Annotated in this window: 94 protein-coding genes, 1 other RNA gene and 1 riboswitch (2 of these 96 cut by a window edge); of the genes, 55 read left to right on the forward strand and 40 right to left on the reverse strand. The window is 59.6% G+C overall.

What is annotated here, in order from left to right:
• On the forward strand, positions 1-607 hold the 3' portion of the coding sequence (gyrA, locus tag DVJ77_RS12750) for a DNA gyrase subunit A (protein ID WP_114845899.1). It extends 2,027 nt beyond the left edge of the window; only the last 607 of its 2,634 coding nucleotides appear in the window; its start codon lies off the left edge, out of view; its stop codon occupies positions 605-607.
• 89 nt (positions 608-696) lie between these two features.
• Here the strand turns inward: gyrA and DVJ77_RS12755 are convergent, their stop codons facing one another.
• A complete protein-coding gene (locus tag DVJ77_RS12755) occupies positions 697-1,179 on the reverse strand; it encodes a peroxiredoxin (RefSeq protein WP_114845900.1) in 483 nt (160 codons plus the stop codon).
• Positions 1,180-1,364: 185 nt separating this feature from the next.
• On the opposite strand from DVJ77_RS12755, the gene DVJ77_RS12760 reads away from it, so the two are divergent.
• Positions 1,365-1,808, forward strand: coding sequence for an Hsp20/alpha crystallin family protein (locus DVJ77_RS12760; RefSeq protein ID WP_114845901.1), 444 nt, complete (start codon positions 1,365-1,367; stop codon positions 1,806-1,808).
• A 256-nt stretch (positions 1,809-2,064) separates the two neighbouring features.
• Positions 2,065-2,964 (forward strand): DnaJ C-terminal domain-containing protein, encoded by a 900-nt coding sequence (locus DVJ77_RS12765; protein ID WP_114845902.1) that lies wholly within the window; start codon positions 2,065-2,067, stop codon positions 2,962-2,964.
• A gap of 88 nt (positions 2,965-3,052) precedes the next feature.
• Here DVJ77_RS12765 and pilH read toward each other — a convergent pair whose 3' ends face one another.
• The 9 genes from pilH to DVJ77_RS12810 form a co-directional block, all read right to left on the reverse strand.
• Complete coding sequence (gene pilH / locus DVJ77_RS12770; RefSeq protein ID WP_114845903.1) at positions 3,053-3,418, reverse strand: twitching motility response regulator PilH; 366 nt, start codon at positions 3,416-3,418, stop codon at positions 3,053-3,055.
• Between the two features lie 87 nt (positions 3,419-3,505).
• The gene (locus DVJ77_RS12775; protein ID WP_114845904.1) at positions 3,506-4,510 is read right to left on the reverse strand and encodes a YhdH/YhfP family quinone oxidoreductase; all 1,005 of its coding nucleotides are present in this window, start codon (positions 4,508-4,510) and stop codon (positions 3,506-3,508) included.
• A gap of 46 nt (positions 4,511-4,556) precedes the next feature.
• Entirely contained in the window at positions 4,557-5,156 is a 600-nt protein-coding gene (locus DVJ77_RS12780) for an LOG family protein (protein ID WP_114845905.1), read from the reverse strand.
• Positions 5,157-5,255: 99 nt separating this feature from the next.
• Complete coding sequence (gene lpdA, locus DVJ77_RS12785; protein ID WP_114845906.1) at positions 5,256-6,680, reverse strand: dihydrolipoyl dehydrogenase; 1,425 nt, start codon at positions 6,678-6,680, stop codon at positions 5,256-5,258.
• A gap of 135 nt (positions 6,681-6,815) precedes the next feature.
• A complete protein-coding gene (gene sucB / locus DVJ77_RS12790) occupies positions 6,816-8,012 on the reverse strand; it encodes a dihydrolipoyllysine-residue succinyltransferase (RefSeq protein WP_114845907.1) in 1,197 nt (398 codons plus the stop codon).
• A 7-nt stretch (positions 8,013-8,019) separates the two neighbouring features.
• Positions 8,020-10,866, reverse strand: coding sequence for a 2-oxoglutarate dehydrogenase E1 component (locus DVJ77_RS12795; protein WP_114845908.1), 2,847 nt, complete (start codon positions 10,864-10,866; stop codon positions 8,020-8,022).
• Positions 10,867-11,157: 291 nt separating this feature from the next.
• The gene (locus DVJ77_RS12800; RefSeq protein ID WP_225427979.1) at positions 11,158-11,667 is read right to left on the reverse strand and encodes a DUF7931 domain-containing protein; all 510 of its coding nucleotides are present in this window, start codon (positions 11,665-11,667) and stop codon (positions 11,158-11,160) included.
• A gap of 35 nt (positions 11,668-11,702) precedes the next feature.
• Positions 11,703-12,896 (reverse strand): cupin domain-containing protein, encoded by a 1,194-nt coding sequence (locus DVJ77_RS12805; protein ID WP_114846102.1) that lies wholly within the window; start codon positions 12,894-12,896, stop codon positions 11,703-11,705.
• Between the two features lie 46 nt (positions 12,897-12,942).
• On the reverse strand, positions 12,943-13,686 hold the full coding sequence (locus tag DVJ77_RS12810) for a sulfite exporter TauE/SafE family protein (protein WP_114845909.1): 744 nt from the start codon (positions 13,684-13,686) through the stop codon (positions 12,943-12,945).
• Between the two features lie 157 nt (positions 13,687-13,843).
• Here DVJ77_RS12810 and DVJ77_RS12815 point away from each other — a divergent pair, with 157 nt between their 5' ends.
• The 4 genes from DVJ77_RS12815 to DVJ77_RS12830 are packed head-to-tail and all read left to right on the forward strand — an operon-like array spanning position 13,844 to position 19,976.
• Complete coding sequence (locus tag DVJ77_RS12815; RefSeq protein WP_114845910.1) at positions 13,844-15,643, forward strand: assimilatory sulfite reductase (NADPH) flavoprotein subunit; 1,800 nt, start codon at positions 13,844-13,846, stop codon at positions 15,641-15,643.
• Between the two features lie 17 nt (positions 15,644-15,660).
• Positions 15,661-17,370, forward strand: a complete 1,710-nt coding sequence (gene cysI / locus DVJ77_RS12820; RefSeq protein WP_114845911.1) for an assimilatory sulfite reductase (NADPH) hemoprotein subunit — start codon at positions 15,661-15,663, stop codon at positions 17,368-17,370.
• Positions 17,367-18,104 (forward strand): phosphoadenylyl-sulfate reductase, encoded by a 738-nt coding sequence (locus DVJ77_RS12825; protein ID WP_114845912.1) that lies wholly within the window; start codon positions 17,367-17,369, stop codon positions 18,102-18,104. The genes cysI and DVJ77_RS12825 overlap by 4 nt, the downstream gene beginning before the upstream one ends.
• A 54-nt stretch (positions 18,105-18,158) precedes the next feature.
• Positions 18,159-19,976, forward strand: coding sequence for a bifunctional sulfate adenylyltransferase/adenylylsulfate kinase (locus DVJ77_RS12830; protein ID WP_114845913.1), 1,818 nt, complete (start codon positions 18,159-18,161; stop codon positions 19,974-19,976).
• Between the two features lie 59 nt (positions 19,977-20,035).
• On the opposite strand, the gene DVJ77_RS12835 is transcribed toward DVJ77_RS12830, so the two are convergent.
• A complete protein-coding gene (locus tag DVJ77_RS12835) occupies positions 20,036-21,028 on the reverse strand; it encodes a LysR substrate-binding domain-containing protein (protein ID WP_114845914.1) in 993 nt (330 codons plus the stop codon).
• A 312-nt stretch (positions 21,029-21,340) separates the two neighbouring features.
• On the opposite strand from DVJ77_RS12835, the gene cysG reads away from it, so the two are divergent.
• Both cysG and cysK read left to right on the forward strand, forming a co-directional pair.
• Positions 21,341-22,825, forward strand: coding sequence for a siroheme synthase CysG (gene cysG / locus DVJ77_RS12840; protein WP_114845915.1), 1,485 nt, complete (start codon positions 21,341-21,343; stop codon positions 22,823-22,825).
• A gap of 92 nt (positions 22,826-22,917) precedes the next feature.
• Positions 22,918-23,859, forward strand: coding sequence for a cysteine synthase A (gene cysK / locus DVJ77_RS12845; protein WP_114845916.1), 942 nt, complete (start codon positions 22,918-22,920; stop codon positions 23,857-23,859).
• A gap of 66 nt (positions 23,860-23,925) precedes the next feature.
• Here cysK and purB read toward each other — a convergent pair whose 3' ends face one another.
• Complete coding sequence (gene purB, locus DVJ77_RS12850; protein ID WP_114845917.1) at positions 23,926-25,293, reverse strand: adenylosuccinate lyase; 1,368 nt, start codon at positions 25,291-25,293, stop codon at positions 23,926-23,928.
• A 98-nt stretch (positions 25,294-25,391) separates the two neighbouring features.
• On the opposite strand from purB, the gene DVJ77_RS12855 reads away from it, so the two are divergent.
• Positions 25,392-26,789, forward strand: a complete 1,398-nt coding sequence (locus DVJ77_RS12855) for a class II fumarate hydratase (protein ID WP_114845918.1) — start codon at positions 25,392-25,394, stop codon at positions 26,787-26,789.
• Between the two features lie 77 nt (positions 26,790-26,866).
• On the opposite strand, the gene DVJ77_RS12860 is transcribed toward DVJ77_RS12855, so the two are convergent.
• The 5 genes from DVJ77_RS12860 to DVJ77_RS12880 form a co-directional block, all read right to left on the reverse strand.
• Positions 26,867-27,835 (reverse strand): hypothetical protein, encoded by a 969-nt coding sequence (locus tag DVJ77_RS12860; RefSeq protein WP_114845919.1) that lies wholly within the window; start codon positions 27,833-27,835, stop codon positions 26,867-26,869.
• Positions 27,832-28,689 carry an ABC transporter ATP-binding protein gene (locus DVJ77_RS12865; protein ID WP_114845920.1) on the reverse strand — a complete coding sequence of 286 codons (858 nt, stop codon included), beginning with the start codon at positions 28,687-28,689 and terminating at the stop codon, positions 27,832-27,834. The genes DVJ77_RS12860 and DVJ77_RS12865 overlap by 4 nt, the downstream gene beginning before the upstream one ends.
• Positions 28,686-29,060 (reverse strand): GntR family transcriptional regulator, encoded by a 375-nt coding sequence (locus DVJ77_RS12870; protein WP_114845921.1) that lies wholly within the window; start codon positions 29,058-29,060, stop codon positions 28,686-28,688. The genes DVJ77_RS12865 and DVJ77_RS12870 overlap by 4 nt, the downstream gene beginning before the upstream one ends.
• Positions 29,061-29,063: 3 nt before the next feature.
• The gene (locus DVJ77_RS12875) at positions 29,064-29,387 is read right to left on the reverse strand and encodes a hypothetical protein (protein WP_114845922.1); all 324 of its coding nucleotides are present in this window, start codon (positions 29,385-29,387) and stop codon (positions 29,064-29,066) included.
• Between the two features lie 364 nt (positions 29,388-29,751).
• Positions 29,752-31,170, reverse strand: coding sequence for a cytochrome B6 (locus DVJ77_RS12880; RefSeq protein WP_162791476.1), 1,419 nt, complete (start codon positions 31,168-31,170; stop codon positions 29,752-29,754).
• A gap of 255 nt (positions 31,171-31,425) precedes the next feature.
• On the opposite strand from DVJ77_RS12880, the gene DVJ77_RS12890 reads away from it, so the two are divergent.
• Entirely contained in the window at positions 31,426-32,004 is a 579-nt protein-coding gene (locus DVJ77_RS12890; RefSeq protein WP_162791477.1) for a GNAT family N-acetyltransferase, read from the forward strand.
• Between the two features lie 318 nt (positions 32,005-32,322).
• Here the strand turns inward: DVJ77_RS12890 and DVJ77_RS12895 are convergent, their stop codons facing one another.
• Positions 32,323-33,156, reverse strand: a complete 834-nt coding sequence (locus DVJ77_RS12895; protein ID WP_114845926.1) for a hypothetical protein — start codon at positions 33,154-33,156, stop codon at positions 32,323-32,325.
• Positions 33,157-33,753: 597 nt separating this feature from the next.
• On the opposite strand from DVJ77_RS12895, the gene DVJ77_RS12900 reads away from it, so the two are divergent.
• The 3 genes from DVJ77_RS12900 to DVJ77_RS12910 all read left to right on the forward strand — a co-directional run bounded on the left by DVJ77_RS12900 (position 33,754) and on the right by DVJ77_RS12910 (position 37,378).
• Positions 33,754-34,911 carry an agmatine deiminase family protein gene (locus DVJ77_RS12900; RefSeq protein WP_114845927.1) on the forward strand — a complete coding sequence of 386 codons (1,158 nt, stop codon included), beginning with the start codon at positions 33,754-33,756 and terminating at the stop codon, positions 34,909-34,911.
• Between the two features lie 230 nt (positions 34,912-35,141).
• Entirely contained in the window at positions 35,142-36,977 is a 1,836-nt protein-coding gene (locus tag DVJ77_RS12905; RefSeq protein ID WP_225427981.1) for an eCIS core domain-containing protein, read from the forward strand.
• A 14-nt stretch (positions 36,978-36,991) separates the two neighbouring features.
• Positions 36,992-37,378: a hypothetical protein gene (locus DVJ77_RS12910; protein ID WP_114845928.1), complete on the forward strand. Its 387-nt coding sequence runs from the start codon at positions 36,992-36,994 to the stop codon at positions 37,376-37,378.
• 342 nt (positions 37,379-37,720) lie between these two features.
• Here DVJ77_RS12910 and DVJ77_RS12915 read toward each other — a convergent pair whose 3' ends face one another.
• Entirely contained in the window at positions 37,721-38,227 is a 507-nt protein-coding gene (locus DVJ77_RS12915; RefSeq protein ID WP_225427982.1) for a recombinase family protein, read from the reverse strand.
• A 169-nt stretch (positions 38,228-38,396) separates the two neighbouring features.
• Between DVJ77_RS12915 and DVJ77_RS12920 the strand changes: the two genes are divergently transcribed.
• Entirely contained in the window at positions 38,397-39,668 is a 1,272-nt protein-coding gene (locus DVJ77_RS12920; protein WP_114845929.1) for a hypothetical protein, read from the forward strand.
• Positions 39,669-39,717: 49 nt separating this feature from the next.
• Positions 39,718-41,586, forward strand: a complete 1,869-nt coding sequence (locus tag DVJ77_RS12925; protein WP_162791478.1) for a DUF4209 domain-containing protein — start codon at positions 39,718-39,720, stop codon at positions 41,584-41,586.
• A 134-nt stretch (positions 41,587-41,720) separates the two neighbouring features.
• Here DVJ77_RS12925 and DVJ77_RS12930 read toward each other — a convergent pair whose 3' ends face one another.
• From DVJ77_RS12930 to smpB, 3 genes are all read right to left on the reverse strand, one after another.
• The gene (locus DVJ77_RS12930; RefSeq protein WP_114845931.1) at positions 41,721-42,941 is read right to left on the reverse strand and encodes a tyrosine-type recombinase/integrase; all 1,221 of its coding nucleotides are present in this window, start codon (positions 42,939-42,941) and stop codon (positions 41,721-41,723) included.
• 165 nt (positions 42,942-43,106) lie between these two features.
• Positions 43,107-43,459, reverse strand: a transfer-messenger RNA (tmRNA) gene (gene ssrA, locus DVJ77_RS12935).
• Positions 43,460-43,532: 73 nt separating this feature from the next.
• Complete coding sequence (smpB, locus tag DVJ77_RS12940; protein ID WP_114845932.1) at positions 43,533-44,024, reverse strand: SsrA-binding protein SmpB; 492 nt, start codon at positions 44,022-44,024, stop codon at positions 43,533-43,535.
• Positions 44,025-44,107: 83 nt separating this feature from the next.
• Between smpB and DVJ77_RS12945 the strand changes: the two genes are divergently transcribed.
• Together DVJ77_RS12945 and DVJ77_RS12950 are read left to right on the forward strand one after the other, a co-directional pair.
• On the forward strand, positions 44,108-44,539 hold the full coding sequence (locus DVJ77_RS12945) for a type II toxin-antitoxin system RatA family toxin (RefSeq protein ID WP_114845933.1): 432 nt from the start codon (positions 44,108-44,110) through the stop codon (positions 44,537-44,539).
• Positions 44,532-44,831, forward strand: a complete 300-nt coding sequence (locus tag DVJ77_RS12950; protein WP_114845934.1) for an RnfH family protein — start codon at positions 44,532-44,534, stop codon at positions 44,829-44,831. Before DVJ77_RS12945 ends, DVJ77_RS12950 begins: the two co-directional genes overlap by 8 nt.
• Before the next feature lie 25 nt (positions 44,832-44,856).
• On the opposite strand, the gene DVJ77_RS12955 is transcribed toward DVJ77_RS12950, so the two are convergent.
• Positions 44,857-45,303, reverse strand: coding sequence for an outer membrane protein assembly factor BamE (locus tag DVJ77_RS12955; protein WP_114845935.1), 447 nt, complete (start codon positions 45,301-45,303; stop codon positions 44,857-44,859).
• Between the two features lie 78 nt (positions 45,304-45,381).
• Between DVJ77_RS12955 and fur the strand changes: the two genes are divergently transcribed.
• Positions 45,382-45,795, forward strand: a complete 414-nt coding sequence (gene fur / locus DVJ77_RS12960; protein ID WP_114845936.1) for a ferric iron uptake transcriptional regulator — start codon at positions 45,382-45,384, stop codon at positions 45,793-45,795.
• Between the two features lie 357 nt (positions 45,796-46,152).
• On the opposite strand, the gene DVJ77_RS12965 is transcribed toward fur, so the two are convergent.
• Positions 46,153-47,748: an MASE1 domain-containing sensor histidine kinase gene (locus DVJ77_RS12965; RefSeq protein WP_114845937.1), complete on the reverse strand. Its 1,596-nt coding sequence runs from the start codon at positions 47,746-47,748 to the stop codon at positions 46,153-46,155.
• A gap of 298 nt (positions 47,749-48,046) precedes the next feature.
• Here DVJ77_RS12965 and DVJ77_RS12970 point away from each other — a divergent pair, with 298 nt between their 5' ends.
• Positions 48,047-48,682, forward strand: a complete 636-nt coding sequence (locus tag DVJ77_RS12970) for a response regulator transcription factor (protein ID WP_114845938.1) — start codon at positions 48,047-48,049, stop codon at positions 48,680-48,682.
• A 53-nt stretch (positions 48,683-48,735) separates the two neighbouring features.
• On the opposite strand, the gene recN is transcribed toward DVJ77_RS12970, so the two are convergent.
• A complete protein-coding gene (gene recN, locus DVJ77_RS12975) occupies positions 48,736-50,412 on the reverse strand; it encodes a DNA repair protein RecN (protein WP_114845939.1) in 1,677 nt (558 codons plus the stop codon).
• Positions 50,413-50,597: 185 nt separating this feature from the next.
• On the opposite strand from recN, the gene hrcA reads away from it, so the two are divergent.
• From hrcA to DVJ77_RS13015, 8 genes are all read left to right on the forward strand, one after another.
• Positions 50,598-51,659 carry a heat-inducible transcriptional repressor HrcA gene (gene hrcA / locus DVJ77_RS12980; RefSeq protein WP_114845940.1) on the forward strand — a complete coding sequence of 354 codons (1,062 nt, stop codon included), beginning with the start codon at positions 50,598-50,600 and terminating at the stop codon, positions 51,657-51,659.
• A gap of 82 nt (positions 51,660-51,741) precedes the next feature.
• Positions 51,742-52,275, forward strand: a complete 534-nt coding sequence (grpE, locus tag DVJ77_RS12985) for a nucleotide exchange factor GrpE (protein WP_114845941.1) — start codon at positions 51,742-51,744, stop codon at positions 52,273-52,275.
• 156 nt (positions 52,276-52,431) lie between these two features.
• Positions 52,432-54,357, forward strand: coding sequence for a molecular chaperone DnaK (dnaK, locus tag DVJ77_RS12990; protein ID WP_114845942.1), 1,926 nt, complete (start codon positions 52,432-52,434; stop codon positions 54,355-54,357).
• A gap of 26 nt (positions 54,358-54,383) precedes the next feature.
• Positions 54,384-55,001 (forward strand): TMEM175 family protein, encoded by a 618-nt coding sequence (locus DVJ77_RS12995; RefSeq protein ID WP_225427983.1) that lies wholly within the window; start codon positions 54,384-54,386, stop codon positions 54,999-55,001.
• Positions 54,998-56,122, forward strand: coding sequence for a molecular chaperone DnaJ (gene dnaJ / locus DVJ77_RS13000; RefSeq protein WP_114845944.1), 1,125 nt, complete (start codon positions 54,998-55,000; stop codon positions 56,120-56,122). The genes DVJ77_RS12995 and dnaJ overlap by 4 nt, the downstream gene beginning before the upstream one ends.
• A gap of 104 nt (positions 56,123-56,226) precedes the next feature.
• The gene (gene dapB, locus DVJ77_RS13005) at positions 56,227-57,036 is read left to right on the forward strand and encodes a 4-hydroxy-tetrahydrodipicolinate reductase (protein WP_114845945.1); all 810 of its coding nucleotides are present in this window, start codon (positions 56,227-56,229) and stop codon (positions 57,034-57,036) included.
• Positions 57,037-57,278: 242 nt separating this feature from the next.
• On the forward strand, positions 57,279-57,713 hold the full coding sequence (locus tag DVJ77_RS13010; RefSeq protein WP_114845946.1) for a hypothetical protein: 435 nt from the start codon (positions 57,279-57,281) through the stop codon (positions 57,711-57,713).
• A gap of 51 nt (positions 57,714-57,764) precedes the next feature.
• Positions 57,765-57,912, forward strand: a riboswitch (yybP-ykoY riboswitch).
• 113 nt (positions 57,913-58,025) lie between these two features.
• Positions 58,026-59,033: a sodium:calcium antiporter gene (locus DVJ77_RS13015; protein WP_114845947.1), complete on the forward strand. Its 1,008-nt coding sequence runs from the start codon at positions 58,026-58,028 to the stop codon at positions 59,031-59,033.
• A 7-nt stretch (positions 59,034-59,040) separates the two neighbouring features.
• On the opposite strand, the gene DVJ77_RS13020 is transcribed toward DVJ77_RS13015, so the two are convergent.
• Together DVJ77_RS13020 and DVJ77_RS13025 are read right to left on the reverse strand one after the other, a co-directional pair.
• A complete protein-coding gene (locus tag DVJ77_RS13020; RefSeq protein ID WP_114845948.1) occupies positions 59,041-59,799 on the reverse strand; it encodes a tetratricopeptide repeat protein in 759 nt (252 codons plus the stop codon).
• 133 nt (positions 59,800-59,932) lie between these two features.
• Positions 59,933-60,628: a 2OG-Fe(II) oxygenase gene (locus DVJ77_RS13025; protein ID WP_114845949.1), complete on the reverse strand. Its 696-nt coding sequence runs from the start codon at positions 60,626-60,628 to the stop codon at positions 59,933-59,935.
• Between the two features lie 217 nt (positions 60,629-60,845).
• On the opposite strand from DVJ77_RS13025, the gene carA reads away from it, so the two are divergent.
• The 5 genes from carA (at position 60,846) to DVJ77_RS13050 (ending at position 67,440) form a co-directional block, all read left to right on the forward strand.
• A complete protein-coding gene (gene carA / locus DVJ77_RS13030) occupies positions 60,846-61,973 on the forward strand; it encodes a glutamine-hydrolyzing carbamoyl-phosphate synthase small subunit (RefSeq protein ID WP_114845950.1) in 1,128 nt (375 codons plus the stop codon).
• Between the two features lies 1 nt (position 61,974).
• Positions 61,975-65,202 carry a carbamoyl-phosphate synthase large subunit gene (gene carB / locus DVJ77_RS13035; protein WP_114845951.1) on the forward strand — a complete coding sequence of 1,076 codons (3,228 nt, stop codon included), beginning with the start codon at positions 61,975-61,977 and terminating at the stop codon, positions 65,200-65,202.
• Positions 65,199-65,675: a transcription elongation factor GreA gene (greA, locus tag DVJ77_RS13040; protein WP_114845952.1), complete on the forward strand. Its 477-nt coding sequence runs from the start codon at positions 65,199-65,201 to the stop codon at positions 65,673-65,675. Before carB ends, greA begins: the two co-directional genes overlap by 4 nt.
• 109 nt (positions 65,676-65,784) lie before the next feature.
• Complete coding sequence (locus DVJ77_RS13045) at positions 65,785-66,915, forward strand: MGDG synthase family glycosyltransferase (RefSeq protein ID WP_114845953.1); 1,131 nt, start codon at positions 65,785-65,787, stop codon at positions 66,913-66,915.
• A 15-nt stretch (positions 66,916-66,930) separates the two neighbouring features.
• Entirely contained in the window at positions 66,931-67,440 is a 510-nt protein-coding gene (locus tag DVJ77_RS13050; RefSeq protein WP_380039338.1) for a hypothetical protein, read from the forward strand.
• Positions 67,441-67,509: 69 nt separating this feature from the next.
• Here DVJ77_RS13050 and ykgO read toward each other — a convergent pair whose 3' ends face one another.
• The 3 genes from ykgO to DVJ77_RS13065 form a co-directional block, all read right to left on the reverse strand.
• The gene (gene ykgO / locus DVJ77_RS13055; protein ID WP_010342887.1) at positions 67,510-67,635 is read right to left on the reverse strand and encodes a type B 50S ribosomal protein L36; all 126 of its coding nucleotides are present in this window, start codon (positions 67,633-67,635) and stop codon (positions 67,510-67,512) included.
• 61 nt (positions 67,636-67,696) lie between these two features.
• A complete protein-coding gene (locus DVJ77_RS13060; RefSeq protein WP_114845955.1) occupies positions 67,697-68,608 on the reverse strand; it encodes a LysR substrate-binding domain-containing protein in 912 nt (303 codons plus the stop codon).
• A 219-nt stretch (positions 68,609-68,827) separates the two neighbouring features.
• Complete coding sequence (locus tag DVJ77_RS13065; protein ID WP_114845956.1) at positions 68,828-70,846, reverse strand: NADPH-dependent 2,4-dienoyl-CoA reductase; 2,019 nt, start codon at positions 70,844-70,846, stop codon at positions 68,828-68,830.
• Between the two features lie 182 nt (positions 70,847-71,028).
• Between DVJ77_RS13065 and DVJ77_RS13070 the strand changes: the two genes are divergently transcribed.
• Together DVJ77_RS13070 and DVJ77_RS13075 are read left to right on the forward strand one after the other, a co-directional pair.
• Positions 71,029-71,859 carry a creatininase family protein gene (locus DVJ77_RS13070; protein ID WP_114846104.1) on the forward strand — a complete coding sequence of 277 codons (831 nt, stop codon included), beginning with the start codon at positions 71,029-71,031 and terminating at the stop codon, positions 71,857-71,859.
• 57 nt (positions 71,860-71,916) lie between these two features.
• Positions 71,917-73,131, forward strand: a complete 1,215-nt coding sequence (locus DVJ77_RS13075) for a YncE family protein (protein ID WP_114845957.1) — start codon at positions 71,917-71,919, stop codon at positions 73,129-73,131.
• A 54-nt stretch (positions 73,132-73,185) separates the two neighbouring features.
• On the opposite strand, the gene DVJ77_RS13080 is transcribed toward DVJ77_RS13075, so the two are convergent.
• Positions 73,186-73,446: an acyl-CoA-binding protein gene (locus tag DVJ77_RS13080; RefSeq protein WP_114845958.1), complete on the reverse strand. Its 261-nt coding sequence runs from the start codon at positions 73,444-73,446 to the stop codon at positions 73,186-73,188.
• A gap of 138 nt (positions 73,447-73,584) precedes the next feature.
• Here DVJ77_RS13080 and cmk point away from each other — a divergent pair, with 138 nt between their 5' ends.
• The 12 genes from cmk (at position 73,585) to DVJ77_RS13140 (ending at position 92,512) form a co-directional block, all read left to right on the forward strand.
• Complete coding sequence (gene cmk, locus DVJ77_RS13085) at positions 73,585-74,265, forward strand: (d)CMP kinase (protein ID WP_191983694.1); 681 nt, start codon at positions 73,585-73,587, stop codon at positions 74,263-74,265.
• A 166-nt stretch (positions 74,266-74,431) separates the two neighbouring features.
• Positions 74,432-76,108 (forward strand): 30S ribosomal protein S1, encoded by a 1,677-nt coding sequence (rpsA, locus tag DVJ77_RS13090; RefSeq protein ID WP_114845959.1) that lies wholly within the window; start codon positions 74,432-74,434, stop codon positions 76,106-76,108.
• A 62-nt stretch (positions 76,109-76,170) separates the two neighbouring features.
• Positions 76,171-76,473 (forward strand): integration host factor subunit beta, encoded by a 303-nt coding sequence (locus tag DVJ77_RS13095; protein WP_114845960.1) that lies wholly within the window; start codon positions 76,171-76,173, stop codon positions 76,471-76,473.
• A 213-nt stretch (positions 76,474-76,686) separates the two neighbouring features.
• Entirely contained in the window at positions 76,687-76,953 is a 267-nt protein-coding gene (locus DVJ77_RS13100; protein ID WP_114845961.1) for a lipopolysaccharide assembly protein LapA domain-containing protein, read from the forward strand.
• A complete protein-coding gene (lapB, locus tag DVJ77_RS13105) occupies positions 76,950-78,122 on the forward strand; it encodes a lipopolysaccharide assembly protein LapB (RefSeq protein WP_114845962.1) in 1,173 nt (390 codons plus the stop codon). Before DVJ77_RS13100 ends, lapB begins: the two co-directional genes overlap by 4 nt.
• A 7-nt stretch (positions 78,123-78,129) precedes the next feature.
• Entirely contained in the window at positions 78,130-79,161 is a 1,032-nt protein-coding gene (locus DVJ77_RS13110; RefSeq protein WP_114845963.1) for an MraY family glycosyltransferase, read from the forward strand.
• Positions 79,148-81,043, forward strand: a complete 1,896-nt coding sequence (locus DVJ77_RS13115; protein WP_114845964.1) for a polysaccharide biosynthesis protein — start codon at positions 79,148-79,150, stop codon at positions 81,041-81,043. The genes DVJ77_RS13110 and DVJ77_RS13115 overlap by 14 nt, the downstream gene beginning before the upstream one ends.
• Positions 81,044-81,916, forward strand: coding sequence for a UTP--glucose-1-phosphate uridylyltransferase GalU (galU, locus tag DVJ77_RS13120; RefSeq protein ID WP_114845965.1), 873 nt, complete (start codon positions 81,044-81,046; stop codon positions 81,914-81,916).
• Positions 81,917-82,176: 260 nt separating this feature from the next.
• A complete protein-coding gene (locus DVJ77_RS13125; protein ID WP_114845966.1) occupies positions 82,177-88,239 on the forward strand; it encodes an alpha-2-macroglobulin family protein in 6,063 nt (2,020 codons plus the stop codon).
• A 76-nt stretch (positions 88,240-88,315) separates the two neighbouring features.
• Positions 88,316-90,745: a penicillin-binding protein 1C gene (pbpC, locus tag DVJ77_RS13130; RefSeq protein WP_114845967.1), complete on the forward strand. Its 2,430-nt coding sequence runs from the start codon at positions 88,316-88,318 to the stop codon at positions 90,743-90,745.
• A gap of 124 nt (positions 90,746-90,869) precedes the next feature.
• Positions 90,870-92,159, forward strand: coding sequence for an NAD(P)/FAD-dependent oxidoreductase (locus DVJ77_RS13135; RefSeq protein WP_114845968.1), 1,290 nt, complete (start codon positions 90,870-90,872; stop codon positions 92,157-92,159).
• Positions 92,156-92,512, forward strand: coding sequence for a tRNA-binding protein (locus tag DVJ77_RS13140; protein ID WP_114845969.1), 357 nt, complete (start codon positions 92,156-92,158; stop codon positions 92,510-92,512). The genes DVJ77_RS13135 and DVJ77_RS13140 overlap by 4 nt, the downstream gene beginning before the upstream one ends.
• Positions 92,513-92,544: 32 nt before the next feature.
• Here the strand turns inward: DVJ77_RS13140 and egtD are convergent, their stop codons facing one another.
• The 3 genes from egtD to DVJ77_RS13155 form a co-directional block, all read right to left on the reverse strand.
• Positions 92,545-93,534, reverse strand: coding sequence for an L-histidine N(alpha)-methyltransferase (egtD, locus tag DVJ77_RS13145; RefSeq protein WP_114845970.1), 990 nt, complete (start codon positions 93,532-93,534; stop codon positions 92,545-92,547).
• A gap of 1 nt (position 93,535) precedes the next feature.
• On the reverse strand, positions 93,536-94,798 hold the full coding sequence (gene egtB, locus DVJ77_RS13150) for an ergothioneine biosynthesis protein EgtB (protein ID WP_225427984.1): 1,263 nt from the start codon (positions 94,796-94,798) through the stop codon (positions 93,536-93,538).
• A gap of 366 nt (positions 94,799-95,164) precedes the next feature.
• Entirely contained in the window at positions 95,165-95,902 is a 738-nt protein-coding gene (locus tag DVJ77_RS13155; protein WP_114845971.1) for a 2OG-Fe(II) oxygenase, read from the reverse strand.
• Positions 95,903-96,627: 725 nt separating this feature from the next.
• Between DVJ77_RS13155 and DVJ77_RS13160 the strand changes: the two genes are divergently transcribed.
• From DVJ77_RS13160 to DVJ77_RS13175, 4 genes are all read left to right on the forward strand, one after another.
• Positions 96,628-99,174, forward strand: coding sequence for a TonB-dependent receptor (locus DVJ77_RS13160; protein ID WP_114846107.1), 2,547 nt, complete (start codon positions 96,628-96,630; stop codon positions 99,172-99,174).
• 90 nt (positions 99,175-99,264) lie between these two features.
• Entirely contained in the window at positions 99,265-101,970 is a 2,706-nt protein-coding gene (locus DVJ77_RS13165) for a beta-mannosidase (RefSeq protein WP_114846108.1), read from the forward strand.
• A complete protein-coding gene (locus DVJ77_RS13170) occupies positions 101,970-103,403 on the forward strand; it encodes a glycoside hydrolase family 125 protein (protein ID WP_114845972.1) in 1,434 nt (477 codons plus the stop codon). The genes DVJ77_RS13165 and DVJ77_RS13170 overlap by 1 nt, the downstream gene beginning before the upstream one ends.
• A 45-nt stretch (positions 103,404-103,448) precedes the next feature.
• Positions 103,449-105,890: a GH92 family glycosyl hydrolase gene (locus DVJ77_RS13175; protein WP_114845973.1), complete on the forward strand. Its 2,442-nt coding sequence runs from the start codon at positions 103,449-103,451 to the stop codon at positions 105,888-105,890.
• 211 nt (positions 105,891-106,101) lie between these two features.
• Here the strand turns inward: DVJ77_RS13175 and DVJ77_RS13180 are convergent, their stop codons facing one another.
• On the reverse strand, positions 106,102-106,461 hold the full coding sequence (locus DVJ77_RS13180; protein WP_114845974.1) for a hypothetical protein: 360 nt from the start codon (positions 106,459-106,461) through the stop codon (positions 106,102-106,104).
• Positions 106,462-106,528: 67 nt separating this feature from the next.
• Positions 106,529-107,230 carry a pirin family protein gene (locus DVJ77_RS13185; protein ID WP_114845975.1) on the reverse strand — a complete coding sequence of 234 codons (702 nt, stop codon included), beginning with the start codon at positions 107,228-107,230 and terminating at the stop codon, positions 106,529-106,531.
• A gap of 274 nt (positions 107,231-107,504) precedes the next feature.
• Between DVJ77_RS13185 and DVJ77_RS13190 the strand changes: the two genes are divergently transcribed.
• Together DVJ77_RS13190 and DVJ77_RS13195 are read left to right on the forward strand one after the other, a co-directional pair.
• Positions 107,505-107,858 (forward strand): YciI family protein, encoded by a 354-nt coding sequence (locus DVJ77_RS13190; protein ID WP_114845976.1) that lies wholly within the window; start codon positions 107,505-107,507, stop codon positions 107,856-107,858.
• Entirely contained in the window at positions 107,840-109,123 is a 1,284-nt protein-coding gene (locus DVJ77_RS13195) for an RNA polymerase sigma factor (protein WP_225427986.1), read from the forward strand. Before DVJ77_RS13190 ends, DVJ77_RS13195 begins: the two co-directional genes overlap by 19 nt.
• Positions 109,124-109,213: 90 nt before the next feature.
• Here DVJ77_RS13195 and DVJ77_RS13200 read toward each other — a convergent pair whose 3' ends face one another.
• Both DVJ77_RS13200 and DVJ77_RS13205 read right to left on the reverse strand, forming a co-directional pair.
• Positions 109,214-110,212, reverse strand: a complete 999-nt coding sequence (locus DVJ77_RS13200) for an AraC family transcriptional regulator (protein WP_114845977.1) — start codon at positions 110,210-110,212, stop codon at positions 109,214-109,216.
• Between the two features lie 37 nt (positions 110,213-110,249).
• Positions 110,250-111,134 carry an oxidoreductase gene (locus tag DVJ77_RS13205; protein ID WP_114845978.1) on the reverse strand — a complete coding sequence of 295 codons (885 nt, stop codon included), beginning with the start codon at positions 111,132-111,134 and terminating at the stop codon, positions 110,250-110,252.
• 215 nt (positions 111,135-111,349) lie between these two features.
• On the opposite strand from DVJ77_RS13205, the gene DVJ77_RS13210 reads away from it, so the two are divergent.
• The gene (locus DVJ77_RS13210; RefSeq protein ID WP_114845979.1) at positions 111,350-111,991 is read left to right on the forward strand and encodes a trimeric intracellular cation channel family protein; all 642 of its coding nucleotides are present in this window, start codon (positions 111,350-111,352) and stop codon (positions 111,989-111,991) included.
• An 11-nt stretch (positions 111,992-112,002) separates the two neighbouring features.
• Here the strand turns inward: DVJ77_RS13210 and DVJ77_RS13215 are convergent, their stop codons facing one another.
• On the reverse strand, positions 112,003-113,586 hold the full coding sequence (locus DVJ77_RS13215) for an SDR family NAD(P)-dependent oxidoreductase (protein ID WP_114845980.1): 1,584 nt from the start codon (positions 113,584-113,586) through the stop codon (positions 112,003-112,005).
• Between the two features lie 490 nt (positions 113,587-114,076).
• On the opposite strand from DVJ77_RS13215, the gene DVJ77_RS13220 reads away from it, so the two are divergent.
• On the forward strand, positions 114,077-114,574 hold the full coding sequence (locus DVJ77_RS13220; RefSeq protein ID WP_114845981.1) for a hypothetical protein: 498 nt from the start codon (positions 114,077-114,079) through the stop codon (positions 114,572-114,574).
• A gap of 153 nt (positions 114,575-114,727) precedes the next feature.
• On the opposite strand, the gene DVJ77_RS13225 is transcribed toward DVJ77_RS13220, so the two are convergent.
• A protein-coding gene (locus DVJ77_RS13225; protein WP_114845982.1) for an acetyl-CoA C-acyltransferase crosses the window boundary here: on the reverse strand, positions 114,728-115,343 show its 3' portion. It continues 590 nt past the right edge of the window; 616 of the gene's 1,206 nt are visible here — the last part of the coding sequence; its start codon lies beyond the right edge, outside the window; the stop codon is at positions 114,728-114,730.

The following is a 115,343-nucleotide window of genomic DNA, read 5'->3' on the forward strand; positions in this document are numbered from 1 at the left end:
TGAGGGCGATGCGCTGGTCAATGTCGCGTTGACCGACGGCAACAGCGACGTGCTGTTGTTTGCGTCCAACGGCAAGACGGTGCGTTTCGATGAGGACGAGGTGCGCTCGTCTGGTCGTACCTCCCGAGGCGTGCGTGGCATGAAGCTGGCGGAAGGCTGCGAAGTGGTGTCGCTGATCGTTGCCGCCGAGGGTGACATTCTCACCGCGACCCAGCGCGGCTATGGCAAGCGGACCGTGCTGGAGGAGTTCCCCAAGAAGGGACGCGGTACGCAGGGCGTGATCGGTATTCAATGCTCCGAGCGCAACGGCAAACTGGTCGCCGCAACGCAGGTTACCGAGGCACACGAGCTGATGCTGATTTCCGATCAGGGCACGCTGGTACGTACCCGCGTGGCTGAAGTTTCTCAGCTCAGCCGCAACACCCAGGGCGTTACCTTGATTCGCCTGCCAGCCGAAGAGACGCTTATCAGCGTGGTGCGGTTGGATGCGGAAGAAGAGAACGGCGAGGACGCCGAACGAGTTGAAGGGATGGCGCCTACCGAGGGCGACGATTCCAGCGTGGCTATCGAGTCGGCACCTACCGATCCGGCACCTACGGAAGAGTAAACTCGCTGAGTTCTTGAGTCAGAAAAGCCCCGGCTATGCCGGGGCTTTTCTTTTGGCTTGCCGCTGAAGACGGCGTGTCATTGACGGTATCAGTCCGCTATTGCCGCCAGCATGGCTTCAGCCGTAGAGACGTTAAGCTCGCCCGGTGCCTCGATATGCAGTTGCCGCACCAGGCCATCCTCCGCATAGAGCGCAAAGCGTCGGGCACGCAGGCCCATGCCATAGGCGCTGCCATCCAACTCCAAGCCGAGCGCTCGGGTAAAGTTGCCATTACCGTCGGCCAGCATCAACAGGCCCGCGGGAACCTGCTGCGCCTTCGCCCAGGCTTGCATCACATAGGCGTCGTTGACGGAGAGGCACATCACATCGATGCCGCGCTGACGAAATTCCTGGAAATGCTTTACGTAGCCAGGCATATGCTTATTCGAGCAGGTCGGGGTGAATGCGCCCGGCACAGCGAATAGCACCGCTTTGCGGCCCACGAAAAGATCGGTAGTGCGCTGTTGCTGAATCTCGCCATCGACGACGGCAAGCGTGGCGTCAGGTAGATAGGCGCCTGGCTGGATGCTCATGGTGGGTTACCTGTTCATGTAAGTCATGGGGAGGGGTAGATATCACTGTAGCGGCTTTGCTGACCAACTGACTCGGATATGAAGCGGTGGCCGCACAACGACGGGTGGTCTTGAATCAAGCCGGCGCGTACCTACGTATGGGTTCAAGCGGTACTGGTACCGCAACCTATCCAAGGATTACCGATATGAGCATTCACCGTGTTTCGACGTGGAACCATAATCATGGCCTGCAGCAGGAGCTGCGCCAGGCTTTTGGCCACCTTTTTCAGAACGAGGTTTCGCAAGGTGCCGCCGGTCAATGGGCGCCACGCGTAGATATTCACGAGGACGAGCAGCGTTTTCTGATCCTTGCCGATATTCCCGGCGTCGATCCGGCCACGATTGAAGTGAGCATGGATAAGGGCATGCTAATCATCAAGGGGGAGCGACCTGCCGCCAGTGTCGAGCAGGGCGGTAAGTTCACCCGCGTCGAGCGTGCTCATGGCGCGTTCCAGCGTCACTTTGCGCTACCGGACACCGCTGACGCCGAGGGCATCAGCGCAAACGGTAAGCATGGTGTGCTGGAGATCTCGATTCCCAAGAAAGCGCAAGCGTCGCCACGCCGCATCACCATTCATACCAACCACTAGGAGTCTGCCGGACCTGGGCGGTCGAGGCTGCAAAGTCGGCTACGTGGGCCATCTTTCCGCCGCTGCTTGGCTCAAGAATAACTATGGGCCAGCACATCGACGAAAAGCTGCCTTCACGCAGACGACTTTTCGCCTCGACCGCCCAGGCCCGACAGACTCCTAAACCATAAAGCGTTAATCTTGCGAGTTAGCCCGTGGCGGACGATGATCCGCCGCGGGTTTTGTATTGCTTGGAGCCCATGGCCGGGGAAGTACAGTGGAATTCAAAGATTATTACGACACCCTGGGTGTAAAGCCTGAAGCTAGCGAGGCGGAGATCAAGGCCGCATATCGCAAGCTGGCGCGCAAATATCACCCGGACAAGAACAAAGAAACGGGGGCCGAAGACAAGTTCAAGGCAATTAACGAGGCCAATGAAGTGCTTCGTGATGCCGAGAAACGTCGCGCCTACGATCAAGTGCGAGCGGGCGGTTACCGGCAAGGCGAACAATTCCGGCCGCCGCCGGGTTTTGGACAAGGTCATAACTTCGATTTCGGCGATGCCGGTCACGGCGATTTCAGCGATTTCTTCGAAAGCATGTTTGGCCGCTCGGCAGGCGGGCAGCGCGGTGCGCCGCGCCCACGCCGTGGCAGCGATATACAGGCGCAAGTGCAGATTGATTTGAAGACGGCGTTCGATGGTGGACGCACCCGTCTGGCACTACAGGATTCCAGCGGCAAAGAGCGTGTGCTGGAGGTGAAAATTCCAGCCGGGATCCAGTCGGGCAAGGTGATTCGGTTGTCCGGGCAGGGTCACCCCGGCATGGCGGGCGGGCCGAGCGGTGATTTGCTGTTGGAAGTGGGCATTCGAGACGATGCGCAGTTTCGGCTGGATGGCCAGAATGTCTTGCATGTGTTGCCGATCACGCCGTGGGACGCCGCACTTGGCGCCACATTAGCGGTGCCGACCTTGGCCGGTACCGTAGATCTGCGCATCCCGGCAGGCTCGCAGTCCGGCCGCAAGCTGCGCTTGAAAGGGCGGGGTATGCCGGGGGCGCATCCGGGCGATCAACTGGTGGAGTTGTCGATCCGTGTACCCGTGGTTGATAACGAGGACCAGCGTGCGGCCTTCGAGGCGCTACGCGATCAGTTTCCAGACTACGATCCCAGAACCTGAGCCGCAAAACCGGCTTGATCGCGAAATGAAAAACGGCGCCTGCGGGCGCCGTTTTTTATGAAATCGTTGGCGAAGTCGGCGGTGCCGTTCAGGCCGGCAGCAATTCCTTCAGCGTAGCGATCAGCTCTTCTTCCTTGATCGGCTTGGTGACATAGGCTTTGGCGCCCTGGCGCATGCCCCAGACCTTGTCGGTTTCTTGGTCTTTGGTAGTAACCAGCACCACCGGGATGTGCTTGGTGGTTTCGTCTTTGCTGATGGTGCGAGTGGCCTGGAAACCATTGAGGTTGGGCATCACCACGTCCATCAGGATCAGGTCGGGAAGCTCCTTCTTGGCAGCCTCGACGCCCGCGGCGCCGTCCTCAGCGGTAAAAACCTCGTGCCCGAGCTTTTCGACGATGCGTTTGATGCCAAGCAGTTGCGACGGCGAATCGTCGACGATCAGGATGCGAGCCATGAATGTCCCCTTAAACAGTGCCTGAGATTCTACGTGCGACCTGCCTTGCTTCCAAGCGCTGTGGCATGCGCTGCAACCCAGATCGCTTCAAATCTCTCCGATATGCACCAGCGTACGGCCAAACGAGGCGCCCGTCAGCATGGTCTCGAAAACGCCCGGCAGCGCATCCAACTGGACTTCACGGGTACAAATGGTAGGTAGCCGCTGAGGCTTCCAGTTGCTGGCAAGGTGCTGCCAGACTTGCTCGCGGATGTCGCGCGCAGTGCCGGCAGAGGCAATACCGAGCAGGCTGGCGCCGCGAATGATGAAGGGCATTACTGTACTGTCGAACGCGATGCCGCCAGCATTGCCGCAAATGGCGACGTTGCCGTAGGGTGCTATCAGCGGCAGCAAGCCGGCCAGCATAGGGCCGCCGACATTGTCCAGCGCGCCGCCAAAGCGTACCGAATCCATCGGCTTACCACTGAAAGCCAGTTCGTGTCGGTCTATGCATACCGTCGCCCCCAGCGTGCGCAGTACGTCGAAGTGATCGGTTTTGCCACTGATGGCATGCACCTCATAGCCAGCATGGCTGAAGATGTCGATGGCCAGCATGCCGACACCGCCGCTGGCGCCGGTGACGGCGATAGGGCCGTGTGCCGGTGTCTGGCGGTTGTCCTGCATGCGCAGTAGTGCCAGGGCAGCGGTAAAGCCGGCAGTGCCGATCACCATGCTCTCGCGCAGGCTCAGGCCGTGCGGCAACGGGATGGTCCACTGCGCCGGCAGACGAACGTATTCGCTGTAACCGCCATCGCGTGTTTCGGAAAGGCCGCTGCCTGTGCACAGCACCGCATCGCCTTCTTTGAAGGCCGGATCGGTGGAAGCAACCACATGGCCGGCGACATCGATACCGCCATTGAGCGGAAATTGCCGGAGGATCTTGCCTTTGCCGGTACCGGCCAGGGCATCTTTGTAGTTGACCGAGGAATAGGCGACTTTGACCAGCACCTCGCCCGGTGTCAGCGCATCGGCACTGAGCATGTCGATGCCGCCGCGGTAACCGGCGTCATCTTGATGAATACGAAAGGCGCGGAAGGCATTTGGGCTCGTCATATCGTCGCTTTGGCCTGGGGCTGTTCTTGGTAGTGAAACCGTTCCATCAAGGGCTGGCTACAACGGCCGGGTCGATCCATTTAGGCGTATAGGTGCTTTGGTATTGCGTCATCCAGTCCAATAGCGACTCCATGCTATCGCCGAACCATACGCTTTCACGTTGCTCGGCCCGAACAAACCCTTCCGTCACCATGTGATCCATCATCGTGCGCAAAGGGCTGTAATAGCCGCGGACATTATGGAAAGCGCAGGGGTAACGGTGCAGCCCGAGCTGTGCCCAGGTCAGCATTTCGAACATTTCGTCCATCGTGCCGAAGCCACCGGGCAGGGCGACAAAGGCGTCGGACAATTCGAACATGCGCGTCTTGCGCTGGTGCATGGTCTCGACCACATGCAGTTCGGTAAGCCCCTTGTGCGCTACCTCGCGCTCGACCAACTGGCGCGGGATCACGCCGATCACCTTGCCGCCGCCAGCCAATACGGCGTCGGCTACCGTACCCATCAGCCCCACCTTGCCGCCGCCATAGACCAGGGCAATACCGCGACGCGCCATTTCACTGCCAAAGGCACGGGCATGTTCGATGTAGTCCGGATGCGTGCCGCTATTGGAGCCGCAGTAGACGCAGAGGGCGGTGACTTGGGACATGGAGCGCACTCGTTAAGGGATGAATGGAAATGGCAAGGCTTTAAAACAAACGGCCCGCCCATGTCGCCACGGGCGGGCCGCACGGTCAACTGCAGTAACTCAGTTGCCCTTATGGATCGCGCGCTTATCCACCGACAACGCTGCTTCGTGCACAGCTTCGGACAAGGTCGGGTGAGCGTGGACAATACGTGCCAGATCTTCGGCGGAGCCTTTGAACTCCATGGTCACTACGGCTTCGGCGATCAGCTCGGACACGCCAGGACCGACCATGTGCACGCCGAGCAGACGATCGGTCTCGGCATGGGCGAGCATCTTCACCTGGCCGACGGCCTCGTTCATCGCGACGGCGCGGCCGATCGCAGCGAACGGGAACGTGCCGACTTTGTACGGAATGCCGGCGTCCTTGAGTTCTTTTTCGGTCTTGCCGGCCCAGGCAATTTCCGGCTCGGTGTAGATCACCCACGGAATGGTGTCGTAGTTGATGTGGCCGGCTTTACCGGCGATCCACTCGGCCACCGCAACGCCTTCTTCGGAGCCTTTATGCGCAAGCATCGGTCCACGCACCGCGTCGCCAATAGCCCATACGCCATCGACGCCGGTGTGATTGTGCTCGTCGACCACGATGCGGCCGCGCTCGTCCAGCTTCACGCCGGTATCGTCGGCCAGCAGGCCGGCGGTGTAAGCGCGGCGGCCCACGGCGACCAGCAGCTTGTCGACGGTGAGCTGGTGTGCGCCGTCCTTGTCCTCGTAGGTCAGCTCGACCTCATTCTTCTTGATTTCGGCTTTGGTGAGCTTGGCGCCGAGCTTGATCGTGAGTCCCTGCTTGGCGAACTCGCGAGCGGCAATCTTGGCCACGTCGGCGTCGGCGACGGAGAGGAAATCCGGTAGTGCCTCAAGGATGGTGACGTCGGCGCCAAGGCGCTTCCACACGCTGCCGAGCTCCAGGCCGATCACGCCGGCACCGATCACGCCCAGGCGCTTCGGTACTTCGGTGAGGTCCAGTGCGCCGGCGTTGTCGACAATATTTTTGCCATCGAACTTGGCGAACGGCAGCTCGATGGGCACCGAGCCCGAGGCGAGGATGACGTTGGTTGCGCTGATGGTCTGCTTGCTGCCGTCGGGTGCAGTGACCTCGACGCTATTGCCTTTGAGCAGCTTGCCGGTGCCGAAGAACGGCGTGATTTTGTTCGCCTTGAACAGTTGGCTCACGCCACCGGTGAACTGCTTGACGATCTTGTCTTTGCGGCCAACGAACGTCGCCACGTCAATGCGCGGATTGTCCGCACTGATGCCGTGCACCGCAAAGTTATGCGTCAGATTATGAAACTGGCGCGAGGAATCCAGCAGCGCCTTGGACGGGATGCAACCCACGTTCAGGCAGGTGCCGCCGAGGGCCTGCTTGCCGTCCTTGCCGACGAAGGCATCCACGCAAGCGGTTTTCAGGCCAAGCTGCGCGGCGCGGATCGCGGCCACATAGCCGGCGGGGCCGGCGCCGATGACGATGACGTCGAATTTATCGCTCATTACTTGTTCCTTGCTGCGTGACGCGCCGGTAGGGCGTGGCATGGTGGAGCGGGGGAGGTGTGCGGCGAGTGCGCGGTTTGCGCTACGACTCGCCACCAGAGCTTCGTTACCTATTTTCTTTGATCGCCAAGGCGATCAAAGACCAAGAAGCATGCGCTGCGGATTCTCGAGCTGGTTCTTGATATCGACCAGGAACAGTACGGCGTCTTTACCGTCGATGATGCGGTGGTCGTAGCTGAGCGCCAGATACATCATCGGCGCGGCAATGACCTGGCCGTTCTCGACAATGGCACGCTCTTTAATGGTGTGCATGCCGAGGATGGCGCTCTGCGGCGGATTGACGATCGGCGTCGAGAGCAGCGAGCCGAAAGTGCCGCCATTGGTGATGGTAAAGGTACCGCCCTGCAGATCGTCCAGGCCGAGCTTGCCGTCGCGCGCTTTCTTGGCGTACTCGAGAATGCCTTTCTCGACATCGGCAAAGCCCATGTCCTGCACGTCACGCAGCACCGGAGTGACCAGGCCCTTGTCGGTGGACACAGCGATCGAGATGTCCTGGTAACCGTGGTAAATCACGTCGTTGCCATCGACCGAAGCATTCACCACCGGGTGGCGCTTGAGCGCTTCGGCGGCGGCTTTGACGAAGAAGCTCATAAAGCCCAGCTTGACGCCGTTGGTCTTCTCGAACTGCTCGCCCAGTGTTTTGCGCATCTTGACCACTTCGGCCAGATTCACCTCGTTGAACGAGGTCAGCATGGCGATGGAGTTCTTCGATTGCATCAGGCGCTCGGCAATGCGCGCGCGCATGCGAGTCATCGGCACGCGTTCTTCCGGACGTGCGCCCGGCGTGGGCTTGGCAGCTGGCACTGCGGCCGGCGCACCGCTCTTGCCGTAGTTGACGAGATCTTCTTTAGTGACGCGGCCGTCACGGCCGGTGCCGGTCACGTTAGAGGCGTCGATTTTCTGCTCAGTGGCGACGCGCAGGCCGGCCGGAGACAAATCGGCGTTACCGCTGGCGGCGGCCTTCGGCGGCTCGGCGGCTTGTGCTGGAGTCGGGGCAGCGGCGGCAGGTGCGGGCGCCGGCGCGGCAGCGGCAGCACCTTCTTCGATGACTGCAATCACCTGCTGGCTGAGAACCGTGGCGCCTTCCTGGAACTTCAGCTCCTTGATGACGCCGTCGACCGTCGAGGGTACTTCCAGCACAACTTTGTCGGTTTCCAGGTCGACCAGATTCTCGTCGCGCTTGACCGCATCACCGACCTTTTTGTGCCAGGTGGCGATCGTGGCGTCAGAAACAGATTCGGGCAGAACGGGGACTTTGACTTCAATGGACATGCTGGTCTTACTCCGCGGAGTGGTCAGTGCCGACCGGCGCGATAAGCGCCTGCTCGACGAGCGCCGACTGTTCGGCGACATGGGTGTTGAGGTGACCGGCGGCCGGGGCCGGCGAGCGAGCGCGTCCTGCGTAGGACAGACTGTGCTTGCTGCCGATGCTGGCCTGCAGGTGATGACGAATCTGGAACCAGGCGCCTTGGTTCATCGGCTCTTCCTGGCACCAGATCACTTCCTTGGCGGAAGCGAATTTTTCCAGTTCGGCGGTGACTTCGGGACGCGGGAACGGGTATAGCTGCTCGACACGCACGATGGCGACATCTTTCAGGTCGCGCTTCTCGGCTTCTTCCAGCAGGTCGTAATAAATCTTGCCGGAGCAGAACACCACGCGCTTGACCTTCTTCACCGGCAACTCTCGATGCTCGCCGATCACCAACTGGAAACTGCCGTTGGCCAGCTCGTCCAGGCTGGAGATAGCCAGCTTGTGACGCAGCAACGATTTCGGCGTCATCACGATCAGCGGCTTGCGAGTAGGCCGCAGCATCTGCCGGCGGATCATATGGAAGTCTTGCGCCGGAGTCGTCGGCACGCAGACCTGCATATTGTCCAGTGCGCACAGTTGCAGGAAGCGCTCAAGACGGGCGGAGGAATGCTCCGGGCCCTGGCCTTCATAACCGTGCGGCAGGTACAGCGCCAGGCCGCACAGGCGGTTCCACTTGGCTTCGCCCGAACTGATGAACTGGTCGATGACCACCTGGGCGCCATTGGCGAAATCGCCGAACTGGCCTTCCCAGATATGCAGTGTGTATGGATCGGTGGTGGAGTGACCGTACTCGAACGCCATCACGGCTTCTTCGCTGAGCAGCGAGTCGATCACTTCGACATCCGCGGTAGCGCGGATATTGGCCAGCGGCATGAAGGTGTGGCCGTCTTTCTGATCGTGCAGCACGGCATGGCGATGGAAGAAGGTGCCACGACCGGAGTCCTGGCCGACCAGGCGCATGTCGTAGCCGGCGTCGATCAAGGTGGCGTAGGCGAGATTCTCGGCAAAGCCCCAGTCGCCCGGTAACTCGCCGGCGGTCATCTTGCGGCGGTCTTCGTAGATCTTCGCCACGCGCGGCTGCAGGGTGAGATCGGCAGGCAGTTCGAGAATCTTGTTAGCCAATTCGAGCAGCTTCTGCTTGGACACCGTCGTATCGACCGGATCGGACAGCTTGCCGTTAATCAGGCCACTCCAGTCCACCTCGATGTCTTTGACCAAGGTGTTGGTGAGCTCGGTCATCGGCGTGCCGGCTTCGAGACGGGCACGATAGTCTTCAAACTGCTTTTGCGCGTCGCCGTCGGCGAGTACGCCTTCTTTCACCAGTTGCTGCGCGTACAGATCGCGGGCGGTAGGGCGCTTGCGGATGATCTGGTACATCACCGGCTGTGTCGCGGCGGGCTCGTCGGCCTCGTTATGGCCGTGACGGCGATAGCAGACCAGGTCGATCACCACATCTTTACGGAACTGCTTGCGGAAATCGTAAGCGAGGCGGGTAACCTGGATCACTGCTTCCGGGTCGTCGCCATTCACATGAAACACCGGTGCATTGACCATCTTGGCCAAGTCGGTGCAGTACATGGTGGAACGGGCGTCCTGCGGATTCGAGGTGGTAAAGCCCACCTGGTTGTTCACCACCACATGCAGGCTGCCGCCGATCTTGAAGCCGCGCGCCTGGGACATGTTGAACAGTTCCATGTTCACGCCCTGGCCGGCCAGGGCGGCGTCGCCATGAACCAGTAGTGCAATGGACTGTTGGTGTTCGGTATCGCGGCGGCGAACCTGGCGCGCATGCACCGACCCGGCGACCACCGGGTTGACGATTTCCAGGTGCGACGGATTGAAGGCCAGCGCCACGTGCACGCCGCCGTTAGGCGTCTTGACGTCGGCGGAGAAGCCCATGTGGTACTTCACGTCGCCGGTATGGGCAGGGTCATCCACATGCTCAAAGCGCCCTTCGAACTCGTCGAACAGGGTTCGCGGCAGCTTGCCCAGGATGTTGACCAGCACATTGAGGCGGCCGCGGTGGGCCATGCCGATCACGACTTCCTTGATGCCGTTGTCGCCAGCCGCGCGAACCATGTCGTCGATCATCGGAATAAGGCTGTCGCCACCTTCCAGCGAGAAGCGCTTCTGACCGACGTACTTGGTATGCAGGTAGCGTTCGAGGCCTTCGGCTGCCGTCAGGCCGTCCAGGACGCGCTGTTTGCCGGCCTTGTCCAGCCCGGCGCTGCCGTGAGCTTGCTCCAGGCGGGTATAGATCCAGTTGCGCTGTTCATGGTTGCTGATATGCATGAACTCGGTACCGATGGTACCGGTGTAGACCTTTTGCAGCCGTGCCAGCAGCTCGCGCAGCTTGAGGCGCTGACCGCCGCCGGCGTAGTTGCCGGTATCGAACTCGGTATCGAGGTCGGCATCGCTCAAGCCGTGGAAGGCCAGCCCTAAATCAGGCGCCGACATTTTTTCGGTCAGGCCGAGCGGGTCGAGATCGGCGGCAAGATGGCCGCGCGAGCGGTAGGCAGTCAGCAGGCGAAGGACGCCGGCCTGCTTGCGCGCATGCTCGTCGTTCATGGGGACGGTGACCGTCGCGGCGCCGTTGTGACGCTGTTTTTGCGCCGCCTCTATACGCGCAATGGCCGCGGCGTGGGAAACGTCTCCCGACTCGCGGCCATTAAAGGTCTTGAAATATTGGCCCCACTCAGGGGAAACCGACGAGGGGTCGGTCAACCAAAGGTCATAGAGTTGTTCGACATAATCGGCGTTGCCGCCAGCGAGTTGGGAGGAATCGAAGAACTCGCGAATCAGGTTTGTGCTCACGTCACCACCGGCAGGGAAGGAGGCTAGCAGCGATCTGTCCGGTTAGGCCGATCGCTGGCGAAAATCCTGTTAATTATAGCCTTGAGCCGCCATGGCACGGCAACCCAAATCGCCGATAAAAGTGGGGATCATCGGTGAAACTTCCAGCTCGTCCTCATCGACGACCGCCATAGATCCGTGGTTTTGTGTGTTTTAAGACGAAATCGAGGTCATTGAGGGCCATAACAGATGGCTAACCAGCGTTCAGGTGGGTGGCTTGGCGACGCCATCGCCGCGGCTTCTTCCTCGTCTCTAAATGGCCAGCGGCTGCAGCATCGTAGCGCGCTCGGCGCGCTCCCAGACCGTCTCGAAGTGCTGCCATAACGGCGCTTGTGCGGCGCGGTCCTGGCTGGCTGCACGCCCTTGCGGGCGATGGGCATCGGGCTGGAACAGATAGCCGTCGCTATCGTTAAGCAGGTAAGCGCTGGGATAGGCCAGGTCAACGGCGTCCACCGGCGTGCGGACTTGCACGATGCTGGATAGGCGTTGGACCAGGGCAATCAGGCGGTGGTCTTCCCGCAAGGCCGCCGCCGGATCGTGCAGCAGGATACGAATGAGCGCGCCGCGACCCGAGATGGCGATGCGGCGTAGCTCGGTCAGCTCCTGCGGGCTGGCGAGAACCTCGCCTGAAAGCTGTGGCTGATAAATCGCCAGGCGATGACGCGCTTGCGCCAGCAAACTCAGGCGACTTGCTGCCAGCTCGCTGCGGTTGCTGGCTGGCAGCGGCTCGCTATCGGGATGCGGCATGGTAGGCGTACCCATTAAAGCCTGCTCTATGGTGAATTCATTTCGCGAGCTCAGCGGCGACGTGTTTTCTGCGGAAGCAGGTGACCATCATTGACCAGCGCCAACAGTAAGTCGCGGTCCGCGGCCGGCAGTCTTTTGGCCGGAACGAGCGAGCGCTCCGCACAAAGTTGCTCGGCCAGGGCGGCGGAGGCTGGGTAAGCATGGCCGCTGACATATAACGTACAGCCTGACTTGTCCCGGCTCCACGCCAACCGTGACCATGGATGACGCAGCAGGTGCGCGCCGGCATCGAGTTGCTTGACGAGGGCGGCCGCGGTCAATGGTTTATCTGTCGGCGCCGGCATCTGCGTGCTGCGATAGCGGGTGATAAAGCGACCGAACCAATCGTTCAGTGTGGCCTCGCTGAGCGCGGCGGCGAACGGCAAGGCCTGTTTGAGGCGGGCCAGGGCATGGCGGTCAATCTCGCCGATGGCCTTGGCCGGGGCGAGGTCGGGGTCGGTATAGCGCAGTTCTTCCGGTAGCCGTTCGGCGAGATAGTCGGCCAGGTCGCCGGTCAGTTCGGCTTGCGAGGGTGCGCGCATACCGACCGAAAAGGTCATGCACGGGCCGCCATAAGCGACACCGTCATGCGGTACGCCGGGGGGCAGATACAGCATGTCGCCTGGGTCCAACAGCCATTCGTGGGTCGGCTCGAAATGCTTGAGCTGCTTCAGCTCGATGTCGTCGCGGAAATCTTTTGGCGCGGCAGGGTCGGTGCTGATCGCCCAATGCCGTTGACCAAGCCCTTGCAGCAGGAAGACATCGTATTGATCTACATGCGCGCCAACCCCGCCATCGGGTTCGGCATACGAAATCATGATGTCGTCCATGCGCCAGCTAGGCAGGAAACGGAACGACTCCAATAAAGCAGCCACATCCGCATCCCACTTGTCCACGTCTTGCACCAGCAGGGTCCAGTTTGAATTCGGCGTTTTCGTGAAGTCGTCTTCACTTAACGGGCCGATCTTCACGTCCCAGCGATCGCGCTTGGTGTCGTGCACGATGAGCCGTGACAAGGCACCTTCTTCGCAGGCCAGGCCGGCCAAGTCGTTGGGTTCCAGTGGTGGCAGGAAACCGGGAAAGGCATTGCGGATGAGTAACGGGTGTTTTTGCCAGTAGTCGCGCAAGAAGCGTGCGGGAGACATGCCCAGCGGCTGCGTTGCCGAGCCACGGACTTCGATCGTGAGGGGGGCGGATGGGGTCATCCGGCGATTGTAGCCGGGCAGCGCGGCTACGCGAATCAAGAAGGGGTTACTGAAATGCCTTCACCACATTACTCAGGCCCAGTCCCAATACGGCGATGGCCGCCATCGTCGTGACGACTCGGGCCGGAATCACCTTGGCGAACAGTGCGCTGAACGGCGAGGCGAGCGCGCCGCCCAGGATCAGGCCAAGCACCGCCGTGCCGTGGGTGGCACCGACATGCCATAAAAAGGTCAGGCTGGCCGATGCGCTGACCACGCATTTAGCCAGGTGAGTGGTGCCGATGACGATGCGCGGTGTGTTGCCGCGAGCTACCAGGCTGGTGACGGTGAGGGCACTCCAGCCGCCGCCGGCAACGGCATCGGCAAAGCCTGCGACCAGGCCCAGCGGGCGCGTTCCATTGAGTACTTCGTCGCTATGCCCTGAATTGCGGCTGGCACGCAACAGCAGAAACACGCCCATGCCCAGCAGATACGGCGTGAGGGCCAGGCGCATCCAGCTTGCTGGCACGTAGCTGACCACGCAGGCGCCGATGACCGCGCCGATCACGCCGGGAATCATCAGGCTAAAAAACAACCGGCGCCGAACGTTGCCCGCGATGAGGTGACTGATCCCCGAGGCGCCGCAGGTGAAGGTTTCCGCGTAATGCACGCTTGCGCTGGCAACCGCCGGGGGCAGGCCCAGGCCAAGCAGCATCGCTGTCGAGGCAACGCCGAAGGCCATGCCGAGCGAACCGTCTATCACTTGGGCGAGCGCGCCGACGAGGGCAAACGTGACAAATTCCGAAGGCATGGTCTTGCCGCGATGAAGGGTGGGTGAGTATTGGTCGCCCCTGTGGCAAGCGGAAATAAGGCATCGGCATATGGTCATGCCTAACCGTCCTTTCCATGGATTTTTACATTCATATAACTTTGGATGCTCAGACGTATAGAAGTCCAAAGGAAGCAATGTGAGTGCTGTGATTGCCACGGGTATCCAGGCCCCGGCGCTGAATGCCGATAAAGCCGCGCTGTTGGCGCGATTGGCCGATGGGCTGGGGCCGGTCGAGCTGTACTGGGCCGCGGCATGGCTCGCATCGCAGGCCAGTGGCGCAGGTGTCACGCCGGCACAGGCGCCGGCCAAGGCCGCGACAGAGCGGCTGACCATTGTCTACGGCAGCCAGACCGGCAATGCCAAGCGCATTGCTGAGCGGCTTGCCGAGCGCAGCGAAGCGGCTGGGTTGCCCGTGCGATTGTTGCGTGCCGATGCCTATCCGCAGCGCGAACTGGCGCAGGAGCGGCAGCTAATAGTCGTCATAAGTACTCAAGGCGATGGCGATCCGCCTGATGATGCGCTGGGACTATTTGAGTTTATTGTCGGCAAGCGGGCACCCAAGCTGCCCGCCCTGCGCTTTGCCGTACTGGGCCTGGGGGATTCAAGCTATCCGCAATTTTGCACGATCGGCCAGCAGCTCGATGCGCGGCTGACAGAACTTGGTGGCGCCCGTTTTCTGCCGCTGGGCATCGCCGACGTGGATCACGAAGTCGTCGCCAATCCATGGCTGGAGCAGGCACTGGAAGCCGCGCGCGACCTCTTGAAAGACATCGTGTCGGCGACGCGGGTAACGCCCTTGTATGCCGTGCCGAATCGGGCTCTCTACAACCGTGAGCAGCCGTTTGCCGCCAGCGTGTTAGCTAATCAGCGAATCGTGTCGCGCGATAGCGACCGAGATATTCGCCATGTCGAACTTTCCCTTGCAGGCTCGGGCCTGACTTATGAGCCGGGTGACGCGTTTGGCGTGTGGCCACAGAATCCGCCGGCACTGGTGGCGCAATGGTTGGATGCCTTGCGGCTCGAAGGCTCGGTGGAGGTTGCCCACGACGGTCGCAGCCTGCCGCTGTCGCAATGGCTTGCTCGTGAGCGGGAGCTGACGCGGCTCAATCAATCGTTCCTGAGCGCACATGCTGCGCTTAGCGGCCATGCCGATCTGGCGCGGGTTCTGCAGCCCGAACATGCCGACGAAAAAGCCGCCTTGTTCGACAGCTTCCAGCCGATCGATTTACTGCGTTTGTATCCGGCGGCATGGAGTGCCGAAGCCTTGGTCAGCGCATTGCGGCCGATGACGCCGCGCTTGTACTCGATCGCCTCCAGTTCGAAGGCAGTAGGCGATGAGGTCCATTTGACGGTCACCGTGGTCGATTACCAGGCGCATGGCACGCAGCATTGGGGCGCAGCCTCGTCGTTCTTGGCGGCAACCGATGAGGACGGCACGGTGCCGGTTTTCATCGAGTCGAACGAGCGGTTCCGCCTGCCGGCCGATCCGACGCGCGACATCATCATGATCGGTCCGGGTACAGGTGTGGCGCCGTTTCGTGCATTCGTGCAAGAGCGCCAGGAGATCGGCGCCAGCGGCCGCAACTGGTTGTTCTTCGGTAATCGTCATTTCGGCGAAGACTTTCTCTACCAGGTCGAGTGGCAGGAAGCACTGAAGAAAGGTTCGCTGCATCGACTCGATCTGGCGTTCTCGCGCGACGGCGAAAACAAAGTCTATGTGCAGCAACGTCTGCTTGAACAGGGCCAAGAGCTGTACGCCTGGCTTAAGAGCGGTGCGTACCTGTACGTCTGTGGCGATTCAACCCATATGGCGAAGGATGTCCACAACACCTTGATCGAGATCATCGTCACCCATGGTCGGCAGCCGCTCGATGACGCAAAAGCCTGGTTGGCCGATCTCATGCAACAAGGGCGTTATGCCCGCGACGTTTACTGACGTAGGTCTGAGTTGACATGGCAACGACACTGTCCGATTTCGAACGCATAAAAGCCCAAAGTCGCCTCTTGCGTGGCGGCATCGCCGCTGGGTTGGCCGATCCAATCACCGGCGCTATCAGCGACGATGACAACAAGCTGTTGAAGTTTCACGGCAGCTATCAACAGGACGACCGCGATTTGCGCGATGAGCGTCGCCGGCAAAAGCTTGAGCCAGCCTATGCGTTCATGATCCGGGCGCGCCTTCCAGGCGGTGTGGTGACCCCTGTGCAATGGCTGGAGTTTGATCGCCTGGCTCGCGAACACGGTAATGGCACGTTGCGCATTACCACGCGGCAGACATTTCAATGGCACGGCATTATCAAACGCAAGCTTAAGCCGACCATCGCTGCGATCCACGATGCGTTGTCCAGCACGATTGCCGCCTGCGGCGACGTAGTGCGCACGGTGGTGAGTACCGCCAATCCCATCGAGTCGCCGGCACATGCAATCACTTACGCCTGGGCGGCGCATCTGTCGGAGCATCTGGCACCCAAGACTCGTGCTTATCACGAGATCTGGCTTGATGGTGAGCAACTGATTGGCGAGCAAGAGATGGAGCCGCTCTACGGCGCTACTTATCTGCCGCGCAAGTTCAAGATCGGCCTGGCGATTCCACCGCTCAACGACGTTGATGTGTTTGCGCAAGACCTGGGCTTGATCGCGATCATCGAGCAGGGCGTGTTGCTTGGCTTCAATGTCGCGATCGGCGGAGGCATGGGCGCCACGCACGGTGACCCGACGACCTACCCGCGCCTGGCCAGTGTGATCGGCTTTGTCACACCGGAACAACTCACCGCCGTGGCTGAAGGGGTTGTCGCGGTACAGCGCGATTGGGGCAATCGCAGCGAGCGCAAACATGCGCGATTGAAGTACACCATCGACCATCGTGGTCTGGATGCGGTCAAGGCCGAACTGGAATCACGCCTCGGCTTTCGCTTGCAGCCGGAACGTCCCTACCTGTTCGAGCATAACGGCGATCGTTACGGCTGGATCGAAGGGCACGATGGCCGCTGGCATCTGACCCTGCATATCGAATCAGGACGCCTTGTCGATACGGATGAGCGACGCTGGCTTACCGGCATGCGCGAACTGGCACAGGTGCACACCGGCGATTTCCGTTTGACCTGCAATCAAAATGTGATCGTGGCAAATGTCGCCGCAGCGGATCGCGCGCGCATCGATGCCGTCGTGCGCGATCATGGTCTGGACACTTATGTGACCAATCGTGGTATCCGCAGCCACGCCGTGGCCTGCGTGGCTTTCCCGACATGTGGCTTGGCGATGGCCGAGAGCGAGCGTTATCTGCCGTCATTTTTGTCGCAGTTGGAGGCGCAGCTCGAGCGGCATGGCTTGGCCGATGCGCCGATCCTGTTGCGTTTGTCCGGTTGCCCCAATGGCTGCTCGCGCCCTTATCTAGGCGAGATAGCGCTGGTGGGGCGTGCGCCCGGTCGCTACGACTTGCGGTTGGGGGCCGATTTTCGCGGCCAGCGACTCAATCGCGTTTATCGCGAAAATGTCGACGAGGCGACGATTCTCGCGGCACTCGACGGCTTGTTCGCCCGCTACGCAACCGAACGCCATGCAGGCGAGGGCTTTGGTGATTTCCTGACCCGTATCGAGGTGGTGAATATCGATGCTGCTGCGTCATCACCGGTTCGCCAAATTCCTATCCAGGTGACCGCATGAATGCCATGCCGTTGAGGCCCCGCAGCGACAAGCCAGAGGTCTATCCCGAGGCGGAGTTGATGGGGCTGAATACCTGGCTGGCAAAGCGCTCGGCCGAAGAGCGCGTGGCATGGGCGTTAGATGAGACGCCCGGCCCTCAGGTGCTGTCATCGAGCTTTGGCGCGCAGGCCGCGGTGTCGCTGCACATGTTGACCAGGTTGCAACCGGAAATCCCGGTAGTGCTGATCGATACCGGCTATTTATTTCCCGAGACCTACCAATTCATCGACGAATTGACCGCGCGGCTGCGGCTGAATCTCAAGGTCTATCAATCACCGTTGAGTCCCGCCTGGATGGAAGCGCGCGATGGTCGATTATGGGAGCAGGGCATCGCCGGCATCGAGCGCTACAACCAGCTACGTAAGGTCGAGCCGATGCAACGCGCGTTGTTCGAGCTAGGCGCCACCGGCTGGTTTGCCGGTCTGCGTCGCGGCCAGTCGCATAGCCGTGAGGCGATTGATTTTGCCGAACGCAAGAACGGTCGCTGGAAATGGCATCCGCTGGCCGACTGGAGCGACCGCGATGTCGGCATGTATCTCAAACGACACGAGCTGCCTTATCACCCGCTATGGGAGCAGGGTTACGTGTCGATCGGCGATACCCACACCACGCGGCGCTGGGAGCCTGGAATGGATGCCGAAGACACCCGCTTTTATGGCCTCAAACGCGAATGCGGGCTGCATCACCTTGTGTGACTCCCATCGTTCGGCGATGGCCACTCCCCCGATAAATAAGATAAAGAAACCATCATGAGCCAGATCTTGCCCGACCTTCTCTTGTCTGATGTAACCGATGAAGCGTTGTTCAATCAGGTGGCGATCAGCGAGTCCGGTGTAACTGACCGCGTCGCTGACGCCCCACTCATCGCCCCGCACGGCGGCGCGCTGAAGGAGCTTTATCTGCCCGCCGCCGAGGTCGAGGCATGGACGCGACGCAGTGCCGAGTTGCCCGGTGTCGACCTTGGCATTCGCCAGCTATGCGATCTGGAGCTACTGCTGAGCGGGGCATTTTCGCCGCTTGAGGGGTTTCTCACCCAGCGCGATTACACCCGTGTCGTCGAGGAACTGCGTTTGGCTGACGGCACCTTATGGCCGATGCCGATCACTTTGGATGTGAGTGAGGCATTTGCCGCGCAACTCGCCCCCGGCAGCGAGGTGGCCCTGCGCGATTTGCAAGGTGTGCCGCTCGCGGTGTTGGAAGTGCAGGATATCTATCGTCCCGATCTTCAGCACGAAGCGTTGAAAGTCTTCGGTACGCTCGATCGCACTCATCCCGGCGTCGCTGCTCTGCTTGAACGCACACGTCCGGTTTATCTCGGTGGTCGCGTACGCGGAATCCAGTCGCCGGCGCATTACGATTTCGGCGAATTACGTGATACGCCGCGTGGATTGCGCGCATGGTTCAAGGCGAATGGCTGGAGCCGCATTGTGGCCTTCCAGACGCGCAATCCGATGCATCGCGCACATCGCGAACTCACTCTGCGTGCCGCGCAGCAAGTCGGAGCCAAGTTGCTGATCCAGCCGTCGGTGGGTCTGACCAAGCCGGGTGACGTTGACCATTACACGCGAGTACGTTGCTATCACGCCTTGCTGGCGGAATACCCGCAGGGTGACGTGAAGCTTTCGCTGCTGCCGTTGGCGATGCGTATGGGCGGCCCACGCGAGGCACTGTGGCACGCGATCATCCGCAAGAATTACGGCGCCAGTCATTTTATCGTCGGGCGCGATCATGCCGGTCCAGGAAAGGGTGCGGACGGTCAGCCTTTCTATGGCGCCTACGAGGCACAAGAGCTGCTCGAACAACATCAGGCCGAGCTTGGCATTCATATCGTGCCGTTTCCGGCCATGGTTTATGCGGCCAATCGCGATACCTACTTGCCCTCCAATGAGGTGACCGCCACGGACGATGTGCGCGATGTTTCAGGGACTCAGTTGCGTCAGTTTCTGCATGACGGTGCCGAGATCCCGGCATGGTTCAGCTTTCCCAATGTAGTGAAGATTCTGCGCGAGCGTCATCCCGTGCATGCACCGCGCGGCTTTGCGCTGTTCTTTACCGGCCTTTCCGGTGCGGGCAAATCGACTATCGCCCAGGCGGTGATTGCCCAATGGCTTGAACACAGCAGCCGCCCCGTGACGGTGCTGGACGGGGATGAGGTACGTAAACACCTGTCGCGCGGATTGGGTTTTTCACGGGAGGATCGTGCGGCGAACGTCACGCGTATTGCTTATGTGGCGAGTGAAATCGTGCGGCATGGCGGCGTCGCGATTTGCGCGCCGATTGCACCCTATGCCGAGGATCGTGCCGAGGCGCGCGCGCTGGTGGAGGCACACGGCGATTTCATCGAGATCCATGTCTCCACGGCGTTGGAGGTATGCGAATCACGCGACCGCAAAGGCCTTTATGCACAGGCACGCGCCGGAAAAATAAGCCATTTCACCGGCATCAGCGATCCCTATGAAGTGCCTGAGCATCCCGAATTGCGCCTGGACGGCCATGCTGCCGAACCGGTGGTGTTGGCGCGGCAGATTCTGGCGCTATTGCGCGATAGAGGTTTGATTGCCGGTTGAGAGTTATGCGGTGCGATGCCCTCTCCCCGAAAGTGCGCAAAGACAGGGAGAGGGCAGGCTTAAGCGGCGTCGGGAAGCAGCAGCGCGGACCGCTCGCGCCAATGCGGCACGACCGGCCACTCATAGGGTGCATTGGTAGCCAGCGCCCGCGTGACATCACGACGATTTAAATGCGGCGCGAATTGATGGATGAACTCCAGCACGTATTCGCGCAGAACGGCTTCGCGGCGCAACACGATCCAGGTGGTGCATTGAGGCAGCAGATGATCGGCTGGAAGGACGCGCAGATCGGCGTCGCCGGACAGCATGGCCATCTCGGCCAGTACGCCAAGACCAAGGCCGGCGCGGACATAGGTTTTAATCAAATCGGCATCGCCGGCAGTCATGGCGATCCGCGGGCGCAAGCCGGCGCCTTCAAAGGTTCGGCGCAGCGATGACTCGGTCTTCAATGACGATTCGTAGCTGACCAAGGGCCACGCAGCGAGGTCATCCAGTGACAGTATGCGTTTTCTTTCCGCCAATGGATGGCCATCTGGAGCAACGATGACCCGGTTCCAACGGTATGCGGGTATGGCGATACCCACCGCGGGTGCTATGCCGGTACCGCTGACGACGGCAAGGTCGACACGCCCTGCCTCAAGCTGTGCCAGGGCTTCGTCGGCGGGCCCAGGCAGCAGATGCACGCTTACCTGGGGGTAGCGCACATTCAATTCGGTGATCGCGGCCGGCAGCGCAAAGCGGGCCTGCGTATGCGTGGTGGCAATATGAAACTCACCACGCGCATCGTTGCGCAGGTTGGCGGCGATCGAGCGGATGTTGTCGGCTTCGGCGAGGATCGTGCGAGCGCGGATCAGCACATGCTGGCCGGCATGAGTCACAGCCTCAAGGCTCTTGCCTTTGCGGATGAATAATCGAAAGCCCAGCTCATCTTCAAGCTGCTTGAGTTGCTTGCTCAGGCCGGGTTGGGTGGCATGAATGCGCTCAGCGGCGAGCGTGATGTTCAGTCCGGCGTCGGCGATGGCGATGAAATAGCGCAGTTGGGTCAGAGTCATGGCGATAGGTTCGTGAACGATCGTTGGCGGGTGGGTTGGCGCGCGAACGGACACTGGTACATCGCCGGATGAAATGAGCAGGCACGGGCGACAAGTCGGCGGGATGGCCGCCGTAGGATATGGGGTCGGGTTGATTGAGTGTCTGCATATTCAGACGTCTATACGGATACACGGATACTTTGTCAATGTTTCGTTAGCTTCATGACGGATCGTTATAAGCCGTGTAACGCAAATTATTTGCCACCTACCGTGAAGGCAGCGTAGTTTCGTTTGGCTCCAACAGGTGTGGCCTACGATGAGTTATTGCGCTGTATGAAGCTCTATCCACTGTTTGCTGATCTTTCGGGTCGTGCCGTGCTGGTGATTGGGGGCGGGGCGGTAGCCGAGCGCAAAGTGGCCACGCTGATCGATGCTAAGGCCCAGGTCACCGTGAACGCCCCTGAATTGACGCCACAGCTTCGACGCTGGGTGGATAAAGGCGTCATCGCGCATCGTCGCGATGCTTTTCAGGAAACCTGGCTCGATCGGGTATGGCTGGTGGTCGCGGCCACCTCGGATCGCGAGATGAATCGGCTGGTGGCCGCGCTGGCCGAGTTGCGGCGGATCTTCGTTAATGTGGTGGACGACGCCGAATTGTCGAGTTTCCATGTGCCGGCGATCGTCGATCGAGCGCCGCTGACTATCGCCATCTCCAGTGGCGGTACGGCGCCGATGCTGGCGCGCCTGGTACGCGAACGCTTGGAGGCGCTGCTTGATCCATCGCTGGGCGCGCTGACCACGTTGGCGACACGACTGCGCTCACGCATTCGTGAACGATTGCCTGATATGTCGGCGCGCCGCCGTTTCTATGAGCATTTATTCGCCGGTCCAGTGGCTGCTCTATTGCGGCAAGGGCGGCCGCAGGAGGCGCGGCGGGCGGCAGAGCGTGCTCTATTTGTGGAAGCTGAGGTTACGGCTGGATCGGTTGTGCTGGTGGGGGCTGGTCCCGGCGATCCGGGCTTGTTGACCCTGCGTGCGCTAAGAGCCTTGAACGAGGCGGATGTGATTCTGCATGACCGCCTGGTCAGCGACGAGGTATTGGCTTTAGCCCGGCGCGATGCCGAACGTATCGAGGTCGGCAAACAGGCGGGAAACCATCACTACACGCAGGACGCTATTCACGCTTTGCTGCTTGAGCACGCGCGTGCGGGGCGGCGGGTCGTGCGGCTAAAGGGCGGCGACCCCTTCGTGTTCGGTCGCGGCGGTGAAGAGCTGGAATTTCTGCGCAAGCACGGCATTGCCTATGAAGTGGTTCCCGGCATTACCGCGGCACTGGCCTGCGCCGCTTATGCCGGCGTGCCATTGACCCATCGCGATCATGCCCAGGCGGTGCGCCTGGTGACCGCGCATTGCCAGGGCTCTCACGGCAGCCTGGATTGGAACGCCTTGGCGCAGGAGCGGCAAACGTTGGCGGTGTATATGGGGGTGAGCGAGCTTGAGGCATTTCGCGAGCGGCTGGTTGCGCATGGCCGCGCCTCCTCGACACCATTCGCGCTGATCGAGAATGGCTCACGCGCCGATCAACGGGTGGTCACCGGCACGTTGGCGAACTTGCCGGAGCGGGCCAGTGCGCACGCCGTGCATTCGCCGGCCTTGTTGATTCTCGGTGAGGTTGCAGCCCTGGCCGAGTCGCTGGCCTGGTTCGGTCAGCCCCCGCTGGGTGAGCCTGCGGCCGAAGTCCGTTCGGTGCGGCCAAGCCGTCGCCGGGTCATCGCACCGGGCCGCACCGATGTACTGGCGGCGATCCATCAGGCCTGATATTTAGGGCCTGCCGATCCGATAACGCAATTCTTAGCTTTGATCGCGCATCATCGGCGAACGGACTTCTTTACCTCTCTTCAGGAACTGCCATGATCTACAACAGCATCCTCGATACCATCGGCAATACACCGATCGTAAAACTGCACCGGCTGGCGCCGAAGCATGTCGAGATCTACGTCAAAGTCGAGGCCTTCAACCCGGCAGGTTCGGTGAAAGACCGGTTGGCGCTGGCGATCATCCTCGATGCTGAGCGTCGTGGCACGCTTAAGCCGGGCCAGACCGTGGTGGAGGCAACCTCCGGCAATACCGGCGTAGCCCTGGCTGCGGTGTGTGCGGCACGCGGTTATCCGTTTGTGGCGGTGATGAGCGAGACCTTTTCGGTTGAACGGCGCAAGCTGATCCGTGCTTATGGCGGCAAGGTCTTGCTGACCCCTGCGGCCGAGCGTGGTTCGGGCATGGTGCGTAAGGCTGCCGAGCTGGCTGAGAAACACGGCTGGTTCCTCGCCCGTCAGTTCGAGAATCCGGCCAATCCGGAATGGCATCGTAATACCACCGGGCCGGAGATCCTGCGCGACTTTGCCGGTCGCCGGCTGGACTATTTCGTCAGCGGCTGGGGTACCGGCGGCACTCTTACCGGCGTTGGCGAGGTGTTGAAGCTGGCACGCCCGGAGGTGCGGGTCATCGCTAGTGAGCCGGCCGGTGCGGCATTGCTGTCGGGGAGCGAGTGGCAGCCGCACAAGATCCAGGGCTGGACACCGGATTTCGTGCCGGCTGTGTTGAGCCGCAAAGCAATCGACGAGATTCTGCCGGTGGATGATGTGCTGGCACGCGATACGGCGCGCCAATTGGCACAGCAAGAGGGCATTTTTACCGGCATTTCTTCCGGCGCCACCTTGGCTGCGGCGCTGCAGGTGGCACGCAGCGCGAGCGAAGGGTCGGTACTGCTGGCTATGTTGCCGGATACGGGCGAGCGCTATTTGTCGACCTTCCTGTTCGAGGGCGTCAATGAAGGGTCGGACGAGGTCGAATAAGCCCCAATACGTGCAGCCAGACAAACGCTGTCGATCCATCGACAGCGTTTTTGTTTTAAGAGGCGATCAGATGTCCTGCGCCAGCGATTGCGCCAGACCGATATAGCCACCCGGCGTCAAATCGAGCAGCCGCTGCTTTGCATCGGCTGGCAGGTCCAGGCCGGTGATGAAGGTGCGCATCGAGTCTTTGGTAATGCCTTGGCCGCGGGTCAGGGCTTTGAGCTGTTCGTACGGCTCCGGCAGCCCGTAACGGCGCATCACCGTTTGCACCGCTTCGGCCAGTACTTCCCAATTGGCATCGAGGTCGGCGGCGAGGCGGTCGGTATTGATGGTGAGTTTGCCCAGCCCCTTCTGCAGCGACTCCAGCGCGACCAGGCTATGGCCGAAGGCGGTGCCGAGCGCGCGCAATACGGTGGAGTCGGTGAGGTCACGCTGCCAGCGGCTGATCGGCAGCTTCTCGGCGAAATGGCCAAGCAGGGCGTTGGCCAGGCCAAAGTTGCCTTCGGCATTTTCGAAGTCGATCGGGTTGACTTTGTGCGGCATGGTCGAGGAGCCGACTTCGCCGGCTTTCAGCGCTTGCTTGAAATAACCCAGCGAGATATAGCCCCAGATATCGCGCGCAAGATCGATCAGGATGATATTGGCGCGACGCACTGCATCGCAGTATTCGGCGACACCATCGTGCGGCTCGATCTGGGTGGTGTATGCGTTGTAGTCGAGGCCGAGACTTGTTACGAAGCGCTGCGAGAAGCCAGGCCAATCCACATCGGGGTAGGTAATGGCATGCGCGTTGTAATTGCCCACCGCGCCGTTGATCTTGCCGGGCACGTCAATCGCGGCGAGTTGCTTGCGCTGGCGCTCCAAACGGGCGACCACGTTAGCCAGTTCTTTGCCCAAGGTGCTCGGCGAGGCGGTTTGGCCGTGGGTACGCGAGAGCATCGGCAGGGCCGCGTTGGCGTGAGCCATCTCGCGCAGTTTAGTGATGATGCGGTCAAAGGCCGGCAGCAGTACTTGCTCACGAGCATCGCGAAGCATCAGGGCGTAGGACAGGTTGTTGATGTCCTCGCTGGTGCAGGCGAAGTGCACGAACTCTTTGGCTTGCGCCAGCGAGGCCTCATTGCCGATGCGTTCCTTGATGAAATACTCCACCGCTTTCACATCGTGATTGGTGGTCGCCTCGATCGCCTTGATGCGGGCACCGTCTTCGACGCTGAAGTCGGCCGCGATGGCTTTCAGTTGCGCGATTTGCGCCGGGGAGAAAGGCGCTAGCTCGACGATGCCCGGATCGGCCGCCAGGGCCAGCAGCCATTCGATCTCCACCTGTACCCGACGATGCATCAGGCCGTATTCACTGAAGATCGGGCGCAGCGCCTCGGCCTTGCTGGCATAGCGGCCGTCCAGCGGCGATAGGGCGGTCAGGGCATGAGAGGACATCGGGGCTTCCAGAAACGGTAAAACCGGGATTTTACATCGGGCAGGCCAGTGAATTGGGGCTTATAGTTCCTATCCCCTCACCCGAAGGTAGTCCAGGTATGAGCCAGTACCGCATCGAACACGACAGCATGGGCGAGTTGAAGGTGCCTGCCGATGCTCTTTATGGCGCCCAAACTCAGCGTGCGGTCGACAATTTTCCCATTTCCGGCCTGCATCTGCCGCGCCCGTTCATCCGCGCGCTTGGCCTTATTAAAGCCGCCGCCGCTGAGGCCAATCTGGCGCTGGGGTATTTGAAGAAAGGGCAGGCTGCGGCGATTCGTAAGGCTGCGCTGGCGGTCGCGGAGGGCGAGCACGACAGCCAGTTTCCAATTGACGTGTTTCAGACCGGCTCCGGCACCAGCACCAATATGAACGCCAACGAGGTCATTGCGCACCTTGCAGCCCGCGCCGGCACCAAGGTGCACCCCAACGACCACGTCAATTACGGACAGAGTTCCAATGACGTCATCCCCACTGCGATCCACGTCAGCGCCACGCTAACGACCAGCGAGCAATTGATTCCGGCGCTGAAACACCTGAAAAGGATTATCGACAAGCGTGCCCGCGAGCTGAAAAACGTACCTAAGACCGGTCGTACCCATTTGATGGACGCGATGCCGGTGACCTTTGGTCAGGAGCTATCGGGTTGGGCGGCTCAGATCGACTCGGCGATCGAGCGTATTCAGGACAGTCTGAAACGCATGCGTCGATTGCCGCAGGGCGGCACGGCGGTAGGTACCGGCATCAATGCCGATCCAAAGTTCGGCCCTGCGGTGGCGCGTGAGCTGAAAAAGCTCACCGGGGTGAAGTTCGAATCAGCCGACAATTATTTCGAGGGCATGGCGGCACAAGATGCCGCAGTCGAACTGTCCGGTCAGTTGAAAACCCTGGCGGTGGCGCTGATGAAGATCGCCAACGATTTGCGCTGGATGAACTCCGGCCCGCTTGCCGGGCTTGGCGAGATCGAGCTGCCGGCCTTGCAGCCAGGCTCGTCGATCATGCCGGGCAAGGTGAACCCGGTGATGCCCGAGGCTACCGCGATGGTCGCTGCGCAGGTCATCGGCAACGATGCCACCATCACCATTGCCGGTCAGTCCGGCAACTTTCAGCTCAATGTGATGCTGCCGCTGATTGCGCACAATCTGCTGCAATCGATCGGCATTCTCGCCAATGTAAGCGTTCTATTGGCTGATAAAGCGATTGCGGGTTTTCGCGTAAACACGGCGCGGGTGAAAGAGGCACTGGATAAAAACCCGATCCTGGTTACGGCATTGAACCCGGTCATTGGCTATGAAAAGGGTGCAGCGACGGCCAAGCAGGCTTACAAAGAAAAACGGCCGATCCTGGATGTGGCAGTCGAAGTCACTGGCCTGACCAAGGACAAACTCAAGCCACTGCTCGATCCGATGGCGTTGACCAAGGGCGGTATTCATGGCGGTGGCGGAGGCGGTGGTTGATTCAACGGGAAGGCAAATAAAAACGGGCGCCTAAGCGCCCGTTTTTATTCTTCGTAGTAGTTAGGGCATCAGAGCGGTCAACTGTCGTCGCGAGCCCGACGCAGCCGGATGGCGGCGATGATAAGGACCGCACCTGCGATGACACCGATCCACAAGCCAGGCGAGGCCAGCAGACTATAGATGCGGATGGGATCGATAAGGGCCAGTGGACCGTCTTGATGCACGTGGGAGAAAGACTCGACATCAATGTTGTACGACTGCAGGCTTGAGACAGGGAAAACACTGATGAGTATGCGTTGGAAGATATGTGTCCAGAACCAGCTCGACGACAGATTGAGCAGGTTCATGATGCCGAACCAGCTAATCATCAGGCCGGTCAATGCAGGTATCAACACCGCCCACAAAAAGGGTTTGGTACGTGCCCATACGGAGCAGAGCATCAACCAGCCCACTGCCGGCAAGGCCCATAGTGCGTATAGCGGGATCGCGCAGAGTAACGAAATGGTGGCGCGCAAAGGATGTGCCTGGCTTAGCAACTGCCATGCACTTACCCCGTGGAACGACAGCACTAAGGCGAAGATCATAATCAGCAGCATGCCCAGCGCAATACTGACGACCACAGCGATGATCGGGGCCAATACTGTGGCACTCACGACTTTTGACAGCACGGTAGTGGTGTCGGAAATCGGCAGCGATTTCCAGAACAGGACGCTGTGATCGCGGCGGTCGTCGTACAACGAACCCAGGCAGTAGAACAATACGACGAAGCCCAGCACAACGCTGATGATGGCCATCGAAGAAATAAAAGCCAGATCGAGTGCATTGCCGACCTGGGCCAGATCGCCAGCATTGGCCTTGGCAACCAGTTGGGTCAGCTCATTATTGCCGCCGATCATGAGGCCATGGCGCGCACCGAACACTTCCGCGGTGATGATCCCCATGATGTTGAGCAAGACAAAGATGCCGCCCGTGACGATGGGGGCCCATAGGAAACCGCCGCGGTGTTCCCAGTACTCGCGTTTCACGAGCCAATAGAAGGTTTTCATGCGTAGGTTCCCTTCATGGTGGCGACGAAAAGATCGCTGATAGACGGCCGCCGGACTTCGCCCATGCCCTCCAGAACGGCCCGGTCGGCGCCGTCAAACAGAAAGATGCTTTTGCCGAATACCTGGCGCTCGTCCAGAGGATTCATCTGACGCGCACTGGCGGCCTTGTCGGCGCTTACCATCACTTCGGCAAAGCGCTCGCCGATGGCGTCCATGTCGGCATCCAGGACGATTTTGCCATCCCGGATAAACATCAAATCGGTGAGAATGTGTTCGATTTCCTCGACTTGATGGGTCGTGATGATGATGGTCTTGTTCTCGTCGAAGTAATCTTCAAGCAAGCTCTGGTAGAACTGCTTGCGATAGAGAATGTCCAGGCCCAGAGTGGGTTCGTCCAACACCAGCAAGCGAGCATCGATGGCCATGACCAGGGCCAGGTGCAGTTGCACGATCATGCCTTTGGACATCTGTTTCACGCGCTGTTCCGGCTGCAGTTTGGTGCGTGCCAGAAAGGTTTCGCATTTGACGCGATCAAAGCGCGGATGCACGTTGGCGACAAAGTCGACCGCTTCGCGCACCCGGATCCAGCGGGGCAGCACGGCGACATCGGCGATAAAGCAAACCTGCTCCATCAATTGATTGCGCTGAGTGCGTGGATCCAGGCCCAGTACATTGAGTTGCCCATCGAAATCAGTGAGGCCGAGAATGGCTTTCAGTGCCGTGGTCTTGCCGGCGCCATTGGGGCCGATCAGCCCCACGATGCGGCCAGACTCGATCTGAAAGCTGACTTGATCCAGCGCATGAGTGTTCTTGTAGCGTTTGTTCAAGCCACTGGCGGTAATCACGGTATTCATGACTGATTCCCCGGCTGCTCTGGTGCTTCGCGCATCAGCGCCTTCAGATCCAGGCCCAAGCGTTGCAGCCGAGTAAATAGTACTGGCCACTCTTCGCGTAGAAAGCGTTCGCGCTCGGACTTGAGCAGCGCGTCGCGGGCTCCATCGATGACAAACATGCCCAACCCCCTCCTTTTTTCTACCAGTTGATCGTCGACCAGTTCCTGATACGCCTTTGAGACGGTCAGCGGGTTGATTTGGTAATCCGCCGCGACCTGGCGTACTGACGGCAGCGGGTCGCCCTCGTTCAAGGCGCCGTCCAGGATCATCGCCACCACGCGTTCGCGTAGCTGGCGATAGATCGGGACGCTGTCGTTCCAGGTGATAGTCATTGGTTATTCCTTACTGATGCGGCCGAGCTTGGTGCCAAACGAATAGTAGGGCATGACCAATTGCGCACTGAGCAAGCGGGCTCCGGTTTCTGCGCCATGGGTGAGTGCCGCAGTGGCTGTCGCGCTGACCATGCCTGCTTCTGTCAGTAGTGCCGCTGCACGCAGATCCTCGGCGCTGGGGCGAACTTCGAGCGGGCTCAGGTTGATGACCTTGGCGCCATTGATCTGTTGCGCCGGAATGTTCGCGACATTGTCGTTGAGTGAGGCAAGGGTCGCGGCAGTAAGCAAGGTGGCGGCGGCCAGGGTGAACAAGTTCTGTGCTTTCATGACGGTGTCCTTAGTGATCTCGTTAACCGGTGTTGTAGTGAACTATAACACCATGTTTTCGTCAGTCAACAGGCAAGATGCCATTTCGCAACATGACTGATGGCCTATAAGGCGTCGCCGGATGCAGGCGCGCCCCAGGCGGCCCCTATTGGGTGCCTGTGAGCGGAGATCATCGGCTTCCGATGGGATCTGCGGCAGATGCGTCGATCAGCTATAGCAGGTGACAGTCATCACGCCAGATAGGCTTACGTTCCAATGCGACGACGCGGAAAGGTCGTGCTGAAGCCGCATGAGCGGCTCGGGCAACAGGCTTTGAGATGACGAACTACCCGGCGTTTACACCGGGCAGTTCGTCGATACAGCCTTAGAGCTGTCGCATGAAGGCGACCAGATCCTGCTTCTCCTGCCCGTTGAGCTTAGTGCCTAGCACGATGTTGAAGAATTCCACCGTATCGTCCAGCGTCAGCAGCCGGCCGTCATGCAGGTAGGGTGGTGCGTCCTTGATGCCGCGCAATGGGAAGGTTTTGATCGGGCCATCGGCGCTGGCCATCTCACCATTGATTAAGCGTGGCTTGTAGAAGCGCTCAACTTGTAGGTTGTGCATGCTGCCATCGGTGTAATACGGCGGCTCATGACAACTACTGCATTGGCCTTTGCCAAAGAAAATCGCCTGCCCACGCAGCTCGGCTTCGGTAGCTTTGCCTGGATCGAGTTTGCCGTCCCAGCCCAATTTCGGGGCCGGCGGAAAATCCAGCAGCTCCTCGAACTCGGCCATGTCGTGTACTTGGCTGCCGCGCTCAAGAATATTCACGCCCTTCTTGGTGGCCAGCACGGGGTCGCCGTCAAAGTAAGCCGCGCGCTGCTCGAACTCGGTAAAGTCTTCGACGCTCTTCAATGCGCGCTGCGAGCCGAAGAGCCGTTGAATATTCACCCCGCGCAACGAAGGGGTCTGGATGCGATGGCGAAATTCTTGCGGACGTATATCGCCGACCAGATGCGTTGCCCCATTGGAATGGCCGTTGGCGTGACAATCGAAGCAGGCTACGCCGAGACTGGCACGAGCCGAGCGGCGGTCGCCGGTCGCGTTGAATTGCTGCTGTGGAAACGGCGTGACCAGCAACCGTAAACCTTCGAGCTGCTTGGGGTTGAGAGTGCCGTTGAACAATTCATAGTAATTATCGAGGCTGACCAGCTTGCCCTTGGAGACATCGCCCAGGTCCGGCCGGGTGGTCAAATAAATGCCTGCCGGAAAATCCGGCAGAAAATGATCCGGCAAATCGAAATCCAGATCGAAGCGGGTCAAGTCGCGATTGTCCTGCTGCTTGATCCGTTCGATCTCGAAATGCGGAAACAACATGCCGCCTTCAGGATGATTGGGGTGGGGCAGGGGAAAGAAGCCGGCGGGGAATAGATCCTTGCTCTTGATCTCATCCGGGGTCATCGAGACAAGCTGATCCCAGGTGACACCGGGTTTGAGTCGAACTCGAACGCCTTCTTGCACCGGTTTGCCGCGGGACATCGTGACCCCAGGTGCAGGGCGATCGGCAAGATCGTAGCGCTGCTGCAACAGACTCATATGCCGCTGCATCACACCAGCTTTCGCAGCGGACATACGCGACATCGTAGTTTGAAAATCGGGTTCGATAACCGACGAGTAACTGGTTGGGGGTGGGGTTTTAGATGGCGGATCGGCCTGAAATCCCTGCGCCGATGCAGATAAGGCGAGTACGGTGGCGATCGACAACGCTAGCTGCCGGCCACGTTTGGCGGTTGCGCGTTTCATGTAAGCCTCCCATAGGGCGTGAATGCCAGGCGGCCTGGCACAGCCCCTGCCATGGGCCGCCGCGGCCGATCCTAGGCTTCATTGGAGGGCGTGGGAAATTAATTGATTTGATTGAATCGATAGCTTGCATGAATCGATGGCGCGTTATTCAAGTGACGCTATACAGCGTGCTGTGCATTGTGCGGCAGCGCGTTCAACCAACTTCGGTGTCGTGCGTTTAAGTGAAATTCTTGAAGCTGGACGTAAATGCCAACCATGTCACGTTCAAGCAAGCCCGTCGTTGTGCAGCGCCATCGCGTGGTGCCGGCGCAGCCATGGGACATTCTCTTTCTAGTTTCAGAAGTGTCGTCTGGTGTTGCTAGGGGGCATTTCAGCCCAGAGGGCTGTGGTACACGCCAAGCACAAATTGCTCTCGCCCTGCGGTGTGCCAAGGCGATTCTCGGTCGTCAATGGATGCTTCGACGACTTTTTGAGCCTGTACAGTTTGTTGTCGTTCGCTCTGCCAAAAGCACACTAGGCGGCGCCCTGGTGGTGTTTTCACGCAATGATGACGGCCAACAAGTCGTAACGATTGAATGCCTTGTCGTTGAATCGAGATTTCGCCGGGATGGTGTTGGTGAGGCGCTCGTGCGGTATTTTCTGACAAACGCACCGGAAGGGGCCATAGTGCAATGTTTTTGCACACCCCATTCACAGGGCATGCAGAAATTACTTAAGCACTTGGGTTTCATCCGTAATCACAAGGTATTTGTAGTGAATAAAGGGGAGGGGCGCATTCTTATGCCTTCGCATTGGATTTGGTGCTCTGGGCTGTCTTCGTTACCGCTGCCTTGATATGGATAGAGCAAGTTCGTCGTGGCCTAGGTTAATGGGCGGCGGCCACGGGTACGCCCCGGACGCGTCATCGATAAGACTATTTCTATGAGTTAATAAGCCCCCTAAGTAATTAGATTACTTAGGGGGCTGGTTGCAATGATGTCTGTTGAAGGATTGTAGTGAAGAATGGCGCAGTAATGAATTTGAAATCATGGCTTCACCGCTCTCCACATCATGCCTGCTATCTGGCTTTCAACTTCCGCTTGATAATCATTTCACATCATCATGATTGCTGGGCGGCGGCAGATTGGCATGACCTCTCCTTCATCGAGCAGCTCAGTTACCTGCTGTTTTTTGTGGCGCAACGTCCTTGAGCTGGATATGCATCCGTACCGCAGGAATCGCACTGGTTGCGGCAAGATTGGCGGTCGAGAGGCCGGTCGAATTACTGACCATGAAATCGGCACCACCACCGTCTTCGGTGACGTTGCCATTGGGGGCGAAAACGTAGAAGCCGTCAGAGCCGCCAATGCCACCGAAAGTCACCGTTACGTAGCCGTATTTGTTGGACGTGATGGATGACACATTGATCGGCGGGGAGAAGCCGCCAATCTGGCTAATGGCCAGGTTGGACTTTTGAACTCGAACAGCAAATGGGCTTTGATTGGTTCCGATGAAGAGGAAGCCGTCGTCAGCCGCCAGATAAGTCTTTGCGCTGAGACCCCCGGTGAGAGGAAGGGTGATGGTATTCGTAAGACTTATGGTCACCGTATCGAACAACGGGCCTACGACGTCGGTCTTCTTGTATACATAGAGCGTTACCCCGGCCCCACTGCCGGCGGCTTCGTCCACGACATAGATATTGCGCGTAACCGTGCTCGTTGTGGCATCGACCGACTCATTGCCTTCGATAAGTGCCCCGGCTCGGCCGAACGGCCCCAAGGGTCCGCCGCCATAGCAGCCAGATGATCCCTGAGTAGAGCCGCATACGCTCAAGTAGGCGCTCGTGTAAGTGTTGTTGAAGGAGTACGTAGTGAAGAGGTTACTGTCGGGGGAGGCGGTCTGTGTTGCGGCTGCAGTCAAAAATTCTGCGCTTGCCGGGAAGGCTGCGGTGACAGCAAGCAGAAGGCCGGTGGCTAGCAGTACGCGTTGAGTGCGGGTCTTGGACATATCGTTGTTCTCCCTAATCGATTGGAGTGATGCGACAAGGTGCAGCGAACCGTCCTGCTGTCGCGGGAAGGGCGGTTCTGATAATCGGGTAGGGAGTTGAATCCCTGGTGCGAGAAGAATTGTATTCGCCGGCAATCGCACGGACTGCGACGATGGCTGGGAATTAATTCGCCATTGAACAAATTTTCTTTATGGGTTCGCCAGGCGAGGCCGGAGACAAAAAATGTCGATGTGGGGCGTTATTTCATGTTGTTATTACCCGCTCTTATTGCAAGAGCATTTGACATGACCAGGTGGTTAAAGCGATTTCATGTTTAAATAATCTACAAAGCCAGAAAAATCACCTCTATGCCGAATTTTTTGACGATCCAACGCTTAACGGCAGCTATTGCACGAGACCTTGAGCAAGGGATCAGCCTAGACTGGGCGTGTCCTGGATTTTGTATAAACGGGCCGCAGGCAGGAAACTGCCCATTGACCTGAACACACCATCAGTCCACGCAAGCATGAGGTGTCCGACGAACTGCTTGGCAGCCTGTTGGTCAACTACTGAAAGTCCCTCGGCTCATCCCGTCTCTTCGTCTCAAGGATTTCGCCATGACGACCCGCAGACAATTCCTCAAGCAGCTCTCAACCACGGCTGGCGTCGGCGTCGCCGCCTCGCTCGGCCTGAGCTTCGCCACGCCTCGTCTGCACGCTGCCCCGGCGACGGATGGCTGGCATATGCCTGACGAGCACCTGCCACAGGAGCGGGTATTCCTCGCCTATGCTGCGAGCAGTGCTATCTGGAAGGACTGGGCGTCGGAGGTGAACAGCACTGTCGCCATGCTGGCCAGGACCATCGCCCGCTACCAGCCGGTCACCATCCTGTGCCGGGAGCAACAGGAGGACGACGCCCGTGACGAATGCGGCACCGACAACGTGGATTACCTGCCGCTGCCGCTCAACGACATATGGGTGCGCGACTACGGCGGCTGTTTCGTGCTCGATCGCGGCGGTAGGCTCGGATTGGTGGACTTCAACTTCAACGGCTGGGGCAAAAAGCAGGCCTCGTCCAACGACACCCGAGTAGCCAAGGCGCTCGGCACCGAGCTGGAGGCAACCTATATCCGCAGCCGGCTCACCGGCGAGGGCGGTGGCATTGAGGTGAACGGGCACGGCACGGCCATCCTCACCGAAAGTTGTTGGATCAACGACAACCGCAATCCGGGCCTGAGCAAGGCGCAGATCGACGCCGAGCTGAAAAGCCTGCTCGGCCTCAGGAAAATCATCTGGCTGCCGGGCATCAAGAGCCAAGACATCACTGATGCCCACATCGATTTCTATGCGCGCTTCGCCAAGCCCGGCGTGGTGATCGCCAACCTCGACAACGATCCGGACTCCCACGATTACCCGGTAACCCGTCGGCACCTGGACATCCTCAAATCGGCCACCGACGCCGAAGGACGCAAGCTCCAGGTGCATACCCTACCGCCGCCGACGGATCCGCGCCGCAATGTTTATACCGAGAACAACCCGAGCTTCGCGGCGGGCTACATCAATTTCCTGTCGATCAACGGCGCGCTGATCGCCCCGCAGTTCGGCGATGCGGCGGCGGACGGCTACTGCCGGGAGCTGTTGCAGCAACTGTATCCGGGGCGCGAGGTGGTGCAGGTCAATATCGACCCGATCGCCGCTGGCGGCGGCGGCATCCACTGCGTCACTAAACAACTGCCCCGCGTCGCGGGTACCAAGGAGTCCGCGGGGGCGGACTAGCTACGTAAACCATCAGGTCGTTCAAATCTATGCCACGTGTGGGCGGGGCGCACGCTCAATCAGGGACTGCCGCAAGAGGCGCCGCTTTTTTATTTAACGTTTTAACGACGCCACACTAAGGTAGGTCCGAATGAAATAGTGGCTTTCGCCGGAATGCTGCTGGCTTGGATTAGTTCAGGAGTGGTGCCAGTCGTTCCGCCGGATCTACGTCGACAAGGGAGGGCGCAGACATGTTTGCTTCGAAGATCACCAGATCACAGACGAAGACAGCCGTAGATTCAACCATTCGCCTAAAGCAGCGGCTTTCCAACCAGCCTGCAAATACGCCCGCTGAGTCGCATGAGGCAGGGGCCGCCCTGGAGAACATGGCGCTCGGTGAAGCACCACGCGGCACCTCGTTTGATTTCGGCAAAATACCGCTCTTCTCGCCGAACCGGACCAGCCGATCACCGGCGTCTGACGGTCCTTCACTCGCGGACCTACAGCCAAAGCTCGCCGTCGGACGGACGGATGATCCACTGGAGCATGAGGCGGATCGCGCCGCCGATCAGGTAATGCGCATGCGCGAGCCGCCTAGCATGAGTGCTGCTGGCCTACAGCTCAGCCGAAAATGCGCGGCCTGCGATGAGGAGCATGAGGCCATTCAAACGAAGCGGGACGGATCAACCGCAGTCTCCGGTGACGCCCCCGGCTTGGTCCACAGTGTCCTGCGCTCGTCGGGCCAACCTCTAGATCAGAGGAGCCGATCATTCTTCGAGCCGCGCTTCCGTCATGACTTCAGCAGAGTTCGGGTTCATGCCGACACAAATGCCGCTGCCTCAGCTCGTTCGGTCGGGGCGCTCGCGTACGCCGTCGGGCCACATATCGTTTTCAATGCGGATCGGTACGCCCCTCGCACAGCCACCGGGCAGGCACTGCTGGCGCATGAGCTGGCACATGTCGTGCAGCAGTCGCACGGCGACGGCGGCGAGCATGCCACGATCCGCCGCTACACGGAGTTCGATGCCGCAGCTCAGACGGCCAAAAAGTCGCTGGGTTGGGTGCATCCAGCAGGTAGCCCGTTGCGGGTGTCCGATGACGGCAACATGGCCGCAGAGGACAACGGCTGGGGCGAAAACTTGAGTAAGCGCGCATGGACGACGTCGGCGAATCTTGCGACCTCCAACGCAAAGCTGGCGGCCGTAGGGTCGAAGGCAAAGCTGGTCGCTAAGGGCAATCCAATCTCGGGCATACCTCCTGCCAGCCCCAAGTCAGCGGCGATCACGTTGCAGGAGGTGGAGCCGGTAAAGGCAGCCGGCGGAGGGCCGCTAGAACTGGCCTCTGACTGTGGCTCGGCCTGCAAGCAAGTGACGGGGAGCCCGAGCTCGGGCAAAGACGTCTCCGTCATGAAAGGCGATAAGTCAGAGACGTACGGCTCGCCGAAGGATTATCACGGTGGCGACCCGACAACACCGGAGGAGTGGACCGAAGAGGTCTATAAGAAGGAGTTTGGCGCCGGGCTGAGCCGGCAGGATGCCTACAACAAATATGCCGCGCTATCGGCTACGGACAAGGACAAGTTCGACCGCAAGTACGGCAGAAACAAGTATGCGCGACCTGAGGTCGGCCAGGGCATCACGATTAGCACCGAAAAGGACGCTCCAGGTTCGCATGATGTGAGCAGCTTTACCTGGAATTTCCACTATGCAGCAGCAGTAATGAGCTCCGGCAGCGACTACATCACGCTCGAGAACGCGGCGGGTTGGGCGACAACGGGATGGATTTTCTTCATGTACGGCCCTGTCTCGAAGGCACAGACATTTCTGGAGCAGCAGGCCGCGACGCTCACGCATGGATCCGATCCATCGGCGGTAGTCGTCGAGTCGGAAAAAGCACTGGATGTTGCGACGATTGATAAAGACGCGCCACTGCTGGTGGGGACGAAAGTTATCAACCTGGCAAAAGGAACGGCACTGCGGGTCTCGGCCAAGAATGTCGGTGGAGGTCAGACCTGGCTCACCGTCGAGGTGAAGTCTGGACCGCAGATCGGCACCAAAGGCCAGATACGCAATGAGCTAGTTAAGTAAAAGGGCGTGGGCAAATGAGCTCCCCGTCTGGACAACTGCCCTGCGTCGCAACAACCGTCGATATGGCGTCCCACGATGGCCAGAAGGTTGAGGCGACCGGCATCTATTGGGCGATCCCTGCGCCGAGAAAAGGGCCGGCAGTAGCAGGCGAGCGGAAGACCCATGCTGTTCTGGAGCTTGATGACGGCAAGCGCGTGTATCTGGAGGCGTTCGGGGTGGAGCAGGCGATACGCAGCGAGGATGAGTTGCGGCGCTTCGACGGGCACCGGGTGACGATTGTGGGCGTTGCGCACATGATCATGCCATCGCCCCGTGAGGGGCTGGTGGCGCCATGTTTGAGCGAGGTGGAGTCGATCGTTGAGGCGGATTTGAGGGGCAGTGAAACGCCAAAACAAGTTTAGGAATTTAGAGAGTTGCTTTTCTGGCGACTCCTGCGCTAGCTGCCTTCGACTGCATTGGGAAGAGTGTTTCGCTGACCTTAGTCAGGCTACTGATCAAACATGGGCATCGAACCAAATCAAACAAGCAACACACGCGATTGACGACCATTTGCTCGTTACATCCCTGCTAACTTGTCCGATGGGTCCGGTTGCATTGCAAAATTATGCAACCGATCTCCGAACAGTACGCCGAGCCTATCTGCGAGTTCTGTCCGTCGCTGAGAGCCACGCCATATGGCCGTCAGTGGTCTGTGTCCTTTAGCGCTCGATAGATCGTTGCGGGGCCTACGTTGAATCGTTCCGCTAGTTGGGGGGAGCAGAGAATTTTTCCCCCTCCCGTAGCGCCCTTATCCACCTGCACTGTTCTGGCGTCAGGGCTCGCTTCCGCCCAAAGGCGACCCCTTTTTGTCTGGCCTTCGCGATACCGTCGTTCTGCCGTTCAGTCCGTATATCGTTCTCAAATTGTGCGAAAGCAGCGAGCAGACTGAACATCAGCATGCCTTCTGAAGTGCTGGTATCGATCGCCTGATCCAAGACCTTCAGGGCGACACCCTTCTTTTTTAACAGGTCCGCGATCTTCGACAGATCGAAGATGGATCGGGCCATGCGGTCTAACCTGGAGATCACCAACGTGTCCCTATCACGAAGGAACCGAAGGCATGCTTGAAGCTCTGGACGGGTATCTGTCTGTCTTCCAGACCGTTTCTCGGCAAAGATCCTTGTGCAGCCGAATGCCTTCAGCTTGTCCTGCTGGATTTCCAGACTTTGACCGGAGTTGCTGACCCGTGCGTATCTAACGACCTCGCTCATTTATCAAATCTCCTGAGATTCTTTAAAAATGCTATTTTGATAGTAGTTTTGATAGATCCTTGGGCCGCTATCGGAAGGTATACCTTCCGATAGCCTGCGAGGCGTTGATCCGCATGCGGCACGAGCTGGGCGAGACGCTAGGCTAGTCACAATTCATCGAGGGACCGCCGTGATCGTAACTGGCCTAAACCTTTTAGAGTTCTACAGACCCTTTCTCCGGTTTATTGGGCTAGTTGGCCATCAAGTATGGTCCGACCGTGCCAAGCTCATACGGCAGGCCATTGCAGGAAATCCATATTCAAAAGACCACCTTGAAGACGAGAACGAGCTCTGCTTCGCGTTAGATGAACTCACTCACATATGGGATCGCAACGGACGATTCCCCCTGACGCTTAGGAAAAAGCGTCATCTGTTTTTCGCGATAGCCTTCGTTGCCCAAGCCATATCGCTCTATGACGCAGTCGGCGATGCGGCCGGGAAGCAATTGATGCGGCGAATTGTCGGCGCGATCAAGAACGAGCCGGAGGATCTTCGAGCCTTACAAGTTGAGCTCGCAACAGCAACTCATTTCTTGCAAAGCGGATACGAGGTCAGTTTCCCTGACCTCAATGGCGACGAGCGTTTTGACCTACTTCTACACGGAATTGACGGTAGCGAAATTGAGGTCGAGTGCAAGTTTCTCTCTAGGGATAAGGGACAGAAAATTCATCGAAGTGAGCTGGTGGACTTCTATAAAGAGGTTGCTCCTGTCCTTAACTCCCATATTTCTACATCGTCGGCTGATCTCATCGTAGAAATTACGGTGCCGGATCGCTTCCCCAGCCAGATGCATGAGAAGAAAGGCATAGCAGATTTGGTCAGGATCGCAATCAGCAGCGACGCGTCGACTATGAGCAACGGCATCGCGCGCATTGACGTTAGAGACGCAACATCTGCGGGGCTTGGAAATGCAGCTGACAGCGGACTTATCGATAGAGGTTACCTAGACAAAGTAACCGGCACGAACAATAGACCGATGCTGATGCTGGGAAGCGAAGGGGGCAGTACAGCTCTGCTTGTTGTTAAGAGCGAAAAGAACGATTCGATCTTCGAATCAATCTACAGGACGCTCTCGCGTGCAGCGTCGAAGCAGTTGACACGGAAACGGCCTGCCTTGCTCATCGCGAGACTAGACGATATCGACATGCAGGCGCTGGTGCGAGTCGCGGCAAGCGAAGCTGGTGCGGATTCGGGGCCAAATACGTTGCAACTTATTGCGTCTAGGCTCATGCGGGGCGCCCATCACGAACACATAGTATCCGTTTGTTTCCTGAGTGAAGGCGAGATAGGCCTACCAGAAGCTGGTCGGACTCCAAGTAATGGGGTCGTATATCACTTCAAGAACGAGAGTAGTCCGTTCTGGAGGGTGGGTTTCAGCTTCGGCTTTTCTCCAATTTCTTAGGTTCCTCGATCCCCCAGTCCGTTTACTAAGTTCGGCCGAGAGCGAAGACATGACCGATACCGTCGAAGGCGCCAAAGAGCCAGTGCTGCCCTTTGCAAGTTTTGATGATTTCAGAGTCGCTGAACTGTCCAGTGTGCTGTTGGATATGATGTTTGCGGATGACGAGGCTTTTCTGGAGGCACTTTATGTGGCCAAAAAGAAGGCAGTCGACGCGGTGGATGAGGCATCTGCACGCGCTTATGAATTACTCTGGCATCTCTGTGCCTTTCATCTAAATGTCAATGATCCATCGACACCATTTGATGCGAGATGGCGTTCTGGAGAAGGCCGCTCATATGTGCCGAGTGACTTTCGCGGATCGCAAAACGACACTCTGTTAAGTATTTTGCCTTCTATCGAGCATCCTGTTCTTCGCGCGCGGATCGCCGATATCGTCTGGTACAACGATCGTAAGCACTGGAAGGCCGCTGGCATTGCCGTTAGCGCCTATTGCGATGTTGTCAGCAAAAAGTTGGATGGTACGTTCCAGGATCGATACGAAAGTACGTCAGATTCGTTCTTTGGCTCGCTCAAGTATCTACATCGTGCATTTCAGATCACCGCGCAGCTTGGTAAACGAGAAAAGATTCCTGACGACCTAGAAGGTGCTTATTCAAATCTATATGCACGCATCAAGGACAAGAGTGCTTTCGTGGCCTTCGCTGATATCGCACGTCTTGGTGTTTCTTACGGCATGATTGAGTGGGTTTCCGTAGCCGCGGACGCCAGACAGATGGCAGAAGGTGCCCCAAGCGGAACGTTTCCACTTGCGCTGCAAAAGGTTTGGGATCTAGCTGCCGAGGCATATACAAGGATCGGCGATAGAGAGGCCAAGCACCATTGTCAACTGGCCTCGGTGGAACTAACTCTGAGTATGCGCGATCAGGTTAGTACATCCAGTGCTCGGGCTGCTTGGACTATGACGGCTATAGGGCAGCTACGAGCTGCAGGCGGCTTCAGCGAGCGTATCAAGGAACTACGCCGTGAGTTGAGAGACCTTCAAGAGCAGTCCGTCGATGAGTTTGGGCAATTCAGCATTCCCGTTGATCTGGAAGATGAGCAGGTTGGGACCATCAAGGTCTTCAGTGAGTTGACGCTACCAGAGGCGCTTTTAAACGTCGCTACCTTTGCGCGATCACTGCCAATCGAACAGTTGCGCTCAATTGCGCTCAATAGTCGGAGCGAGAGCTTGTTGAGTTCTTCGTTTGGCGCTTCATACTCTGACCGTGACGGAAAGGTGGTAGCTCAAACACCGGCTTCGCCACTCCAAGGGGAGCCCAGCGACGATTGGCTCAAGGCTCAGTGGTTACGCACTTACGATCTTTGGCGCCATCAGATTGTAGGTGGCCACATTGAGCCAGCTCGCCGGACGATCATGCAGCGCTTTCCCGTCGAGGAACGATTTTTCGAGCCAATTGTGGCTGCGAGTCCGTTTGTACCGTTCGGTCATGAGCACATATTTGCTCTAGGATTTGCGCGATTCTGGCAGGGGGATTTCGCGTCCTCTGTTCATCTGCTGATACCGCAGCTTGAAAATTCCATTCGTCATGTTCTTCAGGCGGCAAGCGAGGACTCGTCTAAGATCAAGACCGATCTGCTGCAAGAGGATCGATCACTGAGTGGCTTGCTGGACAATCGGCGGCCGGAAATGGATCGGGTGTTCGGCGAAGATCTTGTGAACGAGATCGACCTACTTTTCAACTACAAAGCAGGTCCTGCACTTCGCCATCAGACTGCACATGGAAAGATGTATGCGGGGGCATGTTATTCCACTGACGCTATCTATGCCTGCTGGCTTGTATACAAGCTGACATGCATCCCCTTGCTTGGTGATCTTCGCTCTAAAATCGCTATCGCTATTGAGGAATTGGTCTTCTGATACCTATCAAGTACCTGCAAGCAATCGAGCTTGAGCCCGCTCGTTGGTTGTGTCGCGTCAAGCAAGTTCGACGTTCTGGCGACAACAGGGATGCCCAATGGGTCAATTCGATGCGAAGCAAGGTATTGTCTGAGTCATTCGGTTTTCCTCATAGGCATTAGTGCATTGCCATCAGCCTTCAGTGCTTCGAGATAGCTGGCCCAAGCAGCCATCATCTGTCTGCGCTCTGAAAGATGGGCTGTGCGATTGTAGGCTCTTCCATTTGGGTCTCGCACCGTGTGTGCGAGCTGATGCTCGATGTAGTCAGGGCGGAACTGAAGCACCTCATCCAAGACGGTGCGAGCCATTGCGCGAAAGCCGTGACCGCTCATCTCATCGGTGGCAAATCCCATTCGCCGAAGGGCTGAGAGTACGGCGTTATTGCTCATTGGGCGCTTTGGGCTGCGAGCGCTGGGAAATAGGTACTGACCTGTTCCGGTGAGCGGCTGAAGTTCGCGCAAAATCTCCACCGCTTGGGGCGACAGTGGAACTAGATGCGGTAGGCGCATCTTCATCTTTTCGGCTGGGATATTCCATTCGGCCTTATCCAAATTGAACTCAGCCCACTCGGCGTGCCTGAGTTCACCGGGTCGAACGAATACGAGCGGTGCGAACCTCAGCGCGCATTTGGTGATGAATGTGCCTTGATAAGCGTCTATCGCACGCAGCAAGCCGCCAATGGCAGATGGATCAGTGATTGCAGCGAGGTTCTTGGGCTTAACTGAGGGTAGGGCGCCGCGTAGATCGGTTACTGGGTTGCGTTCGGCTCGTCCAGTTGCGATGGCATAGCGAAGCACTTGTCCGCAATTTTGCAGTACCCGATGTGCGGACTCGACGGCACCGCGCGCAACGATGCGATTCACAGTCGTCAGAAATTCCTTGGCTGTGATATCGGCAATCGGTCGGCTACCCAGCCAAGGAAAAATGTCATTCTCCAGCCTCAGCATGATGCGACTTGCGTGGAGTTCCACCCACGTGGAGGACTGCTTTGCGTGCCATTCGCGAGCCACCACTTCAAAGCTATTCGCTGAGCGATCTTCGCCAGCAGCTTTAGTGGCCTTTCGTTGCTCGCCCGGATCGATACCAGACGCTAGTAGCTTGCGTGCAGCATCGCGCTTCTCGCGAGCCTCTGCGAGACCGGTATCAGGAAAGGTGCCAAGGGATAGACGCTTTTCCTTGCCACCATAGCGGTATTTCAGTCGCCACCATTTGCCGCCGGCTGGCGATATCTCCAGATACATGCCCCCGCCGTCGAATAGTCGCTGGGTCTTATCTGTGGGCTTGGCTTTGCTGATCGCTACATTTGTTAGTGGCATTGGGGGCAACTGTGAAGAGTGACGTCCGTGTTGCCCCCGATATTGCCCCCAGTTGCCCCCGGATTTCAAGGAATCTCCGTGGACGTCACCGGACAAAGAAAAAGGCCGGAACCCTTGGTATTGCTAGGGTTTCCGGCCTTCTTGGAACGTCCGTGGACGTTGAGTTGGTGGAGGTGGCGGGAGTCGAACCCGCGTCCGAAGGCGTTTGACGCCCGGTACTACATGCTTAGCTCACCGTTGAATCTCATCCCGCGACAGCACGATGTGCGAAGCGCATCGAAGGACCAGCCCGCTTGATTTGACCTAAGACCGACAGGCGGCAATCTTCGGCGATCCCGTGATAGTGACCCTACATCCACGAGCACAGGCACAAGTGGGTTCGGGGCTAAGCCTTAAGCGGCTAGAGCGTAGTTGTCGTCGTTGGCAACTATAAGTTTGCGGCTGGTTTAACGAGGAAAGCTGCCCCCTCGGCATGCACCAAACTATCTCACTACCCCCGTCGAAGCCATGACACCCCCGGGGAAAAGACTGCTGGAACCGGCGAAGTATAAGGGATCGCGGCTCCGGCGTGTTGCTGATTGTTTCTAAGGCTTAAGCAGCGCGATTGTGTGATCGCATGGTTCGTTGCTTTTCGCGCTGCCAATCGCGTTCTTTCTCGGTGTTGCGCTTGTCGTGCTCTTGTTTGCCGCGCGCCAGGCCGATTTCCAGTTTTACTTTGTTGCCCTTCCAGTACAGCGCCATCGGGATCAGGGTGTAGCCCTTGCGCTCGACGGCGCCGACTAGCTGGTCGATTTCTTTCCGGTGCAGCAGCAGCTTGCGGGTGCGCCGATCCTCGGCGATGACATGGGTGGATGCGCTGATGAGTGGCGGGATCGAGGTGCCGACCAGGAAGATTTCGTTGTTTTTGACGATGGCGTAGCTGTCGCTGAAATTGATTCGACCGGCACGCAACGACTTGACCTCCCAACCCTGCAAGGCGATTCCCGTCTCGTAGCGTTGGTCGATGTGATACTCGTGACGGGCGCGCTTATTGAGCGCGATCGTGCCGCCGCCTTGTTTGTCTTTGTCCTTCGCCTTGGCCATGTCCGCTAAACTTCGGGCTGTATGCCCTGCTGGTGATCCAGCCAGATATGGGGCCGGATGCTGGATGATTCGATGAGGTCGACGTGATCGAAATTCGCCGTAGTGCCTTGGTGAAATATTCACCAGCGCAGATGTTCGACCTGGTCAATGAAGTCGAAGCATACCCAAAGCGTTTCCCTTGGTGTGCTGGTGCCGAGATTCTTGAGCGTGAAGGCGATACGCGGGTGGCGCGGCTGGATCTGAAATTCGCCGGCCTTCGCCATAGCTTCACTACCCGTAATACGACAGAACGGCCGCATCGTCTGCAGATGAGTCTGGTTGAGGGTCCATTCCGTAGTCTGGAAGGGATATGGGAGTTCATTGCGCTAGGTGACGCTGGTTGCAAGATCGCCTTTACGCTTGATTTCGATTATGCCGGCCGGGTTGGCGGTGCTGCGCTTAAACTCGGTTTCCAAGGGCTGGCCAGTCGCATGGTCGACGATTTTTGTCGTGAGGCCGAACGTGCCTATGGCTGAGAACTCTACGCCCGACAGTATCAATGTTGAGGTGGTCTATGCCGCCACAGCCGACCATCAGGTCTTGCGTTGCGTGAGCCTGCCCACGGGTAGCACGGTCATCCAGGCCATCGATGCGTCAGGAATCACGGCGATCGTACCCGGGCTGCACATCGACCCGGCGCATCTTGGAATCTTTTCGCGCAAGGTCGCGCCCGACGAGGTGTTGCGCGATGGCGATCGGGTTGAAATCTACCGATCGCTTACGCTGGACCCTAAAGAGGCGCGCCGTCGGCGCGCCCATGGGGTCTGACAACAACAACGATTGATTCAGGCGATTATTTGCCGTCTTTGCTGTCGTTGTCTTTCTTCTCGTCCTCGGGCGTCTTGCTCTTATCGCCCTGGGTTTCGTCGACCGGGTAGCTGGCGTGATATTTCTTGCTGTCTTTGACCAGTTGCTGGGCATCTTCGGCGAAGAAATCGCCCTCGGTACGCACTAGCGTGTCGTTATTAAAGGCCAGGCTAAGCGTGCGCACCTTGATCGGGCCGCCACGGTGTTGCTGGGTGGAGACATAGTCCCAACGGTTCTGGTCGAACGGAGTGCTGACCGAGGGTGAACCGAGCAGCACGAGCACCTGGCGCTTGGTCATACCCGGTTGTAGCTGGGTCACGTTTTTCTTGTCGAGCAGGTTGCCTTGTTGCACGTCGGGGGTGTACACGAGGCGGCAGCTGGCGAGGGAAAGGGCCAGCATGGCGAAACCCAGCGTGCGAATCAGGTTATGCATGCGTCTTGCGTCCGGATCGTAAAGGTGTCGGATGATACACTAACGGCTTGGTAGCACCGTGCGTGCCTGGAGTTTGCTATGGAACAGGAAACTAAGGAGCTGCGTAAGGCTGGGCTTAAAGTCACCCACCCCCGTATGCGGATCCTGCAAATCTTCGAAGATGAGGAAGCTCACCACCTTACCGCCGAAGACATTTACAAAAGACTGCTTGCCCACCAGGAAGACATTGGCTTGGCCACTGTCTATCGCGTGCTGACTCAGTTCGAGGCTGCCGGCATCGTGGTCAAGCATAACTTCGAGGGCGGGCAGGCCGTCTACGAACTGGATCGCGGCAAACACCACGACCACATGATTGATGTGGACAGCGGTAAAGTGATTGAGTTCGTCAGCGAGGAGATCGAACGCCTCCAGCACGAAATCGCCGCGCGCCACGGCTATGTATTGGAAGATCACAGCCTGGTGCTGTACGTACGTCCGAAGCAGCGTAAGTAAGTCGTTTCGCTAATTCAGAAGGGCCGGCGATCCAGGTCGCCGGCCCTTTGCGTTTTGTGAATGCAAAAGCCGGGCCGAATTTGGCGTTATGCGCGGGCATAAAAAAAGCCGCGGGAGGACTCCTGTCCACCCAGCGGCTGATCCGTTATCGATCGGCTCTTGGCTATGCGAATTGCTCGCTGGCGCAAGGCTTACCGTCGGTACCGGCGGAATGGCATCCTGCCATTCTTCGTACCAACCGTCCCCACGGTTGGTACGGCACACCATCTCGCGATGGTGGCTCCCCCACATCAATGAACAAATCCTAACGAACACTTCACGACGCCGGTATTGGAAAATTTCCTAGGTGGAACGGTTCTAGATCCGGGTTGTGATGGGCGTGGCATTGTTGCTGCGCAACAAGATGCGCAAGTGAACGCCATGCGTTTCCGGGCGCAGGCGGAACAAGCCACCCAGAGAAGTCACACGATCGCGCATGCCTTGTAGCCCACGTCCGCCTCGCGGCATCCGGCTGGGAAGTCCGATACCGTCGTCGCGAATATCAAGTAGGGCAAGCACGGTGCCTTGACGCTCGCCGATGCGCAGGCGCAACTGGAATGTATGGGCTTGCGCGTGCTTGACCGCATTGGTGGCGCTCTCTTGCGCCAGCCGATATACCGCGGTGCGGGCATCTTCGTCGAGCAGGCGCGGGTCGCCATGTAAGTCGGTGAGATAGGTGATGCCGGCCGTGTTCAATAGGTCGCGGATGGGGCCCTCGTCCAGGGCGCGCAGCAAGCCAAACTCATCGAGTACGGCGGGGCGCAAGTCATCGAGCATGCGGTGCAATGCGCGGCGCATGTGGCCGAGAATGGTGTTGATCGAGGTGCCGATGTCCTCCATGCCAACTTGCGCCAGGCGTGACTGGGCGAGCTTGACGTGGGTTTGGATGGCGGTGAGGTTTTGGCCCAGTTCGTCGTGCAACTCGGCGGCCATATGTCGGCGCTGATTCTCTTCCGCTTGCAGGTTGCCGCGTGCAGCATCGCGCAATTGGCGTGCGAGATGATCCAGGCGACGGTTGACGGCTGCCAGGTAGACGTTTTGCTCCGCGACGCGCTCGCTACTGCGGCGCAGGGCATCGGTGGCTGAGCCAAGCATCAGCGCACCGGTGCCGGCTACCGCCAGAAACAGGTGGGCCGATGCATTCGGCGGTGCGTGTCCGGCCAGGTGATCGACCGCCGTCATACCCAGACTGGAAACCAGCATCGCCAGGCTTGCGCCACGCCATCCATGCCTGAAGGCGAAAAACAACACCGGCGCCAGTGACAGAACACGCGCAAATTGTGGTTGCGGGGCGGTATGGGCCGTGAGTACCAGCAAGATCGCCAGCGCCGGCAGCATGACGAGCAATCCATCGGTCATCAGGCGCATCAACGCGCGACGGCTCAAACGGGCCCGCGCGAGCAAAACCATCATCGGCACCGCCAGCAAGATGCCGACGTAGTTGCCCAATAGGTCCTGGCCCAACGCCTGTATCAGCAGGTCCGAAGAAGATATGGGATGAAGCACGGCCAGCAGCGCACCCTCGACGGCGGTGCTGGCCGCTACGGTAAAAGCAGCCGATAGCAGCAGTCGCGAGACATCCTCCGGGTTGCGCAAACTGGCATGCAGGCTGGCTCGGCGCATAAGCCACAAGCAGACGGTAACGACGAAAAGCTCGGGTAATTCGTCGGCGACAAAGTTAAACCAGCCAAGTGGCAAGTCTCTGGCAACGACAATGGTGCCGGTGGCAGCCAGTTCGGCACCGATCAGCCAAGGCCAATAGCGCAGGGGGGCCAGTAGCAGGGCGCCGAAGCGAAGGCCGTAGGGCAGCATCCAGTAGGGTTGCTCGGTGGGCCATAGCAGTAGCCAGAGCAGAAAGTAACCGACGGCGTACAGCAGGCCGGTGCTGAATGGTGACGAGAGTTTCGAGGGCATGCCTGGGATTAGAGCCTGTTGACGATCTCTGAGTAGCCCGCGCCGGAAGCTGTTTACGCGCAGGACAGGGAATTGACGAGGGAGTGTACGTCGGGAGACGGCCCAGTGATGACTCGATTTTGTGTGTCATTGGGGCTGCCCGACCATGCCGATGAGCCACTGCACTGAGTCACCGTCTCAAAAAATCAAGAATGCACGGCTAGCTATCAGCCAGGTGAAGTCGGGTTCGGGGGCGGCGTCTTCACTTCAAATCCACAAAGCGGTGTACTGACGCGATGCCTGCGATACAGTGCAGGGCATGTACAGCATCGTTCTGGTCGACGACCACGCCATAGTCCGTGAGGGCTTCAAACGTCTCATTGAGATGGAGCCTGACCTTGAGGTCATTGCCGAGTGCCGCAGTGCGGACGACGCCGTGGAGGCGGTCGCTCTGCGTCGCCCCGATCTCGTCGCCTTGGATTTGTCCTTGCCCGATGGCAGTGGCTTGCCGTTGATCGAGCACTTGCTGAGTGTCGCTGCCGAAACGCGGATCGTGGTTTTGAGCATGCACGACGGCGAGCCTTACGTATCGGAGGCGCTGCGCCGTGGCGCCAGTGGCTATGTGACCAAAGGGGTGGCGCCGGAGGAGCTGGTCGCCGGATTGCGCGCAGTGATGCTGGGCGAATGTTTTTTGAGCTCCGATTTGCGGCAACGCCGTGCGGAACGGCCAAGCGAGGCATTGGACCCGATCAACCGGCTCACCGCTCGCGAGCGCGAGGTCTTTCTACTGCTGGCGGCGGGGCGTGCGCCTAAACAGGCGGCGGCCGAACTCGGCATCGGGCAGAAGACTATCTATATCCACCGCGCCAGCTTGATGGGCAAGCTGGGCGCGGGTTCGGAGCTGGATCTGTATCGGATGGCAAGCGAGCGGGGGTTGTTGCCGCAGCGGGGGTAAGCAGCATGGCTGGATGTGCCGACGCTCATGCTGTTTTGCGCCGCGATGGTCATTCAAGCCGCTGTTTGCGCCCGCTCCAACATCTGTTTGGCATGAGCGCGCGTTTCGCGGGTGATCTCCACCCCGCCCAGCATGCGTGCCAGCTCATCGCGGCGGCCGCCGGCATCGAGCTTGTCGATTTGCGTGCGTGTGCTGGCACCGTCGCTGTGTTTGGATACGCGTAAATGGGCATGGCCCTGCGCGGCGACTTGCGGCAGATGGGTGACGCAAAGCACCTGACGTTGAGCGCCGAGCGAGCGGAGCTTTTGCCCGACCACCTCGGCCACGGCGCCACCAATGCCTGTATCCACCTCGTCGAAAACCATGCTGCCGACGGTGTCTTTACCCAGGGTGGCAACTTCGATAGCCAGGCTGATGCGCGCCAGTTCACCGCCGGAAGCGACTTTGCGCAGCGCTCGTAGTGGCTGCCCTGGGTTAACGCTGACCAGCAGCTCGCAGCGCTCGCGACCTTGGCCGTCGGGTTCGCTACCGTTGGTGGGCTCCAGCTCGACCACCAGGCGGCCACCGGCCATGCCAAGTTCGCTCATCAATACGCTGGCTTCTTCACTGAGTTTCAGGGCGGCAGCCGTGCGTGCGCGGGTTAATTCAGTGGCGGCGTTGTCGTAGGTCTGCTGTAGATGCAGTCGTTGCTTGGCCAACTGCTCCAAGGCATCGCCAGCGCCTTCGAGTTCGGCTAGCTCCGCACCTAGGGCGCTTGCCTTGTCGTGTAGTTCGGCGACCGGCAGGCGGTGACGGCGCGAAAGTTCGTGCAGGCGAGTGAGGTGAGTATCAGCCTGGGCATAGCGATCTGGGTCGAGATCGACATCCTGCGCATAGTGGCTTAGCCCGTCGGCCGCTTCGCCGAGCTGGATGGCGGCGTTATCTAGCAATTCCAGCAGCGGGGCGAGTTTATCGTCCATGACCGCCAGCTTGCCGAGTTCGGCGTGCGCGCGGCCCAGGGCGCGACGCAACGCGAATTCGCCGTCGCCATCAAGCAGCTCAGCTACCCCGGCGGCACCTTCGGCGAGCCGGTCGGCATTGGCCAGGCGTTTGTGGTTGGCTTCCAGTTCTGCCAGTTCAGCGGCAGGCAGGGCCCATTTTTCCAGTTCGCCGAGTTCGTGGCGGAGCAGTTCGATGCGTTGTTCGCGATCTTCGCCGCCGCTTAGCTTGCGGATGCGGGCGCCAATCTCGCGCCATTGCTGCGCGCTGTCGCGCAATTGCGCCAGCAGGCCGTCATGCCCGGCATAGGCATCGAGCAGGGCCAGTTGATGCGCGCGTGCCAGCAGCGCCTGGTGTTCGTGCTGTCCGTGGATTTCGACCAGCAGCGAAGCCAGCTCGCCGAGCTGGCTGGCATTTGCGGGGCGGCCGTTGATCCAGGCGCGCGAGCTGCCTTCGGCGCGGATCACTCGGCGTAGCTGGCAAGCGTCGCTCTCGTCGAGTTCTTCACGTTTGAGCCATTCGCGGGCTTCGGGCAGGTCGGTCAGGTCGAACTCGGCCGCCAGCTCGGCACGGTCGCTGCCAGCGCGTACCATGCCGCTGTCAGCGCGGGCGCCGGCCAGCAACAGGAGTGCATCGACCAGCAGGGACTTGCCGGCGCCAGTCTCGCCGCTGACCACAGTCAGCCCTGGGCCGAATAGGATCTCGGCTTCTTCGACGACAGCAAAATGACGGACGTAGAGCGAGGTGAGCATAGGTAGGGGCGGTGTGAAGTCGGGGGATTGTAAGGGTAGGGACGGGTTGTGGAAGCCCACCGGGTGGGCGAAAAGCCAACGAAGATGTGTTTCCATGCTTGTATACGGGGCGAGTTACCACGGATTTCTTGCAAACTACCTGGGTAGACCCTATTTCTTTGCTGTCTCACGGATTGCCACAGCGCATGCCCCAACTCATTGGCCTTGACCTAGATATCCGCGCGCGACGCTTGTTGCGCACGTTGATTGCGCAGTACCTGGCCGATGGTGAGCCGGTAGGCTCGCGCACGCTGTCGCGCTCGTCTGGCCTGGATGTCAGTCCGGCGACGATCCGCAACATCATGGCCGATCTGGAAGATGCTGGCCTGGTGGCCTCGCCGCATACCTCGGCCGGGCGCGTGCCTACGCCGCGTGGCCTGCGCTTGTTCGTCGATAGCCTGCTTGAGCTGCAGCCGCTGCCGAGCGAGGAGATGACCCGGTTGCGCCGTGAACTCCCGCTAGGGCCGACCACTACCTTGGATCTGCTCGGCAATGTATCGACCCTGCTTTCGGCGATGACCCATTTCGCTGGTGTGGTCACCGTGCCGCGCCAGGTGGATTTTCCGCTACGGCATATCGATTTTGTGCCGCTGCCGGACGCTCGGGTGCTGGTGATCCTGGTGTTCTCCGACAATCAGGTGCAGAACCGTATCGTGCAATTGGCCAAGCCGGTCGAGGCGCATGAGCTGGAGCAGGCAGCGAATTACCTCAATATGCATTTCGCCGGCCAGCGCGTGGACGATATCCGTGCGCATCTGCTGCGCGAGCTGCATGAAGCCAGCAGTGAGCTCAATCAACTGCTGTCTAGCACCGTGGAGCTTGCTACCGCCTCATTCGCGCCGCAGAGCGGGGGCGATGACGTGCTGGTCAGCGGCCAGACCAATCTGATGGCGTATGCCGAGCTGGCCAATCTGGACCGGCTGCGTGAGCTGTTTGAAGCCTTCCAGAAGAAAAACGAGCTACTGCAGTTGATGGAGGTGTGCGCCAAGGCCCCAGGCGTACGCTTGTTTATCGGCGAGGAGTCGGGCTTTACCGCCTTGGATGGTTGCAGCGTGGTCACCGCCAGCTACGGCGCACAGGGCCGGGTATTGGGTGCCGTCGGGGTGATTGGTCCTACCCGGATGGCTTACGAACGGGTGATTCCGGTAGTGCAGGCAACCGCTGGATTACTTAGCGATGCCTTGAATCGAGCGGCGACGGCCTTATAACCCGCTGCGGGAGGCGGGGTTCCCCGCGATGATGGACGGTCGGCAGTCATGCCGGCCTCGGATACGGTTTGGAGTTTTTTTCATGCAGAACAATGATTCGCAGGCACCCAGCGGGGCGCCGGATACCAATATGCAAAGTGAGCTGGACGCTGAGTTAGAGACGCTCAAGCTACGGATGGCCGAGCTCGAAGCAAGTAATACCGAGCTGCGCGACACCGTGCTGCGCGAGAAGGCTGAGTTGGAGAACCAGCGTCGTCGTTTGCAGCGAGATCTGGAGCAAGCCCGTCGCTTCGCCAACGAAAAGCTGCTGAACGAGCTGTTGCCGATCTATGACGGTCTGGAGCGCGGGCTGGCGGTTGAAGGTGGCGACATTGCCACGGTGCGTGAAGGCATCAACCTTACGCTGAAGGAGTTGCTGCGCATCGCCCAGAACAACGGTCTGGTGCAGGTCGATCCACTCGATCAGCCGCTCGATCCCGATCGCCATCATGCCGTCAGCATGGTCGAGGCGCCGGGCAAGGCGCCGGGTACCGTGGTCAGCGTGCTGCAAAAGGGCTATGTGCTGAACGATCGTCTGTTGCGTCCGGCCCTGGTGGCTGTAGCGAAAGACGACTGAGCGCGCACGGCTGGCTGGCGGCGACCTGAACGAGGCGCCTGATCCAGCCGCTAGAAGAGCATCGGAGGCCTTGCCAGCATTGAATCGCCAGGCACGAGCCCCATCTGAAAAACCATCGCGGCCGCGGGGGCCGCACAAAGCATTCGGAGCATAGATATGGGCAAGATCATCGGCATCGATTTGGGTACAACCAACTCTTGTGTCGCCGTCATGGACGGTACCAGCGTCAAGATCATCGAGAACGCGGAGGGCGACCGCACTACGCCTTCCATCGTCGCTTTCAGCAAAGACAACGATGTGCTGGTGGGCGCGCCGGCCAAGCGCCAGAGCGTGACCAACCCGAAAAACACTTTTTACGCCGTGAAGCGTTTGATCGGCCGCAAGTTCGCCGATGCCGAAGTGCAGAAAGATCTGCACATCGTGCCTTACGGCATCAGCGCGCATGAAAATGGCGACGCCTGGATCGAGACCTCCGACGGCCGCAAGATGGCGCCGCAAGAGATTTCCGCCAAAGTGCTGATGAAGATGAAGAAGACCGCCGAGGATTATCTTGGCGAGCCAGTGACCGAAGCGGTCATCACCGTGCCGGCCTACTTCAACGACAGCCAGCGCCAAGCCACCAAGGACGCCGGCCGCATTGCCGGTCTGGACGTGAAGCGCATCATCAACGAGCCGACCGCCGCCGCACTGGCTTACGGCATGGACAAGAAGGGCGGTGATCGCAAGATCGCCGTGTACGATCTGGGCGGCGGTACCTTCGACGTGTCGATCATCGAGATCGCCGAAGTCGACGGCGAGAAGCAGTTCGAAGTGTTGGCCACCAACGGCGATACGTTCCTGGGCGGCGAAGACTTCGATATGCGCGTCATCGACTATCTCGTCGAGGAGTTCCAGAAGGATCAGGGCATCGATCTGCGCAAAGATCCGTTGGCGCTGCAGCGTCTGAAGGATGCGGCCGAGCGCGCCAAGATCGAGCTGTCATCCGCGCATCAGACCGAGGTGAACCTGCCGTACGTGACGGCCGATGCCTCCGGTCCTAAGCATCTGAACATCAAGCTGACCCGTGCCAAACTCGAAGCCCTGGTGGAAGACCTGGTCAAGCGCACCATCGAGCCGTGCCGCACGGCGCTCAACGATGCTGGCCTGCGCGTGTCCGACGTCAACGAGGTGATCCTCGTCGGCGGCCAGACCCGCATGCCCAAGGTGCAAGAAGCCGTAAAGGACTTCTTCGGCAAAGAGCCGCGCAAAGACGTCAACCCGGATGAGGCCGTCGCTGCGGGCGCGGCCATTCAGGGCGGCGTGCTGGGCGGCTCGGTGAAGGACGTGCTGCTGCTCGACGTCACCCCGCTGTCGCTGGGTATCGAGACCATGGGCGGCGTGATGACCAAGCTGATCGAGAAGAACACCACGGTGCCGACCAAGGCCGCGCAGGTGTTCTCCACGGCTGACGACAACCAGACTGCAGTGACTGTGCATGTGTTGCAGGGCGAGCGCGAGCGCGCCACCGCCAACAAGTCGTTGGGCAAGTTTGATTTGTCGGGCATCGAGCCGGCACCGCGCGGCATGCCGCAAGTCGAGGTCACCTTCGACATCGACGCCAACGGCATCCTGCATGTGTCGGCCAAGGACAAGAAAACCGGCAAGGAGCAGAAAATCGAAATCAAGGCGGGCTCGGGCCTGTCCGAGGACGAGATCGCGCGCATGGTTGCCGATGCCGAGGCGAACAAGGAAGAAGACAAGAAATTCCACGAGCTGGTAAGCGTGCGCAATAAAGCCGATCAGTTGGTGCATGCCACCCGCAGCGCGCTGAAAGAGCACGGCGGCAAAGTGCCTGCCGAGCAGCTCAGTGCGATCGAGGCCGCGTTGTCGGATCTGGATAAGGTCAAAGGCGGCGACGATAAGGCTGCGATCGAGTCGAAGGTCGAGAAGCTCGAACAGGTTGCGCAGTCGCTTTACGCTGCCGCTCAGTCCGGTGGTCAGGCCGATGCCGGTGCGCAGCCGGGCCCGCATGGTTCGGCGCAGCCGGACGATGTGGTCGACGCTGAGTTCACCGAAGTGAAAAACGACGGTAAAGCGTCTTAAGCTCGCGTCCACACGTACGAGCGCCCGTGTTGGGCGCTCGTCGTTTCTGGGGAGGGTGGCTGGCGATGGAAAAGGGGCGGTTAGAGGCATTCAGCGATGGCGTGCTGGCAATCATCATCACCATCATGGTGCTTGAGTTGCATGTGCCGCACGGCGACCAGTTTGAAGCGCTCAAGCCGTTATGGCCGGTGTTTCTGAGTTACGTGATGAGTTTCATCTACGTGGGCATCTACTGGAACAACCATCATCACTTCCTGAAGATGGCCGACGCCGTCAACGGGCGTGTGCTGTGGGCCAACCTGCATCTGCTGTTCTGGTTGTCGCTGATGCCGGCGGCGACCGGCTGGATGGGCGAGAACCATTTTGCGAAACTACCGGTGGCGGTTTACGGGGTGGTGTTGCTTATGTGTGCCGTTGCCTGGCTACCTTTGCAATACTCGTTGATCGCCGCCAATGGCGGTAAAACGTCCGAGCTGGCGCAGGCCTTGGGTTCCGATTGGAAGGGCAAGGTGGCGTCCAGCATTTATTTGTTGGGTATCTTGCTGGCGTTCGTTACGCCGTGGATATCTTGTGCACTCTACGCCACAGTGGCCGCGATCTGGTTTATCCCGGACCGGCGCATTGAATCGCGGATTATGAAATGAGCAAGCGTGATTATTACGAAGTCCTTGGTGTCGAACGCAGCGTCACCGAGGTCGAGTTAAAGAAATCTTTTCGTCGTCTGGCGATGAAGTACCACCCTGATCGCTGCCCGGATGATCCGGCGGCACAGGACAAGTTCAAAGAGGCCAAAGAGGCCTACGAAGTGCTGGCCGATCCGCAGAAACGGGCGATGTACAACCAGCACGGCCATGCCGCTTTCGAAGGCGGCATGGGCGGTCGTGGCGGTGGCGCCGGTTTTGGCGACATGGGCGATATTTTCGGGGACATTTTTGGCGATATTTTCGGCGGTGGCGGTGGCGGACGTCAGCGCCGCGGCGCCGACCTGCGCTACATGATGGAGCTCGATCTGGAAGAGGCCGTGTTCGGCGTCGAGAAGACGATCGAGGTACCCACCCAGGTCAATTGTCATCATTGCAACGGCAGCGGTTCTGAGGATGGCAAGGTCGTGCAGTGCAAAACCTGCCAAGGCCATGGCCGGGTGCGCATGCAAAACGGCATTTTCTCGATCCAGCAAGCCTGCCCGCACTGCGGTGGCAATGGCCAGGTGATTGAAAAGCCATGCCGGCAGTGCCGTGGCGAAGGCCGTCTTGAAGAGACTCGCTCGTTGTCCGTGCGCATTCCGGCCGGTGTCGACAATGGCGATCGCATTCGCCTTAGCGGGCAGGGTGAAGCCGGTCCGGCCGGCGCGCCGGCCGGTGATCTCTATGTCGAAATGCGTGTGCGCGAGCACAAGATCTTTCAGCGCGAAGGCAACGATTTGTACTGCGAAGTACCGATCCGCTTCTCGCAGGCCGCGCTGGGTGTCGAGCTCCCGGTGCCGACCTTGGAAGGCGAGGTGCCGATCAACATCCCCGCCGAAACTCAGACCGGCCAGCAATTTCGCTTACGTGGGCGCGGTGTGAAATCGGTACGCAATGGTCGCGCGGGTGATTTGATCTGCCGCGTAGTGGTCGAGACCCCGGTGCGCTTGACCAAGGCGCAGCGTGAGTTGTTGGAGCAGCTTGAGGCTACGTTCGATGGTGGCGCTGCTGACAAGCATATGCCGCGCGCCAAGACCTGGGTCGATGGCGTCAAGCAGTTTTGGTCGCGCGTAACGTCCTAAGTTTGTGTTTGAGCATCACGGCGGTAAATGACGTCGGCGGTCGGTAGCCGCTGACTGCCGCCGCCACTAGCCACGCTGTTTCATCGGCCGTCAGGAGTTATCGCATGCATCCACCCGTTCGCCTTGCCGTCAATGGCGCTACTGGACGCATGGGGCGTGCCTTGCTTGAGCTGCTCCGCGACGATTCGCGTTTCGAACTGAAAGCGGTGATTACCTCGGCGCATGCCAGGCAGATCAATACACCCGTGTTTACCGGCGATGATGCAGGTACGTTGCGTTATTCGTCCGCATGGCCTGCCCCCGGCGTACTCGATGCCGTTATCGACTTCAGCGGTTCAGCAGGATTGGCCGCGGCATTGGAGTATTGCGAAACGAACGGTGTGGCCTTGGTCACCGGTACGACGGGTCTCGATGCGTCTCTGACGCAGCGGCTCGATAACGCACACCAGCGTATTCCATTGCTGCGCGCCGCAAACTTCAGTCTCGGCGTAGCGGTACTGACACGCCTGCTGCGCGAAGCTGCCACGGCTTTGCGCGATTGGGACCTGGAAATTGTCGAGGCCCATCACGGCCGCAAAGAAGATGCGCCTTCAGGCACTGCGCTGGCGTTGGGCAAGGCCGCCGCGGACGCTCGCGGCACGACCTTGGAACACGATGCGGTGTATGTCCGTGAAGGGCTTACCGGGCCACGGCCGGCGGGGACGATCGGTTTTGCCGTTGTGCGTGGTGGCGACATCGTCGGCGAACACCAGGCCTTGCTGATCGGGCAGGGCGAGCGGGTGGAATTAGGGCACCGCGCAACGGATCGCTCGATTTTCGCTCGTGGTGCCATCGAGGCAGCGTATTGGTTGGCCGGCAAGCCGGCAGGTAACTACGATCTTGACGCCATGCTGGCCGAACGCAGGGCTAAGTAAAGGGCAGGGAACGGGGGATGGGGAACGGGGAACATGAAGTTCGGGGGATATTGCAGATCCGCGTTCTTTTTTGATTTTTCTTTGTTTTTTCTCTTGCTTTTTTGCTCCTGCTTTTTAGGCTTTTCCCCGTTCCCCGTTCCCCGTTCCCCGTTCCCCGTTCCCCGTTCCCCGTGGCAGGCCGGCGCAGCGCGTCTGATCGCCGCAGGGTAACTTTTACTGTGGTGAATCGTGCACATTAGGTTATGACGACTACGCCCCATTCCTTGCTTATCTTGGCCGCGCTACTCAGCGCGATCGCGTCGATGCTGCATATCCGCATTATGTTCGGCGGCGCAGCCTGGTATGACCGCTTTGGTGCCGGGCAGCGTATTGTCGACTTGGCTAAGGCCGGTCACTGGTATCCGACAGCGATTACCAGCGTCATTGCAATCGTGCTGGCGATATGGGCCGCCTATGCGTTGTCTGGTGCAGGTGTGCTGCCGCGGTTGCCGCTGCTGCGTACGGTGTTGTGCGTTGTTACATCGATCTATTTGCTGCGCGGTCTGGTCATCGTGCCGCTGCTGTTGTTCGCGCGTGAGCGAGTCAATGCGTTCGCGCTATGGAGTTCGTTGCTTTGCCTGTTCTATGGCGCGGTCCACGGGCTTGGGTTGATTCAGGTGTGGCCTGCATTGGGCTGATCTATCTGCGATTCACTTGTCGCCTCGCCACTTCACGGTTACCATCCCGGCCGTGTTGTCATTGGGGAGTAGCCATCCTCACCCCTTGAGAGCCCTGGTTGTCGATATTGGGCTTTCGCATCAGAGGAATTCGTGTCAACAGACTTGAAGCCGTGGCTTGTAAGCCTTTGCTTCATGGCACGAATGGTTGTCGCAGCTCCGATCAGGACTGTGCCCGCCCGGCGAGACCTTTGGCCTTGACGTGCTCACCCTGCCGGGCGAGCGACGTCAATGCGCCATTGGTTATCCGCTCGCCCGGCTGTGGATTTTTTCATGCTTACTGCGCTGTGGTTTCTGCTGTCGGCGGGGGCGATTTATTTCGCCTGCGAATACTTCGTCAACGGTATCGAATGGTTTGGGCGCAAGCTCAGTCTGGGCGCGACCGCGACCGGTACCGTGCTGGCTGCTTTTGGCACTGCCTTGCCAGAGAGCGCGGTGACCTTTGTCGCCGTGGTATTCGGCAAGACGGCTGAGCAAAGAGATATCGGTGTGGGCGCCGCACTCGGTGGGCCGCTGGTGTTGGCCACGATTGCCTACGCGGTGGTCGGTCTGGCTTTGTGGAGAAACCGACGGCGCATCCAGCAGGCAGACTGCATCGTGCGCGTCGAGCATCGCCGGCTTGCGCGAGACCAAGCCTGGTTTCTGAGCATCTTTGTCGTCAAATGCGGCTTGGGTCTGATCGCTTTTGCGTTCAAGCCGTGGCTGGGTGTGATGTTTCTTATCGCCTATGCGCTGTATGTCTGGCGCGAGCTCAATAGCAGCGACGTGGCGCCGGAAGAAGAAGAGCTTGAGCCGTTGAAGTTTCAGCCGCGTGCACTCGACCCGGCGATGTCGCGGGTCTTGCTGCAAACGGTGTTGGCTTTGTTGGTGATCGCATTGGCCTCGGATACTTTCGTCAAACAGATCGAGGCCATCGGTATAGCGCTGCAGCTATCGCCGCATCTAGTCGCCTTGGTGCTGAGCCCGGTGGCGACCGAATTGCCGGAGACCGTGAACGCGTTGATCTGGGTGCGCCAGGGCAAGGAGCGCCTTGCATTGGCGAATATCTCCGGCGCCATGATGATTCAGGCGACCATTCCCAGTTCGCTCGCGCTATTCGCCACGCCATGGCTGTTTGATGCGCCACTGATGATGGCGGGATCGCTTACCGGCATCGCCATCGTGTATTTATGGTGGCTGTTTCGCCGCGGCCGAGTGGATGCGCGTTGGTTGTTGCCGGTGGGCTTGCTCTATGCCGTATTTGCCGTGTTTGTCGGCTGGCATTTTGGCCGCGCCGGTTGATATCGAGCTACCCGCCGGATTCGTCCAGTTGAGCGAGTTCGCGGCGGGCGGCCTTAAGCCAGGAATCTTCCTTGCGGCGATAATAGGCGGGCATCAACTTGGCGCGCTTGAGCTGGCCTTCAAACACCTGGCGCGCTTCGGCATGATGCTGCGTCTTGCGCAGCAGGCAGGCGAAGCGAAACCGCCCCTCTTCGCCGGGATAGCTGTCGGCGAGCACGCGATACTCCTTTAGGGCGGCATCGGTCTCGCCTAGTTCTTCCAGGCAACGCGCATAAAGCAGATGGCCTTCGCAGGACTTGAAATTCGGGTTGGCCTGGATCAGGTCTTCCAGAGTGCTTCGTGCGCCGGCGTAATTGTTGCAACCGGCTTGAGCCTGGGCGAGGCCGAGCATAAAGCCGGGTTCGGTGGCGTACATGCCGGTCAGCAAGCTGCGATAAAGCTCTTGCGCATTGAGGTAATCGCCCAGTTGCAGGCTCTCTTCGGCCAGGTGGCGGCGGTTATCTACCGTATCGGCCAACTCCAGCCGCCGTTCTAGTTCACGGCGGCGGCGTTGCGGGTCGATGGCTTGCAGGGCTTTGCTGGCCACGTTGCGCCCGTGCGGATCGTGCCGTAGATCGGGAATCACCGCGATGAGCACGTACACCAGTACCGCAAGATAAGAGCCGATCAGGATCAGCCAGACCCAATACAGCGGACGGCCGCTGCGGACGACGTGGATGGCACACGCGGCTTGCAGCGCGATGGAAAGGAACAAAACGATAGGCATGCCGCTTCCCTGGACGCTGCTGTCGGAAAACCGTGGATATTAGAGCCTGTTTACGCTCTCTGAGTAGCCTACTCATAAAGTGCAAACAGGCTCTTAGCGCTGCAGGGTAGGTGTCTGGGCCGTGCGGGCCGACTCAGTTTCGATGCGCGGCGTTGCGATCGCGATCCGCACCTAATTTGCGGTCGAGTGAGCCGAACAGCTTTTTGAAGGCGCGTGAGAATTTGCCGCGCTTGGTCTTGCGCAGTTTTTCCTCTTCGCTGGTAAGCCATGCGATTTGGATCACCCGGCGTTCGCCCTCAAAGGGCAGGTGGCCATGGAAGGAGTTGTCGCAGCGCTTGAATACGGCAAATTCGCCATAGAGGGGCTTGAGTTCGGGCGCAACCAGATCGTCGATGTCATCGACGCGATTGAGAAAGCGCAGGCAGCCATCGCTGGTGTCCGGCCATTGCGCATTGAGATAGAGCAGGGCGGTGGCGACCTTGGATTTGCTGTCGGTGTGAATGGTGCCGTGGCGCTTGTTGAGTGAGCGGCACAGGGTGACCAGGGTGGGGTATTGGTCCAGGTGCTCGATCCCGAGCCGACCGCCGACCGCGCGGGCGAATTCCGGCGTGGTCAGGTTTTGTACCAGCAGGTTGATCGACAGGCCGCAGTCGCTGGGGTCGTAAGGGAAGAATCCGGCGCTGGTGTAATTGGGGAAGTCGCTTTCCAGTTCGTTGCGCGACTCGTCGGGCAACTGGCCATGCGCAATCATGAACGGAAAGGGTTCTTGTCGTATGTCCGTGTCCGGGCGGTCGAGACGGGCAGGATCGAGAAGAACGGCTGCGCTCATAGGCGTGTGAATCTCCATAGGGACGCGCGCTAGTGTAGCGCTGTCCACTGCCTTCATCGTGTGACGATCTCATGTCATTCATGCTTTATCCGGTGGACAGAAAGCCTCGTCACACCTATCATTGCGACCCGCCCTGTAACTTTCCTCGATCAAGGTCCACAAGCCAGCAGTACTAAGGCTTGCGGACTTTGCTGCACCTACGAAGGCGGTTCTCCCGATGCCTATCCCTGCTCTGCTTGCCCTCGAAGACGGCAGCGTGTTTCACGGCCATGCCGTGGGCGCGACTGGTCAAACCGTCGGCGAAGTCGTTTTCAACACTGCGATGACCGGCTACCAGGAGATCCTTACCGATCCCTCGTACTCTCGCCAGCTCATCACCCTGACTTATCCGCATATCGGCAATACCGGCATCAATGCCGAGGATGCCGAATCCACCGCCGTGCACGCGGCCGGCTTGATCGTGCGGGATGTTCCGCGCCGTGCCAGTAACTGGCGCAGCACCGAAAGTCTGCCCGATTACCTCCAGCGTCACGGTATCGTGGCGATTGCCGGCATCGATACCCGCCGGCTTACCCGCATCCTGCGTGACAAGGGCGCGCTCAGTGGCTGCATCATGGCCGGTGAGCATGTCGACGCCGATGCCGCGCTGGCCCTGGCGCGTGAATTTCCTGGTCTGAACGGCATGGATCTGGCCAAAGTGGTCAGTGTCGCCAAATCTTACGAATGGAAGGAGGGTGTGTACGACCTGGATCGTACGGCCTTCAATCAGCCCAAGATGCGCTTCAAAGTGATGGCCTACGACTTTGGCGCCAAGCACAACATTTTGCGTCTGCTGGCCGAGCAGGGTTGCGATATCACCGTGGTACCGGCACAAACGCCGGCTGCCGATGTGCTGGCGATGAAGCCTGATGGTGTATTCCTCTCCAACGGACCGGGCGATCCGGCCGCTTGTGATTACGCCATCGCAGCCACACGCGAGTTCCTCGACGCCAAGATCCCGCTGTTCGGTATCTGCCTGGGCCACCAGATCATGGGCCTGGCCTTGGGTGCGAAGACGCTGAAGATGAAGTTTGGACACCACGGCGCGAATCATCCAGTGAAAGACCTGGACGACGGCCGCGTGCTGATTACCTCGCAGAACCACGGCTTCGCGGTGGACCCGGCGACGTTGCCGGCTAACGTGCGGATCACCCACAGCTCGTTGTTCGACGGTTCGCTGCAGGGCTTTGCGCTCACCGACCGACCGGCGTTTTGCTTCCAGGGTCATCCTGAAGCCAGTCCGGGGCCGCATGACATCGGCTATTTATTCGACCGTTTTGCTGCGTTGATGCAGGAGCCCCGCTGAGATGGCCAAACGTACTGATATCAAGAGCATCCTCATCATTGGCGCCGGCCCGATCGTGATCGGCCAGGCCTGCGAGTTCGATTACTCCGGCGCACAGGCATGTAAGGCGCTGAAGGAAGAGGGCTACCGGGTCATTCTGGTGAACTCCAACCCGGCCACGATCATGACCGACCCGGAGACCGCCGACGCGGTCTACATCGAGCCGATCAACTGGCAGACCGTGGAACGGATCATCGCCAAAGAGCGCCCGGACGCCGTGCTGCCGACGATGGGCGGCCAGACCGGCCTCAATTGCGCCCTCGATCTTGCCGATAACGGTGTGCTGGAGAAGTACAACGTCGAGCTGATCGGCGCCTCGCGCGAAGCCATCCGCATGGCCGAAGATCGCGAGTTGTTCCGCATAGCGATGGCTGAGATCGGGCTGGAATGCCCGAAGGCCGAAGTGGTTCGGACCTTCGAGCAAGCCGTCTTGGCACAGGCCAAGGTCGGTTTCCCAACCATCATTCGCCCGAGCTTTACCCTGGGTGGTTCGGGTGGCGGTATCGCCTATAACCGCGAAGAGTTCGAAGAAATCGTCAAGCGCGGTCTCGAACTATCGCCGGTCGGCGAGGTGCTGGTCGAAGAATCGGTGCTCGGCTGGAAAGAGTTCGAGATGGAAGTGGTTCGCGACAAGGCGGACAATTGCATCATCGTGTGCTCCATCGAAAATCTCGATCCGATGGGCGTGCATACCGGCGATTCGATTACCGTCGCACCGGCACAGACCCTCACCGACAAGGAATACCAGCGCCTGCGCAATGCATCGATCGCGGTGCTGCGCAAAATCGGCGTGGATACCGGCGGCTCCAACGTGCAATTCGGCATCAATGCCGAAGATGGCCGCGTAGTCGTCATCGAAATGAATCCGCGCGTATCGCGCTCGTCGGCGCTGGCCTCCAAGGCCACCGGCTTCCCGATCGCCAAGATCGCTGCCAAGCTGGCGGTGGGTTATACGCTGGACGAGCTGAAAAACGACATCACCGGCGGCCTGACCCCGGCGTCGTTCGAGCCGTCCATCGACTACGTGGTTACCAAGATTCCGCGTTTCGCCTTTGAGAAATTCCCTTCCGCCGATGCACGTCTCACCACCCAAATGAAGTCGGTGGGCGAGGTGATGGCGATGGGGCGCAGCTTCCACGAGTCGCTGCAAAAAGCGCTGCGCGGGCTGGAGATCGGCAAGACGGGTCTGAACCCCACCGGGCTGGACATCACCACCGAAGACGGCTTGGCGGTACTCAAGCGCGAACTGCGCGAGCCACGGCCGGATCGCGTGTTTCATTTGGCCGATGCTTTCCGCGCCGGTCTTTCGCTGGAAGAAGTGCACAACCTCAGCCGCGTCGATCCATGGTTCCTCGCTGCCTTTGAGGACATCGTGCTGGCCGAGAACGAAGTGACGGCGCATGGCATCACGGCGCTCGATGCGCCGCGCATACGCGAGTTGAAGCGCATGGGTTTTGCCGATGCACGTCTGGCCGAGCTCATCGGCACTGACGAAGCGGCCATGCGTCACCTGCGCCACACCTTGGGCGTGCGCCCGGTGTACAAGCGGGTCGATTCCTGCGCTGCCGAATTCGCCACCACCACGGCTTACATGTACTCGACCTATGAGGAAGAGTGCGAAGCCAACCCGACGGATCGCGATAAGATCATCGTGCTTGGCGGCGGCCCCAACCGTATTGGTCAAGGTATCGAGTTCGACTACTGCTGCGTGCATGCGTCGCTTGCCCTGCGCGAAGACGGTTTCGAGACCATCATGGTCAACTGCAACCCGGAAACCGTGTCCACCGACTACGACACTTCGGATCGCTTGTACTTCGAGCCGCTGACGTTGGAAGACGTGCTGGAAATCGTCGCGCTGGAGAAGCCCAAGGGCGTGATCGTGCAATACGGCGGTCAAACCCCGTTGAAGCTGGCGCGTGCGCTCGAAGCCGCCGGCGTGCCGATTATCGGTACCTCGCCCGATTCGATCGACCTGGCCGAAGATCGCGAGCGCTTCCAGCAGATGATCGGCAAGCTGGGCCTGCTGCAGCCGGCCAATCGCACCGCCCGCAATGCGGACGAGGCCTTGGTGTTGGCTCGCGAAATCGGCTATCCGCTGGTGGTACGGCCGAGCTATGTGCTTGGCGGTCGCGCCATGGAAGTGGTGTACGACGATGCCGATCTGTCGCGCTACATCCGCGAAGCTGTGCAAGTGTCCAACGATTCCCCCGTGCTGCTGGATCGTTTCCTCGATCATGCCGTCGAAGTGGACGTGGACATCATTGCCGATACCGAGGGCAATGTGCTGGTCGGCGGCATCATGGAGCATATCGAAGAGGCCGGCGTGCACTCCGGCGACTCCTCATGTTCGCTGCCGCCGTATTCGCTCACTGCTGAGATACAGGACGAGTTGCGTCGTCAGGTCAGCGTGATGGCGAAAGAGCTGAAAGTGATCGGCCTGATGAATACCCAGTTCGCGATTCAAGGCGACACGGTGTTCGTGCTGGAGGTCAATCCACGCGCTTCGCGTACCGTGCCTTTCGTTTCCAAGGCTACCGGCGTGCCGCTGGCAAAGATTGCGGCGCGGGCAATGGCCGGGCGCACCTTGATACAGCAGGGCACGACGCGCGAAGTCATTCCCGCGTACTACTCGGTCAAAGAAGCGATCTTCCCGTTCCTGAAGTTCCAGAACGTCGACCCCATTCTCGGCCCGGAGATGCGTTCCACCGGTGAGGTGATGGGTGTTGGCCGCACCTTCGGTGCAGCGTTCGCGCGCGGTCACGATGCCGCCGGCATCAAGACCCCGCCCAAGGGCAAGGTGTTCGTATCGGTACGCGACGCCGACAAGGATCGCCTGCTGCCGGTCGTACGCGATGCGGTCGCTCGCGGTTTCAGTATCGTGGCTACCGAAGGCACGGCGCGTTACCTGGCCGAGAATGGCGTGGTTTGCGAGCGGATCAACAAAGTCGCTGAAGGGCGGCCGCACATCGTCGATCTCATCAAGAACGGCGAAATCGTCTATATCGTCAACACCACCGAGGGCAAGCAGGCTATCGCCGACTCGTTCTCGATCCGGCGCGAGGCCTTGCAGCATCGCGTTACCTATTCCACTACCGTAGCGGGCGCTCGCGCACTGGTGCATTCGTTGGATTTCCACGGCACCGGCGAGGTACATAGCCTGCAGGAACTGCATAAGGAACTGAGCGCATGAGTCGCGCCCCTATTACCAAGGTTGGTTCAGAGCGGTTGCGTGCCGAGCTGGAGCGTCTGAAATCCGTCGAGCGGCCGCGCATCATTGCGGCCGTTGCTGAAGCGCGTGCGCATGGCGATCTGAAAGAAAACGCCGAGTACCACGCGGCGCGCGAGCAGCACGGTTTCAACGAGGGACGCATTGCGGAGCTGGAGGCAGGTTTGTCCACCGCCGAAGTGATCGACGTCAGCCGTCTGGCTGCCGGTAATCGCGTGGTATTCGGTGCCACCGTCGATCTGGAAGACGTCGATAGCGGTGAATCGGTCACTTACCAGATCGTTGGCGATCTCGAAGCGGACATCAAGCAACGCCTGATCGCGGTGTCATCGCCGATTGCGCGTGCATTGATCGGCAAGAACAACGGCGACGACTTCGAGTTCACCGCGCCCAATGGCGTGAAATCCTATGCGATCGTCGGCGTGCGCTACTCCTGAGCCTGCGGGTAGCGTGTTGCGATAGCGCGGCGGCATAGCGGCCGCGCAAAAAGCAGTTTGATGGCCTGATCGGTTCTTGCCTCATGGATATGTGCAAAGGATAGAGATGATGTCTCAGCGGAAGATTCTTTTTCTCAGCGTCTCGGCAGGTGCGGGTCATGTACGCGCCGCCGAGGCATTGCGCCAGACCGCTGCGGCGAATCTGCCCGATGTACAGACCTTGCACCTGGACGTGATGGCCTATGTTCCGGCGGCTTTCCGCAAGCTTTACACCGATTTCTATATCAAGCTGGTCAATAGCTACCCCACGTTATGGGGCATGTTGTACCAGAGCACGAATGAAGCCGATCCAGGCAGCCCTTCGCAAAAGTTGCGGCGTGCGGCCGAACGATTGAGCACGCGTGCGTTATGTCGGGCGATCGATGCGTTCGCGCCCGATGCCATCGTATGCACGCATTTCTTGCCGGCCGAAATCCTGATGCATGAGATTCGGCGCGAGCGATTGAAGGTGCCGGTGTGGGTGCAAGTCACCGACTTCGATCTGCACGGCATGTGGGTGATTCCGCGGATGACCGGTTTTTTCGCTGCCAGCGACGAAATCGCTTTTCGCATGCGCGCCAATCACATCGAGGCCGAACGCGTCCATACGACCGGTATTCCGGTGGTGCCGGCATTTGCCTTGCCGCAGGATCGTCAGGCTTGTGCGAAACACTTCGGCCTCGATCCGGCGCGGCGCACCATCATGCTGATGGGCGGTGGCGCAGGCATGGGCAAGCTCGATGAGGTGGCTGCGGCCTTGATGCGGCTGGAGCATGATTTTCAGTTGATTGTGCTTGCTGGCCGCAATGAGGCAGCGCTGAAAAAACTTCAAGCTATCGCCAGCGAGCATGCGGGGCGCTTGTTTCCTTTCGGCTTTACCAATGAGGTAGAGCGATTGATGGCCTGTTCGGATTTGGTCATCACCAAGCCGGGTGGCTTGACCACCTCTGAGTGCCTGGCGATGGGCGTGCCGATGGTGGTGAATGCACCGATTCCAGGCCAGGAAGAACGCAACGCCGATTACTTGCTGGAGCAGGGGGCGGCACTCAAGGCAGTAGATCTGATCTCGCTTGAATATCGGGTGCGCCTGTTGCTCGCCGAGCCTGAGCGGCTAGAGCAGATGCGGGCGCGTGCCCGTAGCCTGGGCCGACCGCAAGCAGCGCAGCACGTATTGGATATCGTGCTTAAGCAGCTTAATTAGACGCGCTGAATGGATTTGAGTATTCGTACTGGCAATGAAGTTTCAACCCGGCCATGGGTCTTGTGGCTGACCATTCTGTGGACGGTACTGTTGGCGTTCTTTTTCGCCAATGTGGAAATCCAGATCGAAGGCGGCGCGGGTTGGGCGGCGAATCTGCCGACCTGGCGCATCGAACATCATTGGCTGCTCGACATCTTTTGGGGGGGCCGGCCGATGACGGGCTATCACGCATGGATTTTCCCCTGTGTGGCGCTGTTTTTTCATTTTCCGCTGGTGTTCGCCGGGCGCTGGAGTTGGCGCGCTGAGGCGCGCGCGTTGGCTTGCATCATGCTGTTTTGGATTACCGAGGATTTGCTCTGGTTCGTGCTCAACCCTGCTTTCGGCTGGGCGCACTTCGCACCGCGCTTTATTCCGTGGCATATCCATTGGTGGGGTATGGCGCCGACCGATTATTGGATTTCGTTGGCCGTGTCGGCAGTCTTGTTCTGGTTGTCATGCCGTGGGCCGTTACGCCGACCGGCGTAGCCACGCCGAACGCCGAGCACAAAAAAGGCCGCTTTCGCGGCCTTTTTTATCGACACGTCGCAGCTTAAATCAGCGCTGACGAGCCTTGAAACGCGGGTTGCTCTTGCAGATCACGAACACTTTGCCACGACGGCGCACGACCTTGCAGTCACGGTGCCGCGCCTTGGCGGACTTCAAAGAGGAAAGCACCTTCACGGCCAGCTCCTGAAACTAATGGATAAGATAAGCGCGGAAGTGTAATCGTTTGAATGGCTTATCACAAGTCCACAGCCCGTTTGGATTCAGTTAGCGTGGATAGGAATTTTGCCACCACCGGCGAGGTGTCATCCGCGCGGCTGGCTACCGCCAACAGCATATAAGCGTCCGGGTCATCCAGGGGTACATAACTCACCCCCGTCAGGCTGACGGTGCTCATGGAAGCAGGCACCAGCGCCAGGCCCATGCCCGCGGCGACCAGCACCAGCAAGCCGTTGATCTGTTGGGCATGCACGCGAATCAATGGGTGAAAATTCGCCTTTATCGCGATATGCACCAGGCGGTCATACAGCGTGGCGGCTAATTCGCGTGGCTGTACCACAAAGGCCTCGTTGGAGACCTCGCGCAAGCTGACACTGCTGCGACCGGCCAAGGGGTGGCCCGAGGGCAGGGCTAGCAGCAACGGCTCGCGATCGATCAAATCCAGCCGTAGCGCCTGCCGATCGTCTTCATGTTTAGGTTCATCGCGCACAAAACCGACGTCGAGTTGGCTGGCGAGCAGGGCGTCGAATTGCGACTCGGTGTACATCTCGCTGAGCCGTACGCGCACATTCGGCGCGAGCTGGCCGTAGCGCAGCAGAGTTTCCGGCAGCGCCGGATGAAAGGTGACCGATACCGTATAGGCCAGCCGCAACTGCCCGCTGAAGCCTGCGGCAGCCTCAGTCACCTGAGTGCGTGCTTCATCGGCCTTGGCGAGGATTTGCCGGGCCTGCTCCAGAAACACCCGGCCCGGGTCGGTCAGGGCGACGTTGCGTTTGTCGCGGTCAAGCAGTCGTACTCCAAGATCTCTCTCAAGAGCTTGAATCTGCTGCGATAAAGGGGGTTGGGAGAGATGCAGGCGCTGCGCGGCGCGGCTAAAGCTCAATTCCTCGGCGACAGCGATGAAATAGCGTAGCTGGCGGAAATCAAACATATAGGGAAATCGAATAAGTAGTGCGATAAATATATATTTGTTTCGTTGCGGCGTCGACCTATAATTGCCTGGTCCCGCCACCGTCCCCTCCCCCCAGGTGGCGGCGACCCCCGCCCCGCAGCGACGCTATCCCCCCGATATACGGTCTCCCTCCCCCTGAACCGTTATCGAGGCGTCGCCTAGCGGGGCGCTTTCTTTTTCGCCCGCAGCCCTTCCTGATTAGAGGCTGGTAGCGAGCTGAGTGCCTTGGGCAATCGCTCGCTTGGCGTCCAGCTCGGCAGCCACATCGGCGCCACCGATTACATGGGTCTTGATGCCGGCGGCGATCAAGGCGTCGGCCAGCTTGCGATTGGGCTCCTGGCCGGCACAGATCACCACATTATCGACGGGCAGAATCTGGGCTTTGCCGGCTACCGTAATGTGCAGGCCTTGATGATCGAAGCGTTCGTAGCCGACGTCGCCAAGCATGGCGACGCGCTTGGCCTTCAGCGTGGTGCGGTGAACCCAGCCAGTGGTTTTATTGAGGCGGGCGCCTAGACGGCCCTTGCTCCGTTGCAGCAACCAGATCTGCCGGGCCGGAGCCTCCGGTTGCGGCGGCAGCAGGCCGCTGCGGGTGTCCAGGTGCATATCTACGCCCCACTCTCGTGTCCAGCGATGAACGTCGGTGGCGGGGGAGGGGGCGTGCTCGACCAGAAACTCGGCGATATCGAAACCGATGCCGCCAGCGCCGATGATGGCCACCCGCGCGCCCACCGGTTTGTCGTGAGCGAGCACGTCCAAATAACTCAGCACGCGCGGATCGTCGCTGCCAGCGAAGTGCACATGGCGCGGCGTAATGCCGGTGGCGATGACGACCTCGTCATAGCCGCCCATTTGCAGCGAGGCGAGGTCAGCGGTTTGGCCTAGTTGTAGCTCCACGCCAAGATCCTGCAAGCGATGCCGGAAGTAGCGCAAAGTCTCCTCGAACTCTTCTTTGCCCGGAATGCGCTTGGCGTAATTGAATTGACCGCCGATCATCGGTGCGCGGTCGATCAGGGTCACGCTGTGACCACGTTCGGCCAGGGTGCTGGCGCAGGCCATGCCCGCAGGCCCCGCGCCGATCACCGCGATGCGCTTGCGTGCAGCGGTTGCCTCAATACGCCGTTCGGTTTCGTGACAGGCCCGTGGATTGACCATGCAACTGGCGCGGCGGTTTTTGAATACATGATCCAGGCAGGCTTGATTGCAGGCGATGCAGGTATTGATGCGGTCGCTGCGGTCCGTCTGCGCCTTACGCACCCACTCGGGATCGGCCAGCAGCGGGCGTGCCATCGAGACCATATCAGCCTCGCCTTCGACAAGAATGCGCTCGGCGACCTCGGGCATATTGATACGGTTAGTGGCGATCAGCGGAATCGACACTTCGCCTTTGAGCTTGCGGGTGACCCACGCAAATCCCGCACGCGGCACGCTGGTGACGATGGTGGGTATGCGCGCCTCGTGCCAGCCGATACCTGTATTGATGATGCTGGCGCCGGCGCTTTCGATGCCCTTGGCCAGGGTGACGATTTCGCTCCAGTCTTGTCCGCCATCGACCAGATCGAGCATCGACAGACGGTAGATGATGATGAAGTCGCGCCCTACCGCTTCACGAGTGCGTCGCACGATCTCTAGCGGCAAGCGCATGCGCCGAGTGGCATCGCCGCCCCAGGCGTCGTTGCGCCGATTGCTGCGCTCGGCGAGAAACTGATTGATGAGATACCCCTCCGAGCCCATCACTTCGACGCCGTCGTAGCCTGCTTCTTGAGCTAATCGGGCGCAGTTGACGAAGTCGCGGATGCTGCGCTCTACGCCACGGGAGGACAGTGCGCGTGGAGTGAATGGAGTAATCGGTGACTTGATCTTCGAGGGTGCTACCGACAGCGGGTGATAGCCGTAACGGCCGGCGTGCAAAATCTGCATGCATATCCGGCCTCCTTCCGCATGCACGGCGCTGGTCAGTTTGCGATGCCTGGCTACATGCCACGGCATCGACAAGCGGCCACCGAAGGGCTTTAGCCAGCCCTCGATGCTGGGTGCGATGCCGCCGGTAACCATCAGACCGACACCGCCACGAGCGCGCTCGGCGAAATACACAGCCAGTTTGTCGTAGTCGCTGGCCTTGTCCTCCAGTCCGGTATGCATCGAGCCCATCAGAATGCGATTGGGCAAGGTGGTATGGCCCAGATCGAGCGGTGTGAATAGACGGGGATAGCGCATGCGGCTGGCCGGATTGAAACGATCGTATGAATCTGCACGGGTCAGGGCATAAATGCAAGCTTGCCTTGCGGACTCAGGCTGGCTTGTCTATGTACGGCAGCTATCGGAGTCAGCTTGTCAACGATGCACATCCTTGGCCTCATCCTCGATAATCGGGTATGCATTTCATAAAAACACTTTTCATGCGGCCATCTCTGCGACGGGCCTTCGCCGGCATCGTTTTTCTGACTGTGATCCAGATGGTTCTCGTGCAGGCGGTGCCGGCACAGACGCCGAAAACGGTATTGCTTGAGGATTTGACCTGGACTGAGTTGCGGGACCAGATTCAGGCGGGCAAGACCACCATCATCATTCCCATCGGTGGGACTGAGCAAAGCGGCCCTGATGTCGCCGTCGGCAAGCACAACGCGCGGGTGCTGGCATTGTCGCAGCGGATTGCGCGAGGGCTGGACAATGCACTCGTCGCACCGGTGATCGCCTATGTTCCTGAGGGCGGCTATGCACCGCCTACCTCGCATATGCGCTTTCCCGGCACCATCACCGTAGCGGACGACACCTTCGAGAAAACACTTGAGTCCGCCGCCAACAGCTTCAAGATCCACGGATTCAGCCATATCGTCTTTCTAGGCGATCACGGCGGTTATCAGGCGGACATCAAGCGAGTGGTCGCTCGGCTCAACAAGGCATGGTCCGGTACGACAGCCAAGGCCTTCGCGCCGCCGGAGTACTACAGCGCAAGCTCGGACGGTTACGCACAAATACTGCGTCAGCGCGGTTATCGCGATACCGAGATCGGCACCCATGCCGGGCTTGCCGATACCTCGCTGCAACTCGCCGTAGCGCCGCAGATGGTTCGGCAAGATCGATTGCGCAATGATTCGAAACTGGGGTCGGCCGACGGTGTCTATGGCGGCGATCCGCACCGTGCGACGGCCGAGCTCGGGCAAATGGGCGTCGATATGATCGTGACGCAAACCATCAGTGCGATTAAGAGAGATACTGCGGGTCGCTGATGGGTTCACCGATTGGTGACTCACTGCACTCATCATGCTTCTGGATAAAGGTGTTCCATGTATTTAAATACTCGTCGTTGCTCGCGTCTCGTGCCGTTGATCGGTATCGCTTTAGCCGGTCTAGGCATTATGTCCAGCGTGACTGCGGCTTCGGCCATCACTACGGTGCCGGGTATGGCGCCAGTGGTAAACCCGGCCAATCTTTATAGTGAGGCGGGCGCCACCCATCTCAGTGCCGCCGTGGCATCGGCATTGCCACGTGTCTATGTGCCTAATCTTCGCTCCAACGATGTCTACGTCATCGATCCGGCTACCTTCAAAGTGGTCGACAAGTTCAAGGTCGGCCATAGCCCGCAGCACGTGGTTCCTGCGTGGGATTTGAAAACGCTGTGGGTGGCGAATAATGACGAGGGGCAGGCGGGCGGTAGCCTGACGCCAATTGATCCGAAGACGGGCAAGCCTGGCGAGTCGGTCCCGGTCGATGACCCCTACAACATGTACTTCACGCCGGACGGCAAGGAGGCCATCGTCGTGGCTGAGGCGCATGCACGGCTCGATTTTCGCGATCCGCACACGATGGCGTTGAAATCGAGCCTGGAGGTGCCGCAGTGCAAGGGCATCAATCACGCCGACTTTGCGATTGACGGCAAATACGCGATCTTCACCTGCGAGTTCAGCGGCGGCATTGCGAAGATCGATCTGGTGAACCGCAAGGTGGCCGGCTATCTGCAACTGGCCGCTAAAGGCATGCCGCAAGATATTCGCATCTCACCGGACGGCAAGGTGTTCTATGTCGCCGACATGATGGCTGATGGCGTATTCGTGGTCGATGGCGACAATTTCACCAAAGTCGGCTTCGTCGCGACTGGCGTTGGTGCGCACGGGCTGTACCCGAGCCGTGACGGCACCCGCTTGTACGTCTCCAATCGGGGTTCCAACCGTATTCATGGGCCCGCCCAGCCGCAAGGTCATGGCAAGGGTCATCACGGCCAGGTGGTTCGCGGCAAGGGCAGTGTGGCCGTGATTGATTTCAGCACCGGCAAGGTGGTGCAGACGTGGCCGATTCCAGGCGGCGGCAGCCCGGATATGGGCAATGTCAGTGCTGACGGCAAAACGCTATGGCTGTCGGGCCGGTTTGACGACATGGTCTACGCCATCGATACGACTACCGGTGCAGTCAAGTCCATCAAGGTCGGCATGGAGCCGCATGGTCTGACCGTATGGCCGCAGCCGGGGCGTTATTCGTTGGGCCACACGGGAAATATGCGCTGAAGTCGGGCAGCGGTTGCCGGCGCAACCGCTGCTGATGCGCCGATCAGGGGGCGGTCAAGCGTCGAGCAGGTCTCGTACCAGGTCGATATAGCGGCGCATGGCCTCCTCTTTCGAGGTGCCGCGCAGTTGACCCCACGCTTCGTACTTTGCGGTGCCGACGAAATCGAAAAAGCCTGGTTGAGAGCTGCGCACGTCCCCCTCCGAGCCCTGCTTGTAGAGCGCGTAGAGCTTCAGCAGGGTGTCGTTGTCCGGTCGCACCCCTAGTCGCTGAATATCTTCGGCGGCTTGTTCGAACTCGCGGCGAAGATCGGTCATAAGTAGGCTACGGCTGAGGCGGATGGAGGGGGTGCGGCCTGAATAATACGCGTTCAGGGGTCGGTCAACGCGATAACATAGCCGACTTGAGCATGGCTGACATGTTTGTCGGTCAACTATTTCCAGCCAGGAGTCACCATGAGTCGTAGCCCAGTCGTTCCCGTACTTGCCATTGATGGGCCATCGGGATCAGGCAAGGGCACGGTTAGCCGACTGGTGGCCGATCACTTGGGCTGGCGATTGCTGGATTCCGGCGCATTGTACCGTGCGGTGGGTTACGCGGCCGGTATGGCCGGGCTGGATTTGTCCGATGCCGAAGCCGTGACCCGCTGTGCCGAAACCACCAAGATCCAGTTTCGTGCCGCCGCCGATGGTGGCGACACCCGCGTGATCGTCAACGGTCACGACGCCACGGACGAGCTGCGCACCGAAACCGCGGGTGCGGCCGCCTCGGCGATTGCTTCCGTGCCATCGGTGCGGCAGGCCTTGGTGGCGCTGCAATTAGGGTTTCGCAAGGCGCCGGGGTTGGTGGCCGATGGGCGCGACATGGGTACGGTGATCTTCCCGGATGCGCCGTTCAAGGTGTTCCTCACCGCCAGTGCCGCCGAGCGCGCGAAAAGGCGCTATAAGCAGTTGAAGGAAAAGGGCCTTAGCGTTACACTTGCTGGCCTTCAGCGCGAAATTGAAGCGCGTGACTCCCGTGATGCATCGCGGGCTGTGGCGCCGCTCAAGCCCGCCGTTGATGCCGTACTGGTGGATAGCACCGGCATGGGCATTGGGGATGTGGTCGCGAAAGTACTTGCTGTCGTGAAGCTTTAAGTGGCCTCACGCGGCTTTGGTGCTCCATGTCGCGGCATGGAGTTTTGGTCAACGGTGTCAAGGAAGTAGTTCCTGTAGACACCCATAACCGGTGGGCCGATCTGTTCGTACGCATTCATCCGATGGCGTACACAGACCACGGCCTTTTCTCATTTCTGGAATCAACATGACTGAAAGTTTTGCCGAACTGTTTGAACAGAGCCAACAGGCCATCTCCAAGCTCAAGCCGGGCGCGATCGTTACCGGTATCGTTGTGGAAATCCGCAACGACGTCGTAGTAATCAACGCTGGCCTCAAGAGCGAAGGCATCGTCCCGATCGAGCAATTCAAGGACGAGAAGGGTGAGCTGGAAGTGCAGGTGGGCGACGAGGTGAAGGTTGCCCTCGACGCTCTCGAAGACGGTTTTGGCGAGACTAAGCTCTCCCGCGAGAAAGCCAAGCGTTCGATGGTGTGGGATGACCTCGAGCAGGCTTTCGACAAGGAAGAGACCATCACCGGCATGATTTCCGGCAAGGTCAAGGGCGGCTTCACGGTCGACATCAAGGACGTCCGCGCATTCCTGCCGGGCTCGTTGGTCGATGTGCGTCCGGTCCGCGATCCGGTCTACCTCGAGGGCAAAGAGCTCGAGTTCAAGATCATCAAGCTCGACCGCAAGCGCAACAACGTGGTCGTCAGCCGTCGTGCCGTCGTCGAGACCGAGTTCTCCGAGGAGCGCGAGAAGCTGCTTGAGCGTCTGACCGAAGGCGCCGTGGTCAAGGGCACCGTCAAGAACCTCACCGACTACGGCGCGTTCGTGGATCTGGGCGGTATCGACGGCTTGCTGCACATCACCGATATGGCGTGGAAGCGCGTCCGTCACCCGTCCGAAGTCGTCAATGTTGGCGACGAGCTGGACGTGCGCGTGCTCAAGTACGACCGCGAGCGCAACCGCGTTTCGCTGGGCCTCAAGCAGTTGGGCGACGATCCGTGGGTCGCCATCGCCCGCCGTTACCCGGTCGGCAGCCGCTTGTTCGGCAAGGTTTCCAACGTCACCGATTACGGCTGTTTCGTCGAGATCGAGCCGGGCGTCGAGGGTCTGGTCCACGTGTCCGAGATGGATTGGACCAACAAGAACGTCAATCCGGCCAAGGTGGTACAGGTCGGTGACGAGACCGAAGTGATGGTGCTGGACGTGGATGAAGAGCGTCGCCGCATCTCGCTGGGTATCAAGCAGACCCGCTCGAACCCGTGGGAAGCATTTGCCGCCATGCACAAGAAGGGCGACAAGGTGTCCGGTCAGATCAAGTCGATCACCGACTTCGGCATCTTCATCGGCCTGGACGGCGGTATCGACGGCCTGGTTCACCTGTCCGACATCACCTGGCAGGGTACCGGCGAAGATCTGGTGCGCAACTTCAAGAAGGGCGACGAGATCGAGGCCGTTGTGCTGGCCGTGGATCCGGAGCGCGAGCGCATCTCCCTCGGTATCAAGCAGATGGAGCAGGACCCGTTCGGTCAGTTCATGGCTGTCCACACGCGCGGCACCATCGTTAATGGCACCGTGAAAGAAGTCGACGCCAAGGGTGCGGTGATTGACCTGGGCGAAGGCGTTGAGGGTTACCTGCGTGCCAACGACATCGCTAAAGAGCGCATCGAAGACGCTACCCAGCATCTGAAGGTGGGCGACAAGGTCGAAGCCAAGTTCACCGGTATGGATCGCAAGGGGCGTCAGCTCCAGCTATCGATCCGCGCCAAGGACGAGCAAGATCTTGACGACGCGATGAGCGAGTACTCGTCAGCTTCCAATGCCGGTACGACCAGTCTCGGCGCATTGCTGAAAGAACAGCTCAAAAAGGCTGACTAACGTGCCTGCGACAGGGCGGTGTTTCATCGCCCTGTCGCCTTTGTCACGGACATTGGGGACCCATGACCAAATCCGAATTGATCGAGGCGCTGGCGCGGCGCCAGACCCATCTTGCGTTCGGCGATGTCGAGCTCGCGGTTAAAAGCGTGATCGAACAGATGAGCCATGCGCTTGCCAACGGTGAACGCATCGAAGTGCGCGGTTTTGGCAGCTTCGCGCTGCATTTCCGACCGCCGCGTATGGGCCGCAATCCCAAGACGGGTGACGCGGTAGCGCTACCGGGCAAGCACGTTCCGCATTTCAAGCCGGGCAAGGAATTGCGCGAGCGCGTAAACATGCTGTTGGAGCAGTCTTCGGCTGGCTGAAGACGTCAATGTTCCAGGTATTCGAAGGCAGGGCAGCGAGAGCTGGCCTGCCTTTTTTATGGGCGCGACAGGCAAGCAGTGCACCGAACGATGACGGTGTGGTGACCGTTCGTGGTCAGTGTTTACGCACCGCCATATCGCCACCTGAATCATAGTTTTCGCAATGAGAACGAATGCCTGTGCCGATCATGGGCAATCGGTTAAAGTCGCCTGATGCGATTGATCGTGATGCTGATTCTGCTGCTCTTTATCGCCGCCGGCATTGTGTTGGGGGCACTCAATGTCGATCTGGTCAGTTACGACCTCGCTTTTGCGCGAGTCGAGCTGCCCAAAGGGGCCGCTTTGCTGGCGATGTTAGTCGTCGGCTGGTTGCTTGGCGGGCTAACCGCCTGGCTTGGCGTCAGTGCGCAGCATCGCCGCCGACGTCGCCACGAGCAGCGCGCCATGAACAAGAACAAGAAGATGCCGGCTGACGCATGACCGCTCTCTATGTACTGGCCCTTTTGGTGCCCATTGCCTTCGCCAGCGGTTGGTGGAGTGCGCGACGTGCAGGCGTGCGCCGATCCGGTGCGCAGGTGAGCGAGCTCTCTTCGGACTACTTTCGCGGCCTCAACTATCTATTGAACGAGGAGCAGGACAAGGCCATCGAGGTCTTTCTGCGCCTGGCCGAGTACAACCGCGATACGGTGGAAACCCATCTTGCGCTCGGCAACTTGTTCCGCCGGCGTGGTGAAGTCGATCGAGCGATCCGCCTGCATCAACATCTGGTATCGCGGCCAGGCCTGTCGGATGCAATGAAGACCGTCGCCCTGCTGGAGCTGGGCGAGGACTATATGCGTGCCGGCCTGCTTGATCGCGCAGAGACGCTGTTCTCCGACCTGGTGGCGATGAATGCGCATGCGCCTTCGGCGTTGCGGCATCTGATCGCGATCTATCAGCACGAGCGCGACTGGCATAAGGCGATCGATCACGCGCGCCGATTAGAGGCGATGGTCGGTGAAGACGAGTCCGGCATGGTCGCTCAGTTCTATTGCGAATTGGCCGATCAGGCGCGCCAGCACGGTGCGCGTCAGGATGCGCGGGAATATCTGAAACAAGCCTTCGTCAGCCAGGCCGATTGCGTACGCGCGTTTATGCTTACCGGGCGGCTGCATGCGGAAGACGACGAGCATGTCGAGGCTGTCGACGTCTACGAGGCTGCCGTTGAAGCAGATATTGCCTTTGTGCCGGAGATCTTGCCGCCGCTGCTCAATAGCTACGCGCGCTCACAACAAATGGAGCGTGCCGAGCGTTTCCTGCGCGACATTCTTGCCCGCTATCACGGTGTTTCGCCGGTATTGGCGTTGACCCATTTGTATCAGCAGCGCGATGGCGAGCGCGTGGCGATCGACTTTCTTACCTCGCAGCTCAGGCAACGCCCCTCGGTGCGCGGTCTGATGGCCTTGATCGATGCCACCATGGACAAGATCGAGGGCGAGGCGCGCGAAAACTTCCTGATCCTGCGTGACCTCACCAAGAAGCTGCTGGAGGGGCAGGCCATGTACCGCTGCAGCCGCTGCGGTTTCGGCGCCAAGGCACATCATTGGCAATGCCCTAGCTGCAAGAACTGGAGCACGATCCGTCCGATTCATGGCGTAGCCAACGAGTGAGATAAGCATGTCCCAGTCGGTACAGGCCATCGTATGGATGCTGGCGTCTTTGCTGCTGTCTATGCTTTTAGTACGCGGGGCGATTGCCTATGCGCATCGGCGTGGCATGCTCGATCAACCGGGTCAGCGTCGCTCGCATTCCATACCGACACCGCGAGGCGGCGGCATTGGCCTGGTGATTGCGGCATGGCTCGGCATGATTTCGGCGCTGGCCCTGTTGCCGGGTGTATGGCCGTCCATCCTGGTGATCGGATCGGCTGTCGCCACCTTGCTGGTCGCTGCTGTGGGTTGGTGGGATGACCATCATGCGCTACCGGTGCTGCCGCGATTGGGCGTGCAGTTGCTTGCGGTGCTGCTGTTTGCGGCATCTTTGATTGACGGCGCTCTGTCGTGGCTTTGGCTGCCGGTTCTGCTACTGGCGGGTGTATGGAGCATCAACCTGCATAACTTCATGGACGGCATCGACGGCTTGCTGGCGCAACAGGCCATTTTTGTCGGCCTGGGCCTGGGCTTGCTCAGTGCCGGTGCCGGGCAGCCGGCATTGGCAACGGCTGGTGCATGTCTTGCGGCAGCCAGCCTCGGTTTCTGGTGGTACAACCGGCCGCGCGCCCGCATTTTCATGGGCGATGTGGGCAGCGGCACCGTGGGGTTGCTGATTTTTGCGTTGACCGCGATGTTATGGCGGGTCGCGCCTGACCTACTTTGGCCGGCCCTGATCCTCAGTTCAGCTTTCATGGTGGACGCTGCGCTTACCCTACTGAACAGAATGTGGCGTGGGCGGCGCTGGTACACTGCGCACCGCGAACATCTGTATCAATGGCTGGTTCGCAGTGGTTTCACGCATTCGACGGGGGGCGCGTGTTACCTGGCTTGGAATATGTTGATTGCAGCACCCTTGGCGATGCTTGCATGGGCTTATCCGCGCTTTGCATTTCCGATTTGTGTCGTTGTGTACCTGGCTGCGACTGCAGCATGGACGCTGGCCAAGCACCACTGTTTGTGGCGCGTTTCGCACAAGGCTCATCATGTCACTTCGTAAACTGATCGGCTTGATCCACCCCCGCACGGCAGTCGTTACCCACGACTTGTTGATGGCGGCTTTGGCTTGGTGGATCGCCAAGACCCTGCGCTATGCGCTGATGAGCGATCACTTCTATGGCTTTCATTCGCTAGAGTTCCCTATGGTCCTGGCGGTGCAGGCCATCGTGCTGGGCTGGACCGGCCTGTATCGGGGGGTGTGGAGATTCGCCAGCCTGCCCGATCTTTGGAACATCCTGCGTGCGACCGTCATCGGCGCCCTGGCGATTGGTTTGGTGCTGTTTTTGTACAACCGCCTCAATGAGGTGCCGCGATCGGTGCTGTTGATCTATCCGGTCGTACTCGCGGTATTGCTAGGCGCACCGCGCCTCGCCTATCGGTTCTGGAAAGACAGCCGTCTGGATCTGTTTACCGCCGATGGCTCGCAACGGGTATTGATCGTGGGCGCCGATCGCGCGGGCGAGGCGCTGACCCGCGATTTACAGCGCGACAAGCGTTATAGCGTGGTGGGTTTCGTCGATGATCGAGACAGCCTGCGTGGCGCGAGTATCAATGGCCGACTGGTGCTGGGGCGGATCGAGCAATTGCCCGAACTGACCCGCGAAGCTGCAGTGCAAATGCTGCTGATTGCCATGCCCAGTGCCTCGACTACTGAGATGCGCCGCATCGTGGAGCTATGCGATCTGACGGGTTTGCCGTATCGCACCGTGCCCAAGCTTGAAGATGTCATTGCCGGTCGCGCTCAGTTCAACGAGATCAAAGAGGTTGCGATCGAGGATTTGCTTGGCCGTGATCCGGTGGAGCTGGATTGGACCGCCATCCGCGAAACGCTGACCGGTCGGCGTGTGCTGGTGACCGGCGGCGGCGGTTCGATTGGTTCGGAGCTATGCCGCCAGATCGCACGGCTCGGCGCGCATTCGCTGGCGGTGGTCGATCACAGCGAGTTCAATCTTTACCAGATTACGCAAGAGTTGCGTGCGGAATATCCCGAGCTGATCTTCGAGAGCATTCTGGCCGACTGCGGCGATCATGCGGCAATGCGCAAGCTGTTTGGCGAACTCAAGCCGCAGGTGGTTTTTCACGCTGCCGCTTATAAACATGTGCCGATGCTGCAAGGGCAACTGCGCCAGGCATTTCGCAACAACGTGCTGGCCACCCGCAATGTGGCCGATCTGTCGGATCTGAATCAAGTCGAGTGTTTCGTCTTGATCTCCACCGACAAAGCGGTCAATCCCACCAGCGTGATGGGTGCTTGCAAGCGGGTCGCCGAAATCTGGTGCCAGAATCTAAACGCTCACTCGAACACCCACTTCATCACGGTGCGCTTCGGTAACGTGCTCGACTCGGCCGGTTCAGTGGTGCCGCTGTTTCGCCGGCAGATTCAGAACGGTGGCCCGGTAACCATCACGCACCCGGAAATGTCGCGCTATTTCATGACGATTCCCGAAGCCTGCCAGCTAATCTTGCAGGCAGCCAGCCTGGGCAAGGGTGGCGAAATTTTTGCGCTCGATATGGGCGATCCAGTGAAGATTCGCGATCTCGCCGAACAGATGATTCGCTTGGCCGGCAAGAAGCCGGGCAGCGAGATTCCCATTATCTATACCGGCCTGCGTTCGGGCGAAAAGCTGTTCGAAGAGTTGTTTCATCCGCTTGAGAACTACAGCGCAACGACACATGCCAAGATTTTCCTGGCCCAGCATCGGCAGGTATCTTGGGAATTGCTGCAGGCCCAATTGGCGAAGGCAAGCGAGGCAACGCTGATCTTCGACGAGGAAAATCTACGGTCCTGCGTATCTAGCCTGCTGCCATCGTTCCGCTGGAGCGATTCGGCTCAGCCGGGCAATGTGGTATCCATTCGCCGCAATGAATCTGGAGACAAGTAAGTGAGTAAGCCCTTGCGCAAGGTGGTTTTCCCTGTAGCCGGTCTCGGTACCCGTTTTTTGCCGGCAACCAAGGTGGTCGCCAAGGAAATGCTTCCGGTACTGGATCGCCCGCTGATCCAATATGCGGTCGATGAGGCGGTAGACGCCGGTGCCGACACGCTGATCTTCGTCACCAACCGCTATAAACACGCTATCGCCGATTATTTCGACAAGGCTTACGAGCTTGAGTCAAAGCTGCAAGAGAAGGGCAAGGATGAATTGCTTGCTCTGGTGCAGGGCACGTTGCCGCGCCATGTCCGCGCGATCTTCGTGACCCAGCCAGAGGCGCTCGGTCTTGGCCACGCGGTGCTGTGTGCTAAGCCGGTCGTTGGCGACGAGCCCTTTGGCGTGGTTCTGCCGGACGATTTGATCTGGACCAAGGGCAAGGGCGCGCTGCGGCAGATGGCCGAACTGGCCCAGGCTCAAGAAGCCGGCGTCATCGCAGTCGAAGAAGTTCCGCACAACGACACCGACAAATACGGCATCGTGGACGCCACGCCGATCGATGCACGCAGTGCGCAGATCCGTCACATGGTGGAAAAGCCCAAACCCGCCGATGCGCCTTCCAACCTCGCGGTGGTCGGCCGCTATGTGCTGCCGGGCCGAATCTTTGAGCTGCTGGAGCAGACCACCCCAGGCGCCGGCGGCGAAATTCAGCTCACCGATGCCATCGATGCGCTGTTGAAAGAGCAGGGCAAGGTGCTGGCTTACCGCTTTGAAGGCACCCGCTTCGATTGCGGCAACAAGGCCGGTCTGGTCCGCGCCACCATGCATATGGCGATGCAGGACCCCAAGCTCGCGCCGACCGTGCGTGAGTTTCTCGCCACTTTGTAAGAAAAGCCCCCGAGCAAGCCGTGCGCGGCGCCACGACTGACGTTGTCCCCGCAACATGTCAGAATCAGCGCCGCGTTCTGCCATGTTCGACCGGCAGGATGCGGCTGGGGAGTCGATTGAATCTGCAGGTGCTTACGTCTCGTGCAAGCGGGACGTGTCGCTGCGCTCAACGATGACTCAAGATCGATAGCCCGTCATTAGATAGACCCAGGGTCGGCGTATCGCCGTCTTTCTTCATTGGACGATAGTCAGGAATCATCATGGATCTGCTGCGGTTTCTGCTCATGCTGCCGGTGCGCCTCGTGCACGGCCTTCTTTATCTGATCGCACTTATTCTGCGACCGTTGATCGGCAACGTTTCCTGGTCGGCACCGGGCTGGGTGCCGGCAGCCGGGGCGCTGGTGCGTCGACGTCCGCTGCATGCTGCGGCCACCCTGGTCGCGGTATTGGCGCTGGCGGCTGGCGGATGGTTCGGTTGGCAGTGGTACAAGAATCGTCCGAAACCGGTCGAGCCGCAGCGCATTACGTTTCAGGTACAGCGCCCGGAGCTGACCGACTACACCGTACAGCCGATCAGCATCCATCCCTTGCAGGTCAAGTTTTCGCGTTCGGCCGCACCGATTGAACTGGTGGGCAAGCCGGTAACGGCCGGTATTGCGATGCAGCCGGCGATCAAGGGGCAATGGAGCTGGACCGACGATCGAACCTTGCGTTTCGTGCCGGCGGAAGACTGGCCGGTCGGCAAGCACTACGAAGCCCGCTTCGACAAGGCCGTAGCCTTTGCCGGGCATGTGCTGATGGCCGACGATAATTTCAATTTCGATACCGTCGCCTTCGCGTTAAAGCCGGGGAAGGGCGAGTTTTATCAAGACCCGCAAGACGCTACCGCCAAGAAAACCATTTTGCCGGTGGCATTCAATTATCCGGTCGATCCGGCCCAGTTTGAAAAGCAGATCGAGCTGTCCCTGTCACAACGGGGCGCCAAAGACAGTTCACTGAAATTCACAGTGACCTACGATCAATACAAATTGAATGCATGGATTCATTCGCAGCCTCTCGCCTTGCCGCGCGATGACGGCGCGGTGCATTACAGCATCGGTAAAGGCGTACGTAGTTCGCGCGGTGGCGATGCAACCGATAAAGCGATCGACGCCAGTATATCGGTCCCCGGCTTGTACAGCCTGGCGATCCAGAGCATTGATCCCACCCTGGTCGATAACGACAAGTACGAGCCCGAGCAGGTGTTGGTGGTCAACGTCAGCGGCACCGTGCGCGATAGCGAGCTGGCCGGCCTGACCAAAGCGTGGACCCTGCCCAAGCGCAATCCAGAGGTGAAGCAAGAAGACGACGAAGCGCCTTATAGTTGGTCGTCGACCGAAGTCAGCGAGACCGTGCTGCGCAAGTCGCAGCCATTGAAGCTGGAGCTGGTGCCGACCGAGGGCGATTATTCGGCGCTACAGAGTTTCAAATACCATGCCGAGCCGGGTCAGCGTATTTATGTGCGCATCGAAAAGGGGCTGAAATCATTTGGCGGCTACATCCTCGGTCAACCGCGGGCTGACTTGCTGACCGTACCTGACTACCCGAAGCTGTTGCGCTTTATGGCCGATGGTTCGCTGTTGTCGATGAGCGGCAGCAAGCGCGTTTCGGTGGTGTCGCGAAACTTGCCCGGCATGAAGGTGGAGATCGGTCGCGTCTTGCCCGATCAGTTGCAGCACTTGGTCAGTCTGAATAACGGCAATTACACCCACCCTCAGTTGAGCTATGGGTTTAGCGAAGATCACATCACTGATCGCTTCGAGCAAACACGTGCTTTCCCCAAAGGCGATCCAGGCAAGGCGCATTACGAGGGTGTCGATCTCGGCCAGTATTTGAAAGAAGGCAAGCGCGGCGTGTTCCTGCTGCATCTGTCCAGCTACGACCCGGTGGCTGCGGCCAAACGCGCCAAGGCCGCTGCCAAGGCGAATGCCGACGAGCAAGCAGAGGCGGCGCCGACAAACGCGAACAATGAGGGCAACGTCGAGGAGGGTGACCCGCTCGACAGTGGCGGTGCCGACAGCGAAGGGAATAGTGATAGCGAAGGCAATGGCGATAACAGCGACAGCGAAGCGCAGGTGCCCGGCGCCGGCGATACCCGCTTGGTCGTGGTTACCGATCTGGGCATGTTGGTCAAGCGTGCGTTGGACGGCAGTCAGGACGTCTTCGTGCAATCGATTCGCAACGGCCAGCCGGTAGCCGGTGCCAGCGTCTCGGTGCTGGCACTGAACGGGCAAACGCTTTACAGCGAAACCACCAGCGCCGATGGCATGGTGCATTTCCCGACCTTTAAGGGTCTTGATCGCGATAAGCGGCCGACGCTTTACCTGGTGAAGAAGGCAGACGATTTGTCCTTCTTGCCGATCAGCGGCTACGACCGTCAACTCGATTACTCACGTTTCGATATCGGCGGCGAGCGCAACGCGGCGAACCAAGGCCAGCTCTCCGCTTACTTGTTCTCCGACCGTGGCATCTATCGCCCTGGCGACACCTTCAATATCGGCCTGATCGTGCGCGCCGCCAGTTGGACGCGCAGTGTCGCCGGCATTCCGTTGCAAGCCGAAATCATCGATCCGCGCGGTGTGATGGTGAAGCAGTTGCCGATGTCGATGGATCCGTCCGGTTTTGGCGAGTTGTCTTATGCCCCGGCTGAGACCGCACCCACCGGCACCTGGACGGTGAACCTGCATATCGTGAAGGACGGCAAGGCCGGCGCACAGATTGGCAGCACCACGGTGCAAGTGAAGGAGTTTCTGCCCGATCGCATGAAGGTCGATGCCAAACTCTCTGAGCAGGTGTCGGAGGGTTGGGTAAAGCCCGACCAACTCAAAGGTATCGTCGATGTGCAGAACCTGTTCGGCACACCGGCCACCGACCGCCGCGTAGAAGCATCGCTGACCCTGCGTCCGGCCTGGCCGGAGTTCCGCAGTTGGCCGGCTTATCACTTCTACGATATCCGTCGGGCCAAAGAGGGTTATGAAGAAGCCCTGCAAGACGGCAAGACCGACGAAAAAGGTCATGCCGAGTTTGCGCTCGACCTGAAGAAATATGCCGACGCCACGTATCAGTTGTATTTCCTCAGCAAAGCCTACGAAGCCGAAGGCGGGCGCAGTGTGGCTGCCGCGGCGCAGACGCTGATTTCCAGCAACGACTGGCTGGTTGGCTACAAGGCGATCGACGCGCTCGATTACGTGAGCCGCGGTGCCAGCCGCACCGTGCATTTGGTGGCCATCGATCATCAGGCCAAATCGATTGAGCTGAAAGATCTGAAAGCCCAGTTGATCGAGCGCCGCTATATCTCGGTGCTGACCAAGCAGGATTCGGGCGTCTACAAGTACGATTCCAAGCTCAAGGAAGTGCCGGTCAGCGAGCAGCCGCTGAACATCGCCGCAGGCGGCATGAACTACACACTGCCGACCGATAAGCCGGGCAATTACGCGCTGGTGATTCGACGCGCCGATCGCACCGAGGTGAATCGCGTTGAATATTCGGTGGCCGGCGCAGCCAACGTATCGCGTTCGCTGGATCGTAATGCCGAGCTGCAACTCAATCTGAGCAAGCCAGACTACAAGCCCGGTGAAGCGGTGGAGATCGCCGTGCGCGCGCCGTATGCCGGCAGCGGTTTGATTACCATTGAGCGCGACAAGGTCTATGCGCACGCCTGGTTCCATGCCGACACCACCAGCTCGGTGCAGCACATCACGGTGCCTGCTGACTTTGAAGGCAACGGCTATATCAACGTGCAGTACATTCGCGACCCGTCTTCGGACGAGGTCTTCATGAGCCCGTTGAGTTATGGCGTGGTGCCGTTCTCGGTGAACCTCGATGCACGGCGCAATCCGATCACGGTGACCTCGCCTGCGCTGGTGAAACCAGGTGACACGGTGACCTTCAAACTCAGCTCGCCGCAGCCGACCAAGGCGGTGGTGTTCGTGGTGGACGAAGGCATTCTGCAGGTAGCCCGTTATAAGTTGGGCGACCCGGTGAAGTTCTTCTTCCGCAAACGCATGCTGGAGGTAGGCACCTCGCAGATTCTCGATCTGATTCTGCCGGACTTCGAAAAATTGATGGCGATGGCCGCGCCCGGTGGCGACGCCGATGGTGCGATCGGTCGTCAATTGAATCCGTTCAAGCGTAAACGCGATAAGCCGGTGGCCTATTGGTCCGGTATCGTCGACGTTGACGGCGAGAAAGAAGTCACTTACCAGGTGCCCGATTATTTCAACGGCAAGCTGCGCGTGATGGCGGTATCGGTATCGCCCGATCGCATCGGCACTTTTGAAGGGGCTACGACGGTACGCGGCGATTTCGTGTTGTCGCCCAATGTGCCGACGACCTTGGCGCCCGGCGATGAGGTCGAAGTCAGCGTAGGCGTGGCTAATAATCTCACCGGTCTGGGCGGTAAACAGGTACCGGTGGCGGTAACGCTGAAGACCGGGCCGCAGTTGCAGCTAGTGGGCAATGCCAGCCAAAGCATCAGTCTCGGCGAGATGCGCGAAGGCGTGGCGCTGTTCCGAGTCAAAGCCACCGATGCGCTGGGCTCGGCCAACCTGGCCTTTACGGCAGGCTATGGCGACAAGTCGGCGAAGCAAAGCGTGGATGTGTCGGTGCGCCCGGCTTCTACGTTCCGCACGACGGTCAGCGTGGGTCGGGTTGAGGCTAACGGTAAGGCGGATCTGGCGGATCTGCGCAAGATGTACGCGCCTTATGCCAAGCGCGATGTATCGATCTCCAACCTGCCGCTGGTACTGGCTCAGGGCCTTACGGCCTATCTGGTCGATTTCCCGCACTATTGCACCGAGCAGGTGTTGAGTCGGGCGATGCCAGCGCTGATCTTTGGTCAACGGCCGGAGTTCAAGCGGGTGCTGAAGCCGTCGAACGTAGCGAACAGTAGCGGCGCGACCGAAGCGGACGCACTGGCCAGCCTGTTCGATGTGCTGCATACGCGACAGAACGGGCAGGGTGGCTTTGGTCTGTGGACTGCGACGCCGGATGCGAATGCTTTCCTCAGCGGCTATGCCATGCACTTCATGCTGGAAGCTCGCGATCGCAACATGAGTGTGCCGCGCGATATGTTCGATGCCGGTAACGCCTATCTGAAGCAGGTAGCTGCAGACGAAGGTGCTGACTCGTTGGAGAGTCTGCGTCAGCGCGCCTATGCCGTTTATCTGCTGACGCGCCAAGGCAACGTCACCACCAACTACCTGGCCTCGGTGCAAAAGCGTTTGCAGGATGGCTATCCGAAGGAGTGGAAGAACGACCTCGCTGCGGCCTGGTTGGCGGCGTCGTATCAGATGCTCAAGCAGGACAAGCAGGCGAACGAGCTGATTGCCGGCCCGCAAAAGCTGCTCACCCGCAACGACACGGATCGTAATTGGCAGTACGGCTACTACTACGATCCGCTGGTCCGCGATGCCAGCGTGCTGTACTTGCTTGCCAAGCATTTCCCCGAGCGGGCCAAAGCCTTGCCGCCCGAAGCGCTCAATAACATCGTTGGCCCACTGCAGCGCGGCAGCTTCAATACCTTGTCTTCGGCGATGACGGTGCTGGCATTGGATGCCTATGCCACTCAGGCACCCGATAACACCGCCCTGCTAGGCATTGGCGCGGTGAAGAGCAAAGACGGCAGTGTGGCCGCTGTGGGCAAGCCCGAAGGGATGGTGCAAAGCGCGAGCTGGGACGACCAGACCGCCCGCCTGCGCTTTACCAATGGCAGCAATATGCCGGCGTGGTACGTGGCGAGCCAGGGCGGTTACGATCGCGATGAACCCACCAAAGCCTTGCGCGAAGGTATCGAAATCATTCGCGACTACACCGATACCGACGGCAAGAAACTGGATCAGGTAACGATTGGGCAAGAGATCGACGTGCACGTGAAAATCCGCGCTACCGGCAGTACCGGCGTCGGCAACGTGGCTATCGTCGATCTGCTGCCGGGTGGCTTCGAGCCGGTGATCGAGCCGGCACCGGTGGTTACCGATCATCAAGCCGATGGTAGCGAGCAGCATGACGAAGGCGGCGACAGCAACGTGTCGGCCAGCGCGTGGCGTTCGCCGATCGGCCTTGGCAGCTCCAGTTGGAAGCTTGAATACGCCGATATCCGCGAGGATCGCGTGGTGCTTTACGGCACCGCCAACCCCGACGTGGCGGAGTTCGTTTACCGCATCAAGGCGACCAACGCCGGCAAATTCATCGTGCCGCCGGCATATGGTGAGTCGTTGTACGACCGCACCGTACAGGCACGGTCGCCAGGCGGTGCTGTCTTGACGGTGGTGCGTAAGCCGTGAGCCACAAGACATAAGCTTGTCGTCACCCTCTCCCTTCCGTGGAGAGGGTGACGAGGGGCGGCTTATCAAGCTATCCATGAAACCGATTCAATTCATCATTCGCTGGCTGCATCGCTGGCAAAACTGGTTAGTCGGCTTCGCTTTGCTCGCCGCCGTGCTGATCGGTTTTCGGCTATGGCCGCACCAACCTCTGCGCGACTGGCTGCCATCCTCCACGGCCGTCTATGACACCCGTGGCCGCTTACTGCGACTGACCCTGGCCAGCGACGACCGCTATCGCCTGTGGGTGCCGCTGAAAGACATTTCACCGCAACTGGTCGAGGGCGTGCTGCTGCACGAGGACGACTGGTATCGCTGGCATCCCGGTTTCAATCCCTATGGATTGGCGCGTGGTGCGTGGGTGACGTATGTGCGGCATGGCAACCCGCAAGGTGGTTCCACCGTCACGATGCAGTTGGCGCGCCTGCTATGGCGGCTCAATACGCGCACCCCGATGGGCAAACTGCGCCAGCTCGGGCGCGCGGTGCAATTGGAGCTGTTCTATTCGAAAAAGCAGATCCTTGAGGCTTATCTCAACTACGCGCCTTATGGTCGTAATGTCGAAGGCGTCGGCGCGGCCAGCCTGGCTTATTTCGATAAATCGGCGAGTGCATTGAGCCTGCCCGAGGCGCTGACACTGGCGGTGATTCCGCAGGATCCCACTCGGCGGCTGCGTGTTCATGCGCAACCCTTGTCAGCGAACGATGTCGCTGTAGCCGATGAGGGCAGCGTGCCGCTTGACGTTATCAACCCCCGCTTAAGCGAGTCGCGCAACCGGCTTTATGCGCGCTGGGTGCATCGATACCCGCAAGATGCCGCATTACAGCCGCTGTTCAAGCTGCCATTGAATCTACGTCCCTTGTCGCAACTGCCCTTCGATGCGCCACATGCGGTAGAGCAGGTATTGGCCACGCGTCGTATCAGCACCGCCGATACAGCCGCCGTCGATAGTCGCATCACCACCACGCTGGACCTGGATCTGCAACGCAATCTGGAGCGGCAGGTGGCGCGCTACATCGAGCGCAATAGCGCGCGCGGTATCCGCAATGTCGCCGCGATCCTGGTCGATACCCGTGATATGGGCGTGAAAGCCATGGTCGGTTCGGCCAACTACGCCGATGCCGGTATTCAGGGGCAGGTCAACGGTACGCTCGCCAAACGCTCACCCGGCTCCACGCTGAAGCCTTTCATCTATGCGTTGGGTTTCGATCAAGGCGTCTTGCATCCGCAGACGGTATTGCGCGATGTGCCGACCTCGTTTGGTCCCTACACACCTGAGAACTTCGACGGCCATTTTCTCGGCCCGGTAACGGCCACCGCAGCATTGATACGTAGCCGCAATATCCCGGCCGTATGGGTGGCTTCACAACTGCAGCAACCAAGTTTTTATCAGTTTCTGCGCGATGCCGGCATCAGCCGCATGGCCAGCGAAAAGCACTATGGCCTTGCCCTGGTGCTGGGTGGTGGCGAGGTCACCATGCAAGAGTTGGCCGGGCTTTACGCGATGCTCGCCAATCGCGGTGAATTAAAGCCGTTACGGCTGCTGGCCGACGAGTCGCAAACGCACGGTACGCGCCTGCTCAGCGAGGAGGCGAGCTATATGGTGACGGATATGCTGCGGCAAAATCCGCGTCCCGATGAGGCTACCGGCGCACAACCTTCGCGGCTACCGGTGTACTGGAAAACCGGCACCTCCTGGGGCTTTCGCGATGCCTGGACTGCCGGCAGTTTCGGCCCCTACGTGCTGGTGGTGTGGGTGGGTAATTTCGATGGTGGCGGCAATCCGGCTTTCGTCGGTGTCGAGGCAGCCGCACCGCTGTTTTTTCAAATCATCGACGCACTACATGCCGAACACCCTAATCTGGTCGAGCCGGTGCGCCGCATGCCTGCCAATCTCAAGCGCGTGCAGGTTTGCCTGGCTAGCGGTGAGCTGCCGAACCAGTGGTGTCCGCAAACAGGTTCGACCTGGTTTATTCCAGGCAAATCGCCAATCCGGGTGAGCCAGGTGCATCGGCCGGTAGTCATTGACGATGCGACCGGTAAGCCGGCCTGCCCACCGTATGCCGGTAAGCGCGTTCACACTGAAATCTACGAATTCTGGCCATCCGAACTGCAGCGCGTATTTGTGCAGGCGGGCATGCCGCGCCGCCTGCCGCCACATAACGACGCATGTGACGAGAGCGGTGTGATTCAAGGCGATCCACCTCGCATTACATCGCCACTGCGCGGCAACATCTACACGATGCGCCTGAAACAGAAGGGCGAAGATCGTATCGCCTTCAGCGCTAACGGCGATGCGGCTGTGCGTGAGTTGTACTGGTTCGTCAACGATGCCTATGTCGGTCGCAGCGCACCCGGCGAATTACTGTTCTGGCAACCACCGACGGCGGGCAATTACGAACTGCGCGTGGTGGATGATCGCGGTCGCAGCGACCAGCGGCCTCTGGGCGTGAGTCTGGTCGAGTAGCAGCTCTTGCCAGGTATGCGAAAGGCGTAACGGCGTCACTGCTTCGCAGGCCTTTTGCGCACAAGCTGCGTTCCTGCCATATGCTTGCCAGTCTGATCCGTGAGGCACCACTGACACCACGCCCATGAAACAGCCACCCGTTCCCTCGTACTACCGCGCCACGGCAACACCGTATGAAGCCTATGCGCCGCTGCAAGAACGCACCGAAGCGCATATCGCCATCATCGGCGGCGGCTATGCGGGGTTGCAGACGGCATTGGGGCTGGCCGAGCGTGGCGTGCGCGATGTGGTGCTGCTTGAACGCGAGCAGATCGGTTTTGGCGCGTCCGGTCGCAATGGCGGTTTTGTTTTCGCCGGTTACTCGCTGGGCGAGCAAGCCTTGCTCGATCAACGCGGTGAAGCGCAGGCGCAGGCCCTGTTTGGATTGACCCGTGCGGCGGTCGAACGTATCCGCCAACAAGTGGCGCGCTATGCGATCTCTTGCGACATGGTCGATGAAGGCGTGATCTGGGCCAACTGGTTTCGCGATCCGATGGTATTGCGCCGACGGCAATCCCTGCTAGCCGATCACTACGGCACGCATTGGGATTGGTTGCCGCAGGAGGAGCTGCGCGAATGTATCCGCAGCGAGCGCTATTTCGATGGCTTGCACGAGCGCAACGCACTGCATCTGCATCCATTGAATTTCGCCATCGGCCTGGCGGCTGCGGCAAGCGGGCAGGGCGTTCGCATCCATGAAAATAGCGATGTCTGGCGTCTGCGCCGCGAGGGTTCGCGCTGGTGCATCAGCGCGCCGTATGGCGAGGTGTTGGCCGATAAAGTCGTGTTGGCCTGCGGCGGCTACCTTGCCGGTTTGCAACGGCAAATCGATCGGGCGATCTTGCCTATCGCTACTTATGTGATGGTGACTGAACCGCTGGGTGATCGGCTCGATGAATGTGTGCAAACGCGCGCGGCAGTCTATGACACGCGTTTCGCTTTCGATTATTACCGGGCACTGCCCGATACGCGTTTGCTATGGGGAGGGCGTATCTCGATCCGCAATCGTTCCCCGCGGGCGGTACAGCGGCTGTTGATGCATGACTTGTTACGGGTGTTTCCGCAGTTGAAAGGTGTAAAGATCGATTACGCCTGGTCGGGCCTGATGAGTTATGCCACCCATCAGATGCCGCAGATCGGCAGTAGCGGCGATGGCTTGTGGTGGGCGCAGGCATTCGGTGGTCATGGGCTGGCGCCTACTTGCGCTGCCGGCGAACTGCTCGCTGCGGCGCTGAGCGAAGGCGATGACGGCTGGAAAGCGTTCGCTGACTATGGCCTTGCCAGTACCCATCGACCGGCCGGCTATCTCGCCGCGCAAGCCCAATACTGGTGGCAGCAGGGCAAAGACTGGTTCAAGACGAGGCTGGAAGGATGAGCGAAACACAAGTACAAGATCATGCCGAAATCAGTTGGGCCGATTTCGAGAAGGTACTGATCGTCGCTGGTACGGTAACGCGGGTGGAGCCGTTTCCCGAAGCACGCAAGCCAGCCTGGAAGGTATGGGTGGATTTCGGCCCCTTTGGCGAGAGAAAAACCAGCGCGCAGATTGCCGCGCTATACCGCGCCGAAGACTTGCTCGGCCGGCAAATCGTCGGTGTTATCAATTTTCCCGAGAAGCAGATTGGTCCGTTCCGATCGCAGTTTTTGTTGACCGGCTTTCCCACCGAGGAAGGCGTGGTCGTGACGGCGATTGAGCGCGCCGTGCCTAACGGGACCCGCTTGGCCTGATCGAGTTGCGCGGCTATAACGCGAACCTTTTGCTATCCCCTTGGGGCATGCAGCCAGTGCACGCTGAATTGGCGCTCGCGGTCAGTCCAAACGGGGCCTGCGCGAAAGCCTGCTTTCACGGCCAGCGATCGAAAGCCATCGATGGTGTACTTGTATGAGCTTTCTGTATGGATCGTATCGCCCTCACTGAATAAGACGCGCTGGTCTCCGATACTTACTGTTTGCTCGCGTCGACTTATCAAGTGCATTTCAATGCGTTGAAGCACGGGATGGTAGATCGCGTGATGGTTGAACTGATCCGTGTCGAAGTCTGCGCCCAGTTCGTTGTTCGCCCGACGCAGTACATTCAAATTGAAGGCCGCCGTTACACCTTGACTATCGTTATAGGCCGCATGAAGCCTTGCCGGATGCTTTATCAGATCAATGCCGATCAACAGACTGCCGCCACGCAACATTCCGGCAGCCGACCGCAGAAAGGCGAGCGCTTCATCAGGGTGGAAATTGCCAAGCGTGGAGCCGGGAAAGAAACCTACGCGTTGCCCGATCCGGGTATCCGTGGGCGGCAGCGTAAGCGGTGCCGTGTAGTCCCCAATGATCGGCTGAACTAAAAGAGTCGGGTAACGCGCTCTCAGTTGTGCTGCGGCCTGGGCGATATGCTCGCCGGATATGTCGATCGGAAGATATCGTGCTGGCGATCGATCAGTGTCAAAGGCGTCAAGCAAGGTCTGGATCTTTTTGAGTGATCCGGCGCCGAATTCGACAATCTCCGCATGCGGGCCGATCCATTCAGCGATCTCCGAGGCATGCGTACTCAGGATCGTCTGCTCAGTTCGCGTGAGGTAGTACTCCGGCAGATCGCAAATGCGATCAAAGAGTGCCGAACCCACGGCATCGTAGAAGTATTTAGGTGGAATACTGCGCGGCGTCTGTGCCAGCCCCATAAGCAAGTCACGGCCAAACTCGGAGGTCATGACGCGTGAGTTCGCGCGCGGGAGGGTATCGACAGAGATGGAATTTCTCATTTCAGATATCACGGGCTAGGCGCAGACCAGAAAACTGCCAGCGCGCTGAAGGCGGGAAAAAATTTCGGTAGGTCGAGCGCGTGTGGCCTGCGGGCGTTGCCACACTGCTACCGCGAAGGACGAGCTGACCGACCATGAATTTGCCGTTGTACTCCGATGCTACGCCGTCCAGAGGTTTGAAGCCCGGATACGGGTCGTATGAAGAGCGTGTCCATTGCCACACGTGCCCGGTCATCTGAGAGATGCCCGGTGCAACAAAAGCGGCTTCCCATTCGAACTCGGTGGGTAGCCTTGCTCCAGCCCATTGGGCGTAAGCCGCCGCCTCGTAAAAGCTCAAATGCGATACCGCCGCAGCGTGTTCCAACGGGCGCGTACCGTCCAGGCCATACACATGCCACTCGTGTGGGGATTCGCCCAGATCGTGCAAGCGAGGGTCGTCAGCAGGCAACCAGTACGCCGGGTGTCGCCAATCATTGGCCTGCAGGATGGCCCAGCCATCGGACAACCAGAACTCAGGGCGCAGATAGCCATCGTCGGCAATGAATTGCGCAAATTCACCGCATGTCACCAGCCGGTCGCTGATCGCATAAGGGCCAAGAAAAACAGGGTGGCGAGGCTTTTCGTTGTCAAATGCGAAGCTGCCGTCGGTGGCGCCGCAGCCGACTTCGATGACACCGCCCGGTTGGTCGATCCAGCGTATAGGGCCAACCTGTGTCGCTTGGGACGGCACCGGTTCGGGTTTTATCCGGTATGCCGGCAGCAACGGATTGCAAGACAGGGCGTGCAGAATGTCGGTCAGAATCAGTTCTTGGTGCTGTTGCTCATGCTGAAGGCCGAGCGTGATGATCGGCTCGATCTCGGCCCATAACTCGGTATTGGCGTTGCTCATCAGGTTCAGCACGGCAATATCGACATAGAGCCGATAAGCATGCACTTCGTGGAGTGCAGGCCGCGTCAACAGGCCACGTTGCGATCGTGGATGGCGCGGCCCGAGCGCGTCATAGTACGAATTGAACAGATACTCGAAGCGAGGGTTAAACGCCTGGTAACCCCGCACGTGACGCTTCAATAGCATCGTCTCGAAAAACCAGGTGGTATGGGCGAGATGCCACTTGGTCGGGCTCGTATCGGTCATTGACTGGATGCATTGATCCTCCTCGCTCAGCGGTGTTGCCAACGTCAGGCTGTACTCGCGTACCTCGCGATAGCGAGTTCGCAGCATCTGAATGTCCGGCGAGTGAGACATCAATTCGGGGATAACCATGTCCAATTCCAGCAGCTACGTAAAAGCTGTTTCAGTCTGCGCCCCGGCTGTTTGCGCGCAGGGCAGGAAACGCGAGGGAGTTTACGCCGATACAAGGTGGCCGAGTGATGACGCGGGCTGTGCGGGCTGCCAGTTTGGTTTAAAGAGGGCTTCATGCGCTGTGAGGGCTTACCCCTCCCCAACCCTCCCTGCAAGTCCCGAAAAGGGGACTCCCTTCGGTCGCAGGACGGGAGCCGAATGAGGCGAGCTTATAGCTCCTCCCCCTGCAAGCAGGGGGAGGTTGGGAGGGGGGAAGCTCTCCGCCAGCTAATCAGCCGACTTGGCATAGACGTCCACCGTCTCCCTCCGTGCATACCGCAATGGCACCTACAGTGCATCGTGAAAGATGATGCCCAGCGTATGGCGATGACCTGAGCGAATACGGCTTACCCCATGGCGCAGGTTGACGCGGTAAGTGCCGCGACTGCCTTGCACTGGCCGGTGGTGTACGGCGAACACGGCGGCATCCCCTTGTTGCAGCGGTATCACCTCTGGCCGCGATTGCATGCGTGGACGCTGCTCGGTCAGCACGAATTCGCCGCCGCTGAAATCTCGCCCTGGTTCGGACAATAAGATGGCGACCTGCAGTGGAAAGACATGCTCGCCATACAGATCTTGATGCAGGCAGTTGTAATCATCGCTGCCGTATTGCAATAGCAGCGGGGTGGGCCTGCATTGGCCCGCAGCGTGGCAACGCGTAATGAACTCGGCATGGGTGGCGGGATAGCGCACATCGATACCCATGGTTTCGTTCCAGCGATTAGCCAGCGGCACCAGCCGGGTATAGAGGGTGTTTCGCAGCATCTCGACGACATCAGGCAGTGGATAGCTGAAGTATTTGTACTCGCCGCGTCCGAAACCATGCCGCCCCATGACCACCCGGCTGCGAAACAAATCATCGCGCGGGTACAGGCCTGCCAGCACCTGACACTCGCTGGGCGACAGCAGTTTTGTAAGCTGCGCGCATCCGTGTGCATCAAGCTGCCGGATCATATCCATGCCATCGACGTTGGCGAGTCGTGCCTGGATTTCCGCATGGGCGTCGATTCGCACTGGCGCATTCATGCGTGAGCCTCCCGCTTTGGGCAGGGGTTCTTGATCGCGACGACCGTTTTTTCCGATGGGTTCATGAGCTGTGACTCGGCGAAGTGTGATCCAGACAATCTAGTTACATAGGCCTCGCAGAACCCTCCGATTCTTGTGCCGCAGCCTGACGACATGACCAAACCTGTGCGGTGCAGCAAGCGGGTTTTCCAGCATCCATTTGGATCGATTTAAATGGCGTCTCGAAATTTATTGCGCCGCGGCAAATGCTTTCCAAGTACACCATTTAGCTCAATGACTTAGGTGACTTGCGAAAATATTTAGATCGAGGCAAAAATGTCGTTGACAAGCTAATTGACGTGCCCTATGACTGGCAACCAATTCGCGCGGCGGTGGGGAGAGTTTTTAGCTGAGACGGGATCTGTAGATCGGCTCGCGCCTTGATGCCGAATGCCTTGCCCAAGACACGGGTGGACGCAGTAGGGCGTAGATCGGTAGTACGAGGGTTGTGGGCTTGCTGTCCGCACGATGGGGACAGGCGACAAAGAATCATCGATGTGAATGGCAACGTGAGCTGTCGCTCGCGGGTGGGCGCTTGTCGCCAGAGAACTGCAGGTCGGACATGGGCCGTATGCCCTTCGTATCGACTCCGAATAGAAGTCTATTGAGGGGAGGTCATAGTGAACTACCGCCACAGTGTGTTATCGACCAGCATCATCTCCACGCTTTTCTTTGTCGGCGCGGCCATGGCCCAAGACGCCGGCAACAACCAGGCCGGCGATAACTCGCAAAACGACCCACACAAGACCGCCAAGCCGGTGAAAGAGTTGGCGACCGTATCGGTTAGCGGCATTCGCGCCAGCCTGCAGAAATCCATCGACATCAAACGCAACGCGGACTCCATCGTCGATGCGATCACCGCCGAGGATGTCGGCAAGTTTCCCGATACCAATGTCGCCGAGTCACTGTCGCATCTCCCCGGCATTACCGTGGACCGCAATTTCGGCGAGGGCGAAAAGGTCAGCATTCTGGGTACCGACCCGGCGCTCAACCGCCTGTTGTTGAACGGCCAGACGATTGCCGCGACCAACTGGGCCGGTGATCCCAATAACCCCGATAGCCGCTCGTTCAACTACAGCTTGCTGGCACCGGAGATCATCGGCACGGCCCAGGTCTACAAAACCCCGCAGGCACGTATCGACGAAGGCAGCATCGGCGGCACGGTTATCGTCAATACGCGCCGGCCGCTGGATCTGCCCGTCAATACCCTCACCGGCACCGTGAGCTACGGCTATAACGACCGCGCCGACAAGGGCAAGCCCAATGCCTCGGTGCTGTATAGCTGGAAAAACAGCGACGATACTTTTGGCGTACTCGGCTCGCTGATGCATTCGCAGAAAGTGCTGCGCCGCGAAGGTACCGAAGTCTTCGGTTACCAGGACATCAATGATCCCAGTCATCCGTTTCCGAAAGGCGTGGTGCCTGCCGGTGCAACAGGTGTTTATCCGACTTCGATCAATACGGCGCTGTTTCAGCAAGAGCGTAAGCGCGATGGTGTTTCCACTGGCGTGCAGTGGAAGCCGAACAAGAGTTTCGAGCTGAATTTCACCGGGCTTTACGTCGTCGAGAAATTCAACAACTTCAATCAGAGTCATTACGGCTATTGGGGCGATAACCCAGCCGACGCGACCTCGCTGACCATGGCCAACGGTGTGGCAACCAGCGGCTCTTACGGCAAGCAAGCGCCTACGTATCTCGATGGCTATCTACGTAATTCCAAGGTCAAGACGGGCAGCCTGAACTTGCGTGCCGACTGGTATGGCGAAGGTTGGGATGCTTCGTCGCAAGTCGGCTACACCAGCTCGCAAGGCGGTTCGCAGGGCATTTATTCGCTCGCGTTCAAAACGCTGGGCGGCTACAACTACACGCTCGATGGCAAGCACCCGGTGGTTAACTACAACACCCCTCCGACTGATGCCGCCGCCGCCGTCACGCAGTCCGTCGGTTTGAACTACTCACCGCAATACGATCGCGAGCGCTACTTCCAATTCGATTTCAGCCACGATGTGGCCTGGTGGATGTTTACCCAGCTTCAAGTAGGCATCAAGGCGACCAACCATTCGACGGGGCAGTCGTCCTACAACGGGGCCTTCGGCACCTTGGACGGCAGCACCACGCTTGCCCAGCTTGCCGGCGGGCTGACCCCAAGCGGTTTTCTCGACGGCCTTACCGCCAGCCAGGACATGCGCCAATGGACGACCATCAGCCCCGGTGCGCTGAGGAGCTTCGTCGATAGTCTCCCGGGAGCGAGTACGCCAAGGCTGAGTCAGAGCGGCACGTTCGGCATCAACGAACACAATCGCGCGGCTTATCTGCAAGCCAATTTTTCCGGCAACCAGTACCGCGGCAACATCGGCGTGCGCTATGTGCATACCCGCGATGGCATCACCGGGTACAACTTCATCGGTAACGGCGCTTATGCGTCGGTGGATGTTGCCAACAGTTATAACGACTGGCTACCGTCGTTTAACTTCGCCTACGATCTGCGGGACGATCTGACCTTGCGTTTCGCCGCTGCCAAAGTGATCGCCAGGCCGCGCTACCAGGACATGTCGCCCTACGTCGCCACCGACGACCGCACCCTGTATGCATCGTCGGGAAATCCGGGTCTGAAACCGTATAAGTCGACCAATTACGATGCCTCGGCCGAGTGGTATTTCACGCCGTCCAGCTTGCTTTCGGCCGAGCTGTTTTTCCGCAATATCTCGCAATACGTGCTATCGCTGAATCGCGATCTGCCGCTATATAACCTCACCGAGCATCGCACGGATATCTACCACGTGAATCTGCCGGTGAATGCGGGCAATGCCAAGGTCAAAGGTATTTCGCTGACCTACCAGGGCGATCTAGGTGCCGGCTTTGGCGTGGCGGCGAACTATACGTACTCGGGCGCAGACACCACCAATGGCTACAACCTGCCGTACAACTCCAAGAATGCCTACAACCTGACGCCGTATTTCGAACAGGGGGCGTGGAGCGCGCGCGTTAATCTCGGTTGGCGCTCGGCTTATTTCACCTCGATCGGTCATTTGAACGCCAGGCAGATGACCGACTCATTCACCGAGTTGGATGCCTCGGTGGGCTACCAGATCAACAAAAATCTGCGGGTCTCGCTGGATGCCACCAATCTGCTCGACGAAACTTATTACAGCTATGACGGTACCCCGAATTTGCCGTACAACACTTATAAGAATGGGCGTACCTATATGCTGGGTTTGAACTTCAAGTTGTGATGGATGCGCTGGCTGCTTGGTCGGTGGCCGGTTGACCACTACGAAATAAACGACGAGGGTTCTTTTGCGATGCGGAAAGGCTTGAACACCATGACAGGCGAGGCGCGGCAGAACATTGAAGTTTCGGCCTCGTCGCGATGGCTCGGCGTCTTCGCCATCGCGCTGCTGGCCTTGACGGGAAGTCATGCTGTCCATGCCGACGCTGTCACCGGGCGAACCCTGGCCGACGGTTGGCGCTTTCGCCTGGTACCCGATGTCGCCGCCGCCAAGACCCATCCCGAGGCCGTTGCCTGGCATCGTGCCCAGGTGCCGGGCAGTGTGCAGACCGACTTGCTGGCCGCCGGCGCGATCGGCGATCCGTTCTATCGCGATAACGAAGCGGGCTTGCAATGGATCGGTTTGACCGACTGGGAATATCAGTTGTCATTCGATGTCGATGCGGCGACCTTGCAACGCGATCACGTCGACCTGGTTTTCGACGGCCTGGATACCTACGCCGACGTTTCCCTCAATGGCAGCAAGTTGCTCGCCGCCGACAACATGTTTCGAGCATGGCGCATTCCAGCCAAAAACCATCTGCACGCCGGCAAAAATAGCTTGCTGGTGACCTTGCATTCGCCGATTGCGCGTCTGTTGCCATGGTTGCTCAAGCAGCCATATGCCTTGCCGGGCGAGTTCGATTCGGCCTTCGGCGATGAGCCCAAAGGCAAACAGACCTCCAACTATGTGCGCAAGGCCAACTATAACTACGGCTGGGACTGGGGCCCGCGCTACGTCACCGCCGGCATCTGGCAGCCCGTGCGACTGGAAAGCTGGGATCAATGGCGGCTGGCCGATTTTCATATCGCCCAACAACATGTCGATGCCGATACGGCGCAGTTGCAGGCGCAGTTCGAGCTGCATGCCGATCATGCCGGCAAAGCCCGTTTGCGAGTTACCGCGACCGCGCCCGATGGCAGCCAGACCAGCGCCACGCAAGATCTGTCGCTAGCCTCAGGCGATAACGCACTTCATCTGCCAATGCAGATCCAGAAGCCGCAGCGTTGGTGGCCGGTCGACTATGGCGCACAGCATCTTTATCGCTTTCGCGCCGACGTGCTGGTGGACGATAAAGTGGTTGCCAGTAGCGAACGCGAGACCGGTTTGCGCAGCGTCGAACTGCGCCGCCAGCAGGATAGCTGGGGGCGTGGTTTCGAGTTTGTGGTCAACGGCGTGCCGATCTTCGCCAAGGGCGCCAACCTGATTCCGTTCGACAGCTTTCCCACCCGAGTCACGCCAGAACGCATGCAGTACATCATGCAGTCGGCGCGCGATGCGCATATGAATATGCTGCGCATGTGGGGCGGCGGTCATTATCAAAGCGATGCGTTCTACGCGATGGCCGACAAGCTCGGCTTGATGATCTGGCAAGACTTTATGTTCGGCGGCGCCATTACGCCTTATGACGATGCCTTTCGCGAGAACGCACGCATCGAAGCTACCGAACAAGTGATCCGCTTGCGCGACCATCCCAGCATTGTGCTGTGGTGTGGCAATAACGAGGTCCAGACCGGCTGGGAGTCCTGGGGCGATCGGAAGAAATTCAGGCAGGACACAGCACCAGCCGAGCTGGCGCGCATTGAGGGCGGCATGAAAGCGTTGTTCGGCGAGACATTGCGCGATGTGGTGAAGCTGCATACGCCCGAGGTGCCGTATTGGGCTAGTTCGCCGAGCACCGATTTTGAGGGGCCGGCCAATGTGCTGAATAACGGCGACTATCACTCATGGGATGTCTGGGCCGGTTCTGCGCCGATCGAAAAGTATCTCGATGCCACACCGCGCTTCCAGTCCGAGTACGGCTTGCAGTCGTTTCCGGTGATGTCCACGATAGCGGCCTTCGCGACCGCCAAGGACATGTCGCCCAACTCGCCGGTGATGCGCGCTCATCAGAAGTTCGCTAACGGCGACGGCAACGATCGGCTGCTGCTATATATCCGCAAGTATTACGGCGAGCCGAAGGATTTCGAGTCCTTCGTATACCTCAGCCAGGTCATGCAGGCCGAAGGTATCGAGCTGGCTGCCGAACATCTGCGCAGCGTGCGGCCGCAAAGCATGGGCTCGCTGTACTGGCAGCTCAATGACGTATGGCCGGGCGCGTCGTGGTCCAGCATCGACTACTACGGGCGTTGGAAGGCGCTGCAGTTTCATGCACGGCGTTTCTATGCGCCGGTGCAGGTAGCGCCGATTCGCCGCGACGGCCGCACCGAGGTGTTTCTTATCTCCGATCGCACCACCCCGTTCGACGCCAAGCTGCGCACACGTGTGCTGACGATGGACGGCAAGCTGCTGCAAGAGCATACCGACGACGTACACCTGGCCGCGCTGGCCAGCACACGTGTGGCTGAACGCACCGATGCATCGTTTCTGCATGGCGCCGATCCGCATCGCAGTCTGGTGGTGTTTGAACTGTTGGAGCAGGGCAAGCCGATATCGCGTCATTTGCTGTACTTCGATCCGGCAGTGGCTTTACAACTTCCTGATCCGGGCTTGGACGCGCAGATGAGTGGCAGCGGACACGACATCACCTTGAGCATAAGTACGAAGCGATTGGCCAGGGCGGTATGGGTCGATTTCGGTGAACTCGATGTGAAGTTGTCGGACAACGCTTTTGACTTGCTGCCGGGCGCACGCATCGAGTTGCAGCTCACCAGCACGGCTGACATCGACAGCTTGCGCCGCGCACTTAAACTGCGTTCGCTCGCCGGTGCTACCAGGCTGGATGGCACCCAGCGCGTGTTGTCCGAGGCCACGCCATGATGACCTCGCGCCGCAGCGTGTTGAAGATGATGGCCTTTGCCGCCGGTGGTGCGATGTTGGGGCAGGGACGATTCGCATGGGCCGAACCTCGATTTCTTAGCCATCGGCCGCCGCTGGCCAAGCGTAAATTCGTCAGTCCGGCGGTCGAGGCGCTGATGGCGCGCACCAAGGCGAAGATCGGCGACCCCGAACTGGCGTGGATGTTTGAAAACTGTTTCGCCAACACGCTCGATACCACGGTGCAACTCGGTAACCTGCGCGGCAAGCCGGATACCTTCATCGTCACTGGCGATATCGATGCGATGTGGCTGCGCGACTCTTCGGCACAGGTATGGCCGTATGTGTCTCTGGCCGTGCATGACAAACCTTTGCAGCAGTTGTTTCGCGGGCTGATTCGGCGGCATGCGCTGTGTATTTCTATCGATCCTTATGCCAATGCCTTCTTGCCCGATCCGCAGGGCAAGACGACGCTGGAGTGGGCCAAGAACGATCTGACCGACATGCGCCCCGGCGTCGCAGAGCGCAAATGGGAAATCGATTCGCTCTGCTATCCGATTCGATTGGCGCATGCTTATTGGCGTGCCACCGGCGATAAGCAGCCCTTCGATGACGATTGGCGCGAAGCCATGCGCAACGTGCTGGCGACGTTTCGCGAGCAGCAGCGCAAGCATGGTCCGGGTAGCTATCATTTTCAGCGGCGCTCCGAGGCACCGACCGAAAGCCTTGCGCTTGGCGGCTATGGCAATCCGGCGCGTCCGGTCGGCTTGATCCACTCGATGTTTCGACCATCCGACGACGCCTGTCTCTATCCGCTGTTTATTCCAGGCAATCTGTTTGCGGTAAGCGTGATGCGTCAGTTGGCGCAGATGACGCAAAGCTTGTTCGACGATCGCGCTTTTGCTGACGAATGCAACGCGCTAGCCGATGAGATAGAGCAAGCTTTGCTGGCGCACGGCATCATCCACGACGAGCATGGCGGCGAGATCTGGGCTTACGAGGTCGATGGCTACGGCAACCAGCTCTTTATGGACGACGCCAATGCGCCGGGGCTATCCAGCCTGGCCTATCTGGGTTGCTGTGAGCATGACGACACGCGTTACCTGCGTACCCGTGCAGCGGCCTGGAGTGCGCGTAACCCGTATTTCTTCAATGGCCGGGCGGCGCAAGGCATCGGTGGCCCGCATGAAGGGCTGCGGATGATCTGGCCGATGTCGATCATCATGCGCGGCTTGACCGGCGAGGGTGCGCAAGTCAGTCAATGCCTGCAATGGCTCAAGACCACCCACGCCGGTACCGGCTTTATGCATGAAGCGTTCGACCAGGACGATCCGACGCATTTCACGCGTGCCTGGTTTGCCTGGGCCAATACCTTGTTCGGCGAACTGATCGTGCAGTTGGCCGAGCATCAGCCCAAATTGCTGCAACGCTCATGAAGATCTTTTGCAATCGTTTCCAATTACACAATCGGAGAGCACCCCATGGTGACGCGTAGACGTTTTCTGCAAGGCGCGGCTGCGCTGAGCTTGCTTGGCGGTTCGCTCAAACCGTTGGCGGCACTGGCGGCGTCTGGCGCTAAGAGTGCGGTATCGCCTGCAGCGGGAGCTGCCGCCGGCCTGGCGAAGTATGTCGATATTTTTGTCGGCACCGGCGGGCATGGTCACACCTATCCCGGCGCGACGATGCCGTTCGGCATGGTCCAGCTCAGTCCCGACACCTATGACGCGCAGTGGGATGCCTGCTCGGGCTACCACGAAGGCGATGGCTCGATCATGGGTTTTTCGCATACCCATCTGAGCGGCACCGGCGCTAGTGATATGCTCGATGTGCTGGTGATGCCTTGTACCGGTCCCGTACGTTTGCAGCCTGGCGATCGCGAACATAAGGGCACCAACTACCGCTCGCGCTATGACGGTGTGACACCGGCGATCGCGCCATCGGCATCGAGCAAGCCTGCCGTCAAAGGTTATCGCTCACGCTATGACCGCGCCGACGAGCATGCGCAGCCGGGTTATTACCAGGTGCGTTTAAAGGATTACGACGTACTCGCCGAGCTGACCGCAACCTTGCGCGCCGGCCTGCATCGCTACACTTTCCATGGCGCCGACGAGGGGCATCTGCTGATCGACTTCGCGCATGGCTATCACGATGACCCTGCGATTCCGACGAAGGTCACCGATGCGCAATTGAAGCTGATCGGCAACGACACTCTTGTCGGTGGTCGGCGCGTGCACCAATGGGCAAACGGTCGGCATATCTATTTCGCTCTGAAATTGTCGCGGCCGTTCGCTCGCGCCACCCTGTATGCCGACGATACCGCTTTGCCCGATGCGACTGCAGAAGCCAAAGGCACCAACCTGAAGGCAGCCCTGCACATCACTCATGCCCGCAGCGCGCCACTGCTGGTCAAGGTCGGTATCTCGGGCGTCGATATCGAAGGCGCCTTGCGCAATCTCGACGCGGAAGTACCCGGCTGGGATTTCGATGATGCGCGCCATCAGGCTGCCGCCGCATGGGAGCGCGAGCTTGGTCGAATCCGCATCGACACCTCCTCGGAACGGACCCGAAAGACTTTCTACAGCGCGCTCTATCACACCATGGTGGCGCCGACTCTGTTCAGCGATGTCGATGGCCGCTATCGCGGCATGGACCTGGCCGTGCACAACCTGCCTGCTAGTGCGAACAACTACAGCACTTATTCGCTATGGGATACCTATCGCGCCTTGCATCCGCTGTTCACGCTGATTCAGCCCGCGCGCGTGCCTGATCTGGTCAACGGTTTAGTACGCATGGCGGCCGAAAGCCCCGACGGGCCGCCGGTATGGCCGCTACAAGGCGTGGAAACCGGTTGCATGATTGGTTATCACTCTGCCGTGGTGATTGCCGAAGCCTATGCCAAGGGCTTTAAAGGTATCGACTATGCGAGTGCCTGGCCGTTGTATCGCAAGCGAGCGATGGACGACGACTATCGCGGCCTGAGCTATTACCGAAAGCTGGGCTATATACCCAGCGACAAAGAAGGCGAGGCGGTCAGCAAAACCTTGGAATACGCCTATGACGATTGGGCGGTGGCGCACTTGGCCGATGCGGCTGGTGCAACCGACGACGCCAAGAAGCTGCGCGAGCGTTCGGCTAATTATCAGCATGTGTTCGATCGCAAGGTGAGCTTTGTGCGGCCGCGTGCCAACGATGGCAGTTGGCTTGAACCGTTCGACCCGCGCGGGATGGGGCACTCCGCGCAATGGCGCGACTTCACCGAATCCAATGCATGGCAGGCCACTTTCCTCAATCAGCATGACTTGTATGCCTATATGCGCTTGTTCGGTGGCGAGCAGGCGTTTGAGCGCAAGCTCGACGAGCTATTCACCACCAGCTCGGCACTGCCGGCCGATGCGCCGCCGGATATAGCCGGCATGGTCGGCCAGTACGCACATGGCAACGAGCCCAGCCACCACGTGGCCTATCTGTACGCCTATACCGGCGCGCACCATAAAACCCAGGCACGCGTGCGCATGCTGCTGGACACCATGTATCAAGCTGAGCCCGATGGTTTGGCCGGCAATGAAGACTGCGGCCAGATCAGCGCCTGGTACGTGATGAGTGCGCTGGGGCTGTATGCGGTTGATCCGGTCAGCGCGAATTATGTTTTCGGCAGTCCACTGCTGGATCGCGCCGAGATCGAAATCGGTGCGCAACGCAAATTGACGGTGCAGGCGCTGAGCAATGGGCCGGACCAGCTTTATATCCAGTCGGTTAGCTGGAACGGTAAACCATGGAGCAAAAGCTGGATCAGTCACGCCGAACTGGCCGCCGGTGGTCATCTGGTTTTCCAGATGGGCAGCAAGCCTAACCCGCAGTTCGGCGCAGCGGCGTCGGATCGGCCGCCATCGTTCGGCAAGACTGCCGGCTCCGCTGCAACCTAGTTACTCAAGCACGGGCTTCGACGTAGCTCTCGCCATTCCATCGTAGACAGTCTGGGGGGGGCATGAACAAGTTTTGTGGCTTGTTGTTAACGCCAGCCCTGGCGGCACCGCCAAGCCGGCGCAATAGGGCGCGGCCTTCGGTCAGTTGATGAATCCTTGAGCGTTCCCACATGCGGGGAGGGACTGGCTTGTTCTGGTCCCTCGCCAGCGGTCAGTGATGAATGCCAAGAAACTTGGCGTCAAGCGTCACGGCGATAACCACGCCAACGGCGACCAGGATGAATCCGGCAAGAAAAATCCGCATGCTCACCCGGTAATTCGCAAGCAGCAGGCATTCGGGCATCAGCAGGCGGCCAAGCGTCAGGCACTGCAGCAGGATGCCGAGAACCATCGGCAGTAGCGCGATGGTGTCGGTGGATATCCATGGCACCGGGTTGGCGGACCAGCGCGATAAATACCCCAATGAGAAAGCGAGCATCACGCTCACTGCCGTGACCGAGCCATTGCGAAAAGTCGAATCAATGCGCTTCGGCGATGTATTCACGGTCACGGCAGGTTGTTCGCTGGTCATGGGCGTCTGGTCAGTGACGTGCGCGTCAGGATCGCTCGTCCATGCCTGTCACGCAATGCGCCAGCAGCTATCGCTCCGTATCGACCAGCACCAGCTCAGCATCTTCCAGCGCGGTTACTCGCAGCACGCTTTCGTCGCGAATCGCGGCGCCGTCGCGTGCCTCAAGCTTGATGCCGTTGAGCTCGACCGATCCCTTGGCCGGCACCAGATAGCCGTAGCGGTTGCCGCCCAACGTGTATTCCGTGGTCTCGCCGGCTTTGAGCGTCGCACCGAGTACTCGTGCACGGGTGCGTAGCGGCAAGGCGTCAGTGTCTTCCTTGAAGCCGCTGGCTAGTGGCACGAAGTTGCCCGAGCGGTTGCCGGCCGGGAAGGGCTTGGCGCCCCATGCCGGCGGCTGACCATGAGTATCGGGGATGATCCAGATCTGGAAGATGCGGGTGGTGTCCGACTCCAGGTTGTATTCGGAATGTGTGATGCCGCTACCCGCGCTCATCACCTGTACGTCGCCGGCTTCGGTGCGGCCCTCGTTGCCAAGGCTGTCGCGGTGGGTGATCGCGCCTTCGCGGACATAAGTGATGATTTCCATATCCGCATGCGAATGCGGCGGAAACCCGGTCTGCGCTGCAATGGTGTCGTCATTCCACACCCGCAGCGCACCCCAGCCCATGCGTTGGGAGTTGTTGTAGCTGGCAAACGAAAAATGGTGCTTGGCATTGAGCCAGCCGTGGTCGGCGCCGCCAAGGCTATCGAAGGGTCTACGTTCAATCACGGTGCTTCTCCTGTATTCGCATGCGCCGGAAGGCGCCTGCCAGCCAATGTATGGCTATGGGGTGCGAACCGAAATACGTATATGGGAAACGGATTGTTGCTGGATTGTACGTTTGTGCGAATACGGCTGCCGGTGGCTTGGACGAAAGCTATGATTGACCGTGTCGGCTGCCCCTGCGAAATCGGCATTGTCCAAATCGCCCAGGTTCGAGCGTCATCTGTATGAGGCGGCGCATCGTGCCCGCCCATGACCCATACCCATGACGGAGACTCCCATGCCATACCTTCTGATGCTCTATGTGAACGAAGCTGGTTGGTCCAAGCTGAGCCAGACCGAGCAGGAACAGGGCGTAGCAGCCTATAAGGCGTATACGGAAACATTGACGAAGGCGGGTGTTCTCACCGGCTTCAACCGTCTCCAAGGCAGTTCGACCGCAACGACGGTGCGGGTAGTCAATGGCAAGTCGCAGGTACTGGATGGCCCTTACGCGGACTCGAAGGAGCAGCTCGGTGGCAATTACATCATCGATGTGGCGGACCTCGATGCGGCAATCTCATGGGCGGCTCGTTGTCCGACGGCGAGTCACGGCGTCGTCGAGGTGCGTCCGGTATGGACCATACCGGCGTAACTGCGCCGGTGAATGAGCGCATGACCGTGCGGGAAAGCGACGAGCAGGTACGGGGCACGGCCGACGCGGTCGCGCGTCGCAGCTACGGCAAGCTCGTCGCCTTTCTGTCGGCTCGCACGCGGGATGTGGCCGCCGCCGAAGACGCTTTGTCCGAGGCGTTTGCCACAGCCCTCGCCGTTTGGCCGTTGCAGGGCTGTCCATCGAACCCGGAAGCCTGGTTGCTGACCGTGGCCCGCCGAAAATTGATCGATCTGGCCCGGCGACAGCACAGCGGCGAAATGGCCGCCGCGCAGTTGCAGCTTCTGGCCGAAGGCGAGGAATGGGCTGCCGAGGCGGATATTCCCGATCACCGTCTCGCCTTGATGTTTGCCTGCGCGCATCCGGCTATCGAAAAGAGCATCCACGCACCCTTGATTCTTCAAGTGGTGCTGGGGCTGGATGCGAAGGCTATCGCTTCGGCATTTCTTACTTCCCCGGCGGCCATGGGCAAACGGCTGGTGCGGGCGAAAGAGAAGATCCGGCAGGCCGGCATCCCCTTTAGTGTTCCCGAGCGCGAGGAACTTGCCGAGCGGCTCGACACCGTGCTGGAGGCGATTTATGCCGCCTTTGCCGAAGGCTGGACCGATCCCGACGGCAGCGATGCCGCTCGTCGGGATCTCACCGAGGAGGTGATGTTCTTGGCCAGGCTGGTAAGCGGGCTGTTGCCGGAAGAGCCCGAAGCGCTGGGTTTGCTTGCACTTATGCTGCACGCAGAAGCCCGGCGTGACGCCCGGCGTACGGCGTCGGGTGAGTATGTGCCGCTTGCCGAGCAAGACCCCTCGTCGTGGAATGGCGCGATGATTGTCGAGGCTGAGGCGCTGCTCCAGCGTGCCAGTGCTTTGCGCTGCATTGGGCGTTATCAGATAGAAGCCGCATTGCAATCGGCGCATGTTTATCGCCGTCGCAGCGGTCATGCAAACTGGGCCGAAGTCATGCAGTTATACGACGCGCTGTTCGCGCTTACCGGTTCACCGGTGGTCGTTATTAATCGCGCGCTGGTTATCGCCGAGCTGCACGGCGCCAGCGCGGCCCTTGAGAGCATGCAAGAAGTCGTTGCCGATGCGCGGCTGGCCGAATACCAGCCCTACTGGGCTGCCCGTGCGGAACTGCTGGCCAAGGCCGGCGCACATAGCGAGGCCCGTGAGGCCTACGAGATCGCGATAGGACTTGAGCGCGACCCCGCGGTTCGACGCTTCTTGCAGCGGCAGCGGAGTAGGTTGGGGTGAGCGTGAGCGAACCCCAACGTTGCGCCACGTTGGGCATCACTTCGTTCAGCCCAACCTACGATTGATCCTCATCGCTAATAAGGTGGGCTGTTACCCCATGGTTGCGGTGCGTCGCCGCGAAGGGGTTTTGCCTTCCCATTGCCGGAAGGCGCGGTTGAAGGAGTTGAGTTCTTCAAAGCCGAGCAGAAAGGCGATCTCGCCGGTGTCCAGGTCGGTAGCATCGAGCAGATGGCGCGCAAGATGGTGGCGGACCTGATCGAGTAGCTGTTGGTAGCTTGTGCCAGCCTCGCCCAGCCTGCGTTGCAGCGTGCGCGGGCTTAGGTGTAGTGCTGCGGCGACCTGCGCCATGCGTTGGTGGCTGCCCCGCATGCCGCGCGCCAAGACGTTCCAAACCTTGTCGCTCAGCGAAGTGGTGGCGCTTAGCTCATGCAGCGACGCCTCTAGCGTCGGCATCAATGTGGCGAGGTGATCCTCGTCGTGCGTGACGAAGGGCAGCTCGAGATCGGCGCGGTCGTAGACGATGCGATCTTGCGCGGCGTTGAAACGCAACTCGCAACGAAAATGCGTGCTGAGCAGGTTGGATACGGTCGGCCGGCGCGTCAACTCCAAGCGCCGCAAACGGATCGCTCGGCCGCTGCCACGTTCGGCCAGCGCCAGATTGGAAGCAAAGATAGCGTCGACCAACAAGGGTGGCGTATGGCCGTCTGCCAACATCCAGCGCATGCTCACCGCGGCCTCTGCATGAGTCAACTCAATGCTGATGTCCTCGGGACAAGTAAGGCGCTTGTAACGAGCGAGCTTGTGCAGCGCGTCACCCAGCGTGGCCGAATGCAATGCCGCCAGCGAGACGACGTCATAGACTTCCGCGCGCGTACCGTCACCCAGGCGCAGGCCCAGTGCCGGGTCGTCGCTCGCTGCTTCGATGGCACGCCAGAGCGCGAAAAACTGCGCCGTGGTCAAGCACGCGCGGGGCTGCATAAGCAGTTCGCGAGGCAACTCAGCGTGCCGCAGTACCGCCGCTATATCGAGTCCGAGCGCAGTCATGCGCTCGAACACGCCACGGCTTAGCGGAATCTGGTCGGGTCTCACGTCCGTATTCTCACTACCTTGCCTATCAGGGCAGATCTCAGCTTAGCGATTGCAGCAAGCGGCTGCTTTCCGCGATGGCTTCCGGTGAACTGTCGAAGTCGGTCGACAGGCTAAGCGTACGCCACTTGGCATCTTCGGCCGCTACTCGTGCGGACTGTTGCTCGGCGAGGAATACCGCATCCGAACCCAGCAGCAAGCGCAGCGGCGGCTCGGGTGTTTTCGCGATGGTGAGAATGGCTTGGGCAGCCTTGGCCGGGTCGCCCGCTTGACGGCCTCGGTGTGTCTCCAACAGCTTTATCATCGCGCCGAGGGTAGGGGCGTAATCCGAGTCCGCAGCGGGTGCGTGGACCGTCATTGACGTGCCGGCCCAATCCGTGCGGAAGCCGCCTGGTTCGACCAGGGTTACATGGATGCCGAAGGGTTTGACCTCTTTGGCCAATACCTCTGAGAGCCCTTCTACGGCCCACTTGGAAGCCTGATAGGCAGCCATGCCTGGTACGCCGATGCGTCCGCCGATGGATGAGAACTGGATGATGTGGCCGCTACGTTGTTTGCGCATGATGGGTAGCGCGGCGCGGGTTACGTTGAGTACACCGAAGAAATTGGTTTCCAGTTGAGCACGGAAGTCCGCATCGTCGCCTTCTTCGATACTGGCCAGATTGCCGTAGCCGGCATTGTTGACCACGACATCCAGGCGGCCGAATGCATCCACTGCCGCGCGTACGGCGACGCGTGCCGCGGCGGCGTCGGTAACGTCCAATGCCACGGCGCGCACGCGATTGCCATAACGCGCGACAAGCGGAGTGAGGTCGGCGGGATTGCGCGCGGTAGCGATCAGCGAGTGACCGGCGCTAAGCACGGCCTCCGCCAATGACTTGCCGAAGCCACGCGAACTGCCGGTGATAAGCCATACCTGAGACATGGGAAACCTCCTGACTGGGGTCATGCGGGCGGGAAGAAGCCCGGGATGCGCAGACCTTAAGGCCGAGGTGGCTTGGGCAAATAATCCAATCGCGCCAAATGCACGCGTTGCTCCCTCCTCTGCAAGCAGGTGGAGGGATGAAGGGCACGGCGGTTGACCATCGGTCACGCTGGCGATAAACAGAGGGCTACTTTCGGTTTGATAGGCGTTTCACGATGCACACGCTGTTACTGGTGCTCGATCTCATCGGTACATTTGTGTTTGCGCTCAGCGGCGCGCTTACCGCGGTGCGGCGTCAGCTCGATTTGTTCGGCGTGCTGGTGTTGTCGTTCGCGGCAGGCAATGCCGGTGGCATCACGCGCGATCTGCTGATCGGCGCCACGCCGCCGGCGGCCATTGCCGACTGGCGCTATCTCGGTGTTTCTGTGTTGGCCGGCATCATTACGTTTTACCGTTACGCCACCATAGAGCGGTTGCGCAACCCGGTGCAATTGTCCGATGCGGCAGGGCTGGCGCTGTTCGCCGTGGCCGGTGCGCAAAAGGCGCTGGCATTCGGGCTCAACCCGGCAATGGCCGCGCTGCTGGGCATGCTCACCGGCATCGGCGGCGGTATGTTGCGCGATGTGCTGGTTACGGAAATTCCCACCGTATTGCGTGCCGATCTGTATGCCGTAGCCGCCCTGGCTGGAGCTGCGGTGGTGGTGCTTGGCAGTCTGTTGCAACTGCCGCCCACCGCGACCACGCTGGTCGGCGCAGGCCTGTGCTTCGGCCTGCGCTATATGGCGATCCGGCACCGCTGGCATCTGCCGGTGGCGCGTTATATCGCCGACGAGTCGCAGCAGGATACGCGCCCATAGCCGTCGCCAATTTACCAGTCGGTAGGTTGGTAGTCCTTTAGAAACTGCCCCCACACATGCTTGCCGCTGTTGATGCCGCTGATGATCGGGTCGACGATGCGCGCGGCGCCATCGACGATATCCAGTGGCGGGTGGAAGCGTTCCTCGACGACTTTGCGGGCGGCGATCTCTACTGGATCTTCATCGGTTACCCAGCCGGTATCGACGCTATTCATGTGAATACCGTCGTTGTGATAATCCGTCGCCGAAGTGCGCGTCATCATATTGAGCGCGGCCTTGGCCATATTGGTATGCGGATGACGGGTGGTCTTGAAGTTGCGGTAGAACTGGCCTTCCATCGCCGACACGTTGACGATGTGCTTGTCACGTTCGGGGGTGCGCAGCATCAGCGGCTTGAGGCGCGCGTTGATAATAAAGGGTGCGATCGCATTCACTAGCTGCACCTCCAGCAATTCCACCGATGGCACTTCGGCCATCAGCAGGCGCCACGAATTACGCCCGCGCAGATCGACTTGCTGCAGGTCTTGATCCAGCCGGCCCTCGGGAAACAAGTGCTGTTGCGCTAACAGTTCTTCGGGTAGCAGCGGCAATTGCGACAGCTCGGCGGCGCGAGTCAGTCCGGCAAGGTTCGAATGGCTGTTACCGGTGAGTGCCAGCGCCGAGGCGTCGGCTTCGGGAAGAATATGCGAGCTGCGCAAGCCTTCGTAGTTGCCCACCAGTTTGCGCACATTTTCCGGCAAGTCATGCAGCGCAGCGGTTTCGCCGTCCATCATGTGTGCGTAGAAATCCGGCGGGCGGCGCACGGTCTGGCAGGCATTGTTGATGATGAAGTCCAACCGTGGGCGCGTGGCGATCAGCTCTTTGCAGAACGCCTCGACGCTGGGCGTGTGGCGCAGGTCCAGGCCATAGATCTGCAAGCGGTGGCCCCAGTCGCCGAAATCGGGTTCTTCGGCATATCGCGCCGCCGAGTCTCGCGGAAAGCGCGTCGTCACAATAAGTTCGGCACCGGCGCGCAGCAGCTTCAAGCCGGCCTGGTAGCCGATCTTCACCCGGCCACCGGTCAATAGCGCGACGCGGCCGCGCAGATCCACCAATTCGGTGCGCTTGGCGTAATTGAACGCGGCGCAGTTGGGGCAAAGCTGATCGTAGAAGAAATGGATGGCCGAATACTTCTGCTTGCATACATAGCAATGCTGCGGCTCGATCGATTCGCGCGGCTGCGAGCTGTCGGCATCGGGGGCCACGTCGTGCGGATCGAAGCCCAGTGGTGCGAACACATTGGGTGTCGTGAATACCGGCTTGCGGCGCAGCGCACGGATGCCGGTCTGATGCAGTACGGTATCGTCGGCGCGGATCTTCGATGCGTTGCGCGCCTTTTCCGCTGCCTTGAGTTTCAGGCGGCGGGCGGCCGGGTCGGGGTGGTAGGCCTGGGCTACCGCCTGATGCAGACGCTCGCGGTCGGCCGCTGGCAGTTGATCCAGCAATTGCCGGTCGGCAGCCACCGACTCTAGTAGTGCTGCTGCGGCGCGCAGGCGTTCCAGCAACGCAGTATCCGCGTCGTCCGGCAGGGGCTGGGGGGCCGTGGTGATCGTCAAGTGCTTATCCGTCGTCTATGGGGTGCGCCGGCAACGCGGGGTATCGCGCGGGGCAGACCGCGTATTTTGCCTGTTTTCGGCCCATGGCGTCGGCCGGGGCGGTCGCTTGCTCTGGAATCCGCGTACGGCATCGTCTTTGAGACGGCGCCTTCTGACCCGAATGTTAATCACGGTTCATTAACAACGTTCTATGTACGTTGAAACGCATGCCCGCAGGCGTTCAGTGGCCCGTTCAGTGGTCATAGGGCAGGGGAGAAAATCCAAGATGTTGCGATGGCAAGCCCAATTAGGGGTGTCGTCGGCCAATAGCGCGTGCATTTCCTTGGAGTAAATAAACCGCAATGTCGTGGGGGGCTAAGTTCTCACTGCGCGTTTACGCGCGAGCGCACGACTTGGCGCATGTGGTTTGCAACGGATGCTGCAGGTAGTTGACTCCGAATGGGACGGGTTACGGCGAAACAATGGTTCTATTTCCCGAAGGAGACTCAAGATGACCAGGCATATCGTTACTTACTGTCTATTGGTTTTCGTGCTGCTGCTCTCTCTGAATTCCTTGGCGCAAGATATAAAAAACCAGGGAAGGGGTCAGGCTTGCTATGCGAAGTCAGTCGGCAACACGGCGACGTGCGGACCAGGACTGACTTGCAAAGATGGCTATTGTGAATTGGAGAGCTATTTGTCCGGCGCGACGGTGAGCTGCAAATCGGAGATGGCCAAAGCGGGGTGGACATCTTATGTGGCCGTGCATGACGGTTTTTGTTACGTAAATAGCCAATGTGGCGCCATGTATAACGCTGCGATGGCCGCCAGCGGTGTCACTGAAAAACTGCTTATGGCGGGTAGTGTTGGATCCGAAGCGTATATGTTGGAGCTGGCAAAACTGTCCGATCAAGAGAAAGCAACCTTCAAGCGCGCCGAGGACCAATGCAAATCCTGCGGCAAGTACTGCACCATCGGTTCCAGTTTTCTCGGCAGGGGCGGTTATTGATCCCATGGAGTAATGAAGACCGACATCGGATGTATCAACCAAAAGCAACGGCGCCGTAATTTCTACGGCGCCGTTCTTATTTTCAATGATTGAATAACCAGTATTGGTATGGAAAGGCGCTTACGGTTTTCCAAGGAGCGGTGGGCGAATCAATCAAAGCGCCTCAAACACTCCGGCCGCACCCATGCCCGTACCAATACACATCGTCACCATGCCGTACTTCTGCTTGCGGCGGCGCATGCCGTGCAACAAGGTGGCGATGCGGATGGCGCCGGTGGCGCCGAGCGGGTGGCCCAGGGCGATAGCGCCGCCGAGCGGGTTGACCTTGCTCGGGTCCAGGCCAAGGTCACCCATGACGGCGAGTGCCTGGGCGGCGAACGCTTCGTTGAGTTCGATCCAGTCCAGTTGATCCTGGCTGATGCCGGTCTGCTTGAGTGCCTTCGGGATCGCTTCTTTCGGGCCGATACCCATGATGTCCGCCGGTACACCGGCGACGGAAAAGCCAACAAAACGGGCGAGGGGCTGCAGGTTGTAGTCCTTGATCGCCTGTTCGCTGGCGAGCAGCACGGCGCCGGCGCCGTCGGAGGTCTGCGACGAGTTGCCGGCGGTAACGGTGCCGCCGAACTGGCCGTTGCGGAACACGGTTCTCAGCTTGGCCAAGACATCGGCCGTAGTGCCTGCGCGCGGGCCTTCATCGGTGTCGATGCGGCGGCTGTCGGTGATGATTTCGCGAGTGGCGAGGTTGGGGTAGCGATCGTCGAGCTGGAAC

The organism is Dyella tabacisoli, from assembly GCF_003350925.1.
Classification (GTDB): Bacteria; Pseudomonadota; Gammaproteobacteria; order Xanthomonadales; family Rhodanobacteraceae; genus Dyella_C; species Dyella_C tabacisoli.

What these genes read in the sequence shown, in the direction of transcription:
- DVJ77_RS13160 (WP_114846107.1), top strand. Translation starts at nt 96,628, where the DNA reads ATGGCCCAAGACGCCGGCAACAACCAGGCCGGCGATAACTCGCAAAAC.
- cmk (WP_191983694.1), top strand. Translation starts at nt 73,585, where the DNA reads ATGAGTCGTAGCCCAGTCGTTCCCGTACTTGCCATTGATGGGCCATCG.
- DVJ77_RS13025 (WP_114845949.1), bottom strand. Translation starts at nt 60,628, where the DNA reads ATGAGCGCAGCCGTTCTTCTCGATCCTGCCCGTCTCGACCGCCCGGAC.
- DVJ77_RS12900 (WP_114845927.1), top strand. Translation starts at nt 33,754, where the DNA reads ATGACGACCCGCAGACAATTCCTCAAGCAGCTCTCAACCACGGCTGGC.
- greA (WP_114845952.1), top strand. Translation starts at nt 65,199, where the DNA reads ATGAGTCGCGCCCCTATTACCAAGGTTGGTTCAGAGCGGTTGCGTGCC.
- DVJ77_RS12970 (WP_114845938.1), top strand. Translation starts at nt 48,047, where the DNA reads ATGTACAGCATCGTTCTGGTCGACGACCACGCCATAGTCCGTGAGGGC.
- purB (WP_114845917.1), bottom strand. Translation starts at nt 25,293, where the DNA reads ATGTCCTCTCATGCCCTGACCGCCCTATCGCCGCTGGACGGCCGCTAT.
- DVJ77_RS12855 (WP_114845918.1), top strand. Translation starts at nt 25,392, where the DNA reads ATGAGCCAGTACCGCATCGAACACGACAGCATGGGCGAGTTGAAGGTG.
- DVJ77_RS12830 (WP_114845913.1), top strand. Translation starts at nt 18,159, where the DNA reads ATGAGCCAGATCTTGCCCGACCTTCTCTTGTCTGATGTAACCGATGAA.
- DVJ77_RS12800 (WP_225427979.1), bottom strand. Translation starts at nt 11,667, where the DNA reads ATGGGTACGCCTACCATGCCGCATCCCGATAGCGAGCCGCTGCCAGCC.
- DVJ77_RS13210 (WP_114845979.1), top strand. Translation starts at nt 111,350, where the DNA reads ATGCACACGCTGTTACTGGTGCTCGATCTCATCGGTACATTTGTGTTT.
- lapB (WP_114845962.1), top strand. Translation starts at nt 76,950, where the DNA reads ATGACCGCTCTCTATGTACTGGCCCTTTTGGTGCCCATTGCCTTCGCC.
- DVJ77_RS12775 (WP_114845904.1), bottom strand. Translation starts at nt 4,510, where the DNA reads ATGACGAGCCCAAATGCCTTCCGCGCCTTTCGTATTCATCAAGATGAC.
- DVJ77_RS13220 (WP_114845981.1), top strand. Translation starts at nt 114,077, where the DNA reads ATGACCAGGCATATCGTTACTTACTGTCTATTGGTTTTCGTGCTGCTG.
- cysI (WP_114845911.1), top strand. Translation starts at nt 15,661, where the DNA reads ATGGCAACGACACTGTCCGATTTCGAACGCATAAAAGCCCAAAGTCGC.
- DVJ77_RS13110 (WP_114845963.1), top strand. Translation starts at nt 78,130, where the DNA reads ATGTCCCAGTCGGTACAGGCCATCGTATGGATGCTGGCGTCTTTGCTG.
- dnaK (WP_114845942.1), top strand. Translation starts at nt 52,432, where the DNA reads ATGGGCAAGATCATCGGCATCGATTTGGGTACAACCAACTCTTGTGTC.
- DVJ77_RS12835 (WP_114845914.1), bottom strand. Translation starts at nt 21,028, where the DNA reads ATGACTCTGACCCAACTGCGCTATTTCATCGCCATCGCCGACGCCGGA.
- DVJ77_RS12805 (WP_114846102.1), bottom strand. Translation starts at nt 12,896, where the DNA reads ATGACCCCATCCGCCCCCCTCACGATCGAAGTCCGTGGCTCGGCAACG.
- DVJ77_RS13165 (WP_114846108.1), top strand. Translation starts at nt 99,265, where the DNA reads ATGACAGGCGAGGCGCGGCAGAACATTGAAGTTTCGGCCTCGTCGCGA.
- DVJ77_RS12780 (WP_114845905.1), bottom strand. Translation starts at nt 5,156, where the DNA reads ATGTCCCAAGTCACCGCCCTCTGCGTCTACTGCGGCTCCAATAGCGGC.
- DVJ77_RS12925 (WP_162791478.1), top strand. Translation starts at nt 39,718, where the DNA reads ATGACCGATACCGTCGAAGGCGCCAAAGAGCCAGTGCTGCCCTTTGCA.
- fur (WP_114845936.1), top strand. Translation starts at nt 45,382, where the DNA reads ATGGAACAGGAAACTAAGGAGCTGCGTAAGGCTGGGCTTAAAGTCACC.
- DVJ77_RS12910 (WP_114845928.1), top strand. Translation starts at nt 36,992, where the DNA reads ATGAGCTCCCCGTCTGGACAACTGCCCTGCGTCGCAACAACCGTCGAT.
- DVJ77_RS12880 (WP_162791476.1), bottom strand. Translation starts at nt 31,170, where the DNA reads ATGAAACGCGCAACCGCCAAACGTGGCCGGCAGCTAGCGTTGTCGATC.
- DVJ77_RS13190 (WP_114845976.1), top strand. Translation starts at nt 107,505, where the DNA reads ATGCCATACCTTCTGATGCTCTATGTGAACGAAGCTGGTTGGTCCAAG.
- DVJ77_RS12875 (WP_114845922.1), bottom strand. Translation starts at nt 29,387, where the DNA reads ATGAAAGCACAGAACTTGTTCACCCTGGCCGCCGCCACCTTGCTTACT.
- DVJ77_RS13115 (WP_114845964.1), top strand. Translation starts at nt 79,148, where the DNA reads ATGTCACTTCGTAAACTGATCGGCTTGATCCACCCCCGCACGGCAGTC.
- DVJ77_RS12895 (WP_114845926.1), bottom strand. Translation starts at nt 33,156, where the DNA reads ATGTCCAAGACCCGCACTCAACGCGTACTGCTAGCCACCGGCCTTCTG.
- DVJ77_RS13075 (WP_114845957.1), top strand. Translation starts at nt 71,917, where the DNA reads ATGTATTTAAATACTCGTCGTTGCTCGCGTCTCGTGCCGTTGATCGGT.
- DVJ77_RS13060 (WP_114845955.1), bottom strand. Translation starts at nt 68,608, where the DNA reads ATGTTTGATTTCCGCCAGCTACGCTATTTCATCGCTGTCGCCGAGGAA.
- DVJ77_RS13015 (WP_114845947.1), top strand. Translation starts at nt 58,026, where the DNA reads ATGCTTACTGCGCTGTGGTTTCTGCTGTCGGCGGGGGCGATTTATTTC.
- smpB (WP_114845932.1), bottom strand. Translation starts at nt 44,024, where the DNA reads ATGGCCAAGGCGAAGGACAAAGACAAACAAGGCGGCGGCACGATCGCG.
- pbpC (WP_114845967.1), top strand. Translation starts at nt 88,316, where the DNA reads ATGAAACCGATTCAATTCATCATTCGCTGGCTGCATCGCTGGCAAAAC.
- DVJ77_RS12760 (WP_114845901.1), top strand. Translation starts at nt 1,365, where the DNA reads ATGAGCATTCACCGTGTTTCGACGTGGAACCATAATCATGGCCTGCAG.
- DVJ77_RS13045 (WP_114845953.1), top strand. Translation starts at nt 65,785, where the DNA reads ATGTCTCAGCGGAAGATTCTTTTTCTCAGCGTCTCGGCAGGTGCGGGT.
- rpsA (WP_114845959.1), top strand. Translation starts at nt 74,432, where the DNA reads ATGACTGAAAGTTTTGCCGAACTGTTTGAACAGAGCCAACAGGCCATC.
- DVJ77_RS13155 (WP_114845971.1), bottom strand. Translation starts at nt 95,902, where the DNA reads ATGAATGCGCCAGTGCGAATCGACGCCCATGCGGAAATCCAGGCACGA.
- DVJ77_RS12755 (WP_114845900.1), bottom strand. Translation starts at nt 1,179, where the DNA reads ATGAGCATCCAGCCAGGCGCCTATCTACCTGACGCCACGCTTGCCGTC.
- DVJ77_RS12870 (WP_114845921.1), bottom strand. Translation starts at nt 29,060, where the DNA reads ATGACTATCACCTGGAACGACAGCGTCCCGATCTATCGCCAGCTACGC.
- DVJ77_RS13010 (WP_114845946.1), top strand. Translation starts at nt 57,279, where the DNA reads ATGACGACTACGCCCCATTCCTTGCTTATCTTGGCCGCGCTACTCAGC.
- DVJ77_RS12810 (WP_114845909.1), bottom strand. Translation starts at nt 13,686, where the DNA reads ATGCCTTCGGAATTTGTCACGTTTGCCCTCGTCGGCGCGCTCGCCCAA.
- DVJ77_RS13135 (WP_114845968.1), top strand. Translation starts at nt 90,870, where the DNA reads ATGAAACAGCCACCCGTTCCCTCGTACTACCGCGCCACGGCAACACCG.
- DVJ77_RS12915 (WP_225427982.1), bottom strand. Translation starts at nt 38,227, where the DNA reads ATGAGCGAGGTCGTTAGATACGCACGGGTCAGCAACTCCGGTCAAAGT.
- DVJ77_RS12905 (WP_225427981.1), top strand. Translation starts at nt 35,142, where the DNA reads ATGTTTGCTTCGAAGATCACCAGATCACAGACGAAGACAGCCGTAGAT.
- sucB (WP_114845907.1), bottom strand. Translation starts at nt 8,012, where the DNA reads ATGTCCATTGAAGTCAAAGTCCCCGTTCTGCCCGAATCTGTTTCTGAC.
- carB (WP_114845951.1), top strand. Translation starts at nt 61,975, where the DNA reads ATGGCCAAACGTACTGATATCAAGAGCATCCTCATCATTGGCGCCGGC.
- DVJ77_RS13170 (WP_114845972.1), top strand. Translation starts at nt 101,970, where the DNA reads ATGACCTCGCGCCGCAGCGTGTTGAAGATGATGGCCTTTGCCGCCGGT.
- DVJ77_RS13070 (WP_114846104.1), top strand. Translation starts at nt 71,029, where the DNA reads ATGCGGCCATCTCTGCGACGGGCCTTCGCCGGCATCGTTTTTCTGACT.
- carA (WP_114845950.1), top strand. Translation starts at nt 60,846, where the DNA reads ATGCCTATCCCTGCTCTGCTTGCCCTCGAAGACGGCAGCGTGTTTCAC.
- egtD (WP_114845970.1), bottom strand. Translation starts at nt 93,534, where the DNA reads ATGAGAAATTCCATCTCTGTCGATACCCTCCCGCGCGCGAACTCACGC.
- dnaJ (WP_114845944.1), top strand. Translation starts at nt 54,998, where the DNA reads ATGAGCAAGCGTGATTATTACGAAGTCCTTGGTGTCGAACGCAGCGTC.
- DVJ77_RS12930 (WP_114845931.1), bottom strand. Translation starts at nt 42,941, where the DNA reads ATGCCACTAACAAATGTAGCGATCAGCAAAGCCAAGCCCACAGATAAG.
- DVJ77_RS12955 (WP_114845935.1), bottom strand. Translation starts at nt 45,303, where the DNA reads ATGCATAACCTGATTCGCACGCTGGGTTTCGCCATGCTGGCCCTTTCC.
- DVJ77_RS13205 (WP_114845978.1), bottom strand. Translation starts at nt 111,134, where the DNA reads ATGTCTCAGGTATGGCTTATCACCGGCAGTTCGCGTGGCTTCGGCAAG.
- DVJ77_RS13175 (WP_114845973.1), top strand. Translation starts at nt 103,449, where the DNA reads ATGGTGACGCGTAGACGTTTTCTGCAAGGCGCGGCTGCGCTGAGCTTG.
- DVJ77_RS13180 (WP_114845974.1), bottom strand. Translation starts at nt 106,461, where the DNA reads ATGACCAGCGAACAACCTGCCGTGACCGTGAATACATCGCCGAAGCGC.
- recN (WP_114845939.1), bottom strand. Translation starts at nt 50,412, where the DNA reads ATGCTCACCTCGCTCTACGTCCGTCATTTTGCTGTCGTCGAAGAAGCC.
- DVJ77_RS13080 (WP_114845958.1), bottom strand. Translation starts at nt 73,446, where the DNA reads ATGACCGATCTTCGCCGCGAGTTCGAACAAGCCGCCGAAGATATTCAG.
- cysK (WP_114845916.1), top strand. Translation starts at nt 22,918, where the DNA reads ATGATCTACAACAGCATCCTCGATACCATCGGCAATACACCGATCGTA.
- DVJ77_RS12890 (WP_162791477.1), top strand. Translation starts at nt 31,426, where the DNA reads ATGTCACGTTCAAGCAAGCCCGTCGTTGTGCAGCGCCATCGCGTGGTG.
- DVJ77_RS13100 (WP_114845961.1), top strand. Translation starts at nt 76,687, where the DNA reads ATGCGATTGATCGTGATGCTGATTCTGCTGCTCTTTATCGCCGCCGGC.
- DVJ77_RS12865 (WP_114845920.1), bottom strand. Translation starts at nt 28,689, where the DNA reads ATGAATACCGTGATTACCGCCAGTGGCTTGAACAAACGCTACAAGAAC.
- hrcA (WP_114845940.1), top strand. Translation starts at nt 50,598, where the DNA reads ATGCCCCAACTCATTGGCCTTGACCTAGATATCCGCGCGCGACGCTTG.
- dapB (WP_114845945.1), top strand. Translation starts at nt 56,227, where the DNA reads ATGCATCCACCCGTTCGCCTTGCCGTCAATGGCGCTACTGGACGCATG.
- DVJ77_RS12950 (WP_114845934.1), top strand. Translation starts at nt 44,532, where the DNA reads ATGGCTGAGAACTCTACGCCCGACAGTATCAATGTTGAGGTGGTCTAT.
- DVJ77_RS12825 (WP_114845912.1), top strand. Translation starts at nt 17,367, where the DNA reads ATGAATGCCATGCCGTTGAGGCCCCGCAGCGACAAGCCAGAGGTCTAT.
- DVJ77_RS12965 (WP_114845937.1), bottom strand. Translation starts at nt 47,748, where the DNA reads ATGCCCTCGAAACTCTCGTCACCATTCAGCACCGGCCTGCTGTACGCC.
- pilH (WP_114845903.1), bottom strand. Translation starts at nt 3,418, where the DNA reads ATGGCTCGCATCCTGATCGTCGACGATTCGCCGTCGCAACTGCTTGGC.
- DVJ77_RS13065 (WP_114845956.1), bottom strand. Translation starts at nt 70,846, where the DNA reads ATGCGCTATCCCCGTCTATTCACACCGCTCGATCTGGGCCATACCACC.
- DVJ77_RS13140 (WP_114845969.1), top strand. Translation starts at nt 92,156, where the DNA reads ATGAGCGAAACACAAGTACAAGATCATGCCGAAATCAGTTGGGCCGAT.
- DVJ77_RS13095 (WP_114845960.1), top strand. Translation starts at nt 76,171, where the DNA reads ATGACCAAATCCGAATTGATCGAGGCGCTGGCGCGGCGCCAGACCCAT.
- DVJ77_RS13020 (WP_114845948.1), bottom strand. Translation starts at nt 59,799, where the DNA reads ATGCCTATCGTTTTGTTCCTTTCCATCGCGCTGCAAGCCGCGTGTGCC.
- cysG (WP_114845915.1), top strand. Translation starts at nt 21,341, where the DNA reads ATGAAGCTCTATCCACTGTTTGCTGATCTTTCGGGTCGTGCCGTGCTG.
- DVJ77_RS13195 (WP_225427986.1), top strand. Translation starts at nt 107,840, where the DNA reads ATGGACCATACCGGCGTAACTGCGCCGGTGAATGAGCGCATGACCGTG.
- lpdA (WP_114845906.1), bottom strand. Translation starts at nt 6,680, where the DNA reads ATGAGCGATAAATTCGACGTCATCGTCATCGGCGCCGGCCCCGCCGGC.
- grpE (WP_114845941.1), top strand. Translation starts at nt 51,742, where the DNA reads ATGCAGAACAATGATTCGCAGGCACCCAGCGGGGCGCCGGATACCAAT.
- DVJ77_RS13125 (WP_114845966.1), top strand. Translation starts at nt 82,177, where the DNA reads ATGGATCTGCTGCGGTTTCTGCTCATGCTGCCGGTGCGCCTCGTGCAC.
- DVJ77_RS12860 (WP_114845919.1), bottom strand. Translation starts at nt 27,835, where the DNA reads ATGAAAACCTTCTATTGGCTCGTGAAACGCGAGTACTGGGAACACCGC.
- egtB (WP_225427984.1), bottom strand. Translation starts at nt 94,798, where the DNA reads ATGGTTATCCCCGAATTGATGTCTCACTCGCCGGACATTCAGATGCTG.